The sequence below is a fragment of the Stenotrophomonas sp. YJH_SMC_122 genome, from assembly GCF_059369535.1.
This window is the reverse complement of record NZ_JCAFST010000015.1, coordinates 1-87,362: the sequence shown is the minus strand read 5'-3', so window position 1 is coordinate 87,362 and position 87,362 is coordinate 1. Positions and strand designations below refer to the sequence as shown.

Below are 87,362 nucleotides of genomic sequence, written 5' to 3'. Positions count from 1 at the left end.
ATTCCCCACACGGTAGTGCCGGCCGCTGGCCGGCAACCTCATGACGCCGGAACGTTTCCGTATCTGCCGGCCAGCGGCCGGCACTACCAACCGCCGGCTTCGGCAATTCCCCACACGGTAGTGCCGGCCGCTGGCCGGCACCCCCATGACGTCGGAACGATTCCGTATCTGCCGGCCAGCGGCCGGCACTACCGGGCTCTATTCTTCCTCTTCCGGCACATCCTGCGGGTTCAACGTCTTGCTCGCCCGCTTCGGCGCGGTGAACGGCGTCGGCGTCGGCACGCCCTGGCCGGAGTTGCCAAACACCATCTTGGCGCCGGCGTTCAAGCCACCACCGGCAATCTCCAGCTCGAAACGCTCGGCATCGCGGCGACGGATCTGCTCGGCAATCTCCACCGCGTCATCCTCATCCGCACCCAGCTCCACCAGCGCGGCCTGGCCGAACAACACCGCCGACTCAAACGTCTCGCGGATCTGGAAATCGACACCGGCATGGATCAGCCGCAGCGAATGCTCGCGGTCGAACGAGCGCACCATCAGCTTGGCCTGCGGGAACTCGTGCGACACCAGCTCAACAATGCGATCAGCCGCCTCGGCCTTGTCCACGCACACCGCAATCGCACGCGCGGTGGCCGCGCCCGAGGCATGCAGCACGTCCAGTCGCGTCCCGTCGCCGTAGTAGATCTTGAAACCGAAGCGCGCCGCGCTCTGGATCATCTCCACATCGTTGTCGATGATGGTCACGTCCACGTCGCGCGCCAGCAGCGACTGGCTGGCGACCTGGCCGAAGCGGCCGAAGCCGATCAGCAGCACGCTGCCGGACAGGCCCTCGGCCTCGTCCACGCCGTCCAGGTTCACTTCCGGCTTCGGCGCGATGCGCTTGTAGACCAGCACGACCAGCGGGGTCAGCGCCATCGACAGCACCACCACGGCGGTAAAGTTGGCATTGATCTCCAGGTTGATCACGCCGGCCGAGGCGGCGGCGGAGAACAGCACGAAGGCGAACTCGCCGCCCTGCGCCATCAGCACGCCGCGGTCCAGCGCCTGTGCGTGGTCGCTGCCCATGATGCGCGCGACCACGTAGATGCACAGCGCCTTGGCTGCCATCAACGCCAGCACCAGGCCGAGGATCAGCTGCCAGTTGCCGGCCACCACGCCCAGGTCCAGCGCCATGCCGACGCTGAGGAAGAACAGGCCCAGCAGGATGCCGCGGAACGGCTCGATGTCCGCTTCGATCTGATGGCGGAAGGTCGATTCGCTCAGCAGCACGCCGGCCAGGAACGCGCCCATCGCCATCGACAGGCCGGACAGCTGCATCAGCAGTGCCGCACCCAGCACCACCAGCAGCGCGGCGGCGGTCATCACCTCGCGCGCCTTCGATTCGGCCAGCACGCGGAACAGCGGATTGAGCAGGAAGCGGCCGACCAGCACCAGGCCGACGATGGCGCCGACACCGATGGCCACCGACAGCCAGCGCGAACCCTCGCCATCGGCACTGCCCGCGCTCGGCGCCATCCACGCCACCAGCGCCAGCAACGGCACGATCAGCAGGTCTTCGAACAGCAGGATCGAAACGATCTTCTGCCCCGACGGCAGTGCGATGTCGCCGCGCTCGGCCAGCAGCTGCATCACCACTGCGGTGGAGGTGAGCACGAAGCCGGTGGCACCGATGAAGGCCACCTGCCACGGCAGGCCGAACAGCTTGGCGATGCTGGTCAGCACCAGCGCACAGGTGACGATCTGCAGCGTGCCCAGCCCAAAGATCTCCTTGCGCAGGCTCCACAGGTGCGAGGGCCGCATTTCCAGGCCGATCACGAACAGGAACATCACCACGCCGAGCTCGGCGGTATGCAGGATCGCCTGCGGGTCGGAGAACCAGCCCAGGCCGAACGGTCCGATCGCCAGGCCGGCAGCGAAGTAGCCCAGCACCGAGCCCAGGCCGGCCCGGCGGAACAAGGGCACCATCACCACCGCCGCGCCCAGCAGGGCGACGACCTTGACCAGCTCGCTGGTCGCTGCTTCTACCGCCATGCAGTGTGTTCCCCAAGATCCAGAATCGGGTTCAACAATAGAGCAATGCCGATGACGGCAATAGCACGCATGTTGCGCCGGATTGTCTTGAAGGTGGAACGATGGTGGGGGCCCGCCCCAGCATCATCCCGAAACCATTGCACGTCGCTGTAGCGCCGAGCCCACGCTCGGCTGCTTCTGCTGTGCGCGGGAAGCATCAGCCGAGCACGGGCTCGGCTCTACAGAGAGCCACCCCGGCAAAACGCGGCGTAATCGATATACCCCGGGAACGGCACGCCCGGCGCGCACACCGGGCAGTGCGGGTCCGGCCGGATGCCGGTCTCGCGGAAGCGCATGCCCAGCGCATCGAAGCGCAGCAGGCGGCCCACCAGCGGCTCGCCGATGCCCAGCAGCAGCTTCAGCACCTCGGTGGCCTGCAGCACGCCGGCCAGGCCAGGCAGCACGCCCAGCACACCGGCCTCGGAACAGTTCGGCGCAAACTCCGGCGGCGGCGGCTCGGGGAACAGGCAGCGGTAGCACGGCGCCACGCCACGCTGGCGGCCAGCGTCAAACACGCTTACCTGGCCGTCGAAGCGCTCGATGGCGGCATACACCAGCGGCTTGGCGTGCTTGATGCAGGCGTCGTTGAGCAGGTAGCGCAGCGGGAAGTTGTCCGAGCCGTCCAGCACCACGTCCACGCCCTCAAGCAGCGCGTCCACGTTCTCGGACGTGACCCGCTCGGGCACGGCCTCAACCTCGATCGACGGATTCAACGCCAGCAGCCGCTCGCGCGCGGAATCGACCTTGAGCTGGCCGACGCTGGCTTCGGTATGCACGATCTGCCGATGCAGGTTGCTGCGCTCCACGCGGTCGTGGTCGGCGAAGCGCAGGTGCCCTACCCCGGCTGCCGCCAGGTAAAAACCGGCCGGCGCGCCCAAACCGCCCGCGCCCAGCACCAGCACGCGTGATTGCTGCAGCCGGCGCTGGCCGGCCTCGCCCACCTGCGGCAGCAGCAGGTGGCGCGAATAGCGATCAAAGAAATCGCGGTCGGCGGCACTGGCCAGCGGCTGCACCAAGGGCAGCGACTGCTCGCGCCAGGCCACGGTGCCGCCCGTCACGGAAGCGACGCGGGTGTAGCCGGCCTCCAGCAGGAACTGCGCGGCATCGGCCGAGCGCTTGCCGCTCTGGCAGATCAGCAGGATCTCCTGGTCGTGCCGCGGCAGATGCGCGGCCGGGTCGGCCTGCAGCTCGCCCTTGGCCACGCCGCGCGCGCCCTCGGCCATCCCGCCGGCCCGCTCGTGCGCCTCGCGCACATCGATCAGCACCGCGCCATGGGCCAGGCGCTCGCGTGCCTGCGCGGGGGAAAGCTCTTGGATGCTCATGGCCGCATTATCGCGCACGTGGCGGCAGGCCGCCTTGACCGATACCGGGAAACATAGGGTAGTGCCGGCCGCTGGCCGGCATGGCCATGAACGCGCGGGATGACGCGAGGTTGCCGGCCAGCGGCCGGCACTACCACAAACAAGAAAGGCGGCCCTGCGGCCGCCTTCCCGTGAATCACTTGCCCTTGACGTGCTTCATCAAGCGCCGCTTGGACTTGATCTGCCGCTCGGTGAGGACGTTCTTCTTGCCCTCGTACGGGTTGGTACCCTCGCGGAAGATGAAGCTCACCGGCGTACCGATCAGCTTGAAGCGCTTGCGGAAGAAGTTCTCCAGGTAGCGCTTGTACGACTCCTGCAACTCCTTCAGGCGGGTGCCGTGCACGATGAAGGTCGGCGGGTTGGAACCGGCCGGGTGCACGTAGCGCAGCTTGGAGACATGGCCGCGGATGGTCGGCGGCGGGTTGGTCTCGTAGGCCACTTCCAGCGCCTTGTTCACTTCGCTGGTGGTGAAGGTCTTGTTCGCCGATTCGTGCGCGCGGTGCACCGCGCGGAACAGCTCGCGCAGGCCCGAGCCGTGCTTGGCCGAGATGCGCACGGACTCGGCCCACGGCACGAAGCCCAGCTTCAGCGACAGCATGGTTTCGGCCTGCTCACGCTGGTACTCGGTCAGGCCATCCCACTTGTTGATGGCGATCACCAGCGCGCGACCGGCATCGAGCACCGCACCGAGCACGGTCGCGTCCTGGTCGGTCACGCCTTCGGTGGCGTCGAGCATCAGCACGGCCACCTGGCACTGCTCGATCGACTGCATGGTCTTGACCACCGAGAACTTCTCGACGACCTCGTCCACGCGCGACCGACGGCGCAGGCCGGCGGTATCGATCAGGCGGTACTCGCGGCCGTCACGCTCCAGGTCCACTGCGATCGAGTCGCGGGTGGTGCCCGGCACGTCGGAGGCGATCATGCGCTCCTCGCCGAGGATGCGATTGACCAGGGTCGACTTGCCCACGTTCGGGCGGCCGACGAAGGCGATGCGGATGCGGTTCGGATCGTTGTCCAGCTCTTCGCCGCTGCCTTCTTCCGGCAGGCGCTGGATCACTTCGTCCAGCAGGTCGTCCAGGCCCTGGCGATGCGCGGCCGAGACGGTCAGCATCTCGCCGAAGCCGTAACGGGCGAACTCGGAACGCACGCTGTCCTCGTCGGTGCCGTCGATCTTGTTGATCAGCAGCAGCGTCGGTCGCGACAGCTTGCGCAGCCAAGCCAGGATCTCGTCGTCCAGCGCCGAGGTGCCCTCGCGGGCATCGACGACGAACAGGATCAGGTCCGCTTCGGCAGCCGCCGCACGCGCCTGGCGGGTGGTGGCACCGGCCAGGCCTTCGTCCTCACCGGCGATACCGCCGGTATCCACGACCAGGAAATGATTGTCCTCGTCGAGGCGGCAGACGCCGTAGTTGCGATCGCGGGTGACGCCGGGCTGGTCATGGACCAGGGCGTCACGCGTGCGGGTCAACGCATTGAAAATGGTCGACTTGCCGACATTCGGCCGTCCAACCAGGGCGACCAAAGGCAGCATCGCGATTACTCCGTATTAATTTGCCAACCGGAAGGCGGTCAGCTTGCCATCCACGTTCTGCACCAGCAGCACCCCGTCTGCGACCACCGGCTGGGCCAGCAGGGCATCACCACCGCTCTTTGCCCGTGCCGCCATCGCACCATCGGAGGCCTGCAACCAGTGCACGTATCCCTTGTAGTCGCCGACCACCACGTAGTCGCCCTGCAGCGCCGGGCCGGTCAGCGAACGACGGGCCAAGGCGGTCTGCGACCACATCGCTGCGCCGCTGGCCTTGTCCAGGCCGAACACGCCGCCCTTGTTGTCGGTGACGAACACATTGCCCGACGACACCGCCACGCCACCCGCACCACCATGGTCGCGCGCCCACAGCGGGCGACCGGTCGGGCCTTCGATGGCCATGGTCTGGTTCTTGAAGCTGCTCACGTAGAGGGTGTTGCCCTCCAGCACCGGCGCGCCGTCGACGTCAGCCATGCGCTCCAGCTCGGTACGGCCTTCGCCGTTGCCCAGGTTCTGCTCCCACAGGGTGCGGCCATCCTGCTGGGCCAGGGCCGCAACCGCGCCCTCGTCCTTGCCGATGAACAGCACGCCCGGGCCGGTCACCACCGGCGCATTGCCGCGCACGGTCAGCGCCGGCAGCTCGCTCGGGTTGAACCACTTCTGAGTGCCGTTGCCGACATCGAAGGCGGTCACGCGGCCGTCGTTGCTGCGCACGTAGACCATGCCCTGGGCAACGGCCGGCGCGGCGATCACTTCACCCGGAACACGGGCGCGCCACTTCTCGCTGCCGTCGTTGATGTCCAGCGCGATGACCTGGCCATCCAGCGTGCCGATCACGACCAGGTTCTCACCGACACCCGGGCCGCCGGACAGGCGCAGCTTGGCCTTCTTCTTTTCCTTCTTCGGCTCCCAGGTCCAGACCTTCTTGCCGGTCTGCAGATCGATGGCGTGCACGCCACCGGTGATCGCCGCAGCGAACACGTGGCCGTTGGCCACCGCCGGGCCCTGGCGCACACCGATGCGACGCTCGCCCTTGCCGAGGTTGACCGACCAGATCTTGCTGACCTTCACGGTCGGCTCGAACTTGACCAGCTCAGCCGGCTCCTGTGCCTTCTTCGCCGCCGCGTCCTTGCCGGCGAACCAGCCCTTCATGGTGCCGCAGCCGGTCAGGGCCATGCCCATCAGGAGTACGGTGGCGACGCGGGTGATCATGACCTTCTGACTCATCAAACCGACTCCGCAGGGGCGGCAACGGTGCCGCCGGCGTCCATAACCTTGGTTTCCAGCAGGCGCCGCTGCGGCGCCGCCACGTCCAGCGTCTTCAGCGCCTTCTCGTACTGTACGCGGGCCTCATCACGCTTGCCCTGCGCCATCAGCGCATCGCCATGGATTTCCAGGCTGCTGCTGTCGGTGGCGCTGCCCAGCAGCTTGATCGCCTCGTCGCTCTTGCCCGTGGCCACCAGCAGGCGCGCCACGCGCTGGTCGACCACGCGCTGCAGGTCGCCTTCGACCTTCACGTTGCGCAGGGTCGCCAGGGCTTCTTCGTTCTTGCCGGCATCGACCTGGGCCTTGGCCAGCTGCAGCGCCGCGAGGTCGCCATAGATGCTGGACGGGCCGGCTTCGAGCGCCTTGACCGCCTTGGCGGCGTCGTCAAGCTTGTTCTGCTGCAGGCCCTGCAGGGCCTTCTGGTACTCGACGTTGGCCGAGGCCAGCTTGCTGCCCTGCTCCTTCTGGTACCACTGCCAGCCGGCAATGGCACCGATGGCGATGACTACGCCACCGAGGATGCTGGCGCCATTCTTCCGCAGCCAGCTGCGGACGCGTTCACTTTGTTCGTGCTCGTCGAGCAGATCGTCGATCGCCATGCGTACTCTCGCCCCGCCCGTCGGGAGGGACCATTGGGTTTAATCGAAGGTGGTGAAACCGCGCCTCAGTGCGAAACCGGGACTACGGAGCCTTCAGAGGATACCTGAAAGCGTGCCACGTTGGCTCGCTGGTAGGGGGTCAGATCGACGATAGCGCCGTTCTGCTGAACCTGGACCGCCGAGGCGTTGCCCAGGGTCACCCGGGTCACCTGGCCCGGCGTGAAGCTGCGGGTCTCGCCGGACTTGATCAGCGCCTTCTCGACGGTGCTGCCGTCCGGGCCGCCGATGTCGACCCAGCTGTCGCCGCTGAACTGCATTTCCAGCGCATTGCCGGCAGCCGGGGCCGGCGCCGGGCGCGGCACCGGGGCCAGCGAGGCGACGTAAGGGGTGGCCGCCGGCTTGCTGGCCGGGGCCGTGGTCGCTTCGGCCGGGGCGGCCGTCTCGCTACCGGCTGCGGACGGCGTGACCGGCACGGCGGCCGGGATCACGTCCAGCGAGGCGGTGCTCGGCGACGGGGTCGCGCTGCCGTCGAAGTGGCCACGGGTGGCGAACCACACCGGCACCGCCAGCACGGCGGTGATACCGACATACAGCACGCGCCGGCCGAGGTTCTCGGCAATGCGGCGCGCACGGGGGGTATGGGTATGGCTGACCAGAGTGGGCGGCACCACCGGGCCGACCTGGGCCCGTTCCAGCAGCTCGCCCACGTCCACGTCGAGCAGGCGCGCATAGCTGCGCAGCTGGCCGCGCACGAACACCGGCGCCCCCAGCTTCTGCCATTGTTCCTCTTCCAGGGACTTGACCACCTGGACCGGCATGCGCAGGCGCGAGCCGACATCTTCGAGGGTCAGTCCGGCCGCTTCACGGGCCTGGCGCAGGCGGGTGCCGCAGCCGGCCGCAGTCTCGAGAGCGCTCACAGTCTGGTCATCAATCACAATGCATCAACCCTGGAGTTAGGAGCCCGCTTCCTGCGGAAATTCCTGTCGAATCCGCTGCAGATAGCGATCAGATGCCGCCCGATCGCCCAGCCTCGCTTCGATTTGAGACGCAAGTTGTAACACGGAACGCGTTGCGGGTGCAGCCGCAATCCTACGTTCGGCGAAGGCCCGGGCCTCCATGTAGCGGCCCTGGCGGAAGCTCAGCTGGGCCATCGACTCCAGCGCAACCGGGTTGGCCGGCGCCGCGACGAGTGCCGCGCGCAGGTCGCGCTCGGCACGTTCGAGCTGCCCAGCGTCCAGCGCGCAGCTGCCGGCATTGGCCTGCGCTTCGCCCGGGGTGGCATAGCCCGGCGCCTGCAGCGCCCGGTCGAACCAGACCAGCGATTCGGCCGGCTGGCCCTGCTGGCATAACCAGGCACCGTAGTTGTTGAGCACGTCTCCGCGCTGCGGCGCCAGCTCGGCGGCCCTGCGGAAATGGTCGCCCGCCTGGCGGGTGCGGCCACGACGGCCATCGATGCCGGCCTGCAGCACCAGCGCATCGGGCGCCTCGGGCGCCAGCTTCAGCGCTTCGCGCACCTTGCGCTCGGCGGCGTCGAGATTGCCGACCTGCATGTCACGGGTCGCCAGGGTCAACAGATCGCGCCAGCGCACTTCGCGCCGCACGCTTTCCGGGTCACCCACCGAATAGACCGGCGCCTGACTCGGCCCGAGCTTGGCCTTGGGATGGGATTTGCAGCCGCCGACCGCAACGGCCAGCACGCCTGCGAACAGAACCAGCCAGAGGCGGTCAGGCCGCGGCATCGCTCCCCTTCCCTGCCTGCAGCGTCTTGTTGAACTCCGCCTGGCGGCGGGTGCGGTCCATCACCTGGCCCTTGAGCTGGCCACAGGCGGCATCGATGTCGTCGCCACGGGTGCGGCGGACCATGGTCAGCACGTTGCTGTCGAGCAGGATCTTCTGGAAGGCGCGGATGTGCGCCTCTTCCGAACGCTCGTAGCGGGTGCCCGGGAATGGATTGAACGGGATCAGGTTGACCTTGCCCGAATCCTTGGCCTGCACCGCGTTGTCGAACTGGCGCATCAGGCGGGCCAGCTCGCGGGCATGCTCGGGCTTGTCGTTGATGCCCTTCATCAGGGTGTATTCGAAGGTGACCGACTCGCGGCGCTTGTTGGCGCGCAGGTAGCGTGCGCACGAGGCCATCAGCTCGGCGATCGGGTACTTCTTGTTGAGCGGCACCAGCGTCTCGCGCAGCGCGTCGTTCGGCGCATGCAGCGACACCGCCAGCGACACGTCGCTTTCGGCAGACAGGCGATCGATCTGCGGCACCAGGCCGGAGGTCGACAGGGTCACGCGCTTGTTGGCCAGGCCGTAGCCCAGGTCGTCGCGCATCACGCTCATGGCGCGCACGACGTTGTCGAAATTCATCAGCGGCTCGCCCATGCCCATCATCACCACGTTGGTGAGGCGGCGCATCTGGTGCGGCACGTTGCCCAGGTGGCGTGCGGCAACCCACACCTGGCCGATGATCTCGGCGGTGGTCAGGTTGCGGTTGAAGCCCTGGGTGGCGGTGGAGCAGAACGTGCAGTTCAGGCCGCAACCGACCTGCGAGGACACGCACAGCGTGCCGCGGGTCTTGTCCGGGATGTACACGGTCTCGATGGCGTTCTTGCCATCCACGCCCATCGCCAGCAGCCACTTGTGGGTGCCGTCGGCGGAGGGCTTGTCGAACACGATGTTCGGAACCAGCACCTCGGCATGGGCCTGCAGCTTGGCGCGCAGGACCTTGCCGAGGTCGGTCATTTCATCGAAATCGGTGACGTAGCGATGGTGGATCCACTTCATCACCTGGTGGGCACGGAACTTCTTCTCGCCGAGAACCTCGACGAAGAACTTCTCCAGGCCCGCGCGATCGAGGTCGAGCAGGTTCTGCTTGCCAGCCGTGGGTGCCGACTTCGGCAGCGGCTGGATGGCGGGGGACTGTACGACCTCGTTCACGGCATTACTCTCAGCGCGAGACGACTTCGGTGGCGGCGAAGAAGTAGGCGATTTCAATCGCGGCATTCTCGACCGAGTCCGAGCCGTGGGCGGCGTTGGCATCGATGGATTCGGCGAAGTCGGCGCGGATGGTGCCCGGCGCGGCTTCCTTCGGGTTGGTGGCGCCCAGCAGATCGCGGTGGGCCAGGACGGCGTTCTCGCCTTCCAGGGCCTGGATCATCACCGGGCCGGAGATCATGAACTCGACCAGCGCGTTGAAGAACGGACGCTCGCGGTGCACGGCGTAGAAGCCTTCGGCTTCACGACGGGACAGCTGCTTGTACTTGGCGGCCACGACCTTCAGGCCGGCCTTCTCGAAGCGGGCGTAGATTTCGCCGATGACGTTCTTGGCAACGGCGTCCGGCTTGATGATCGAAAGGGTGCGCTCCAGCGCCATGGGATGTCTCCAATGGAATCGGGCCGCTGATGGCCCGAAGGGTAACATGAAAGAAACCCGCGTCGGGACGCGGGCTTAGCCTGATAAACGTAGGCGAATTGTAAAAGATAAAGCGGCGCCATGGTAGTGCCGGCCGCTGGCCGGCACCGGTCACCATTCAACCTCGGGCTGCCGGCCAGCGGCCGGCACCACCCCATTCACCCAGCTGAGCGGATTCTGACCGTCCGAGCCATTTTTGCTGCACTGCAAAATGCCATACGCTACCGTCTGGTCCTAGTATCAAACAATCGTTTGATTAAGGTCTGCCCGCCGATGGCCAAACCCGCCCACTTCTCGACCAAGGACCGGATCCTCGGCGCGGCCGAGGAGCTGTTCGCACAGCACGGCTTCGCCGGTACCTCGCTGCGCCAGGTGACCAGCCAGGCCGACGTCAACATCGCAGCGGTCAACTACCACTTCGGCTCCAAGGAAAACCTGGTCAACGAGGTGTTCCGCCGCCGCATGGACGAAATGACCGGCGCCCGCCTGTCGCAGCTCGAACGCGCCCGCGCCGAGCACCCTGGCGAACTGCGCCCGGTGCTGGCCGCCTTCGTCGAGCCGGCCCTGGCGCTGGCCCAGGACCGCCAGAACGGCGGCGCCTTCGTGCGCGTGATCGCCCGCGCCTACGCCGAGAAGAACGACAACCTGCGCAAGTTCCTGTCCGACCACTACGGCCACGTGCTGCGTGCGTTCGGCAAGGCCATCGGCGAATGCGTGCCGGACCTGAGCAAGGAAGAGCTGTACTGGCGCCTCGACTTCCTGGCCGGCTCGCTCACCTATGCGATGGCCGACTTCGGGCTGATCAAGCGTCCCGCCGGTGTCACCGAAGCGGCGCATCGTGCCCATGCCGCCCACGAACTGATCCATTTCGCCGAAGCCGGGTTCCGCGCCGCCGCACGCGCCAGCGCCCTGCCCGCTTCCGTTTGATTCCACCCAGTAACTGCTGACCAACAAAGGCCCTACACCATGTCCAATTCCCTGCTAGTCCGCCGCGCCGCCGTGCTGGGTGCCGGCGTCATGGGTGCCCAGATCGCCGCCCACCTCACCAACGCCGGCGTCGACACCGTGCTGTTCGACCTGCCTGCGAAGGAAGGTCCGGCCGACGGCATCGTGCTGAAGGCGATCGCCAATCTGGGCAAGCTGAGCCCCGCGCCGCTGGCCAGCAAGTCGCTGGCCGAAGCCATCACCCCGGCCAACTACGAGTCCGGCCTGGAGCAGCTGAAGGACTGCGACCTGATCATCGAGGCCATCGCCGAGCGCATGGACTGGAAGCAGGACCTGTACAAGAAGATCGCCCCGTTCGTGGCCGACCACGCGGTGCTGGCCTCCAACACCTCGGGCCTGGGCATCAACAAGCTGGCCGACGTGCTGCCCGAGCAGCTGCGCCACCGCTTCTGCGGCGTGCACTTCTTCAACCCGCCGCGCTACATGCACCTGGCCGAGCTGATCCCGGCCACCACCACCGACGCCGCCGTGCTGGAAGGCCTGGAAGCATTCCTGGTCACCACCCTGGGCAAGGGCGTGGTGTATGCCAAGGACACCCCGAACTTCATCGGCAACCGCATCGGCGTGTTCTCGATCCTGTCGACCATCCACCACACCCAGCAGTTCGGCCTGGGCTTCGATGAAGTGGACGGCCTGACCGGCCCGCTGGTCGGCCGCCCGAAGTCGGCCACCTACCGCACCTCCGACGTGGTCGGCCTGGACACCATGGCCCACGTCATCAAGACCATGGGCGATACCCTGCCGAATGACCCGTGGCATGAATTCTTCAAGTCGCCGAAGTGGCTGGACGCGCTGATTGCCAAGGGCGCGCTGGGCCAGAAGACCGGCGCCGGCATCTTCCGCAAGGTCGGCAAGGACATCGTCGTGCTGGACCTGGAGAAGCAGGACTACCGCCCGGCCGACCGCACCGCCGCCCCGGAAGTGGTCGAGATCCTGAAGACCAAGAACCCGGCCGAGAAGTTCGCCAAGCTGCGCGAGAGCCAGCACCCGCAGGCGCAGTTCCTGTGGGCGACCTTCCGCGACCTGTTCCACTACAGCGCCTACCACCTGGCCGATATCGCCGAGACCGCGCGCGACGTCGACCTGGCCATCCGCTGGGGTTACGGCTGGTCGCTGGGCCCGTTCGAGACCTGGCAGGCTGCCGGCTGGAAGCAGGTGGCGCAGTGGATCGCCGATGACATCGTGGCCGGCAAGAGCATGAGCAGCGCCCCGCTGCCGGATTGGGTGTTCGATGGCCGCGACGGTGTGCACGCCGCCGAAGGCAGCTACAGCCCGTCGCGCAACGCCAAGCTGCCGCGTTCGTCGCTGCCGGTGTACCAGCGCCAGCGCTTCCCGGATCCGCTGCTGGGCGAGCAGTTCGCGCCGGGCGAAACCGTGTTCGAGAACGACGGCCTGCGCATGTGGCACGACGGTGATGGCATCGCCGTGGTCAGCTTCAAGACCAAGATGAACACCGTGTCCGACCAGGTGCTGGATGGCCTGCAGGAATGCGTCAGCCGCGCCGAGAAGGACTTCCAGGGCCTGGTGATCTGGCAGCAGAAGGAACCCTTCTCCGCCGGTGCCGACCTGGCCGGCGCGCTGGGCCTGCTGCAGGCCGGCAAGGTCGACCAGTTCGAGGAAATGGTGGCCAACTTCCAGCGCACCAGCCAGCGCATCAAGTACTCGCTGGTGCCGGTGGTGGCCGCCGTGCGTGGCCTGGCGCTGGGTGGCGGCTGCGAATTCCAGATGCACAGCGCCAAGACCGTGGCGTTCCTGGAAAGCTACATCGGCCTGGTCGAGGCCGGCGTCGGCCTGCTGCCGGCCGGTGGCGGCCTGAAGGAGCTGGCCGTGCGCGCCTCGCAGGCCGCCGGTCCGGGTGGCGACGTGTTCGCCGAACTGAAGAAGACCTTCGAGACCGTGGCGATGGCCAAGGTGTCCAACTCGGCGGTCAACGCCAAGGAGCTGGGCCTGCTGCGCAGCACCGACAAGGTGGTGTTCAACAGCTACGAGGCCCTGCACATCGCCAAGGCCGAAGCACGCGCCCTGGCCGAAGCCGGCTACCGCCCGCCGCTGCCGGCACGCCGCATCCAGGTCGCCGGTGACGTGGGCATCGCCACCTTCAAGATGATGCTGGTCAACATGCTGGAAGGCCGCTTCATCAGCCCGTACGACTACGAGATCGCCGAGCGCATCGCCACCGTGCTGTGCGGCGGCAAGGTCGACCGCGGCACCCTGGTCGACGAAGAGTGGCTGCTGACCCTGGAGCGCAAGCACTTCGTCGAACTGGCCCAGCAGGAAAAGACCCAGGCCCGCATCGCGCACATGCTCAAGACCGGCAAGCCGCTGCGGAACTGACGGAAGACATCGGTAGTGCCGGCCGCTGGCCGGCAACCTCTTCCAACCCCTATTCAAGAGATCATTGCAATGACCAAGCAAATCCAGGACGCCTACATCGTCGCCGCCACCCGTACCCCGGTTGGCAAGGCGCCCAAGGGCATGTTCCGCAACACCCGCCCCGACGACATGCTTGCGCACGTGCTGCGCAGCGTCGTCGCCCAGGCCCCGGGTGTGGACGTCAATCGCATCGATGACGCCATCATCGGCTGCGCCATGCCGGAAGCCGAGCAGGGCATGAACGTGGCGCGCATCGGCGTGCTGCTGGCCGGCCTGCCGAACACCATCGCCGCGCAGACCGTGAACCGCTTCTGCTCCTCCGGCCTGCAGGCCGTAGCGCAGGCCGCCGATGCGATCCGCCTGGGCAACGCCGACCTGATGCTGGCCGGCGGCACCGAGTCGATGTCGATGGTGCCGATGATGGGCAACAAGATCGCCATGGCGCCGAGCGTGTTCGACAACGACCACGTCGCCATCGCCTACGGCATGGGCATCACCGCCGAAAAGGTCGCCGAAGAGTGGAAGGTCTCGCGCGAAGACCAGGACGCCTTCGCCCTGGCCTCGCACCAGAAGGCCATGGCCGCGATCCAGAACGGCGAGTTCAAGGACGAGATCAGCCCGTACGAGATCGTCTCGCACCTGCCGGACCTGGCCGATGGCCAGCGCATCATCACCCGCAACAAGATCGCCGACACCGACGAAGGCCCGCGCCCGGACTCCTCCGCTGAAGGCCTGGCCAAGCTGCGCCCGGTGTTCCGCAACGGCCAGTTCGGCGGCACCGTCACCGCTGGCAACTCCTCGCAGATGAGCGACGGCGCCGGTGCCGTTCTGCTGGCCTCGGAGCAGGCGATCAAGGACTACGGCCTGACCCCGCTGGCGCGTTTCGTCAGCTTCTCGGTGGCCGGCGTGCGCCCGGAAGTGATGGGCATCGGCCCGATCGCCGCGATCCCGAAGGCACTGAAGCAGGCCGGCCTGACCCAGGACCAGCTGGACTGGATCGAGCTCAACGAAGCCTTCGCCGCGCAGTCGCTGGCGGTGATCCGCGACTGCGGCCTGGACCCGAGCAAGGTCAACCCGCTGGGCGGCGCGATCGCCCTGGGCCATCCGCTGGGCGCGACCGGCGCGATCCGTACCGCGACCCTGCTGCACGGCCTGCGTCGTCGCCAGCAGAAGTACGGCATGGTGACGATGTGCATCGGCACCGGCATGGGTGCGGCGGGTATTTTCGAGGCGCTGTAAGGTTCAAAGCGTTGCCTCGTTGGGCTTCATGGCGTGGGCCGGGTTGGCAGGGCTGCCCGGGACACGCCGTGAACCCATCCATGGGGGCTCGATGGCGCCATCCATGGCGCCAACGGTCCCGGGCAGCCCTGCCAACCCGGCCCTTCCAGCCCCCCGCGGCGGAGGGTTGAGCAAAGGCAGGGTCAAAGGCCGGGGTCAGATCCCTTTGCTTCGCAAAGGGATCTGACCCCAACCCACGAAAAAAGGCAGCCAGTGGCTGCCATTTTTGCTTTTGCTTCTGCCCTTGATTCCGCCCTTCCCGTCCGCGCCCGCAGGAAACCTAACAGGCGGGACGGGTGGGCCGTTGCAGGACCGTTGGCGCCATGGATGGCGCCATCGAGCCCCCATGGACGGGTTTACGGCGTGTCCTGCAACGGCCCACCCGTCCCGCCCATCACGTATCAATCAAAGCGCTGACGGAGCGCTTGATAAACCCCTTATTCCGCCAGCATCGCCGCCAGCTTCTCCCGCGCCGGGCCGGCCAGCTTCGGGTTGTCCAGCGCGAAGCGGATCGTCGCCTCCACCAGCCCCAGGTGCGTACCGCAGTCGAAGCGGGTGCCCTCGAAACGATAGGCATCGACTTCTTCGGTCTTCAACAGCTCGGCAATCGCATCGGTCAGCTGGATCTCGCCGCCGGCACCGGTCTGGGTCTGTTCCAGCAGTTCGAAGATCTTCGGGCTCAGCACGTAGCGACCGACCACCGCCAGGTCGCTCGGCGCGTCCTCCGGCTTCGGCTTCTCGACGATCTGCGAAATGCGGCCCTTGCGGCCATCGAACGCCTCAGTGGCGACGATGCCGTAGCTGGCGGTCTTTTCGTGCGGCACGTCTTCGACCGCGATCACGCTGGCACCGCTGGCCTCATTGAGGTCGGCCATCTGCTTCAGCGCACCGGCACCGCGGTTCCAGATCAGATCGTCGGGCAGCAGCACCGCGAACGGCTCGTCACCGATCACAGCCTTGGCACACAGCACTGCGTGCCCCAGGCCCAGCGCCTCGGCCTGGGTCACGAAGATCGCGCGCACGCCATTGGGCAGCACATGCCGGATCAGCTCCAGCTGCTCCTGCTTGCCGGCGCGCTCGAGCTTCTGCTCCAGCTCGTAGGCCTTGTCGAAATAATCGGCGACGGCGTGCTTGTAGCGGTTGGTGATGAACACCAGCGTGTCGCAGCCGGCTTCGATGGCTTCATCCACGGCGTACTGGATCAGCGGCCGATCAATGATCGGCAGCATCTCCTTCGGCACAGTCTTGGTTGCTGGCAAAAAACGCGTTCCCAGTCCTGCCACCGGGAAAACTGCCTTGCGAATTCGCTTGCTCATTGGTGCCTGTTCGCCTCACGTGCCGGAAAGGGCACGACTTTAGCGGATGAAATGTAAGCATCCTGTTCGATTGGCGAGAATTCCGGCATCGTCGCAAACAGGATTTCCTGGATGCTGGCAGTGTCGTAGCTGGCAATCGCCTCACGCAGGCGCGGAACATTGCCCAGCACCAGGTCGCGCGAGAACGTACGCACGCCGGCCTCGAGAATCTTCGGGTGCGCGGTCGAACGGTAGTCTTCGTCCGAATAGAACAGGGTCTCGTGCAGCTTCTCGCCCGGGCGCAGGCCGGTATAGATGATCTGGATGTCCTTGTACGGCTGCTTGCCGGTCAGGCGGATCATCTGTTCGGCCAGCACGCGGATCGGCACCGGCTCGCCCATGTCCAGAGTGTAGATCGCACCATGCGACGCCGACGCGGCCGCCTGCAGGATCAGCTGGCAGGCCTCGGGGATGGTCATGAAGTAACGGCTGACTTCCGGGTCCGTGACCGTGACCGGACCACCGCGCAGGATCTGCTCGCGGAACAGCGGCACCACGCTGCCGGCCGACGCCAGCACGTTGCCGAAGCGCACCGTGACGAAACGGGTGTGCGTGGACTTCTGGTCCAGGCTCTGGCAGATCATCTCGGCGTAGCGCTTGCTCGCACCCAGCGCATTGACCGGATCGACCGCCTTGTCCGTGGAAATGAACACGAAATGCTCCACGCGGGCTTCCAGGCACGCGCGGGCGACGTTCTCGGTCGCCAGGATGTTGTTGCGCACCGCTTCGCGCAGCTGGCGCTCCAGCACCGGCACGTGCTTGTAGGCGGCGGCATGGAAGGCGGTATCGACCGGGTGCAGCGACAGCGCGTGGCGGATCACGGCCGGGTCGCCACAGTCGCCCAACACCGCCTCGATCTCGACATCGGGGAAGCTGCGCCGCAGCTCGCCTTCGATGGTCAGCAACAGCAGTTCACTGATCTCCAGCAGGATGATGCGACCGGCACCGTGCCGCGCGCACTGGCGGCACAGCTCCGAGCCGATCGAACCACCGGCACCGGTAACCATTACGGTGCGCCCGCCCAACCAGCCTCGGATCAGGTTCCAGTCCGGCATGATGGGCTTGCGGCCCAGCAGGTCTTCGATCGCCACTTCCTTCAGCTGGCCTGGCAGCGACTGGCCCTGCAGGATGTCGCTGAGCTTGGGCACGGTACGGAACGGAACGCCGGTGCTTTCGCAGATCGCGACAACGCGCTGCATGCCTGCGGCATCCAGCGACGGCATGGCAATGACCAGCAGCTTGGCAGCGGTCTCGCGGACCACCGTCGGGGCGTCATCCAGGGTGCCGAGGATCGGCAGGCCCTGCAGCTTGGCACCCCGCAGGTGCGGTGCATCGTCGAGCAGGCCGACCGGCTCGAAGTTGCCGGAACGACGCAGGTCGCGCACCAGTGTTTCCGCCGCCTGGCCGGCGCCGAGGATCAGCACGCGGCGGGCGCTGGAATCGGACTGCAGTGCCTGGTAGTCCTTCCAGGCCCGGTACAGCAGGCGCGGTGCGCCCAACAGTGCCGACAGCGCGAACGGGTAGATCACCAGCACCGACATCGGCACGCCGTCGAAGCGCTTCCACATCAGCACCAGGACGATGGCGACCATGCCGATGAAGCTGGCCTTGAAGATGTTCAGCAGGTCGCTGACGCTGGCGAACCGCCACAGCCCGCGATACAGGCCCACGCGCCAGAACACCAGGCCCTGCAGCAGCAGGACCAGGGTGGTATCGACGTTCCACAGGGGCAGCGCCGGAGCGTTGGGCAGGATCGAGTAACGCCCTGCATGGAGCAACTGCCAGCATGCCCAGACCATGAAGAGGTCGTGGCAGACGATGGCCGAACGCGGCATCAGGCCGAGGATTCTGTCCCGCCAGGGTGAAGCCATAAGTCAGGTATTTCCTTGTCGGTAGCGCATTCCATTGCGCAGGAGGAGCCAGAGGACGCTCAGCGCGGTGAACCACGCGATCGCCACGGCAGCCTCCCACCTCGGCTGCAGATTGGAGCAGACATTGAACACTGTAATACTGAACAGGCCCAAAGCAAAGTACATCCCTGTCACCTGGGGGTGACTGGCTCCTGCCTGCACCGCGCGCTGGTAGACGTGCTGGGTATGGGGTTCCATCCAGCGTTGTCCCGAAATGATGCGCGCCAGCAGTGTGAAGCCTGCGTCCACGAGGAACGGCGAAACCGGGACCAGCAGCAGGATCCAGTTGATATCGGTACGCACGCTGGCGAGCGCCAGCACCGCTGCGACCGCATACCCCAACGCGCCGCTTCCGACATCGCCCATGAAGATCCGGGCCCGAGGGAAGTTGAACGGCAGGAATCCAAGGCAGGCCAGGCCCAGGGCCACGGCAGCCAGCGAGTAGGGCCACGGCAGCACCGGCGCCAGCCCCAGCATCGCCACGACGGCCTGGCTGGCGGCAATGCCGTTGATGCCGTCCATGAAATTCCAGATGTTGATCAGTGAGGCGGTGAACAGCAGCACCAGCGCCGCCAACAGCCAGCTGCCACCATTCACCTTGACCAGGCCGGCCAGCAGCGTTGCGGCGATGAAATGCACCAGCAGGCGACGCATCGCTGGCAGGGGCCTGTGGTCGTCCCACCAGCCGATACCGGCCACCAGCACCAGCCCAAGGCTGGCCACCAGCACTGTCGGCGTGCTTTCGGGCCAGGCCCAGATGGCCACGGCTGCAGTCACCAGCAGGCTGATGACGATGGCGATGCCGCCACCGCGCGGAGTGGCGACGCTATGGCTGCGGCGTTCGCCCGGCTGGTCCATCAACTGCCGGCGCAATGCATAGCCGCGTGCCGCCCACGTCAGCAGCGCACTCAGCAGGGCGAGCGCCAGCAGCGCGCCCATCACAAGCCAGGGCATGGATCAGAGCACCGCGTAGTTCAGCAGCGGCTTGACCGTTCCCCACTCCTTGCAGCTCGGGCACTGCCAGTGGTGGGTACGTGCCCCGAAGCCGCAGCGGGTGCAGCGATAGGCCGGGTTGCGCACCAGCAGCTGGTCGGTGATGTGCTTGAGGTCATGCAGGGTGGCGGTGGAATCGGCGCCCTCGGCGAGGGTGAGGTCGATCAGCGCGGACTCGCCACGCACCGACGGGCGATCCTTCAGCTGGCGGCCGAGGTAGGCACGCGCCGGGGCCACGCCCTCCTGTTCTTCCATCAGCCGGGTCAGCGCCAGCACCGGGGCAATGCCACGGTAATGCTCGGTCATCTCCGACAGGAACGCGCGCGCACCTGCCAGATCGCCCACCTTGCGATAGTTCTGCATCAACGCCGGCAGCAGTTCCGGCAGGTATTCGGGATCGTTGCGCGCGGCGCGCTCGAAGGCGCGCACGGCGGCCTCAGGATTGCCCGCGTCGGTTTCCAACCGGCCCTCGATGATGCCGGCGCGCACCGACATCGCATCGGCCTGGTAGGCGCGGGCGATCGCTGCCCTCGCCTCTTCCAGCTTGCCGGCGCCACGGAATCGCTCGGCCAGTTCGCACTCGAACTGCCCGATCAGCTTGCCCATCGGCTCGCCGGTGACATCCTCGAACCGGGTGGCGTTGTCGATGGCCTTTTCCCAATCGCGCTCGGCCTGGTAGATGCCGATCAGGTGCTTGAGCGCCTGCGGTGCGCGCTGATCCAGCTGGGCCAGCTCGGTGAACACGGTCTCGGCACGGTCCAGCAGGCCGGACTTCATGTAGTCCTCGCCCAGGGCCAGCAGGGCCTGCACGCGTTGTGCGTCACTCAGGTCATGGCGATTGACCAGGCCCTGGTGCAGGCGGATGGCGCGGTCGACTTCGCCACGACGGCGGAACAGATGGCCCAGCGCGACCTGGGTCTCGAAGGTTTCCTTGTCCAGCTCGGCGATGTGCAGGAACAGCTCGATGGCCTTGTCCGGCTGCTCGTTGAGCAGGTAGTTCAGGCCACGGAAATAGGTGCTGGACAGGCGGCTGACCTGGTTGTCACCGTGGCGTTGACCACCACGCCGCCCGATCACCCACCCGGCCAGTGCGGCCAGCGGTACGAACAGGAAGAACCAGAACCACTCGGTGACGAAATCCATCTTCGATCAACGTCCATCAAAAGATTGGGGGGAAGCAACCGGTGCCGGCGAAGCGACAGCAGACTTGTTGGCGCGACGCAGCTGGCCGTAGAGCGGAATGACCACGCTCACCAGCACCAGGCCAGCACCGACGATGACACCGATCAGCAATGCGGCAATGATTGCCACGCCGACCGAGGTCTTCAGTTGGGTGAAAACGAGGTTGATGGTCATCTCGTCCATGTTCATGGCACCGATGATCAACCCGAGAATGAGTACCGCCAGCAGGACCAGCAGACGAAAAACCTTCATGCGACAGCTCCAGTGGCAGGAGTCCGTAGCTTATCCGACTCGCGGCTGGATTCGCACGCGGTGGCGCGACGGCAGGCTCAGGCCGGATCGGCGTCCAGCGGCAGCACACTGCTGACCCGCTCGCGCAGTTCCTTGCCCGGCTTGAAATGGGGGACATGCTTGCCCGGCAGGGCAACCGATTCGCCGGTCTTCGGGTTGCGACCCAGGCGCGGCGGACGATAGTGCAGCGAGAAGCTGCCAAATCCACGGATTTCGATGCGATCCCCGGCGGACAGCGATCCGCCCATCATTTCCAGCAACGACTTCACCGCCAGATCGACATCATCGGCCTTCAGGTGCGCCTGGCGGCGCGCAAGGATTTCGATCAGTTCGGATTTGGTCATTACCGGCTCACATCAGGGGCATCTCAGCCTGAAACGGCCCGGGCAATGCCCGGGCCGTCCAGGAAACAACGAACAGCCTAACGCCGATTACTCGGACTTGTTGCCGTTCAGCTGTGCACGCAGCAGCGCGCCCAGCTGGGTGGTGCCGCTGGAAGCCGAAGAGGACTGGTATTCCTCCAGCACTTCGCGCATTTCAGCGTCGTCCTTGGCCTTGATCGACAGCTGCAGGGTACGGCCCTTGCGGTCCATGCCCACGAACTTGGCTTCGACCTTGTCGCCGACCTTCAGGTGCTGGGTGGCGTCGTCAACGCGCTCGTTGGCGATGTCGCGGGCCGAGACGTAACCTTCGATGCCGTCAGCCAGCTCGATGATCGCGCCCTTGGCGTCGACTTCCTTCACCACGCCTTCGACCTTGGAGCCCTTCGGATTGGCAGCCATGTACTGGCCGAACGGATCCTGCTCCAGCTGCTTCACGCCCAGGGAGATGCGCTCGCGCTCCGGATCGACGGCCAGGACGACGGCGTCCAGGGTATCGCCCTTCTTGAAGTTGCGAACGACGTCTTCGCCGGTGGTGTTCCAGCTGATGTCGGACAGGTGGACCAGGCCGTCGATGCCGCCGTCCAGGCCGATGAAGATGCCGAAGTCGGTGATCGACTTGATCTGGCCCGACACCTTGTCACCCTTCTTGTGGGTGGCAGCGAAGGTTTCCCACGGATTGGCGGCAACCTGCTTCATGCCCAGCGAGATGCGGCGACGCTCTTCATCGACGTCCAGCACCATCACTTCGACTTCATCACCCACCTGGACAACCTTGGACGGGTTGACGTTCTTGTTGGTCCAATCCATCTCGGAGACGTGCACCAGGCCTTCGACGCCCGGCTCGATCTCAACGAACGCACCGTAATCGGTGACGTTGGAGACCTTGCCGAAGACGCGGCTGTTGGCCGGGTAACGACGGCCGATGTTGTCCCACGGATCCTCGCCCAGCTGCTTCAGGCCCAGCGAAACGCGGTTGCGCTCGCGGTCGAACTTCAGCACGCGGACGTCCAGCTCGTCGCCGACGTTCACGACTTCCGACGGGTGACGCACGCGCTTCCACGCCATGTCGGTGATGTGCAGCAGGCCGTCGATACCACCCAGGTCCACGAACGCGCCGTAATCGGTCAGGTTCTTGACGACACCCTTCAGGATCGCGCCTTCCTGCAGCTTGTCCATCAGCTGCTCGCGCTCTTCCGAGTGCTCGCTTTCGACGACAGCGCGGCGCGAGACCACGACGTTGTTACGCTTGCGGTCCAGCTTGATGAGCTTGAACTCGAGTTCCTTGCCTTCCAGGTAGGCCGGATCGCGCACCGGGCGCACATCGACCAGGGAACCCGGCAGGAAGGCGCGGACATCCTTGATGTCCACGGTGAAACCACCCTTGACCTTGCCGCTGATGCGGCCGGTGATGGTTTCGTTCTTTTCCAACGCTTCTTCCAGCTCGTCCCACACCATCGCGCGCTTGGCCTTCTCGCGCGACAGGACGGTTTCGCCGAAGCCGTTCTCGATCGAGTCGAGGGCGACCTTGACGATGTCGCCTTCGGCGACGTCGATTTCGCCAGCGTCGTTACGGAACTGTTCGATCGGCACGATGCCTTCGGACTTCAGGCCAGCGTTGATCACCACGACGTCGCCGCGGACTTCAACAACGGTACCGCTGACGATGGCGCCCGGCTTCAGCTTGGCCAGGTTGGCCTGGCTGGCTTCAAACAGTTCGGCAAATGATTCGGTCATTAGATTTACTCTGTTGGACACATGGGTCGGTGGCGTCCCCTTCAGGGGAATGGCGACCGCCCGCCTGTTGGTCGACCCCGGAAACGCAGGTCGTGTGTAGTAGGAAAACCGCCACGCATCATTGCGCGACGGAGCTGGTACAGCACTGCTTTGCGCGACCACTGCCGATGCGGCTGGCAGTGCTCCCGCGCGAACGGATCAGGCAGCCGGAACCGGAAGCAGATCCATCACTCGGGCAACGACATCATCGATGCCGATGCCTGTGGTGTCGATGAGGACAGCATCGTCTGCCGGCTTCAGGGGCGCCACGGTACGCTGAGCATCACGGGCGTCGCGGGCCATGATCTCGCGCAGGAGGTCATCAAAGTTAACAGAAACCCCCTTGTCTTTCAACTGCTTATGCCGGCGCTCGGCGCGCTCCTCGGCACTGGCGGTCAGGAAGACCTTGTAGGGGGCGTCCGGAAAGATCACCGTGCCCATGTCGCGGCCGTCGGCGACCAGGCCCGGCAGCTCCCTGAATGCGCGCTGGCGCTCCTTCAGGGCGGCCCGGACCTCCGGGATGGCGGCAATGGCCGAGGCCAGCGCCCCGGTGGTCTCCAGGCGCAGCTCGTCGGTGGCATCGGTGCCGTTGACCATGACCCGCATGGCATCGCCCTGCTCGACAAACTGAACGTGGGTGTCAAAGGTGCAGCGCACCAGCGCCGAGGCGTCGGAGGTATCGATGTCGGCCCCGCTTGCGGCCACGCCCACCGCCCGGTACAGCGCGCCCGAATCCAGGTAATGCCAGCCCATCCTGCGCGCGATGATGCGGCTGATGGTACCCTTGCCGGCCCCGGATGGGCCGTCGATGGTCAGGACGGGAGCGAGTGGATTCATGGGGGTCCCAGAGCGTGTGAAGAGGCCATTCTAGCCCCTGCCAGACGCCCCCAGCGGGATCTTTTGTGCAACCACTTGAAACCACGAGGAAAAGCCCGGTAGAATGGCGGGCTTGAACGAGCGTCAACTGCCGATTGTCTTTCGCATATCGCGGCCACGCTCCACCCGAACAACTACTGTTTACGCCGAGGTATGCCATGAAAGTCCTGTCCTCCCTGAAGTCGGCGAAGGCCCGTCACCGTGACTGCAAGGTCGTGCGTCGTCGTGGCAAGATCTTCGTCATCTGCAAGTCGAACCCGCGTTTCAAGGCGCGTCAGCGCTAAGCCTCACAGCCTTCCGGCTGCGGCTGGCCCTACGCGGGGCCGACCCGATGCAAGAAACCGCCTTCGGGCGGTTTTTTGTTTATGCGGCTTTTTCCTGCCGTTTTTGCTGTAATCGCCTTTCTTGACCACTGGGGAGTAGATCGAGATGAAGCGTTACCTGTCCGCCCTGGCCGTAATGGCCGCCCTGGCCGCCGCCACACCGGCACTGGCCGATACCCTGCTTGTCGACCGTGCCCGCGAGAAGCCGGCCGGTGCCCTGCCCGTGCGCGGCCAGAGCATGCAGCAGGTGCAGGCGCAGTTCGGCGCGCCCAGCGAGCAGCTGCAGCCGCGCGGCGGGCAGAAGCGGCAATGGCCGACCATCAACCGCTGGGTGTACCCGCAGTTCACCGTCTACTTCGAGAAGCAGAAGGTGATCGACGTGGTGGCCAACCAGGCGGACCCGAACGAAATCGGCCCGAAACCGCCGATCCGTTGATCCCCTTACCCGCCCTGGGCGGGCCTGTGTAGCGAGACCATGAACCAGACCCTTCGTTTTCCTGCCGAGTGGGAAGCCCAGAGCGGCGTCCTGATTGCCTGGCCTACCGCCGACACCGACTGGGCCGACCGCCTGGGCCAGGTGGAAGAGACCTACATCGCCCTGGTCGCGGCCATCACCCGCTTCCAGCCGGTGCTGATCTGCGTGGCCGACGACGATGTGGAGACCTATGCCGAAATGCGGCTGCGCTCCAACCGCATCGACATGGACAAGGTCCACTTCACCACGGCCGCCTACGACGATACCTGGCTGCGCGACTCTGGCCCGATCACCCTGCGCCGCGCCGACGGCGGTTTCCAGCTGCTGGACTTCCGCTTCACTGGCTGGGGCGGCAAGTTTGACGCGACCCTGGATGACCAGCTGGTGGGCGTGCTCGACCAGGCTGGCGTGTTCAACGACGCCCCGGTGCGCAGCATTCCGTTCGCGCTGGAAGGCGGTGGCATCGAGACCGACGGCGAAGGCACCCTGCTGACCACGTGGAAGTGCCTGCACGAACGCCACCCGGACCGCGACCGCGCCAGCCTGAGCGCCGACCTGGCCGACTGGCTGCAGCAGGACCGCGTGCTGTGGCTGGACCACGGCTACCTGGAAGGCGACGACACCGACGCCCACATCGACACCCTCGCCCGCTTCGCCTCCGCTGACAGCATCGTCTATCAGGCCTGCGACGACGAGAGCGATTCGCACTACGCCGAGCTGCAGGCGATGGGCAATGAGCTGGCCGCGCTGCGCACCAAGGACGGCAAGCCGTATCGCCTGTTCCCGTTGCCGTGGGCGCGGCCGGTGATCGACGAAGGCCGCCGTCTTGCGGCGTCGTACGCCAACTACCTGATCGTCAACGGCGCGGTGCTGATGCCCGCTTATGGCGATCCGGCCGACGACCTGGCCCGTGATGTGCTGGCCCAGGCGCACCCGGGTCGCGAGATCGTGCAGGTGCCCTGCCGCTCGCTGATCTGGCAGAACGGCAGCCTGCACTGCATCACCATGCAGCTGCCGGAAGGGCTGTTGAAGGCATGACGGTAGTGCCGGCCGCTGGCCGGCAACCCTGCACTGCCTGATGGATCCACGGGATTGCCGGCCAGCGGCCGGCACTACCGATCGCACCCATTCAGCGCGCGACACGCCGCCGCCGCCCATCCGCGCTAACATGCAGGTTTTCCCCCGCAGGAACGCCCCGCATGAACTCGCGCAGCCCCCTTACCGTCGCCCTGATCCAGGAGCGCAACCACGGTGATGCCGCCGCCAACCTGGCGGTGATCGAAGCACGCGTGGCCGAGGCGGCTGCGCAGGGTGCCAAGCTGGTGCTGCTGCAGGAACTGCACAACGGCCCGTACTTCTGCCAGCACGAATCGGTGGACGAGTTCGACCTGGCCGAATCCATTCCGGGCCCGAGCACCGAGCGCCTTGGCGCATTGGCCAAGAAGCATGGCGTGGTGCTGGTCGGCTCGCTGTTCGAGCGCCGCGCTGCCGGCCTGTACCACAACACCGCGGTGGTGTTTGAAAAGGACGGCACCCTGCTCGGCAAGTACCGCAAGATGCACATCCCGGACGACCCGGGCTTCTACGAGAAGTTCTACTTCACCCCGGGCGACATCGGCTTCACGCCGATCGACACTTCGGTGGGCCGCCTGGGCGTGCTGGTGTGCTGGGACCAGTGGTACCCGGAAGCGGCGCGCCTGATGGCGCTGGCCGGTGCCGAGCTGCTGCTGTACCCGACCGCGATCGGCTGGGACCCGGACGACGTGCAGGACGAGAAGACCCGCCAGCGCGACGCCTGGGTGCTGAGCCACCGCGGCCACGCCGTGGCCAACGGCCTGCCGGTGCTGAGCTGCAACCGCGTCGGCCACGAAGCCTCGCCGCTGGGCGCGTCGGGCATCCAGTTCTGGGGCAACAGCCACGTGCTCGGCCCGCAGGGCGAGTTCCTGGCCGAGGCCGGCACCGAGGCCACCGTGCTGCTGTGCGATGTCGATCTGCAGCGCAGCGAGCATGTGCGCCGCATCTGGCCGTTCCTGCGTGATCGCCGCATCGATGCCTACGGCGACCTGCTCAAGCGCTACATCGACTGAGCCGGAGCCCGCGCATGGCCGTCCTCATCCGAGATGCCGGTCCGGCCGACATCGCCGCGATCACTGCGATCTACGCGGTGGAAGTGACCGACTTCGTCAATACCTACGAGTACGACATCCCGGACGCGAACGAGATGCTGCGCCGCATGCGCGACATCATCGACCGTGGCTTCCCCTACCTGGTCGCCGAGATCGACGGCCAGGTGGCCGGCTATGCCTATGCCAACACCTATCGCACCCGCATCGCCTACCAGTGGACCGTGGAGAACTCGGTCTACGTCGATGCCGCGTTCCAGGGCAAGGGTGTCGGCACCGGCCTGCTACAGGCCTTGATCGATGCCTGCATCGCGCGTGGCTACCGGCAGATGGTGGCGGTGATCGGCGAACCGACCAACACCGCCTCGATCAAGCTGCACGAACGCTTCGGCTTCGAGCGGGTGGGCGTGTTCCGTGGCCTCGGCCGCAAGCATGGCCGCTGGCTCGACACCGTGCAGATGCAGCGCGCGCTCGGCGATGGCGCCGACACCGCACCCTCCAATGAATGAACCCATGACCGAAACCCTTCCCGAGACCGGCGACGACCTGTTCGCCGGCCAGCCGGTGCGCGTCGTCGAACGCGACGGCGTACGCTACACCCTGCTGGGCACTGCCCACGTCTCACGCGCCAGCGTCGAGGCCGTGGAAAAAGCCATCGACAGCGGCCGCTTCGATGCCGTTGCCGTCGAGCTGGACCCGCAGCGCCTGCAGGCGCTGAGCGACCCCGACACGCTCGCCAAGCTCGACCTGGTCGAGGTGATCCGCAAGGGCCGCGTCGCCCTGTTCGCCGCCAACCTGGCCCTGTCCGCCTACCAGCGCCGCCTGGCCGAGCAACTCGACATCGAGCCCGGTGCCGAGCTGAAGCGTGCGGTGGAACTCGCCCGCGAACGCAACCTGCCGGTGCACCTGATCGACCGCGAGGTCGGCCTGACCTTCCGCCGAGCGTCGCAACGGCTGGGCTTCTTCGGCAAGCTGAAGCTGGTTGCCGGCCTCGGCGCCGGACTGTTCTCGTCCGAGGAAGTGGGCGAGAACGAGATCGAGAAGCTCAAGCAGGGCGACATGCTGGAATCGAGCTTCGGTGAGTTCGCCAGCGAGAGCCCGGCGCTGTACGAGACCATCATCGGCGAGCGTGACCGCTACATGGCCACCCGCCTGCGCGAAGAACACGACCCGCACCAGCGCGAAGTGCTGGCAGTGGTCGGAGCCGGCCACCTGGCGGGTCTGGCACGCCACCTGGAAACCGACACCGAGGCACCGGCGCCGCTGCGCGCCGAGCTGGAGGCAGTGCCGAAGAAGCGCAACATCCCGTGGTTCACGCTGGGCATCCTGGCGATCGTGGCGACCGGCATCGGCGTAGGCTTCTACCGCGGCGGCCTGGGCGTAGGCACCGAGCTGCTGGCAACCTGGGCGATGTATACCGGCGGCCTGGCCGGCCTGGGCTGCCTGCTGGCCGGCGGTCACCCGCTGAGCATCCTCACCGCGATCGCGGTGGCCCCGTTCAAGCCGTTCCGCCTGAGCATCCCGACCGGCGCCTTCTCGGCACTGGTGGAAGCGCGTGTGCGCAAGCCAGCCTACGAGGACTTCCTGAAGCTGCGCGACGACGCGCAGAGCCTGAAGGGCTGGTACCGCAATCGCGTTACCCGCGTGGTGCTGACCTTCATGCTGACCAACATCGGCAGCATGCTCGGCCTGTGGCTGACCACGTTCAAGGTGTGGGGCAAGGTGGCGGGGTAAACCCCTCAACCGGCCACAGAATCTGTAGCGCCCGAGCCCATGCCCGGGCGATGCCGCAATGCGGCGAACAGCAGCCGAGCATGGCTATGCCGGCCGTCCTGGCCGACACCCTCCGGGCCGTCGCAAGCGACGTTGGCAGCGGCTCCTGCCGCTGCCTTCGGCTCTACAGAGGCAAGCAGACGCGGCGAGCAAAAAAGGGGGAGGCCGCCCCACTACGACCGGCCTCCCCCACACCACAACACGTTGGCGTGCCTTACAGCCGGGCAGCGCCCGGCTCTACCATCTCTACCCCACGCGCACGGCGGATCAGCCGCGTCACGGCATTGCGCAGGTCATCGAGCACCGCGTAGATCGTCGGCAGGAACAACAGGCTGACCACGGTCGAGAACGCCAGGCCGCCGGCAATCGCGCGCGCCATCGGCGAGTACTCCGGGCCATTACCGAACATCTGCGTGTCGGTCAGCGAGATCGGCACCATCGCCAGGATCGCCGTGCCCATGGTCATCATGATCGGGCGCAGGCGTTCACGTGAGCCTTCCACCAGCGCCTGGGTACGGCCCATGCCGCTGCGCCGCAGGTTGTTGATGTGCTCGATCATCACGATGCCGTTGTTCACCACCACGCCCATCAGCACCAGGATGCCAATGAAGGACATGATCCCGAACGAGGTGCCGGTGATCCAGAACAGCCAGAACACGCCGAAGATCGAGAACAGCACGCCGCTCATGATCGCCGCCGGGAACAACAGCGACTCGAATACCGCCGCCATCACCACGTAGATCATCACCAGCGCGATCAGCAGGTTGAACACCATCTGCTGCATGGCTTCGTCGTCGTTGCCGTAATCGCCGCCGTCGAAGGTGAAGCCATAGCCGGCCGGGAAGTTCATCGGCTTGAGCACGGCTTCGATCGCCTTGCGCCCGTCCGGCGCGGTGACCTTCTCGGCCAGGTTGGCCTTGATGGTCAGCGTCGTCTGACGGTTGGTGCGGCCGATCTGGGTGGCTGACGAACCAACGTCCACGGTGACCAGGCTCAGCAGCGGCACGCTGCGGCCATCGCCGGTACGCACGCTGAAACCGGCCAGGTCTTCCGGGCTGCTCTGCTCGGCGCCGGCAAAGCGCACCCACACCGGCACTTCATTGTCACCGCGGCGGAACTCGCGCATCGGTGCGCCGCGCAGCGCCAGGCCGACGAAGCTGGCCACCTGTTCGGCGTTGAAGCCGAACGCTGCGGCACGCTCACGGTCGACGCGCACCTTCAGCTCGCCGCCCTTCTCGCCGTTGTCGATGCGCACGTCCCGCAGTTCGGCACGCTGCGCCAGCAACGGCACCACTTCCTGGCCGATCTCCTGCAGCATGGAGCTGGAGTCGCCCACCAGCTGCACCTGCACGCCCTGGTTGCCGCCACCACCGCCATCGCCGCCCTGGTTGCCGACGAAATAGTCGGTGCGGGCGGACTTCGGCAGGCCCTTGCGCAACTCTTCCTGCAGCGCCTTGATGTCCTTGGCGTACTTCTCGTCCAGGGTGACCACCGTGGAGCTGCCTTCCTGTTCGCTGTACCAGGAGTACACCTGCTTGACGTGCAGGCGTTCGCGGTTCTGGTCGATCCAGTTCTCCACCCGCGCCACTTCCTCGGACATCTGCCGGTAGGTGTAGGCGCCCTTCCACATGTAACCGATGAAGATGTCCTTGCCGCCCTCGCCACCGAACATGTCGACCTTGGTCAGCTTCATCGGCACCAGGCTGACCAGCACCACCAGCAGGATGCCGAGCAGGCTCCAGCCGCGGTGATGCAGCGACCAGTCCAGCAGCTGCGCGTAGCGGCGCTGCAGGCGCGCGATCAGGCCGGTCTGCGAGTGCACCAGCTTGGGGGTGGCCATGCGTGCGGACAGCATTGGGATCAGGCTGACCGCGACCAGCCACGAGGCCAGCAGCGAAACCGAGATGGTGATCGCGATCTGCGCCATGAAGATGCTGATGTTGTTGGTCTCGCCGAACAGGTTCGGCACGAACACGATGCAGTGGCACAGCGTACCGGCGCTGAGCGCGATGGCCACGTTGCGGGTGCCGATGATCGAGGCCAGCCGTGGCTGTCCCGGCATGCGCTCGCGCTCCTGGTAGATGCTCTCCACCACCACCACGGCGTTGTCGACCAGCATGCCCACCGCGAGCAGCAGGCCCATCATGGTCAGGATGTTCAGCGTCACCCCGACGAAGTACATGAAGCCCAGGGTGATGGTGAAGCAGATCGGAATGGCCAGGGTCACCATCAGCGTCGACGGCCAATGGCGCAGGAAGAAGAACAGCACCGTCACCGACAGGATCAGGCCGACCGCACCGGCCTCGGCCAGTTCCAGCAGCGACGAGGTCACCGCCTTGCCCTGGTTGTCGATCACCTTGATCTGCACGTCACGCATCGACGGCTGCGCGCGGATCGCCTCGACTTCGGCCAGCGCCGCACGCGAAACGTCCACCAGGTTGGCACTGCGCTCCTTGAAGATGTCCAGGCCGACGGCCGGGTTGCCGTCCAGGCGGCGCCCGTAGTTCATCCGCGCCGGCTTCAGGCGCACGTCGGCGATATCGCCCAGGCGCAGGCCCTTGGCGTTGATCACCAGGTCGCGCATTTCCTGCAGGTCGGTGATCTCGCCCACCGGCTGCACGCGCACGCGCTGGCCGTTGTCGTCGATCTGACCGGCCGAGATCGAGAAGTTCAGCGTGCGCAGGCGCTCGCTCAGCTCGTTGATGCTCAACCCATGCGCGTTGAGCCGGTTCGGATCGATGGCGATCTCCACCTCGTTCGGCGGTGCGCCGGTGATGTCGACCCGGGCCACACCCGGGATGCGCTCGATGCGCCGTTTGAACTCACGGTCGAGCATGTCATAGGCAGTGGTCAGGTCGGTGGTGCTGGCCAGGCGCACCTTCAGTACCGGCTGGTCACTGCTGGACCACTTGAACACGTTGTAGCGCTGCAGGTCGTCGGGCAGGTCGCTGCGGATCGCATCGATTTGCTCGCGCGCGTCGGACGCGGCAATGGCGATGTCGCGGTCCCAGTCGCTGAACTCGATATAGATCAGCGCCGCCTCGGAGGTGGCCGATGAGCGCATGCGCTTGATGCCGGTCATCGTCGCCAGCGACTCCTCGACCGGGCGGATGATGGTCCGCTCCACTTCCTCGGGCGTCGAACCGGTGTATGGGATCTGCACGAACAGGAACGGCGCGGAGATGTCCGGCAGCGCCTCCAACGGCAGCCGGAACGAAGCGATCAGGCCGATCACCACCAGCGACACGAAGCACATGATGGTGGTGACCGGGCGGCGGATGGAGAACTCGGCAACGCTCATGCCGGCTCCTCCATGCCTGCCGTGCCGCCCTCGTCGCCATGCAGGCCTTCACCGGCATGCTTGCGGCCGCGCTCACGGTAGTAGGCGTCGCCGCGACGATCCATCAGGTCGTATACCACCGGGATCACCAGCAGCGTCAGCAGCGTCGACACCAGCAGGCCACCGATCACGGTGATCGCCATCGGTGCACGCACTTCGGCGCCCTCGCCCATCGCCACCGCCAGCGGCAGGAAGCCGAACAGCGTGCACAGCGTGGTCATGATGATCGGGCGCAGGCGCGAACGCGCACCTTCCACCAGCGCCTCGTGCTTGGCCACACCGGCTTCGCGCAGCTGGTTGACCTTGTCGATCAGGATGATCGCGTTCTTGGTGACCAGGCCGACCAGCAGGATCAGGCCGATGAACACCACCACCGAGATGGGCTTGCCGGTCAGCATCAGCGCCAGGATCGCGCCGACCAGCGCCAGCGGGATGGTGAACAGGATCACGAACGGGTGCAGCAGCGACTCGAACTGCGAGGCCATCACCAGATAGACCAGGAAGATCGCCAGTCCAAAGGCGAAGATCAGCGACTTCGCCGCCTGCGCCAGCTCCTCGCCCTGCCCACCGATGTGCAGGCCAACGCCCGCGCCCAGCGGCTGCTCGGCCACCATCTGCTGCACTTCGCGCATGGCTGCGCCGAGGTCGATGTCGCGCAGGTTGGCCGATACCACCGCCACCCGGGTCTGGTCGGCACGATGGATCTCGCTGGGGCCGGTGGTGGCGACCACGTCGGCCACCGCGTCCAGGGTGACCGGGCGGGTGCTGCCCGGATTGACGATCAGACGGCGGATGCTCTCGACGCTGGCGCGGTCACCTTCCTGGGCACGCACCAGCACGTCGATCTTGCGATCACGGAAGCTGTAGCGGGTGGCGACGTCGCCGCGCACCTTCTTCACCACCACGTCGGCGATCTGGCGGGTGGTCAGGCCCAGCGCACCCGCGCGCTCCTGGTCGAAGCGGATCTGGATTTCCGGGAAGCCCTCTTCCACCGTCGATTTCACGTCGGCATAGTGCGCATTGCCGCGCAGCATCGCCGCCAAGCGCTGGCCGGCCACTTCCAGGGTCGCCATGTCCTGCCCGCGCAGTTCGATTTCCAACGGCGTGGAGAAGCTGAACAACGCCGGCCGCGCGAAGTCGACCTGGGCGCCCGGGTGCTGGCTCATGGTGCCGCGCAGGCGCTCGGTGATTGCTGCTTCAGTGCGCGCGTTGCCACCGCCTTCCATCACCACGGTCAGCTTGCCGATGTTCTCGCCGCTCTCGGTGGGGCTGGCGTCCAGGCGGGTGCCGCTGCCGCTGACACCGTACAGCGAAGCCACGCCCTCCCCCTTGCCATGCGCCAGTTGCAGCTCACGCACCAGCGCATCGGTCTGCTTCAACGGCGTGCCGGCGGGCAGCTTCACCGTCATTTCGAACCGGTCCTGCGCCAGCTGCGGGATCAGGTCCGCGCCAAGCATCGGCACCAGCGCCATGGTCGCCACGAAAATGATGGCTGCCACGCCCAGCACCTTGCCCGGATGTGCCAATGCGCTCGGCAACAGGCGCAGATAGCCGCGCTCGGCGCCTGCATAGGGCTTCATCGCCAGATCACTGGCCTTGCGCATCACCGGGCCGACCACTGCCACCACGCCGCGCCACACGCGCACGACAAGCCAGGCCAGTGCATAGAAGCTCCAGCGCACGCTGGCAACCACGCCACGGCGGCCCAGCGCGACCGGCTTCTGCCAGCGCTTCTGCGGCTGCCATGCTGCGTTCGGCGCCTCTTCCGGGAACGCCAGCGGTGGCCGCCCCTTCAGCGAGCTCAGCATCGGGATCAGGGTCATCGACACCAGCAGCGAGATCGCGATGGCGATCGCCACGGTCAGCGCCTGGTCGCGGAACAGCTGTCCGGCAATCCCGTCGACGAACACCAACGGCAGGAACACGGCGATGGTGGTCAGGGTTGAGGCAACCACCGCCATGCTCACTTCGCGGGTGCCGGCAATGGCCGCCTGCAGGATGCCCAGGCCACGCTCGCGGGCCTTGGCGATGCTCTCCAGCACCACGATCGAGTCATCGACCACCAGGCCGGTGGCCAAGGCCAGGCCGCCCAGCGACATCACGTTCAGACTCAGGCCGAGCTGGCCCATGAAGAAGAACGTGGCGATGATCGATACCGGCAACGACAGGCTGATCACGAACGTGCTCCAGCCATCGCGCAGGAACAGGAAGATGATCAGGATCGCCAGCAGGCCACCGATCACCGCGTCCTTCTTGACGTCGGCAATGGCGTGCTCGATGAAGCGCGACTGGTCCTCGATGGTGGTCAGCTCGACATCGGACGGGAACGTGCCCTTGATCTGTTCCAGCCGCTTGCGCAGCGCTTCGGCGGTGGACACGGTGTTGGCGTCGCCTTCCTTGTAGATGGCCAGCTCGACCGATTCCTTGCCGCCTAGGCGGATGATCGCTTCGCGCTCCTTGTAGCCCTGGCGCACCGTGGCCACGTCCTTCAGGCGTACCGGCACGCCGTTGGCGACCACGCTGGAGCCACCACCGGACGATGCGCTCTGTGCCGCCGACGCCGCCGCGATGGCTGCAGCGGAACCTGTCGACGCGGCGATGTTGAACATCTGCTGCAGCGCCGAATCAGCTGCGCTGCCGTTGGCGGCCTGGGTGGTGACCAGCAGGTTGCGGATTTCCTCGAGGTCGGCGAACTGGTTGACGGTACGCACCAGGAAGCGCTGCGAGCCTTCCTCCAGGCGGCCGCCGGAGATGTTGATGTTCTCGTCCTTCAGGCGCTTGATGACGGTGTCGATCGGCAGGTTCAGCTGCGCCAGCTTCTGCTGGTCGATGTCGACCTGTATCTCGTCTTCCAGGCCTCCGCCCACCTTCACTGCTGCCACGCCGGTGACCGGCTCCAGCTTCTTCTTCAGGTCTTCATCGGCATAGCGGCGCAGGCCGGTCAGCTCGCGGACCGCATCGGCATCGCTGGTCGGCGCCGTCCTGTTCGACAGCACCAGGCGCATGATCGGCTCGGTGGACGGATTGAAGCGCAGCAGCACCGGGGCCTTGGCCTCCAGCGGCAGGTTCAGCGCTTCCATCTTGTCACGCACCTCCAGGCTGGCCTGGTCCATGTTGGTGCCCCAGGCGAACTCCAGCACCACATCGCTCTGGCCGGTACGCGAGACCGACTTCAGCTTGCGCAGGTTCTTGACCACGCCCACCGCTTCTTCAACCGGCTGGGTGATCAGGGTTTCGATTTCGGTCGGCGCCGCACCGGTGTATTCGGTGCGCACGGTCAGCGTCGGGTAGCTCAGGTCGGGCAGCAGGTTGACCTTGAGGTTGCCGAGCGCGATCAGGCCGAACAGCAGCAGCGTGACCGTGCACATGGCGATGGTCACACGGCGACGCGTGGCGAATTCCACCAGGCCGCCGCGCATGCCGGCGGCGGCGCCGTCGCGCGCCGGCGAGGCACCGTGGTCGTGACCCGGGGCAGTCATTGCTTGCTCCCGGCCTTGTCTGCGGGCTTGGCGGCCGCCGCGACCGCCTTCGCCTTCGGATCGGCAATCACCTGCACCGTGGTGCCGTCGCGCAGGGCGACCTTGCCGGCGGTGACCACCTGATCACCGGCCGCCAGGCCATCACGGATCTCCACCCACGGGCCCTCGGCGTAACCCAGCTTGACCGGAACGCGTGCGACCTTGCCTTCGCGCACGCGGAACACCGCAGGTTCACCGTCATCGAGCAACGCCAGGCGCGGCACCACCAGCGCATCGGCACGCTGGTCGTAATCGATGCGGATGCGGCCGAACATGCCGGGCTGCAGCGCGTGGGCGGCGCCATCGAAGGCACTGACCACGCGAAACGTGCCGCTGCCCGAGTCCACGACCGGCGCGATGCGGTCGACGGTGCCGGTGAAGCTCTGGCCCGGCAGTGCGTCGGCCGCCAGCGTCACCGGCTGGCCGGCGCGCAGGGTGGCCAGCTCACGTTCGGGTACGTTGAGGGTGGCCTCCAGCCGCGAGTTGTCGACGATGCGGAAGATCGGTGTATTGATCTGCACGAAGTTGCCGGTCTTGATCGAGCGTGAGGCGATCACACCGGAGATTGGTGCCACTACCGTGGTGTAGGACAGCTCCAGCGTGGCCAGGCGGTACTGCGCACGGACGTTCTCCAGGTCATAGCGCAGCTGGTCGACATCGGCGGCGCTGACCATCTGCTGGCCGACCAGCTTCTGTGCGCGTTGGTAGTTGTTTTCCAGCTTGCGCATCTGCGCTTCGCTCTGAGCCACGGCCAGGCGCGCGCGGTCCGGGTCCAGCCGCACCAGCGGCTGGCCGGCAGTGACCCGCTGCCCTTCCTCGACCAGCACCGCCAAGGCCACGCCGGAGGTTTTGGCGACCACCTGCGACTCTGCACGTGGCTCCAGCGCCGCGGTGCCGGTGTAGCTGGCTGCGACGGCACGATGGCTGGCCACCGCCACTTCGACCGGGACCGCGTCGACCTTCTTCTCCTCCTTGGTCTCGGCAGCCTTGGCTTCGGAATTGGGCCCTGCGGCGCAACCGCCCAGCAGCAGGGAGGTGGAGATCAGCAGTGCGGCAGCGCAGATTCCGCTGCGACGGCCGGACAGGAAGGTTGGGTGCGACATCGTCAGGTCCCTGGAGGATGCGTGGACAGGTGTGGTAGCAAAGTAATGCACCACTTCACAGCAACACCATATCCCAAAGGTCATGGTGTCTTCACGCCGCTGGTCGGCCCGCCCCCATTTCAGCTAGATGAAACCTGAGGCTATACTCGGGTCGTTCCGTACCCCACGCCGGAACGACCAGACCCGAATCCCCGGAAACGACACCATGCGCCCGCAGCCGCTCGCCGCTTGTCTCGCTCTGGCCGTCCTCCTGCCCCTTGGGGCCGCCGCACAGCCCGCTCCCGCTCCTGCCACACCCGCCCCGGCGCCTGCCGCCGCGCCGGCGCCTGCCACGCCCACCGGCAACTTCGACAATGGCCGTGTCCTGGCCTACACCTGCCAGGGGTGCCACGGCATCACCGGCTACAAGAACGCCTACCCCAGTTACCGGGTGCCGAAGATCGGCGGCCAGACCCAGCAGTACCTGGCCCAGGCCCTGACCGAGTACCGCCAGGGCAAGCGCCGGCATCCGACGATGCAGGCGCAGTCGATGAGTTTCAGCGAACAGGAGATCGCCGATCTCTCTGTTTACCTGTCCACCGTCAAGTAAGGCCCGCCCATGTCGAAAGCCGCGCATCCGATGCGTCACGCCATCGCCCTGTCCGTTGCCCTGCTGCTGGCGGCCTGTTCGCAGTCGCAGGTGGAAAACAGCGAGAAATCCGCCGCCGACCCGGGCCATGCCAGCGGCGAACACGGTTCTTCGTCCTCCGCCGGCCTGCCGGCTGGCCGCGAGGCTGCCGGCGCAGCCCGCGCCAAGGTGAAGGGCAAGGCCACCAACCAGAGCTGCATCGACTGCCACGGGGCCGACGGCAATGCGCCGATCGATCCGACCTACCCGAAGCTGGGTGGCCAGTACGGCGACTATCTGGCACATGCGCTGCAGGCCTACCGCGCCGGCGACCGCCAGCATGCGCTGATGACGCCGCAGGCGAAGGACCTGAGTGATCAGGACATTGCCGATCTGGCGGCGTATTTCGGCAGCCGGCCGAGCCAGCTGCGGGATCTGCACGGGGTCAAATGACCGCTCTGCGCGGATGACTGCTGCAATCTGATGCGTTCATAGGCGTTACTTTTCTTGATGACGCACATCCTTGTGCGTCACCCTGCGGGCCGGCTATGCCGTTCCGCCCTGCTCCTGCAGTGCGGTGCGCGCAAAGAAAAGTAACCAAAAGAAACGCTCCGCCGTCCGCGAGCCGATGCTACGCACCGGTTCCCTGCGCTTCTCGGCCCACCGAGGGACGGCGCGGGAACTCGCTGCACTCAGACACCCGCGCCTCTTCGCCCTCGCCGGACCTGCGGTGCTCGGCTCGCTTCAAGGCGGAATCAGATCAAAAGCCACAGCCGCCCGCAGGGTGAGACGGCCGTGGTAACCGCTCAGCCTTCCAGCTCTTCCCAGCGCGCGTACGCGGCATCCAGCTCGGCCTGCACCTTGGCGAGCTGCTGGGTGTGCGCGGTCACTTCGGCACTGCTGCGGGTGTAGAACGACGGGTCGTTCATCGCCGAGGTCAGGCCTTCGACATCGCCTTCCAGCTTCTCGATGGTCTTCGGCAGCTGCTCCAGCTCGCGCGCTTCCTTGTAGGCCAGCTTGCGCCTGGGCGCAGCCGGGGTGGCAGCAGCCGCCGCGGCCGGGGCGGCGGCCGCCGGCTTGGCTGCGGGGACCGAGGCAGGCGCTGCGATGCTGGCCGCATAACGCTGCCAGTCGCTGTAGCCACCGACGTACTCGCCGATCACGCCGTCGCCTTCCATCACCAGCGTGGAGGTCACCACGTTGTCGATGAAGTCACGGTCGTGGCTGACCAGCAGCAGCGTACCGGTGTACTCGCCCAGCAGCTCTTCCAGCAGCTCCAGGGTTTCCACGTCCAGGTCGTTGGTCGGTTCGTCCATCACCAGCAGGTTGGACGGCTGCGCGAACAGCTTGGCCAGCAGCAGGCGGTTGCGCTCGCCACCGGACAGGCGGGTGATCGGCGCACGCGCGCGTTCCGGGGTGAACATGAAGTCCTGCAGGTAGGCATGCACGTGCTTGCGCTTGCCGTTGAACTCGAGGAAATCGCGGCCTTCGGCCACGTTCTCGATCGCGCTCCAGTCTTCGCGCAGCACCGCGCGGTACTGGTCGAAATAGGCGATCTGCAGGTTGGTGCCGGCGTTGACTTCGCCCTTGGCCGGCTGCAGCTCTCCCAGCAGCAGCTTCAGCAGCGTCGTCTTGCCGCTGCCGTTGGGGCCGATCAGGCCGATGCGGTCGCCGCGCATGATGGTGGTGGTGAAGTCGCGGACCATGGTGCGCTCACCGAAGGCGAACGAAATATCCTTGACGTCGATGACTTTCTTGCCAGAGCTGATGCCCTGCGCGGCTTCCATCTTGACGTTGCCGCTGAGATCACGGCGCTGCGAACGCTCCACGCGCATCGCCTTCAGGCGGCGCACGCGGCCCTCATCGCGGGTGCGGCGCGCCTTGATGCCTTGGCGGATCCAGACCTCTTCCTGCGCCAGCAACTTGTCGAAGCGCGCGTTTTCCTGCGCCTGCGCGTTGAGGCGTTCCTCTCGGCGACGCTCGTAATTGGCCCAGTCGCCCGGCCAGCTGGTGACCTGGCCGCGGTCGATCTCGACGATGCGGGTGGCCAGTGCACGCAGGAAGCGGCGGTCATGGGTAACAAACACCACGCTGCCGCTCCAACCCTTCAGGAACGCTTCGAGCCAGTCGATGGCTTCGATATCGAGGTGGTTGGTCGGTTCGTCCAGCAACAGCACGTCAGGGCTGGACACCAGCGCGCGGGCGAGCAGCACGCGGCGCTTCATGCCGCCGGACAGGCGGCCGAACTCGGCCTCGCCGTCCAGGTCGAGCTTGGTCAGGGTTTCGCTGACGCGCTGGTCCAGGCCCCAGCCGTTGGCGGCGTCGATCTTGGCCTGCACGTTGCCGAGGGCTTCACCATCAAACACTTCGGCGTGGCTGAGGTGGTGGAACTCGGCCAGCCACTGGCCCAGTTCACCGAGGCCATCGGCGACGACGTCGAACACCGAGCCGGCGGCGCCATGTGGCACTTCCTGCTCCAGGCGGGTGACGCGCACGCCCTGCTGCACGCGGACTTCGCCGTCATCGGGCTTGTGGTCGCCGGACAGCAGCTTGAGCAGGGTGGATTTGCCGGCGCCGTTGCGGCCGATCAGGGCGATGCGTTCGCCCGGCTCGATCGACAGTTCGGCCTTTTCCAGCAACAACGGGCCGCCGACGCTGAAGTCGACGTTCTGCAGAGTAATCAGAGGCATCCGGATATTGTACGGGTTGGGGGCGTCGGCCGGGTTGCACCCGGCACCCGCGGTAGTGCCGGCCGCTGGCCGGCAACCTCAACGACAACGTCAAAAGCTGGTTTCCTGTGGGATGGCGGGATGGGTCCGGTCGTGGGGGACGCCGTAAACCCGTCCCTGGGGGCTTGGCTGCGGCATCCATGCCGCGGACACCCCCGCAACCGGACCCATCCCGCCTTCGACAGATTCCTGCGATCTGTCGGAACGGCATTCTGCTCTGGTGGGTGGCGACCTTGGTCGACACGGTCGATCCACGCCATGCGTGGATGAGCGCTACAAGAAGTATCGATGGATGGACTCGACTGGGGGTCTGATGGATTACTCCACCTGCCCCAGCAACGCCTGCAACCCCGGCAGCCATTGCTTGCCCGGGTGGCGCACCAGCCACAGCGTGCGCTGCAGGGGAGGCAGCGGGGTGTCCAGCACGCGCAGGCGGCCCAGCGCCAGCGGCTCTTCCAGCGCGTGGCGCGAGAGGCAGGCCAGGCCGAGGCCGGCGATCGCGGCCTGCTTGATCGCTTCGGTATTGCCCAGCTGCAGGGTCTGGGCGAAGCCACGCAGATGCGGCAGCAGGGCCTGCTCCACCGCTTCGCGGGTACCGGAACCCGGTTCGCGCAGCAGCCAGCGGGCGCGGCGCAGTTCGTCCAGCGTCCAGCGCGGCGGAGCGTCGTCGGCGGCGACGATCACCAGCGGATCCTGCTGCCAGGCCGTGACCTGCAAACCGCGTTCATGGCACGGGCCTTCGATCAGGCCGGCGTCCACGTCCAGGCGCTGCACAGCAGCGACCACGCCGGCACTGTTGTCGATGCGCAGGTCGACCTCGGCCTGTGGCGCTTGGCGCAGCAGTTCCGCAATGCGCGGCGGCAGCAGGTAGTTGCCGATGGTGGTACTGGCGGCCAGCACCAACCGCAGCGGTGCCCCTTGCGACGGGTCTCCGCCGGCGGCCAGCTGCCGCTCCAGATCGGCGGCATTGACCAGCAGGGTGCGCGCCGGCTCCAGCAGTGCGCGGCCGTGCCCGTTCAGCGCCAGGCGACGGCCGATGCGGTCGAACAGCGGCGTACCGAAGTGCGCCTCCAGCTCCTGCAGGGCGGCGCTGCTGGCCGACTGCGAGAGGGCGATGGCCTGGCCGGCGGCGGTGGTGCTGCCGTGGTCGGCGATGGCAACGAAAACCTGAAGCTGGCGCAGGGTCAGGCGCATGGGCATTACCCATCTTATATGTAGATTTCACCCATATTATTCGTTTTACAGGTCATGGACGAAGGCGCACGCTTGTCTCGTCACCACAGCCCTGCCCTGCCATGAACGCCCCCGCTCTCTCCTCCTGGTCCCTGCCCGCCCTGCGCCAACGCTGGCAGCCGCGCCTGCCCGGCCTGCTGCTGGTGGGCCTGATCGCGGCGGCGTCGCTGTACCTGGCCGAGCTTCCCTGGTTGCAGGCGCACGGCCTGAGTGCACTGACCGTCGCCATCGTGGCCGGCATCGTGGTCGGCAACACCCTCTACCCGCGGCTGGCGCCGAGCAGCGCGGCCGGTGTCGGCTTCTCCAAGCACTGGCTGCTGCGTGCCGGCATTGTGCTGTACGGCCTGCGCCTGACCTTCCAGGACATCGGCCATGTCGGCGTCAGCGGCGTCCTGATGGACGTGCTGGTGGTCGCCAGCACCTTCGGCCTGGCCTGCTGGCTGGGCGTGCGTGTGTTCAGGATGGAACGCGAGGCGGCAATGCTGATCGGCGCCGGCAGCGCGATCTGCGGTGCGGCAGCGGTGATGGCCGCCGAACCGGTGGTGCGCGGCCGCGCTGCGCAGGTCACTGTAGCGGTTTCTACCGTCGTGGTGTTCGGCACGCTGGCGATGTTCCTGTACCCGGTGCTGTATGCGCTGGTGCAGTCGCACGGCTGGCTGGCGATGGACGCGCGGCAGTACGGCCTGTTCACTGGTGCGACGGTGCACGAAGTGGCGCAGGTGGTGGCCGCCGGCCGCGCGGTCAGCGAAGCCGCCGCCGATACCGCGGTGATCACCAAGATGGTGCGGGTGATGCTGCTGGCGCCGTTCCTGGTCGTGTTGTCGTTGTGGCTGGCGCGTGGCGGCAAGGCCAGCGCCGACGGCAGCAAGGCGCGCATCGTAGTGCCGTGGTTCGCGTTCGGTTTCGTGGCAGTGGCCGGTTTCAATTCACTGCACCTGCTGCCGGCCGGCCTGCAGGCGGGGCTGGTGCAGTTGGATACCGTGCTGCTGGCGATGGCGATGGCCGCGCTGGGCCTGACCACCCATGTCTCGGCGCTGCGCCAGGCCGGCCTGAAACCACTGCTGCTGGCGCTGATCCTGTTCGCCTGGCTGCTGTTCGGTGGCCTGGCGATCCACCAGGGTGTGTTGGCGGTGCTGGGCTGAGCAGGAGCGTACCGACCTGGGTCGGCGCCCACCAGAAGATCCACGCCATGCGGGGATGACAGCACCGCTGGGGTGAGATCCCGCTCCTGAGGAAAGGGATCCGACCTCGGGCTCACCAGGCGGGACCGGCCGCGCAGGCAGGTACAATGCGCCATGACTGACTTCTCGACCCTGCCGCTGAACCCGGCCCTGCAGCCCGGCCTGGACGCCCTCGGCTACACCACCCTCACCCCCGTGCAGGCGCAGAGCCTGCCGGCCATCCTCGATGGCCACGATGTGATCGCACAGGCGCCGACCGGCAGCGGCAAGACCGCCGCCTTCGGGCTGGGCCTGCTGCAGTCCATCGACCCCAGCCTGATCCGCGTGCAGGCGCTGGTCCTGTGCCCGACCCGCGAACTCGCCGACCAGGTCGGCAAGCAGATCCGCAAGCTGGCCACCGGCATTCCCAACCTGAAGCTGTTGCTGCTGGTGGGTGGCGTGCCGCTGGGCCCGCAGCTGGCCTCGCTGGAAGGCCACGACCCGCACGTGGTGGTGGGTACGCCCGGCCGCGTGCAGGAGCTGGCACGCAAGCGCGCGCTGAATCTTGGCGCGGTGCGCACGCTGGTGCTGGACGAGGCCGACCGCATGCTCGACATGGGCTTCGAGGAGCCCATCCGCGAGATCGCCGGCCGCACCCACAAGGATCGCCAGAGCCTGCTGTTCTCCGCCACCTTCCCCGACAGCATCCGCGCCATGGCGCGTGACCTGCTGCGCGACGCGGTGGAGGTGACCGTGGAAGGCGCCGACCAGGCACCGGCCATCCGCCACCTGTTCTGCGAGGTGGAACCGGCGCATCGCCAGAAGGCGCTGGCCGGCCTGCTGCTGAAGTACACGCCGGAATCGGCGGTGGTGTTCTGCAACACCCGCAAGGACGTGGACGAAGTGGCCAACTCGCTGCAGCAGTTCGGCTTCTCCGCACTCGCCCTGCACGGCGACATGGAGCAGCGCGACCGTGAGGAAGTGCTGTTGCTGCTGGCCAACCGCAGTTGCAACGTGCTGGTCGCCAGCGACGTCGCCGCGCGCGGCCTGGACGTGGAAGAGCTGGCGGCGGTGATCAACTACGAACTGCCGACCGACGTGGAGAGCTACCAGCACCGCGTGGGCCGTACCGGGCGCGCCGGTGCCAGTGGCCTGGCGATCAGCCTGGTGGCCGGCCGCGAGAAGACCCGCGCCGAAGCCATCGAAGCGCAGATGGGTCAGCCACTGGACTGGCAGAAGACGCCGCTGGCAACCTCGCGCCCGGCCGAGTTGCCGCAGGCGGCGATGCGCACCCTGCGCATCGACGGTGGCAAGACCGACAAGCTGCGCCCGGGCGACATCCTCGGTGCGCTGACCGGTGATGCCGGCCTGTCGAGCAAGTTCATCGGCAAGATCGCTATCTTCCCGACCCGCTCCTATGTGGCGATCGCGCGTGAGCAGGCCAACAAGGCCGTCGCCAGGCTGGATGCCGGCAAGATCAAGGGCCGTCGTTTCCGCGTGCGGATGATGTGATTGACGCCGCGTTGCCAACCACGGTTGGCAACTACCGGCTCCCGGCCCTTCGCTCTGGTAGATGCCAACCTTGGTTGGCATTCACCCTTCGATCAGAACACCAGTTCGGTGTGCAGTGGCAAGCCCGCCTCCCAGCGGGCCCGGCCGCCGAGGCCGTCGAGCTCGACCAGCACGCCTGCACCGACCACCTCAACGCCCAGGCGGCGCACCAGCGACAACGCAGCGACCAGCGTGCCGCCGGTGGCCAGCACGTCATCGATGATCGCGACGCGTGCACCGGCCGGCAGCGCGTCGGCGTGCACTTCGATGCAGTCGCTGCGGTACTCGAGCGTGTATTCCTCGCGCAGCACCTGGCCGGGCAGCTTGCCCGGCTTGCGCACCGGCACGAAGCCGACGCCCAGCTCCAGTGCCATCGCGGCACCGAGGATGAAACCACGCGATTCGATGCCGACCACCGCGTCCAGCTTCTGGTCGCGCCAACGGTCGGCCATCGCCGTGATGGCACCGCGGAAGTCCTCGCTGTGGGCGAGCAGCGGCATGATGTCCTTGAACAGGATGCCGGGCTTGGGGAAGTCGGCGATGTCGCGCAGGCGGGAGGCCCACTGCGGAGCGACGATGGCGTCGGTCATGTCACATTGGCTATCTGATGGCGGCATAGGGTACCTGTTCCGGGCGCCGCCTGCCTGTTGGGGGTCGGGCGGGCTGCGCCCGGCACCTGCGGTAGTGCCGGCCGCTGGCCGGCAACCTCAACAGCAACAGCAACGGCAACAGCGGGTTTCCTGTGGTATGGCGGGGTGGGCCCGATTGCGGGAGACGCCGTAAACCCATCCATGGGGGCTTGGCCGCGGCATCCATGCCGCGGACACTCCCGCAACCGGACCCACCCCGCCTTCGACAGATTTCTGCGATCTGTCGGGCATTGCTTTCTGTAGGTCCACGCCATGTCTGGATGAATCTTCATCGAAATCGAGTATTTCGAAGATTGAACGAAGAGCATCCACGCATGGCGTGGATCTACCGTGTCGACCAAGGTCGACACCTACCCACAGCCGCGGGAGTCTTTCGGAGGTGGGGCGGTGTGGGACTGCAGGACCGTTGGCGCCATGGATGGCGCCATCGAGCCCCCAGGGACGGGTTCACGGCGTGTCCTGCAGCCCCACACCGCCCCGCCATACCATCAACAATCCAAAGCCGCTTTGGCTTTGGCTTTGGCTTTGGCCTCTGCTTGCGCGGTGGCCTCTGCGGGTGCAGGGCGCAGCCCTGCCGAAACCCACCCTCAGGAACTGCAGGACAGCATCGAGCAGCCGGCACGGTTGTCGGCCCAGGCCGGGCGTTTGCCGGCGAAGTGTTCAAGCCCCGGGCGTTCGGTGTATGGGTCGCGCAGCACGTCCTGCAGCGCATGCACACCGCCGAGGTCGCCCCGCTCGGCAAGGTCGATCGCCTCCTGGGCCAGCCAGTTGCGCAGCACGTACAGCGGGTTGGCCGCTGCCATTTTCGCCAGGCGTTCGCGGGCCGACAGCGGATCGCTGCGCAGGCGCGCTGCGTAGTCCTGCAGCCATTGCTGCAACGGCGCCTGCACCGCCTGCTTGCGCGCCTCGTCGTAGTACACCGCGTCCAGAACCGTCGCGTCCGCTGCCGACGGGTCGATGCGCATCAGTGCACGCCAGGCCAGGGTCATGTCCATGGCGCCCTCCTGCATCAGCTGCTGCCAGCGCTGGTAGAGCTGCAGGTCGTCATCGTTGGCAGCAGCCAGCCCCAGCTTCGATGCAGCATCGCGACGCGTGCAGGCCACGAAGGTGGACTGGTAGGCCGCCAGGCCCGCCTGCAGCGGTGCGACATCGGCGAACAGCGGCGACAGCGCCTGCGCCAATCGGCTCAGGTTCCAGTACGCCACCTGCGGCTGGGTGCCGAAGCGGTAGCGGCGCCCCTGAGCATCGGTGGTGTTCGGCGTCCAGTCCGGATCGAAGTCCTCGACCCAGCCATAGGGGCCGTAATCCAGCGTCAGGCCGAGCACGGACAGGTTGTCGGTGTTCATCACGCCATGCACGAAGCCGACACGCATCCAGTGCGCGATCATCTCGGCGGTGCGCACCGCGATCTGCGCGAACCAGTCGCCGTACAGGGCCTCGCCCTGCCCTTCAAGCTCGGGGAAGTCGCGCGCGATGCAGGCATCGACCAGCTGCTGCAGCAGGGCGGTTTCACCCCGCGACGCCGGCAGTTCGAAGGAACCAAAGCGCAGGAACGATGGCGACACCCGGCACACGATGGCGCCAGGCTCGGCACGCGGGTGGCCGTCATAGAACATGTCACGCACCACCTCTTCGCCGGTGCCGACCAGCGACAACGCGCGCGTGGTCGGCACGCCCAGGTGGTGCATCGCTTCGCTGCACAGGAACTCGCGGATCGACGAGCGCAGCACTGCCCGTCCATCGGCACCGCGCGAGTACGGCGTCGGCCCGGCCCCCTTCAGCTGCAGTTCCCAGTGTCGGCCATCGGGTGCCACCAGCTCGCCCAGCGAGATCGCACGCCCGTCGCCGAGCTGGCCGGCCCAGTGACCGAACTGATGGCCACCGTAATTGGCGGCCCATGGCTGCATGCCGGCGTACAGCGCATTGCCGCCGAACACCTGCGCGAAACCTTCGCTCTCGACGTCAGCGGCATGGAAACCCAGCAGCGTGGCCACCTCCGGCGACCAGGCCAGCAGCGTGGGCGCCACCACCGGGGTCGGCATCACCGGCGACCAGGCCGCGCCCAGCACTTCGCGCCTGCGTGGGCCGGATTCGGCGTCACCCGGCAGGGTGCGCAGCAGGCGGTTGTCGAAACGGGGGCTGTCGGTATCCATGCTGTTGAAGATGGGGGCGCCCGCCGCCGTCCTCAATTGCCGCTCAACGCCTGCAGATGGCCGCCGTGAGCCTCGGCACGTTGGTAGGCCGGGCGCTCACCAATACGCTTGAGAAAGCCGCGCAGCGCCGGCTTGTCGTCGAGCCCACCACCGCGCGCGGCAGCAGCCTGGATCGGGAAGCTCATCTGGATGTCGGCCGCACTGAAGCGCTCGCCGGCAAACCATGGGTTTTCGGCCAGGCGGCGCTCCATCCAGTCCAGGTGCAGGCGCCGCTGCGGCCCAACGAAGCCCCGCTCGGCCTTGTCGGCAATGCTGCGTGCGATCGGGCGTGCGAAGAATGGCATGGGCGCATTACGGATGCGGCCCATCACCAGGGTCAGCAGCAGCGGCGGCATCGCCGAGCCTTCGGCGTAATGCAGCCAGTAGCGGTACGCGATGCGTTCGGTGCCGTCGGCCGGCATCGGTGACGGCGACAGCTGGCGCTGCGTGTCGTAACGGTCAGCGAGGTAGTCGAGGATCGCACCGGACTCGGCCAGCACCAGCTCGCCATCCTGCAGCACCGGCGACTTGCCGAGCGGATGCACGTTGCGCAGTTCCGGCGGCGCCAGCAGCGTCTTCGGATCGCGCGGATAGCGGCGCAGTTCGTAGTCCAGCCCCAGCTCCTCCAGCATCCACAGCACGCGCAGGGAACGGGAGTTTTCCAGGTGATGAACGATGCGCATGAGGGTGATCCTTGGGAAGGCCCCCATCGTACCGCGCGCAGTGCATGCCCTTTGTAGAGTCGAGCCATGCTCCACTGTCTTTGAGAACAGTCGAGCGTGGCTCGACTCTACAAAAAACAGCGGGCAATAAAAAACGCCGGAAGCTCTCGCTTCCGGCGTTCTGGCTACCCAACGGTAGCAGACGGATTAGACCGCCTGCACCTGGTCAGCCTGCATACCCTTCTGACCCTGGACGGCGATGAAGGTAACCTTCTGGCCTTCCTGCAGGGTCTTGAAGCCGGTGCCCTGGATCGCGCGGAAGTGCACGAACAGGTCCGGGCCGCTTTCCGGGGTGATGAAGCCGAAGCCCTTGGCGTCGTTGAACCACTTGACGGTGCCGGTCTGACGTTCAGACATTTTACTAACTCCTGAAACACATGTTGAAAAAAATCGCAGCCACCGGGTATCGGGGCCGAGACTGAGTTGCAGGCGTTGGTAAAGCGGATCGATGAGCGGATCGTGAGATCAACTGCACCAGGCCACGATTCACGGTGACCCTAGCAAACACAGTGGGTCGCACGATACGCGTGTTTTCTGCAAAAAGCGATAGCCCCGGCGTTCATCGGAACACGTCGCCCGCTAGGCGTGACAAGGGCTGGCAGCCATTCGCGGCTAACCCCGAGCCCCCATTCAGGTTTTTCCTACCCTACACTGGGGAAATGACTGAAGCTGAAACCCCCGCTGAATACGCGCCCCCTCGCATCTGGGTGGACGCGGACGCCTGTCCCACCGTCATTCGCGACATCCTGTTCCGCGCGGCTGAACGGGTGGGGATCGAACTGACCCTGGTCGCCAACCAGTGGATACGCACCCCGCCCTCACGCTGGCTGCGCTCAATCCAGGTGCCGCAGGGGCTGGACGTGGCCGACAGCGCCATCGTCGAGCGGGTCGCCGCCGGAGACCTGGTCGTCACCCAGGACATCCCGCTGGCTGCGCTGGTGCTGGAGAAGAAGGCCGTGGCGCTGAACCCGCGCGGCCAGCTGTACACCCCGAACAACATGGCCGAGCGGCTGTCGATGCGCAATTTCATGGAGGAACTGCGCGGCGCCGGGGTCCAGACCGGCGGACCGCCGCCCCTGGGGCCCCGCGACCGGCAGTTGTTCGCCGCCGAGCTGGACCGCTGGCTGGCGCGACGCCCGGCCCGCTGAGCACCTGGCCGGCCTAAGCCGGAAGGCTCAGACTGCGGCCGCTGCTGAACGTCCGTCGTGCGCCACTCAACGGGTCGTCGAAGGCCAGGGCCCGCGCCAGCAGCTGCAGCGGTGACTCGGCCACGTCCAGTGGCCGCTGCCGAAGCTGCGGGTACAGGTCGTCACCCACGATCGGCGCCCCCAGCATGGCCATGTGCACGCGCAACTGATGCTTGCGGCCGGTTTCCGGCAGCAGCCGGTAGCGCCAGATCGGCCCTTCGGCCTCGATCAGCTCGATCCGGCTGCGCGCATTGGGTTCACCGGGCACTTCGGCCATGCGGAAGAACGGCTCGCCCGGCACCAGGCGGCTGTCCCGCTGCTGCGGAAACGCCCGCCCCGGCAGCGCCGGTGCCAGGGCCTCATAGGTCTTTTCGATGCGCCGCTCACGGAACAGTCGCTGGTAAGCATCGCGCGACGCACGCTGGGTCGAGAACAGCACCAACCCGGCCGTCAGCCGATCCAGCCGGTGCAGCGGCACCAGATCGGCATTGCCGGTGCGGGCGACCAGCCGCGCCAGCAGCGTCTCGCGCACATGCCCACCCGCCGGTGTCACCGGCAGGAAATGCGGCTTGTCGGCCACCAGCAGGTGCGCATCCAGATGGACGATGGTCTCGACAAAGGGAATCACCGGTTCGTCGGCCACCTCGCGGAAGTACTGGATGTCCAGCCCGACCTGCCAGGGCATGTCCGCAGCGAGCGCCCTGCCCTGCGCATCCAGCACACGGCCGCGCGCGAAGCGATCCTGCCATTGCGCGCGCGCGATGCGCGGGAATCGCGCACACAGGCCATCGAGCAGGCTGATCCAGGGGCCGGGCGGCAGCTGCAGCCGGCTGGGCAAGGTCATGGCGTCCACTCCGGCCACGGGAAAGAGCGCAAGAGTGCCACCGTTGACGGTGTGCAGACAGCCCGGCCACGGACACCCCCGGAGCAAACCTCTATCATTGTCCTCTTTAGTCCACGGACCCCCCATGGCTCTTACCGCCACCATCCGCAAGGCCGAACTGCAGATCAGCGACATGGATCGCGGCTACTACGCGACCCACAACCTGACCCTGGCCCAGCATCCGTCCGAGACCGACGAGCGCCTGATGGTGCGCCTGCTCGCCTTCGCGCTGAACGCCGGCGACCGCCTGGAGTTCGGCCGCGGCCTGAGCACCGATGACGAACCCGATCTTTGGGAACACGACTACACCGGCGACATCCTGCAGTGGATCGACCTGGGCCATCCGGACGAATCGCGCATCCGCAAGGCCAGCAACCGCAGCCGCCAGGTACAGGTGGTCAACTATGGCGGCAACGCCTCGGAGATCTGGTGGGGCAAGCAGGGCAAGGGCCTGGCGCGCTTCGACAATCTTTCGGTGGTCGATCTGGACGGCGAATTCGTCGAGCGCTGGGGCCAGCAGATCCAGCGTGCCATGCGCTGGAGCGTGCTGATCCAGGACGGTGAAGTGCAGCTGCTCAACGACCAGATCCAGCTCGACGTGATCCCGAACTGGCGCAAGCGCGCCAAGGCATGAGCACCATCCGTTGCGATGTGGTGGTCATTGGGGCCGGCGCAGCCGGGCTGATGACCGCGATCACTGCCGGCCAGCGGGGCCGCCAGGTGCAGGTGATCGACCATGCCAACAAGGTCGGCAAGAAGATCCTGATGTCCGGTGGTGGCCGCTGCAACTTCACCAACACCGGCACCACCCCGGCCAACTTCCTGTCGGCCAACCCGCATTTCTGCAAGTCGGCGCTGGCCCGCTACACGCCCTGGCATTTCATCGAGCTGGTGCACAAGCACGGCATCGCCTATCACGAAAAGGAACTGGGGCAGCTGTTCTGCGATATCTCGTCCAAGCAGATCGTGAAGATGCTGGTGGACGAGTGCCAGGCGGCCGGCGTACAGATCCGTACCGACTGCAGCGTGCAGCGCATCGAGCACGGCAGCGATGGTTTCCGCGTGCACACCACGCACGGCCTGTTCCATTGCGCCTCGCTGGTGGTTGCCACCGGCGGCCTGTCGATTCCCAGCATGGGCGCCAGCGGCTTCGGCTACGAAGTGGCCCGCCAGTTCGGCCACCAGGTACTGCCGACCCGGGCCGGGCTGGTGCCGCTGACGCTCAGCGGCAGGCACCAGGAACGGCTGGCCGATCTCAGCGGCGTCGCTCTCCCCATCGAGGCGCGCTGCAACGGCAAGAGCTTCCAGAACTTCATGCTGCTGACCCATCGCGGCGTGAGCGGCCCGGCCATCCTGCAGATCTCTTCGTTCTGGCAGCCCGGCGATGCGCTGGAGCTGGACCTGTTGCCGGGCCAGGATGCGGGCGAGTGGCTGCGCCAGATGAAGCGCGACCGCCCCGCCGCCGAGCTGCGCACGGTACTGGGCGAGGTACTGCCGAAGCGGCTGGCACAGCGGCTGTGCGAGCACTGGCTACCCGACCGCCCCGTGCGCCAGCTGGACGAGCCGGTGCTGCGCCAGGCTGCGCAGCTGCTGGGCGCATTCCCGCTGGTGGCCAGCGGCACCGAAGGCTACCGCACCGCCGAGGTCACCCTGGGCGGCGTGGACACCGCCGAAGTGTCATCCTCGACGATGGAATCCAAGCGCGTCCCCGGCCTGCACTTCGTTGGCGAGGTGCTGGACGTGACCGGCTGGCTGGGCGGCTACAACTTCCAATGGGCCTGGGCCAGCGGCCACGCAGCGGGCGGCGTGGTGTGAACCACTTCGCCGTTCCATGCGCGCAAGGGGGACGCGCATGGACGGTTCGCCGCGCATCGTGTATCTAGATTCGCAGATTGGGGAGCAGTGCATGCAGAACGCGAACGACATCACCATCCGCCTGCTGATCGTTGATGACAGCGGCGAGAATGCCGAAGCCATCGTCAGCACCCTGCGCAACAGCGGCATCGCGGTACGCCCGTGGCGCCCACAGGATGCGGCCGAGCTGGCCCAGGTGCTGACCAGCCAGGCCATCGACCTGGTGCTGGCCTCGCCGTCGCAGGGCATTCCGCTGCAGCTGGCAGCCCAGCACATCGCCGCCAGCGGCAAGGACATCCCGCTGGTGCTGCTGGCCGAGCGCATCGACGAGGACGAACTGGTGCAGGCCAGCAGCCATGGCATCCGTGCCCTCGCCCTGCGCCAGCGCCCCGAGCACCTGCTCGCCGTGGTCCGCGACCAGTGGGTGGACCTGCAGGCACGCCGCGGCCTGCGCCGCATCGAGGCGCAGATGCGCGAGACCGAGCGCCGCTGCGACGCGCTGATCGCCTCATCGCGCGACCCGATCGCCTACGTGCATGAAGGCATGCACATCCGCGCCAACGACGCCTACCTGGAGATGTTCGGCTACGAGCATTTTGACGACATTGAAGGCATCTCGCTGCTGGACATGGTCGCCGCCCAGCACGTGGAGGGCTTCAAGCAGCTGCTGAAGGGCCTCAGCCGTGGCGAGGCGCCGCCGCCTCAGTACCAGCTCGACGCGCGCCACCAGGACGGCAGTGCGTTCCCGGCGACGATGGAATTTGCGGCGGCCACCTACGAGGGCGAGTCCTGCCTGCAGGTGGTGCTCCGCCGCCGCATGGAGTTCGACCCCGAACTGGCGCGCGAGGTCGAGGACCTGCGCCAGCGCGACCAGGTCACCGGCCTGCTCAATCGCCCGACCTTCATGCTGCAGCTGGAAAGCGCGGTGGCCCAGGCCGGGCGCAGCGAGGGCCAGTTCGGCCTGCTGCTGATCGAGCCGGACCACTACGCGCGCCTGCTGCCGGATATCGGCCTGGCCTCGGCCGACACCCTGATCGGCGCCCTCGCCGCCCTGCTGGCCGAAGTGGTTGGCGAGGACGCGCAACTGGCCCGTTTCGGCGAACACAATTTCGCCGTGCTGCAGGCCGGACCCTACGCACAGACCGTGGCGCTGGCCGAGCGCATCCGAGAAGCCTACGCCGCGCACGTCTTCAGCATCGGCGCACGCTCGGCCACGGTGACGGTCAGCATTGGTGGCGTGCAGGTCGGTGAGAAGATCGCCAGCATCGGCCAGGTGCTGGCGCGCGCCAGTGAATGCACCCAGGCTGCAGCCGAGCTGGGTAACACCTGCCGCATCTTCGACCCGGCTGCCGCCGACCGTGTCGAGGAAGAGCGTGTGCAGCGCTGGGTGGCGCGCATCCGCGAGGCGTTGGCCGGCGACGGTTTCCAGCTTCACTACCAGCCGGTGCTGAACCTGCAGGGCGAACCACTGGAACTGTACGAAGCCTATCTGCGCCTGGAAAACAACGGCGAGCTGCTGAGCCCGACGGCGTTCCTGGGCATCGCCGAGGAACACGGCCTGCTGGCCGACATCAACCGCTGGGTGGTCTCGCAGGCCATCGCGGTGCTGGGTGAACGCGCACGTGCGGGTCATGCCACCCAGGTGCTGGTGAAGGTCACGCCGGAATCGTTCGATGACCCACAGATGATCGCCACCCTGCGCCGCGAGCTGCAGGCACAGGGCGTGCCCGGCGAACGGCTGTGGCTGCATGCACCGGAAGCGAAGGTGTTCACCCACCTGCGCAGCGCACAGCAGTTCCTTGCCGAAGTGGCCCCCTTGGGCTGCCGCATCGGCCTGGAGCAGTTCGGTTCCGGGCTGGACTCGTTCCAGCTGCTGGCCCACTTCCAGCCGCAGTTCCTCAAGCTGGACCGGGGCTTCACCAGCGACCTGGCCGCCACCCGCGAGAACATCGACCGCATCAGCCAGATCACCGCGCGTGCCCAGGAAGTGGGCATCCGCACCATTGCCGAATTCGTCAGCGATGCCAACTCGATGACGCTGCTGTTCAGTGCCGGCGTGGATTACGTGCAGGGCGACTTCGTGGGCCCGGCGTTGCCGGAGATGGGGTTCGAATTCGGGTAACCGAGGTAGTGCCGGTCGCTGGCCGGCAGCCTTTGGTACCCAGGGTTGCCGGCCAGCAGCCGGCACTACCCAAAGAGAAGGCCGGCTTTCGCCGGCCTTTTGCTTGATCAGGTCATGTCGACCAGGTTGCCGATCTTCACGTCCGGGTTGACGTCGGCCTCGTAGTCGACGCCCTCCACGCCAAAACCGAACAGACGCAGGAAGTCGGCCTTGTAACCGGCCAGGTCGCTGATCTCGTACAGGTTCTCGTTGGTCACCTGCGGCCACAGCGCGACCACTTTGCCCTGCACGTCCGCGGCCATTTCCTTGTAATCGGCGCGCAGGCGGCCTTCCTCATCGACCAGCGCAACGGTGTGGCCCTCGCCATCGACCAGATCGTGGCGCAGGCGATCGACCGCCGTGCCATCGGCCTTGCCGCCGTAAAGGATGTCGTACAGCACGTCGAGCTGTTCGATGCAGCCTTCGTGGGTGCCCTTTTCCTTCATCACCTTGAACAGCAGCGACAGGTACAGCGGCATGGTCGGAATGGCCGAGCTGGCCTGGGTCACCACCGCCTTCAGCACCGACACGCGCGCGTCGCCGCCGATTTTCGCCAGCTTTTCGCGCAGGCCCAGCACCTTGGTGTCCAGGTCCTTCTTGGCCGCGCCGATCGAGCCATTCCAGTAGATCGCCTGGGTGATCTCTTCGCCCACGTAGGTGAAGGCCGTGGTGGTACAACCATTGGCCAGCACGCCAGCATCGGCCAGCGCATCGATCCACATCTGCCAGTCCTCGCCGCCCATCACCGCGACGGTGCCGGCGATTTCTTCCACAGTCGCCGGCTGCAGGGTGGTCTCGGTAATCACTTCCTTGTCGGTATCCAGCCCGCGCAGGGTGATCGGCTCGCCGATCGGCTTCAGCGTGGAGCTGATGATCTCGCCGGTCTTCGGGTGCTTGCGGCGCGGCGCGGCCAGGCTGTAGACAACCTGGTCGACCTGGCCCAGATCGGCCTTGATCATTTCGATGGTCTTCGCCTTCACTTCATCGGAGAAGGCATCGCCATTGATGCTCTTGGCGTACAGGCCGGCTTCGTCGGCGTACTTGTGGAACGCAGCCGAGTTGTACCAGCCCGCGGTACCCGGCTTGGTCTCGCTGCCTGGGCGTTCGAAGAAGATGCCGAGGGTGGCAGCACCACTGCCAAAGGCAGCGGTGATGCGTGCGGCCAGGCCGTAGCCGGTGGAGGCGCCGATCACCAGCACGCGCTTGGGACCGTTCTGGATCGGCGGGCGCGCGCGGATGTAGTCGATCTGCTGCTTGACCGCGGCCTCGCAGCCGGTCGGGTGGGTGGTGACGCAGATGAAGCCGCGGACGCGCGGTTTGATGACCATGGATACCTCGGGTTGGCAGATGCGGCGCACGGGGCGCTCAGCAGGAGTACGGGCGCGCACGCGCGCGAACCGCAGGATCGTAGTGCGCGGGGGAGGATTGCACAACCGACGCTGGCGTAGGGTGGGGTTTCTCTTTGCAGGGCTGCGCCCTGTACCCGCTAAAAGCCAATGCCGAAGCAACAGCAAAAGCTGGTTTCCTGCGGGTCGGCGGGGTGGATCCGGCTGAGGGGGACGCTGCAAGTACGTCCATGTAAGCTCGGTCGCCGCATCCATGCGGCTCACGCCCCCTCAACCGGACCCACCCCGCCTTAGACAGTTTTCCGCGATCCGTTGGAAATGCTCTTGGGGTCAGGTCGATTTCGATATCTGACAGATGTGTCGACCAAGGTCGACACCTACCAACAGCCGCCGGAATCTGTCAGAGGTGGGGCGGTGTCGGAGTGCGGGGTGTCAGCCGCATGGATGCGGCTGCCAAGCCCACACGGACGTACTTGCGGCGTCCCCGCACTCCGACACCGCCCCGCCCAACCACGGAATGCACGCTGTTGCTGTTGCTGTTGCTGTTGCTGTTGCCGGCCAGCGGCCGGCACTACCGTGGGGTGCAGGGCTGCAAGCCCTGCACACAAAAAACCCCGCTTGCGCGGGGTTCTCTGTGTGTTGCATGCAGCGCGAACGCTTACGGGCGACGGGCCAGGGCCTCGACGTCCTTCGCCTTCGGCAGCAGGTCCTGCTTGCTCACGCGCAGGACACCAATCGTCAGCATCGGCACCGCCACCAGGATCGAGGACAGCACCACGATCACCGCGCCGATCATGTGCGTCTCGGCCAGCCCTTCCATCGAGCTGCCGCCGTACAGGTACAGGGCAAGCGCCGACAGGAAGAACATCACGGCAGTGATTACCGTACGCGACAGCGTCTGGTTGATCGAACGGTTCAGCACTTCCATCGAGTCCACGCGCAGGCTGCGGAAGTTCTCACGGACGCGGTCGAAGACCACGATGATGTCGTTGATCGCAAAGCCCATCACCGACAGCAGGCCGGCCAGCACGGTCAGGTCGAACTCACGGCCCAGCAGGGACACGTAAGCGACCGTCACGATCAGGTCGAACATCGCCACGATGCTGGCGGTGACCGCGAACTTCCACTCGAAGCGCACCGCGATGTAGATGAGGAAGCCGGCCAGCATGAAGATGGTGGCATACAGGCCATTCATCGCCAGGTCCTTGCCGATCTGCGGGCCCACGAACTCGTTGCGGAGCACGGTGGCCTGATTGTCGGCAGTGGACAATGCCTTCACCACGGCAGCGGCCGTGGCCTTGTCCTCGTGGGCGGCGTCGCCGGTACCCGGAGCATGCTCGCCGTGCGGGGCCAACCGGATCAGCAGGTCGGTGTTGCCGCCGACGCTCTGCACCTGGGCGCCTTCGAAGCCACTCTGCTCGAGCTTGGTGCGGACCTGCTCGACATCCACCGCCTTGTCGAAGCGGGCTTCGATCAGGGTGCCGCCGGTGAAGTCCAGTGCGTAGTTGAAGCCCTTGATGCCGATGATGGCGACCGAGGCCAGGAACACCACGATGGTGACTGCCATGGCGACATGGCGCCAACGCATGAAGTCGATCTTGGTGTCGTTCGGGAGGATGTGCAGCGGAAACAGTTTCATTGTGCGTGTCGTCCCGTCAGATGGCCACGTTCTGGAGCTTCTTGCGACGGCCGTAGATCAGCGTCGCCAGCGCACGCGACACGGTGATCGCGGTGAACATGGAGGCGAAAATACCGATGATCATGGTCAGCGCGAAGCCCTTCAGCGGACCGGTACCGAATGCAAACAGCGCCACACCGACGATCAGGCCGGTCAGGTTGGCGTCGAGGATGGTGCCCGAAGCACGCTCGTAACCGGTCACGATCGCCGTCTTGCCCGGCACGCCTGCTCGCAGCTCTTCACGGATACGCTCGTTGATCAGCACGTTGGCATCCACCGACAGGCCGACCGACAACGCCAGGCCGGCAAAGCCCGGCAGGGTCATGGTGGCGCCGAACAGCGACATCACCGCCACTACGATCAGCAGGTTGAACAGCATCGCTGCCGAGGTGATCACACCGAACATGCGGTAGTACACGCTGAAGAACACCAGGGTGAACAGGAACGCGAACACCACCGCGCGCATGCCGTTCTTGACGTTCTCGGCGCCGAGGCTCGGGCCGACCACACGCTCCTCGACGAAGTCCATCGGCGCAGCCAGCGAACCCGACTTCAGCAGCTTGGCGAGGTCTTCGGCTTCCTTCTTCTGCAGGCCGGTGGTCTGGAAGTTCTTGCCGAACACGCCGTTGATGTTGGCCACCGAGATCACTTCCTCGTTGACCTTGAAGCCACGCACTTCCTGGCCATCGACGACGGTCACGGTCGGCACGCGCTCGGTGTAGACCACCGCCATCGGCTTGTTCACGTTGGCGCTGGTGAAGTCGAACATGCGCTGGCCACCGACGTTGTTCAGCGTCACGCTGACCGCCGGCGAGCCGCTGTTCGAATCGGTCACCGCCTGCGCACCGACCATCTGGTCGCCGGTGACGATCACACGCTTGTTCAGCAGGATCGGGCCGCGGCCGTCACGCTGCTGGTACACCTTCGCTTCCGGCGGAATGCGGCCGGAGTTGATGGCGTCCTGCGCATTGCCTTCCACCACCGCACGGTACTCCAGGGTGGCGGTGGCACCGATCATGCGCTTGGCTTCGGCGGTGTCCTGCACGCCCGGCAGCTGCACGACCACGCGGTCGGCACCCTGGCGCTGGATGATCGGCTCGGCCACGCCGAGCTGGTTCACGCGGTTGCGCAGGGTGTTGATGTTCTGCTCGATGGCGCCGTTGGCGATCTGCGTGATCTCGGTCTCCGGCACGGTGACCGTGATGCGGTTGCCGCTGACGTCATAGCCGAGCGTCGGCTGTGCCTTGACCAGGGCGGCACGGGCACGCTGCGCGGCGTCATCGCCGGCGGATGGGCTCAGGTTGGCCACGATGCTGTTGTCGGCGCGGCGTTCCACCGACTGGTAGGCGATGCGCGCGTCACGCAGCGTGCTGCGCACGTCTTCCGTGTAGGCATCCAGGCGCTTGTCGAGGGCAGCCTTCTGGTCCACCTGCAGCACGAAGTGCACGCCGCCCTGCAGGTCCAGGCCCAGCACCATCGGGCGACCGCCGAGGTTGGCCAGCCAGTCCGGCACGGTCGAAGCCAGGTTCAGCGCCACGGTGTACTTCTCGCCGACGGTGTCACGCAGGGCGTCGCTGGCAGCGGACTGCGACTTCAGGTCCGACAGGCGGACGATCAGGCTTTCCCCTTCCTTTTCGGCTCCGATGGTGGCGATGCCGGCCTTTTTCAGGTCGGCCAGCACACGGTCGCGCAGCGCATCGTCGATCTGCCCGCCACGGTTGGCGGTGATCTGGATGGCCGGGTCCTTCTGGTAGATGTTGGGCAGCGCGTACAGCGCGCTGAGCGCCAGTACGATCAGGATGACGACGTACTTCCAGCGTGGAAATTCGAGCATTGCTTGGGTCCCGCGCGGCGCCATCCCCGGCGCCGCGGTTGTGCTTCGGAAAGGGAGTGGCTTACTTGGCCGAATCCAGGGTGCCGGTCGGCAGCACGCTGCCGACAGCGCCCTTCTGCACGCGGATGCGCACGTTGTCGGCCACTTCGACGGTGATGAAGTGGTCGCCGATGTCGGTGACCTTGCCGGCGATGCCGCCGTTGGTCAGCACTTCATCGCCGCGCTTGATCTTCTCCAGCATGGCCTTGTGCTCCTTCTGCCGCTTCATCTGCGGGCGGATCATCAGGAAGTACATGATGGCGATCAGGATGATCGGGAACAGAAGCGTGGTCAGGCCCATGCCCTGCGGTTGGCCGCCGGCGGCCTGGGCGTGGGCGGCGGGAATCAGGAAAGCAAGCAGGTTCATCGTTGGTCCTTTGGTTGGGCGGCGCTCCCGTCCCTTGAGGGGCGGGGGTGTCGACCGCGGATCTGGGTCAGCCTTGAAGTATGCCACGGCCCCGGGCGTTCGTCCTTGGGCCGTTCGGCAGGGGGCGTCGGGGTTACAGCGGCGGGGCCACCGCCCCGCGTGCCGCGTAGAAGGACTCGCGGAAGGCCAGGAAGGTTCCCGCCTCGATCGCGGCCCGGATGTCGGCCATGAGCTTTTCGTAATAGAACAGGTTGTGCAGGGTGCCCAGCATCGGCGCCAGCATCTCGTTGCAGCGGTCCAGGTGGCGCAGGTAGGACCGGGTGTAACCGCCGGTGCAGGCCACGCAGCCGCAGCCCGGCTCGATCGGGTCCATGTCCCGCGCGTACTGGGAATTGCGGATGCGGACGGTGCCGAACGAGGTGAAATAGTGGCCGTTGCGCGCATTACGGGTCGGCATCACGCAGTCGAACATGTCCACGCCGCGCGCCACGCCCTCGACCAGGTCCTCCGGCCGGCCCACGCCCATCAGGTAACGCGGGCGGTCGCCCGGCAGCTCCGGATCCAGGTGGTCGAGCATGGCGTTGCGCTCGTGCTCCGGCTCGCCCACGGCCAGGCCGCCGATGGCGTAGCCGTCGAAGCCGATCGCCTGCAGGGCGTCGGCCGAGCGGCTGCGCAGGTCGGTGTGCACGCCGCCCTGGACGATGCCGAACAACGCCGCGTCGTTGCCCAGCTCGTCATGCGCGTTGCGGCTGCGCTGCGCCCAGCGCAGGCTCAGCTCCATCGAGCGGCGGGCAACGTCTTCGGTGGCCGGGTACGGGGTGCACTCGTCGAAGATCATCACGATGTCCGAATCGAGCACCTTCTGGATCTTCATGCTCTCCTCGGGACCGAGGAACACGCGGGCGCCGTCGGTGGGCGAGGCGAAGGTCACGCCCTGCTCGGTGATCTTGCGTCGATGGGCCAGCGAGAACACCTGGAAACCACCGGAGTCGGTCAGAATCGGGCCATCCCAGCGGCAGAAGCCGTGCAGCCCGCCGTGGTCGGCGATGATGTCCAGGCCCGGGCGCAGGTACAGGTGGAAGGTGTTGCCGAGGATGATCTCGGCGCCCAGCGCACGCACCTGGTCCGGCAGGATGCCCTTGACCGAGCCATAGGTCCCCACCGGCATGAAGGCCGGCGTTTCCACCGTGCCACGCGGGAAGGTCAGGCGGCCACGGCGGGCACGGCCGTCGCGGGTCTGGAGCTGGAACTGCAGTCGGGACATGGAGCGGTCGTTCAGGCAAATAGTTGCCTATTGTCTCCCAAGAAGGCGTGCGCACCAAGGTGCGCATCCACAGGTGCCCTGCCTTCCCGGGGCGCGCTACCCCGCCTGCGGGAACAGCAGCATCGCGTCGCCGTAGCTGAAGAATCGGTAGCGCTGCTCGATCGCGTGCCGGTAGGCCTCGAACACCCGCTCTTTGCCGGCAAACGCGGAGATCATCATCAGCAGCGTGCTTTCCGGCAGGTGGAAATTGGTCACCATCGCGTCGACGCTGCGGATGCGGTAGCCCGGGGTGATGAAGATCTGCGTTTCACCCGCGAACGGCAGCAGTTCGCCATCGCGCATCGCGCTTTCCAGCGCGCGCACCACGGTGGTGCCGACGCCGATCACCCGGCCACCGGCCGCGCGCGTGCGCCGCACCTGCTGCACCAGTTCGGCGCCGACGTTCAGCCACTCGCGGTGCATCACGTGGTCCTTCAGGTCTTCGGCACGCACCGGCTGGAAGGTGCCCGCGCCCACGTGCAGGGTGACGTGGCCGAACTCCACGCCCTTTTCCTTCAGTGCGGCCAGCAACGGTTCGTCGAAATGCAGGCCCGCGGTCGGTGCCGCCACCGCGCCCACTTCACGCGCGAACACGGTCTGGTAGCGCTCGCGGTCGTCCACGCCCGGCTCGCGCTGGATGTACGGCGGCAGCGGCAGGCGGCCGGCGTGCAGCAACCACTGTTCCAGCGATTCCGGCACATGGAACTGCAGCACGTAGAACTCGCCATCGCGGCCCAGCACCTCGGCTTCGCCACCGGCATCCAGCGCGATGCGGCTGCCGGCCTTCGGCGACTTGCTGGCGCCGACCTGCGCACGGGCCTGCTGACCGCCGAGCAGACGCTCGATCAGGATCTCCACGCGGCCGCCGCTGGCCTTCTGCCCGAACAGGCGCGCGGGGATCACCCGGGTGTCGTTGAACACCAGCAGGTCGCCCGGCTGCAGCAGCGACGGCAGGTCACGCACCTGCAGATCGGTGAAGGCAGCCGGCGCGGGCGGCACCAGCAGCAGGCGGCTGGCGGAGCGTTCGGTCAGGGGAGCCTGCGCGATCAGTTCAGCCGGCAGGTCGTAATGGAAATCGGACTTCTTCAAGGCGGTGGGCGGCAACAGGTCGACAATGGCGCGCATTGTACGTCCAGCGTCTGCGAGCCGGCGCGCTTCGCGGCGAACGTCGCGCAAAATGCTGCTATGCAGCAGGTTTCTGCGGGGTTATCGCGCAAAAAAACAAGTGCTAGCATCGAACCGGAAGTCCGCTGCACGAGCCTGCCCCAAGCGCGCGTGATGACGCGCGTTTTGCTTTTGATGGCCCGTGCGACCCATTGTTTCAGGAGATCTGCAATGAGCTTCATCGAACGCCTCGCCCCCCTGCGCACCCAGCCCGGCACCCGCCTCACCACCGGGCTGGACGATGCCACCCTGACCGCCCTGTCCGCCAACCACCCGCAGCTGATCGCCGCGGTGGACGCCGCTGCCGAGGAATTCGCGCGGGTGCAGGCCGACCTGGGGCCGCTGCTGGCGCAGGACGAACAGGCGCAGATCGACGCGATGCAGGACGGTTTCGTCAATTTCTACGCCGATGACGCGGTGACCCCGTACGTGGCGCTGGCCGCGCGCGGCCCGTGGGTGGTCACCCTGAAGGGCGCCGTGCTGTACGACGCCGGCGGCTACGGCATGCTCGGCTTCGGGCACACCCCGGACGCCGTGCTGGAGGCCATGGCGCGCCCGCAGGTGATGGCCAACATCATGACCCCCAGCCTGTCGCAGCAGCGCTTCATCACTGCCCTGCGCGCCGAGATCGGCCATCGCCGTGGCGGCTGCCCGTTCGCCCGTTTCATGTGCCTGAACTCCGGCTCCGAAGCCGTCGGCCTGGCCGCGCGCATCGCCGACGTCAACGCCAAGCTGCAGACCGATCCTGGCGCACGCCACGCCGGCGCTGCGATCAAGCGCGTGGTGGTCAAGGGCAGCTTCCATGGCCGCACCGACCGCCCTGCCCTCTATTCGGATTCCAGCCGCAAGAGCTACCTGCAGCACCTGGCCAGCTACCGTGGCGAGGACTCGGTGATCACCGTGGCGCCTTACGACGAGGCCGCCCTGCGCAAGGTGTTCGAGGATGCTGCACGCAACCAGTGGTTCATCGAAGCGGTGTTCCTGGAACCGGTGATGGGCGAAGGTGACCCGGGCCGTTCGGTGCCGCCGGCGTTCTATGCCGTTGCCCGTGAGCTGACCCGTGCGCACGGCAGCCTGCTGCTGCTCGACTCGATCCAGGCCGGCCTGCGCGCGCATGGCGTGCTGTCGGTGGTCGACTACCCGGGCTTCGAAGGCCTTGACCCGCCGGACATGGAGACCTACTCCAAGGCACTCAACGCCGCGCAGTACCCGCTGTCGGTGCTGGCGGTGACCGAGCACGCCGCGCAGCTGTACCGCAAGGGCATCTACGGCAACACCATGACCAGCAACCCGCGTGCGCTGGACGTCGCCTGCGCCACCCTGGCGCAGCTGACCCCGCAGGTGCGCGCCAACATCGCTGAGCGCGGTGCCGAGGCCGTGCGCAAGCTGGAACAGCTGAAGGCCGAGCTGGGTGGCCTGATCACCAAGGTGCAGGGCACCGGGCTGCTGTTCTCGTGCGAGCTGGCGCCGCAGTTCAAGTGCTATGGCGCCAACTCCACCGAGGAATGGCTGCGCCAGCACGGCATCAACGTGATCCACGGTGGCGAGAATTCGCTGCGCTTCACCCCGCACTTCGGCATGGACAGCGAGGAGCTGGACCTGCTGGTGGGCATGGTCGGCCGCGCCCTGCGTGAAGGCCCGCGCCGCGAGCAGGCTGCGGCGGCCTAAGCGCCCGCTTGCGTAGAGCCGAAGGCAGAGGCAGCAGCCGCTGCCAACGGCGCTGGCGACGGCCCGAAGGGTGCCGGTCAGGACGACCGGCATAGCCCATGCTCGGCTGGCCTGTGCCGCTATCTGAACGAAGAGCAGCGGTGCATGGTTCGGATCTACAGAAGGGGCGATAATCCACCAGCACCCCGCCCGCAACCGCTGACCCGGTTGCCGGCGGGGCGTTTTCGTTTCCGCACCAAGAGACAAGCCCACCCATGAAGTCGATCTGCGTCTACTGTGGTTCCAACGCTGGCAGCAAGCCGGCCTACACCGAACGCGCCATTGCCCTGGGTGATCGCATCGCCCGCGATGGCCTGCGCCTGGTGTATGGCGGCGGCAACGTTGGCCTGATGGGCACCGTGGCCAACGCCGTGCTCGCCGCTGGCGGCGAGGTGACCGGCGTGATCCCGCGCCAGCTGGCCGACTGGGAAGTGGCCCACCGCGGCCTGACCGAACTGGAGATCGTCGGCTCGATGCATGAGCGCAAGTCGCGCATGTTCGACCTCGCCGATGGCTTCGTCGCCCTGCCCGGTGGCTTCGGCACCATGGAAGAGATCTTCGAGATGCTGACCTGGCGCCAGCTGGGCATCGGCAACAAGCCGTGCGCGTTCCTCGATGTGGAAGGTTTCTACGCGCCGCTGATCGGCATGATCGACCGCATGGTGGAAGAGCGTTTCCTGCATCCGGACCAGCGCCAGGACCTCTGGTACGGCTCGGACATCGAGGACATGCTGGTGTGGATGCAGAACTATCAGCCGGCGCAGGCCTCGAAGTGGATCGACGAGAAACGTCGCTCGGCTCTGCGCTGAAGTGAACGGTCGCGGCGGCTCACGCCATCGCCCGCGCCCACGGTGCGGGACGGCCCAGCAGGTAGCCCTGGCCATAGTCGCAACCGAGTTCGCGCAGTGTCTGCCGCTGCGCCTCGGTCTCGATGCCTTCGCCAATGGTTTCGATGCCCAGGGTGCGGGCCAGTGACAGCACGCCTTCGACCAGCGCGCGCGTGCTCTGCACTTCCGGCCCGTGCAGGCCGGCGATGAAGCTCTGGTCGATCTTCAATGTACTGATCGGGAATCGGTGCAGGTAGGACAGCGCAGAGAAGCCGGTACCAAAGTCGTCCAGCTGCACCTGGATGCCACGCTCGCGCAGGCCCTGCAGGATGCGCAGCGTGTGCGGCGCATCGTCCAGCAGCGCGACCTCGGTAATCTCCAGCCGCAGCCGGCGCGGATCGGCGCCACACGCGTCGAGCAGGCCGAACAGGCGGTCGCTGAACTCGGCCGAGCGGAAATGGCGCGGCGAAACGTTCACCGAGACATAGCTCTGGCCACCTTCGGCCAGGCGCGCGATGACCTGCTCGTAGATCAGCCAGTCGACCTGTTCGATCAGGCCGCTTTCCTCTCCCAGCTCCAGGAACGCGCCGGGCAACAGCAGGCCACGACGCTCGTGCTGCCAGCGCAGCAATGCCTCATGTCCCACCACTTCGCCATCGGACAGGCGCACGATCGGCTGGAAGAACGGAACGAAATCACGGTTGTTGATCGCGCGGCGCAGATCGGCTTCCAGGTCGAGGCTGCGCATGGCCTGTTCTCGCATGTCCTCGTCGAAGATCGCGCAGCGGTCATGGCCCTGTGCCTTGGCCCGGTACATCGCCGCATCCGCATCACGCAGCAGCTCCTCGCCGGTACGGTAGCGCGGATTCCACAGCGCGATGCCCAGGCTGCCGGACGGGAACAGCTCGCGCCCGGCGATCCATATCGATTCCTGCAATGCCAGCAACAAGCGCTGGCCGAAATCCAGCGCCTGTGCCAGGCCCTGCGGGCATTGCAGCAGCACCGCGAATTCATCACCGCCCAGCCGTGCCACCACGTCATCGGCGCCGGCCATCGATACGATCCGCTTGGCTACCTCCACCAGCATGCGGTCACCGGCGGCGTGGCCGATGCTGTCGTTGACCAGCTTGAAGCGATCCAGGTCGAGGAACAGCACGGCGAACACCGGCCCTCCCTCGCGCTTGGCCAGCGCCAGCGCATCCTGCAGGCGATCGAGCAGGTGCAGCCGGTTGGGGAGGCCGGTCAGCGCATCGTGCATGGCCTGATGGGTCAGGCGTTGCTCGGCCCGCAGGCGCTCGCCGATCTGGCCGAGCAACTTCTCGTTGACCTCGGCCAGCTCACGCGTGCGCTCCTCCACGCGCTTTTCAAGTTCGGCATGCGCCAAACGCAGCCGTTGCTGGTCGCGCTGGCGCGCCAACCCGGTTCCAATGTTCTGGGCAACGAACGTCAGCAGCCGCTGATCGTGCACGCTGAACGTACTGTTCTCGCTGTAACTCTGCACCACGATCGCACCGACCACCTCGTCATCGCGCAGCAGCGGCACGCCCAGCCAGCAATGCGAGCGCGCACCGGATTCACGCACCTCGCCACTGGCCAGCAGCGCATCGATCTGGGCGCGTGACGCCAGTAGCGGCCGCCGGTTGCGCACGACGTATTCGGTCAGGCCGCGACTGAACGGACGAGGTGCACGGCTGGCATTGTGCTCGTCCACCGAATAGACGAAGTCCAGGCCGTCTCCGCTTCCGTTCACCAGCGCGATATAGAAGTTGCGCGCGTCGAGCAGGCGCCCGACCACGCCATGCACCTGCCCGTAGAACTGGGCCAGGCTGTCGGCCGACATCGCCATTTCGGCAATGTTGTACAGCGCGGTCTGCAGTTGCTCGGCGCGCCGGCGCTCTGCCACTTCATCCTGCAGGCTGTGGTTGGCACGCTGCAGTTCCAGCGTGCGCCGCTCCACCTGTTGCTCCAGCCGGACCTGCGCCTGGCGCCGATCCATCGCAGTCTGCACGTGCTGGGCGACAAAGCCCAGCAACGCGCGCTCGGCCTCGCCGTAGCGGGCCGCCAGCTCATAGCTCTGCACCACGATGGCGCCGCATACCCGGCCATCGCGCAGCATCGGCACACCCAGCCAGTCCAGGCTTTCGGGGCCACGCTGCGGGTCGTGCTCCTGCTCCACCACGCGCGCCAGCAGTTCGCGTGAGGGTCCGCTGAGCGGCTTGCCGTGGCGCAGCAGCGCGACAGTCAGGCTGCGCGGCATCTCGGCGGCGTCATGGCTCTGCGACGGGTCCGCGACGAAATCGTCGACCTGGTCGGCGAAGTACAGGAAGCGGATCTGGTCACGCACATCATCGTATTCAACGATGTAGCAGTTCTCCGCATACATCAGCGTGCCGAGCACGCCGTGCACGTGACGCAGCATCTCCGACATCTCCAGATCGGCGCCGGCCAGATCGGCGATCTGGAACAGCGCCTGCTGCAACCGTTCAGCTTCTTCCAGCGCCTTGATCTGCCCAGCCTGGCGGCCACGCTGCAGTGCCAGTTCCATGGCCTGACGGGCCAGCCCCCACCACGCCGCGGAAGGCACGGCGCCTTCCACCGACAGCTGCAGGCGTGCACCGTCATGTTCCCAGCCATGGCAGCCGTCGCCGATGCCCGGCGCAGTGAACGCGCCTGCCGCCCCGTCGGCCGGCCACCCGCCCTGACCGCGCCCGAGCTGCGGGTCGTCCCAGCCGACGCGGACCACGGCCGTTTCCGGCAAAAGCGCATGCAAGGCGCGCACCAGCGCTGTGCTCAGCACGGCCTCGTGTGGTGGCTCTTCCGCCGGTTCAGCATGCGTGGACAAATGACAATCTCTTGGCGCCGTCTATGCGTCGCCTCCCCTGAGCCGACGAGCATAGCGCGCCACCCGGGGGGCAATGGAAGCCCGTAAACCCCGAATCGTGCGCCCGTACGTTTTTCCTGCTGTCCGCAGCCCCTTCCGAGCCATGACCCTCGCTGTGCCCGCCCCTGCCACCGGCTATGCGCCATCGCCTGCAGGCCTTACCCTGTACGCTGTGGAAGCCAGCGCACTGCCAACCGATGAAGCCTTGATGCTGGCCTGGGCCGGTGGCGACCTGCGCGCGTTCGAAAGCCTGTATGCGCGCCATCGCAAGCGACTGTTCGGCTTCCTGCTGCGCCAACTGCGCGACAACGCGCTGGCCGAAGAGATCTTCCAGGACGTCTGGCAGCGGGTGATCAGCGCCCGCGCCGGCTGGCAGCCCGAAGCGGCGTTCAGCACCTGGCTGTTCCGCATCGCCCATAACCGCCTTAACGACCATTGGCGCGCCGCCCGCCATCGCCCTGCCGCGCCGGCCGACGCCGACCTGCGCCTGGCCGCGATCGAGGACGGGCAGACCCCGGAAGCCGAACTTTCCGAATTCGAACAACGTCGCCGCATCCAGCTGGCGATGGAGCAATTGCCGCCGGAGCAGCGCGAAGTGCTGCAACTGCGGCTGGATCAGGAACTGAGCCTGGAGGAGATCGGCCAGATCACCGGCGTAGGCCGGGAAACCGTGAAATCGCGGCTGCGCTATGCGATGGACAAGCTGCGTGCGGGATTGAACGCATGAACCGAGACGAACCGCTGACGCCGGAAGAACGCGAGCTGGCCCGGCTGCTCGGCCGTCGCGCCGAGCAGGCACCGCCCGCCGCACTGGACGCCGCCATCCTGGCCGCGGCGCGTGCCGCCGTAGACGCTCCAGGTACCGATGTCGCCGCCGCTCCCGAGGCACCGCGCAAGCAGCGCACGGGACCGCGTTGGCCAGCGGTGTTCGGCATCGCCGCTTCGATGGTGTTCGCCATCGGCATCGCCTGGCAGCTGCGTCCTGAACCGCCGCTGGTTCCGGCGGGCGAGACTGCTGCTGCGGCACCGGCTGCGGCAGAAGACGTCGCGGTCGCCGATCAGGCCGCTGGAAGTGGTTCAGCCGACAGCGCAGTGGCGGTTGCGGAACCAGCCGCTGCGTCGGCAGCACCCGAGTCCGCCCCTGTTTCCGCTGCCCCGGCACCGGCCATCGCGCGTGCGCACAAGCCTGCGCCGGCCAAGACCGCTGAAGTGCCAGCCCAGGCTGCACGATCCATGGCTGCGGATGCGGCCGCCGACACCTCCTTTGCGGCGCTCCCGCCCGCTCCGGCTGCAGCACCGCCAGCGCCACCTGCACCGGCCGCCTACTCGGCACCCGCACCGGCACCCGCACCGGCATCCGCGCCAGCAGCGTCCGGGGCAATGAAAGCACGCACGGCAGCGGCACCGGCAGCCAATGCCGCCGAGGCCGAGCGGGCGCAGGCGCTGGATCGGGTGGAGATCACCTCGATGAAGCGTGAGGCTCCCAGCCGTTCCGCACCGGGCATCATGCGCCGCGGCAGCGATGCGGGCCTGAGCGCGGATGCCGTGCAGGCCGAGGTGGACGCCGACGCGCGACTGCCGCGCCGGCAGTGGCTGCAGAAGATCCGCGCGCGACGCGACGACGGCCAGCGCGATCTGGCCCGCGCCAGCCTGGAGCGCTACGTGCAGCAGTATCCGGAAGCACGCCTGCCGCGCGACCTGCGCCCGTTGCTGGACGACTGAAGCAGAACGTGACCTCCGGCGACCCCGTAGAATGACGGGAATGCTCGATACCCTCGCCCAGACTGTCAGCCACACGGTGGAAGTCAAACACAGTCGTTTCATCGCCCATGCTGCGCCGATCGACAGCGCCGCAGCGGCCATGGCGGTCCTGCAGCAGGTTGCAGCAGCCGACGCGACCCACAACTGCTGGGCCTACCGGTACGGCCAGGACTACCGCTCCAGCGACGATGGCGAGCCCGCCGGAACGGCCGGACGACCGATCCTGGCGGCAATCGATGGCCAGGGTTTCGACCGCGTGATGGTGGTGGTGACGCGCTGGTTCGGCGGCATCAAGCTGGGCGCCGGTGGACTGGTGCGCGCCTACGGTGGCGCTGCCGCCGAGTGCCTGCGCACCGCCCCCCGCCTGCCCCTGGTGGCGATGGCCCGGTTGCAGCTGCTGGCCGGCTTCGAGGACCTGGGCACCCTGCACGCCACCCTGCCCGCCTTCGGCGCCGGGAAGCTCGATGAACAGTTCGATGCCAACGGCGTGTGCCTGCGGGCCGAGTTGCCGGCCGATCAGGTCGATGCATTGAAAATCCGCCTGCGCGACGCCACCCGTGACCGTATCCGCATACAAGACGACAACCAGGATGACTGACAAGGACGACGCCCCTGCCTCGACCCCGCCGCTGCGCCGCCTCGGCAGCCTGCGGACGTTGTGGCCGTTCGTGCGCCGCCATAGCGGGCTGTTCACCGCCTGGCTGCTGGCCCTGGCGGTCTCGTCGGCCGCCACGCTGAGCCTGCCCCCTGCCGTGAAGCAGATGATCGACCACGGCTTCACCAGCGGTGGCCAGATCAACCGTGCCTTCGCCCTGCTGATGCTGGTGGCGGTGGTGCTGGCACTGGCGACGGCCGCACGGTTCTTCTTCGTGTCGCTGCTGGGCGAGAAGGTCGTCGCCGACCTGCGCAGTCGTCTGTACGCACACCTGATCCAGCTCGGCGCCGGGTTCCACGACCGCAGCCGCAGCGGCGAACTGGTCTCGCGCCTGACCGCCGACAGCGAACTGCTGCGCAGCGTGGTCGGCTCGACCATGTCGGTCGCCCTGCGCAGCAGCGTCACCGTGGTCGGCAGCCTGGCCATGCTGTTCGTCACCAGCCCGAGGCTGGCGGCATGGTCGCTGCTCGGCATCCCACTGGCGGTACTGCCGATCATCATCGGCGCGCGCAAGCTGCGCACGGTTGCACGCAGCAGCCAGGACCGCATCGCCGATGCCAACAGCCTGGCCAGCGAGACGCTGGGCGCCGTGCGCACGGTGCAGGCGCACGCACGCGAGCCCTATGAGCGCGGACGCTTTGACAAGGCGCTGGGCGATGCCATCGGTGCCGCACGCCGGCGCATCGGTGCGCAATCGCTGGTTACCGCCAGCGCCATCCTGCTGGTGTTTGGCGCCATCGTTGGCGTGCTGTGGCTGGGCGCGCACGATGTCATCGACGGACGCCTCAGTGCCGGCACGCTGGGCCAGTTCGTGTTGTACGCGCTGATCGGCGGCGGCTCGGTGGGCGCCTTGGCCGAAGTGTGGAACGAGCTGCAGCGTGCGGCCGGTGGCATGGGCCGTATCGGCGAGCTGCTGCAGGAAGACATCGAGATCCGTGCGCCGGCGCAGCCGCACGCACTGCCCCAACCGCTACGCGGCGAAATCCAGTTCGACGACGTGGTGTTCCACTATCCGCAGCGCCCGGACCAGGCCGCGCTGGACCACTTCAGTCTGCATGTCCGCCCGGGTGAGACCGTGGCCCTGGTCGGCCCATCGGGCGCAGGCAAGAGCACGGTGCTGTCGATGCTGCTGCGCTTCCACGATCCGGCCAGCGGCCGCATCTGCGTGGATGGCATCGACGTGCGCCAGGTCGATCCGGCCGAGCTGCGAGCGCAGCTGGCGCTGGTGCCGCAACAGCCGACGCTGTTCGCGGCCAGTGCGCGCGACAACATCCGCTACGGCCGGCTGCAGGCCAGCGACGCCGAAGTCGAGGACGCCGCACGTGCAGCAGAGGCCGATGGCTTCCTGCGGGCATTGCCGCAAGGCTACGACAGTGAGCTGGGCGAACGCGGTGCGCGCCTGTCCGGTGGTCAGCAGCAGCGCGTGGCGATCGCCCGCGCACTGCTGAAGGATGCGCCGATCCTGTTGCTGGACGAAGCCACCAGCGCACTGGATGCACAGAGCGAGCATGGCGTGCAGCAGGCACTTGAGCGGCTGATGGCCGGTCGCACCACGCTGGTCATCGCCCACCGCCTGGCCACCGTGCTCAAGGCCGACCGCATCGTGGTGATGGACCAGGGCCGTATTGTCGCCGAAGGTACCCATGCCCAGCTTTTGGCCGAAGGCGGACTGTACGCTGAACTGGCACGACTGCAGTTCATCGATTGATGACGGCCGGCTAACATCGGCAAGACCAAGCTGGCCGCGCATCCCCAGCATCCGCTGAAGGAGGTACGCGATGTCGTTCCGTCAGTTCCCCGCCATCGACAGTAATGGCGAAAGCCACGTCATCATCGAATTCAAGCCCGAGGCGAACGGCAGCGGGCACCACTCCGAAGCCACGCCGCGCTATGAGCTGGATGACGGGCGCCAGCTGGTGCGCAATGGGCGCGAGTTCACCACCAGTGGTGGTGAACTGCGGTTGACGATTTGAGGTCCGCCGGGGCATGGCCCGGCGCTGCCGCATTGGTGCTGCCCCCCGCTCGCGCTACCGGATTTCCATCCTCCGCTCTGGTAGGTGTCGACCTTGCGCGACACGCTTTTCGCCAGAAGCAGTCGAGCATGGCTCGACCCTGCAAAAAAGCGTGACCAATTTTTCGCCAGGCATCTTGACAGCCTTTGCCAGCAAGGGCTGAGCGAGGTTATCCACACGTTTGCTCAGGATCCATCCACACCGCCTGTGGATGAATGTGGTCAGCCGAGCACCCGGCCGATGCCGCTGGCGTCCACTTCCGCAGCCGCCCGGGTGATCGCTGCCGGATCACTGCCGGCGATGAACCCGATGCGGAAGTGCACTTCGCCGCCGGGCGTACGTGAGGAATGGATCGAGGCCAGGCTGATGCGATGCTGCTCGAACACGTTCAGCAGCTCGCGCAGCGAGCCGGGCCGGTCTTCCGGCAGGTGCACCGACAGCGCATTGCGCTCGGTCAGGTCAGCCAGCAGATAGCCCACGCGTTCGAACGTGTAGTTGCCTTCAGCCAGCGCCTGATCACCGAAAGCACTGCGATTGGCTGACAGCAGCTGCTCGCGGAAGGCACCACGTGCACGGTCGTCGCCCTGCCCGACCTGCACCTGCAGGGCCTGCAACTGGCCAACCAGCCGCTCCAGCATCGGCGCTACGTACGGGTTGCCGAACTGGATGTCTTCGTAAATCGCCGGGTTGAGCGACAGGATGCGCGAGATGATCGCCGTATCCAGCTCGAACGATGCCGAACGGTACGGCATCATCGCAGCCAGGTCGCCCAGCTGCGGCTGGTACTGGCGCAACACGCCGGCCTGGGCCAGGTGGGTGGCATGCACCATCGCCTGCACCAGCGCCATCATCTGGTCGTGGTGCTGGGGCGTGGCCCGCACGCACTCGGCCTGCAGCGCGGTGCACAGCGTATCGACCCACGCTTGCCAGAGCTGCAGCCGCGCTTCGCAGACCACCATCACCCGGCCCTTCAGGGTCGGCGCCTTCGGCGGCGCCGTCATCGGGTGCAGGCCGACCACTTCGGCCTGCGAGGCCAGCATCGCCTGCACTGGCGCCTCCTTCACCGAGGTCACATCCAGCCACAGCCTGCCGCGCTCGCGACCCGCCGATTGCTGCACGTACTCGGCGATCAACGCCGGGGTGTGCCGGATCGGTGCCGAGAACACCAGCACATCGGCCTGCGCCAGCAGGTGTTCCGGCGTGTGCGAACCCGGGTCGGCCGGATCGTGGCCGATCACCTGCAGCTGCATGTGCTGCTGGAAGAAGCGGGTCAGCCAGCGCCCGTAGGCACCAGCGCTGCCGATGATGCCGACCGTGCGCGGCGTGCGCGGATCCAGGCCGCTCATGCCACGCGTTCGGCGCGGAAGCGCGTGCCTTCGGCCAGCGCCGCCGGCGCGGCGGCGACCACGTCGAATTCCTCGAAGCCGTTGTCCAGCGTCGCCTCCAGCGCCGCATGGGTGCCGGCAATCGCACGCGAAATCGCCTGCTGCATCGATTCGCCGCGCAGCAGGAACGACACCACCAGCGACATCAGCACATCGCCGGTACCCGCCACGTCCACCGGCAGCAGCGGCGAGGTCCACCGCCAGGTTTCCTCGCGGCCGACGGCCAGGGTCACCAGTTCACCCGGGGTGCCGCCCACGCTGTGCGCGATCACCCAATGCGGGCCGCGATCCAGCAGCGTGCGCGCGGCGGCGATGGCATCGGCCTCGGCCAGCGCCGGCATGCCGGTCAGGCGATTCAGTTCGAAAGCGTTCGGCGTCACCAGCCAGGCATGCGGCAACAGGCGCTCGGCGAAGATCGCTTCCAGCCCGGGTTCCACGTAGGGGCCGGTGTGCGTGTCGCCAATCACCGGGTCCAGGCAATAGCGCAGCTGCGGGCAGGCCGGCAGGATGTCGTCCAGCCAGTCTGCGAAGGCGGCCCCGTTGGCGGTGCTGCCGAAATAGCCGGAGACGAGCATTTTCGCCCGCTGCGGCAGGCCGCGCTCGTGGGTGCCCAGCAGCAGGTCGGCGAACCAGTCAGCGGGCAGCACGCGGCCACGCGTGGTGTCGTAGAAAGGCGCATTGCTCAGCAGCACGGTCGGGATTTCCGCCACGCGCACGCCCAGCGCGCGCATCGGCGGTACGGCGGCGCTGTTGCCGGCATGGCCGTAGACGAGTTGCGACTGGACCGAGATGACATCGATCGGCGACGGGCCATCCGGCCGCTGGCGGCGGCCGTGGACCAGGTGGTTATCAAGGGATTCGCTCATGGCCGCATTCTACGCCCAAGGAGGTTTTCGGCAGGGCTTGCAGCCCTGCACCTGCCGAAGCTGCAAGCAACGGCAACGGCAAAAGCGAGCTATCCGTGGGGTGGCGGGGCGGTGTCGGAATGCGGGGACGCCGCAAGTACGTCCGTGTAGGCTTGGCAGCCGCATCCATGCGGCTGACACCCCGCACTCCGACACCGCCCCGCCTTCGACAGGTTCACGCGGCTGTTGGTAACTGCGGCTGTTGGTGGGTGTCGACCTTGGTCGACACATCTGTCAGATATCGAATGAATTCATCCACGCATGGCATGGGTCTACCGTGTCGACCAAGCTCGACACCTACCAGAGCAGTACACCGTTCCGACAAATCGCAGGAAACTGTCGAAGGCGGGGTGGGTCCGGTTGCGGGGGCGTGAGCGCCATGGATGGCGCGACCGAGCCTACAGGGACGTATTTACGGCGTCCCCCGCAACCGGACCCACCCCGCCAATCCACGGATAGCGCGCTTCGGCTGTTGCCGTTGCCTCTGCGGGTGCAGGGCTGCAAGCCCTGCTCAGCGAGCAGCAGGCCGCGACGGCGGCAGCCACGCCGCGACGATGCCCAGCAGCGGCAGGAACGCGGTCAGCTGGTAGACGTACTCGATGCTGGTCCTGTCCGCCAGCAGGCCGAGCACGGCGGCACCCAGCCCGCCCATACCGAACGCGAAACCGAAGAACAGGCCGGACACCATGCCGATGCGGTGCGGCATCATCTCCTGCGCGTAGACCACGATCGCCGAGAACGCCGAGGACAGCACGAAGCCGATCAGCACCGCCAACACCGTCGTCCACAACAGGTCGGCATGCGGCAGCATCAACGCGAACGGCGCCACGCCCAGGATCGAGGTCCAGATGATCGGCTTGCGGCCGATCCGGTCACCCAACGGGCCACCCAGGAAACCACCGGCTGCGGACGCCACCAGGAACGCGAACAGGTGCAGCTGCGCCTGCGCCACCGGAATGCCGAAGTGGTGGATCAGGTAGAAGGTGAAGTAGCTGCCGATGCTGGCCATGTAGAAGTACTTGCTGAAGATCAGCACCAGCAGGATCGCCAGCACCTTGGCCACGGTGCGCGGCGGATGCCTCGGCGCCATCGACGCGGTGCTGGCCGGACGCGGCGTGCCCAGATGCAACGCGTACCAGCGGCCAACATAGGTCAGCAATGCGATGCCGATCAGGGCCGCGCCTGCGAACCACGACGCGGCATGCTGGCCGTACGGCACGATCACTGCCGCTGCAATCAGCGGGCCCAACGCGGTACCGAAATTGCCCCCCACCTGGAACACCGACTGCGCGAAGCCATGACGGCCGCCCGAGGCGAGCCGCGCGATGCGCGAGGCCTCCGGATGGAAGATCGCCGAGCCGATGCCGACCATTGCCGCTGCCAGCAGCACCATCGCGTAGTTCGGTGCGAAGCCGAGCAGCAGCATGCCGCACAGGGTCGAGGCCATGCCGATCGGCAGCGAGTACGGTGCCGGGCGGCGGTCGGTGGCGACACCGATCAATGGCTGGAAGATCGACGCAGTGAGCTGGTAGGTCAACGTGATCAGGCCGATCTGGGTGAAGCTGAGATTGAAGCCGCCCTTGATCACCGGATAGATGGCCAGGATCAGCGACTGCATCATGTCGTTGACGACGTGCGAGGTAGAAATGGCGGCCAGCACGCCGGGGGCCGCCGGGCGTGAGGTCGTTGCGGGAGAAGCCAGGGTCGACATGGACGCAGTCAGGTTGGGGGCGAGCCACGCATGCTACGGTTGCCCCTCTCTCCCTTCTGCCGCGTTCAGGTCATGCCCTATCGCAAAAAGGACATCGCCAGTGACGTCGATCCGGCCGCGCCCTGGCGGGAGGTTCCACTGCATCGCCCGGTCACCTATCGGGTCACCCAGTACCCGGTAGGTACCCACATCCCTGGTCACAAGCACCAGCGCCACCAGCTGGTCTACGCCATCTCCGGCCTGATGGTGGTGCGGTCGGAAGTCGGGCGCTGGGTCGTCCCATCGAACCGCGCGATCTGGATGCCGGCCGGCATGGTGCACGCGGTGGACTGCATCGCCGCCGTGCACATGCGCAGCCTGTACATCGATCCGTCGTTCGCCTTGCACCTGCCGGCCGAGCCGTTCGCGGTGCAGGTCTCGCCCCTGCTGCGCGAGCTGCTGCAGGCCGCCACGCTGGTCAAGGGCGAGCACATCGAGGACAGCCGCGATGGCCGCGTGGTCCGCCTGCTGCTGGACGAGCTGCACCGCATGGACGTGCTGCCGTTGCACCTGCCTGCGCCAAGCGACCCGCGCCTGCAGCGGATCTGCCAACACCTGCAGAAGCACCCCGGCGATGACGCCACGCTGCAGGACTGGGCGCAGGCGCTGGAGGTGGACGTGAAAACCATCCAGCGGCGCTTCGCCACCGAGCTGGGCATGACCTTCGGGCAGTGGCGGCAACAGGCACGGCTGCTGGCCGCGATGGAGCGGCTGGCGATCGGCGACAAGGTCATCGATGTCGCGCTGGCGACGGGCTACGACAGCCCCAGCGCGTTCACCAGCATGTTCAAGCGCCAGCTGGGGCAGACGCCAGCGGCGTTTTTCCGCTGAGCGCAAACGGAAACGCCGGGCATGGCCCGGCGCTTACGTTCAACGTTTGCGTTGAGACCTCAGGACGTCATCCGGTCCCAGAAGCCCTTCACGCCGTCGATGAAGGTGGCCGACTTCGGCGAATGCTTGCGCGCTTCCTCGCCGACGAAGGTGGCCTCGAACTGCTCCAGCAGCTTGCGCTGCTCGTTGGTGAGGTTGACCGGCGTCTCCACCACCACGCGGCAGTACAGGTCGCCTTCGCTGCGGCTGCGCACCGAACGCACGCCCTTGCCGCGCAGGCGGAACAGCTTGCCGGTCTGGGTCTCGGCCGGAATGCGGATTTCCGCTTCGCCGCCGAGCGTGGCCACGCGCACGGTGTCACCCAGTGCCGCCTGCGAGATGCGGATCGGCACTTCGCAGTGCAGGTCGTCGCCATCGCGCTGGAAGATCGCATGCTCGCGCACGCGCACTTCCACGTACAGGTCGCCCGGCGGCGTACCGGCCGGCCCGGCTTCACCCTCGCCCTGCAGGCGGATGCGGTCACCGGTATCGACGCCCGCCGGCACCTTCACCGACAGCACCTTGTCTTCCTCGACGCGGCCGTTGCCGTGGCAGGTCTTGCAGGGCTTGGCGATGATCTGGCCACGGCCGCCGCAGTTGTGGCAGGCCTGCTGCATGGCGAAGATGCCGCGCTGGATGCGCACCTGGCCGCGGCCATGGCACACATTGCAGGTCTCGACCTTGCCATCTTCGGAGCCACTGCCATCGCAGTCGCCGCACTCGGCCAGGGTCGGGATCTCGATCCGGCGCTCGATGCCGCGCACGGCTTCTTCCAGGTCCAGCTCCATCACGTAGCCGATGTCGGCACCGCGACGGGCCTGGCGCGGACCACCGCCGCCCCCGCCAAAGATGTTGCCGAAGATATCGCCGAAGATATCGTTCATGTCCGGACCACCCGGACCGCCGCCGCCCATGCCGTGCTCGAACGCGGCGTGGCCGTGGCTGTCGTACATGCGGCGCTTGTTGCCGTCGGACAGCACTTCGTAGGCTTCCTTGCACTCCTTGAAGGAGGCCTCGGCCGCCGCATCACCCGGGTTGCGGTCCGGGTGGAACTTCATCGCGCAGCGACGGTAGGCCTTCTTCAGCTCGTCGTCGGTGGCGGTGCGGGCAACGCCCAGCACTTCGTAGTAATCGCGCTTGCTCATATCGTGAATCGGGTTCCGGAAAGTCGGGATTCGTCAAAGCGGAAGAGCGGAACCAGGTCCGCTCTTGCGTCGGGCGCCCCGACACGCCGGTGGGCGGTCAGGACCCTGATGCGACAACGGGACGCTGGTGGCCAGCGTCCCGCGTCGGTCCGGATCAGGACTTCTTGTCGTCCTTGACTTCGGTGAACTCAGCGTCGACCACGTCGTCCTGCGCCTTGCCGGCATTGCCGGCGTCGGCACCCGGGGCACCGCCCTGGTCGGCCGAAGCAGCGGCGAACAGCGACTGGCCAGCTTCTTCCAGTGCCTTCGACTTGGCTTCGATCTGTGCCTTGTCGTCGCCCTTCATCGCGGTTTCCAGGTCAGCCAGCGCTGCCTCGACCTTGCCGATGACATCGCCGCCGACCTTGCTGCCGTGCTCGGTGATGGCGCTGCGGGTGCCGTGGATCAGGGCGTCGGCCTGGTTGCGGGCCTGCACCAGTTCCTGGAACTTCTTGTCTTCCTCGCGGTTGGCTTCCGCGTCGGCGACCATGCGTGCGATCTCTTCCTCGGACAGGCCCGAACCGGCCTTGATCTCGACCTTCTGTTCCTTGTTGGTCTTCTTGTCCTTGGCCGACACGTGCAGGATGCCGTTGGCGTCGATGTCGAAGGACACTTCCACCTGCGGCAGGCCACGCGGGGCCGGCTCGATGCCGGACAGGTCGAACTTGGCCAGCGACTTGTTGAAGCGGGCCTGTTCGCGCTCACCCTGCAGCACGTGCACGGTCACGGCCGACTGGTTGTCCTCGGCGGTGGAGAACACCTGCGAGGCCTTGGTCGGGATGGTGGTGTTCTTCTCGATGATCTTGGTGAACACGCCACCCATGGTTTCGATACCCAGCGACAGCGGGGTCACGTCCAGCAGCAGCACGTCCTTGACGTCGCCGCCCAGCACGCCGCCCTGGATCGCCGCACCCAGTGCCACGGCTTCGTCCGGGTTGACGTCCTTGCGCGGTTCCTTGCCGAAGAACTCGGTCACCGCCTGCTGCACCTTCGGCATGCGGGTCTGGCCGCCGACCAGGATCACTTCGCTGATGTCGCTCGAACGCAGGCCGGCATCGTTCAGGGCGACGCGGCACGGCTCGATCGACTTCTTGATCAGGTCGTCCACCAGTGCTTCCAGCTTGGCGCGGGTCAGCTTGATGTTCAGGTGCTTCGGACCCGACGCGTCAGCGGTGACGTACGGCAGGTTCACTTCGGTCTGCTGGGCGCTGGACAGCTCGATCTTGGCGCGCTCGGCAGCATCCTTCAGGCGCTGCAGGGCCAGCGGATCCTTGCGCAGGTCGATGCCCTGGTCCTTGTTGAACTCTTCAACCAGGTACTCGATGACGCGGTTGTCGAAGTCTTCGCCACCCAGGAAGGTGTCACCGTTGGTGGCCAGCACTTCGAACTGCTTCTCGCCGTCGACGTTGGCGATCTCGATCACCGAAACGTCGAAGGTGCCGCCGCCCAGGTCGTACACCACGATCTTGCGATCCTTGTTGTCGCCCTTGTCCAGGCCGTAGGCCAGCGCAGCCGCGGTCGGCTCGTTGATGATGCGCTTGACGTCCAGACCGGCGATGCGACCGGCGTCCTTGGTCGCCTGGCGCTGGCTGTCGTTGAAGTAGGCCGGCACGGTGATGACCGCTTCGGTGACCTTCTCACCGAGGAAGTCCTCGGCGGTCTTCTTCATCTTCTCCAGCACCTTGGCCGAGATTTCCTGCGGGGCCATCTTCTTGCCGTCGCTGGTGGCGACCCAGGCGTCGCCATTGTCATGGGCCAGGATGCTGTACGGGACATGGGCAATGTCCTTCTGCACCTCACCGTCGGTGAACTTGCGGCCGATCAGGCGCTTCACCGCGTAGAAGGTGTTCTTCGGGTTGGTCACGGCCTGGCGCTTGGCCGAGGCACCGACCAGGACTTCGCCGTCCTTCGTGTAGGCGACGATCGACGGGGTGGTGCGATCGCCTTCCGAATTCTCGATGACGCGGGCCTTGCCGCCGTCCATGATCGCCACGCACGAGTTGGTGGTGCCGAGGTCGATACCAATGATCTTGCCCATGGGGGAGACTCCTGAGGATGCTTGTTGGGGTCAGTCCGGCCGTTCGGCCGGTGGATGAATACGATGTGGGGGAGGCCCGTGGAACATTCAAGCCACCTCCCGAACGCTGTGTTTCCGATGATCCGCCGCGTTCAGCGTCGGGTCGGGTGACGGGTCTGTCCGCCGCCCCGGCCCCGCGGGATCAATCGGCGGCCACTACCACCAGCGCCGGCCGCAGCAGGCGCTCGTTGAGCAGGTAGCCCTTCTGGAACACGGTCACCACGCTGCCCGGGGCGGCGCCCGGGGTCGGCGCCTGGCTGATGGCCTGGTGGTGCTCCGGGTTGAACGGCTGGCCGATCGGGTCGAGCAGGACCAGGCCGTTGTCGGCAGCGACCTTGAGCAGCTGCTTGTAGGTCAGCTCCAGGCCTTCGCGCAGCGGGTGCGGGTCGTCGCCGGCGGCCTTCAGGCCGGCATCCAGGCTGTCGAACACCGGCAGCAGCTCGCCCAGCAGCTTCTCGTTGGCGAACTTGCGGGCCTGCTCGATGTCACGGGCAACACGCTTGCGCTGGTTTTCCAGGTCGGCGCGCTCACGCAGCGCATCGGCCTTGACCTGCTCGACTTCGGCGCGCAGGCGCTCGACTTCGTCGTTGACGCCGGCGGTGGCAGCCGCATCGGCGGCACTCTGCTGGGATTCGATATCTGGCTGTTCGTGGTTCATGTCTGGGTCCCTGGCGGTCACTCTCCGCCTCCACCCACCCTAGTGTGGGCGGGATGCTGCGTTTCAAGCGTCGGATGTTCCCGGCGTGCGCCCGGCCGGCGAAAAGGCCGCGCCAAGCACATCGGCGGTGGCCTGGACCAGCGGGATCACCCGGTCGTAGGCCATCCGCTTGGGACCAATCACGCCCAGCACGCCCAGCACCTGGCCATTGGCGGTGTACGGGGCAGTGACCAGCGAGACGCCCTGCAGCGGCATCATTCCGGTCTCTTCGCCGATGAAGATGCGCACCCCCGGCGCCTGGATGGTCCGCTCCAGCAGCTGCAGGATCTCGCGCTTGCTGGAGAACAGTTCGAACAGTTCGCGCAGGCGCTCCAGGTCGGACAGGTCCTGCACCCCCATCAAGCGGGTCTGGCCGGCCACCAGCATGTCGTCGGCCGCCGGCTGCAGGGCCTGCTCGGCCAGTTCGATGCTGTGGGCGAGCAACTGCTCCAGTTCGGACCGGGCGTCGCGCAGCTCCAGCAGCAGGCGGGTACGGATCTCGGCCATCGGCAGGCCGGCGAAATGCGCGTTGAGGTAGTTGGCGACCTGCTCCAGCTGGCCTGGCGCAAACTCCTGCCGGGTCTCGATCACCCGGTTCTGCACCTCGTTGTCGGCAAATACCAGGATCGCCAGCACCCGGCGCCCGTCCAGAGCCACGAAATCGATCTGGCGGAAGGCGAACTGCTCGCGCCGCGGTGCGCTGACCACGCCGACGAAGTGGCTCATCGCCGAAAGCAGCTCCGAGGCGCTGCCGAGCAGGGCCTGAGTACTGCCGCCGCCGGCCAGTTCCTGGCGCAACCGGGCCAGCTCGCCCTCGCCCGGCGGCTGCATCTGCAGCAGGCTGTCGACGAACACCCGGTAGCCATGCGCGGTCGGGATGCGCCCGGCCGAGGTATGTGGCGAGGCCAGCAGGCCCAGATCCTCCAGGTCGCCCAGGATGTTGCGGATGGTGGCCGGGCTGACTTCCAGGCCGGCCACGCGCGCCAGCGTCTGCGAGCCGACCGGCTCGCCGTCCTGGATGTAGCGCGCGATCAGCGTGCGCAGCAGATGGCGCGCGCGTGGAGCAAGCTGGTCGGGAGAACCGTGCATGGAATCAACCTGTGAGACACGGACACTAGATAATGGCGACGCATCACCTTGGCAAGTCATTGGACCTCCCGCGCGCGCGTGCTAGCGTTGCGCGGCTGCTGATACCCCCTTACCCATGCTCAGACATCTTTCGATCAAGGATTTCGCCGTCGTCCGCGCCACCGAACTGGAGTTCGGGCCAGGCATGACCGTGGTTTCAGGCGAGACTGGCGCCGGCAAGTCGCTGATGGTCGACGCACTGGGCTTCCTGTCCGGCCTGCGCGCCGACAGCGGCGTGGTCCGCCATGGCGCCGCACGCGCCGAGCTTTCCGCCGAATTCGCGCTGGAGCAGCTGCAGGCCGCCCGCCAGTGGCTGGCCGACAACGAGCTGGACGACGAGGACCAATGCCAGCTGCGCCGCGTGATCCGCGCCGACGGCGGCTCGCGGGCCTGGATCAATGGCCGCCCGGTGACGCTGGCACAGCTGGGCGACCTGGCCTCGCTGCTGGTGGAGATCCACGGCCAGCATGAACAGCAGGCGCTGCTGGCGCGCCCGTCGCAGCTGGCCCTGCTGGATGCCTATGCCGGCAACGAGAACGAGCGCCGCCAGGTGCGCCACGCCGCCGCGGCCTGGCAGGCGCTGGTCGATGAATCGCTGGCGTTGTCGCAACAGGGCGACGTCAGTGACCGGATCGGCTTCCTGGAGCACCAGCTGCGCGAACTGGACCGCGAGGATCTTGAACCGGAATCGATTGCCGCGCTTGGCGCCAGCCACCGTCGCCAGGCCCACGCCAGCGCCCTGCTTAGCGCCTGCCAGGCCGCCAGCAACCAGCTCAACGGCGATGACGGCAGCTCTGCGCTGGACCTGCTGCAGCAGGTGCGCCACGAGCTGTCGCGTCTGATCGAGCACGACCCGCGCCTGGGCGAAGTGGACAGCCTGATCGAGAACGCCTCGATCCAGCTGCACGAAGCCCTGTCGCTGCTTGACCGCGTGCACGACGATCTGGATGCCGACCCGGAACAGTTCGAGGAGAACGAGCGCCGCCTCGGTCGCCTGCACGACCTGGCCCGCAAGCACCGCGTGCCGATGGACGAACTGGGCGCGCAGCGCGAGCGCATGCATGCCGAAGTGGAGCAGCTGCGTGGCGCCGACGAGCGCCTGCAGCGCCTGGCCGGCGAGATCGACAAGGCCGCCGCCGCCTGGCGCGTACAGGCTGAAGTGCTGACCGCCAGCCGCCGCAGCGCCGCTGCCGAACTGTCGGCCACCACCACCGGCATCATCGCCGAGCTCGGCATGGGCGGCGGCCAGTTCCTGATCGAACTGGAGCCGCAGGACAGCGGCAAGCCCGACCCGCAGGGTGCCGAGCGCGTCGAGTTCCTGGTGGCGGCCAACGCCGGCCAACCGCCGCGCGCCCTGCGCAAGGTGGCCTCGGGCGGTGAACTGTCACGTATCTCGCTGGCCATCGAAGTGGCCGCGCTGGACCTGGATGCAGTGCCGACCATGGTGTTTGACGAGGTCGACTCCGGCATCGGTGGCGCGGTGGCCGACATCGTCGGCCAGAAGCTGCGCGCGCTCGGCGAGAAGCGCCAGGTGCTGTGCGTGACCCACCTGCCGCAGGTCGCCTCCAAGGGCCACGCCCATTACCGGGTCAGCAAGGCCCCGGTGGAAGGCATGACCCAGAGCGCAGTGGAAAAGCTGGACAATAAGGCGCGCGAGGAAGAGCTGGCGCGCATGCTCGGCGGCGTGGAAGTGAGCAAGGAAGCGCGGGCCGCCGCCCGCAAGCTGTTGCAGGTGTAACGCCGGCCGAGCCGGGCATTGGCTCGGCTTCCGCACGGTAGTGCCAGCCGCTGGCCGGCATCCCGATGCGGGTGGATGAAGATCATGGGGTTGCCGGCCAGCGGCCGGCACTACCCCCGTGGCTGCGTCAGATCGACCTGTTCCACCAGGAAATCGAGGAACGCGCGCACCCGCAGCGGCAGGTAACCGCCCTGCCCCAGGAACACCGCGTGCACCTCTTCCAGATCACCGGGATTGGCCTCTTCCAGCACCGGCAGCAAGCGCCCGGCAGCAATGTCCTCCTGCACCTGGAATGCCGCCAGCCGCGCCATGCCGAGCCCTCCCAGCACCAGCTGGCGCAGCGCATCGCCGTTGCTGGCACGGGCATTGCCACTGGGCAGCAGCATCCGCTCGCGCCCCTCCTGCAGCAGCGGCCACCCCTGCATCGCACGCGCATGGCCGATGTCCAGCCGGTTGTGCGACTGCAGTTCCTCCGCGGTGCGCGGCAGGCCATGCCGCTGCGCGTACGCTGGCGCAGCCACGATCATCATCCGCGTCGCGCCCAGCCGTCGCGCCACCAGACTGGAGCTCTTCAGCGGCCCGGCCCGCACTGCCACGTCGGTGCGCTGCTCCAGCAGGTCGATCACCTCGTCGTTGAGGGTCAGGTCCACGCCCACCTGCGGATTGCGCTCAAGGAACGCCGGCAGCAGCGGCAACAGGAAATGGCGGCCGAACGGCACGTTGGAGTTGACCCGCAGCCGCCCGCGCGGCTCGGCATGGGCGCTGGCACAACGCTCGGCCTCCTCCAGGTCGGCCAGCACGCGCAGGCCACGCTCGTAGAACGCGCAGCCTTCCGGGGTCAGCTGCAGCTGGCGGGTCGAGCGTTGCAGGAGGCGCGTACCCAGCCGCTGCTCCAGCCGGGCCACCAGCTTGCTCACTGCTGACGGCGTCATGTCCAGGGTGCGTGCGGCGGCGGAGAATCCACCGGTCTCGATCACCCGCACGAACACTTCCAGTTCGCCGGATCGGTTGATGTCGGGTCGCGCCATGGCAATGAATCCAGTTCACAGATGATTGTCCATGCGCAGTCTAGTTCACAGATAAGCTCGGAATCACCATGGCGGTCCCTCCACTCGGGACCGCCCGATGAACCGATTCAGCCAGCTCACCGCAACCGCCCTGCTCGCCGTGTCCGGCGCCGCCAGTGCCGCATCCGCCCCGCACTGGGTCGCCAGCTGGCAGGCCAGCCCGCAGCCGGTCTGGAACGCGGATTTCCTGTTCCCGACCCTGGTCCCGGGCACACTGCAGGACCAGACCTTCCGCCAGACGGCGCGCATCAGCCTGGGCGGCCCGCGGCTGCGGGTGCGGCTGAGCAATGCCTACGGCACCCAGCCGCTGCGGATCGGGGCGGCCAGCGTGGCCGCACACGCGGGCGCCATCCCGCAACCGCTCAGCTTCGGCGGCCAGCCCGGGGTGTTGATCGGGCCCGCTCAGGAACAGCTGAGCGATCCGCTCCCGCTGGCCACGGATGACCGCCAGGCATTGCAGGTCAGCGTCTTTGTGCCGGGGCCGGCAACCGTTCAGACGTTCCATTGGGAAGGCCGCCAGACCAGTTGGATCGCCCCCGGCGACCAGAGCCGGGCCCAGGCCCTGAGCGCAGCCAGCAGCACCACCGCCCGCCTGCTGCTGACCGGAATTGACGTCGAGGCCGACGCGTGCAGCGTGGTGGTGATCGGGGATTCGATCACCGACGGTGCCACCGCCAGCCTCGACCAGGACCAGCGCTGGACCGATCATCTGGCCGCACGCCTGGCAGCGCGGGGCATAGCCGTGGTGAACGCCGGCATTTCCGGGGGGCGGCTGCTGCGCGACGGCATGGGTGAATCCGCCCTGGCGCGCTTCCGGCGCGACGCGCTGGACCAGCCTGCGGTATCCAGTGTGATCGTGCTGATCGGCATCAATGACATCAGCTGGCCTGGCACTGCGTTCGCCCGGAACCAGGCCCGGCCCACGCTGGCCGAACTGCAGGCGGGGTATCGCGCGCTGGCAGAACAGGCCCGCCATCGTGGCGTGCGGATCATTGGCGCCACCCTGCCGCCGTTTGCCGACGCCCTGCCCGGCACGCCACTGGACGACTACTACCACCCGGACAAGGATGCCCTGCGCCAACGGATCAATGCCTGGCTGCGCACGGACAGCCCGTTCGACGCAGTGATCGACCTGGACGCGGCGCTGCGCGACCCGGCCGATCCCTCACGGATGGCCGCCGCCTACGACTCCGGCGACCACCTCCACCCGGGTGACGCCGGCAACCGGGCCATGGCTGAAGCGGTGGACCTGGAGATCCTGCTGGGCCGCAAGGGGCCGGATCCCATTCCTGAAGGGAAAGGGCTCTGACCCCATCAACGAAAAACCCCGGGCAGGCCCGGGGTTCCGTCGCATCCAGCTGGCCGGAACGGCTTACTTGCGCTTCTTGCGCACGTACAGCACCAGCGAGTGCTCTTCCAGCTCGTAGCCATGGTCTGCGGCGATCTTGCGCTGCAGCTCCTCGATCTCGTGGCTTTCGAACTCGATGATCCTGCCACTGTCCACGTCGACCATGTGGTCGTGGTGGCCGCCACGGTCCAGTTCGTAGACCGCCTGGCCGCCCTCGAAATTGTGCTTGAGCACGAGGCCGGCGGCCTCGAACTGGGTCAGCACCCGGTACACCGTGGCCAGGCCGATCTCGTCGCCATGCTCCAGCAGCTGGCGGTAGATGTCTTCGGCGGTCATGTGGTGCTGGGCATTGCGCTGCTCGAGCAGCGCCAGGATCCGCATCCGCGGATGGGTCACCTTCAGGCCGACTTTACGCAGGTCGTGGGTTTCCATAGGTCTCCGTTCATTGGCGATTTAGCGCCAGCTGCCTCGGATTGGGTCGCGGTGGCACGCCGGGAGTGTATCATCGGTTTGATTTCCCCAACCGCCATTCCCGATGCGCAATCTCCTGTTGGTCGCCGCCGTCGCCCTGTCCACCACCGGGTGCGGCATCATCTACAAGCAACCCATCTATCAGGGCAACCTGATCCGGGAAGATGCCGTGGCCAAGCTGCAGGTCGGGCAGAGCAAGCAGCAGGTCACCGCGCTGCTGGGCACCCCGTCCATTCCCGACCCGTTCCACGCCCAGCGCTGGGACTACACCTCCAGCCAGCGCGTGAACCGCCTGGGCCGTACCGAAGTGAAGAACTTCGTGGTGTTCTTCGAGAATGACGCCGTGACCCGCTGGGAAGGCGATTACTTCCCGGGCAACGACAAGGCCCTGGCCCAGCAGACCGTGCGCCAGTTCGGCCGCAATCTGCCGAAGGACAAGAAGAAGAAGGGCCGTTAATCGCCCAACCCCGTCCGCAGGGACGGGTTGCCGGGATCAGCCGCCGAGCGCGCGACGCCGGCGGTTGTCCTTCGGATCTGCCAGCAGCGGGCGCAGCAGTTCGATGCGGTCGCCGTCCAGCAGAACCTGTTGCGGGCGCGCCAGTACGCCATGCACGGCGACGGCGGGACAATCGGCACTGCCGTCCAGTGCGGCCGCCGCGACAGCATCGGCGACGGTGGCCCCCTCCTCCAGCTGCAGGCGGCACGACAGCAGCCGCTGCGGCCAGGCCAGGACCACCTCGACTTCGATCATCGCTCAGCCCTCGTCGGCGACGCGGACGAAATCGTTGACCATGCGATCGGCCAGCCCCTGGAAGCCGATCGCCAGCGCCGGACCGAGCAGGCGCGAGCTGGGTTCGAACTCCAGGGTCAGGGTGACCTTGCAGGCATCCTCGGCCAGCGCATGGAATTCCCAGCGGCCGTGCAGCTGCTTGAACGGGCCATCGCGCAGCTGCATATCAATGCTGTGCGGGCGCTGCAGGGTGTTTTCGGTCTGGAACCAGGTACTGAACGAGCCCAGGCCCAGGTCCAGTCGCGCCACCAGGCGGTCCTCGCCCTCCTCAAGGATCTGGGCAGCCGAGCACCAGCGGAAACGGCGCGGATAGGCCTGGACATCATTGACCAGGTCGAACATGCGCGCGGCCGAATGTTCGACCAGGGCGCTGCGGCGGATAGTAGGCATGAATACAGGACGTTTCGGCAATCGACCGGGCGGGCCCGAATCGGAGACAATACGGAAATGAGCAAGAACAGCGGCAAGGATAAAGCAAAGAGCGCGACGGCCAACAAAACCATCGCGTTGAACAAGCGTGCCCGCCACGAGTACCACATCGAAGAACGGTTCGAGGCCGGTCTCGCCCTGCAGGGCTGGGAGGTCAAGTCGATCCGCGCAGGCCGCGGCAACATCATCGACGCCTACGCCTATGTGAAGCGCGGCGAGATCTACCTGATCGGCGCACAGATCACCCCGTTGATCCAGGCCTCCACCCACGTGGTGGCCAATGACCGGCGCGAGCGCAAGCTGCTGCTGCACCGGAACGAGATCGACAAGCTGATCGGCAAGGTCGAGCGCGATGGCTACACGATCGTGCCCACTGCGATGTACTGGAGCAAGAACAAGATCAAGCTCGAAGTCGCGCTGGCCAAGGGCAAGCAGACCCATGACAAGCGCGATGCCGCCAAGGACCGCGACTGGGCGATCGAGAAGCAGCGTGTGATGCGTCGCGGCAACCGCGACGCGTAAGGCCGCTCCATATCACCACGTAGAGCCGAGCCAAGCTCGGCTGACCGGCCATTCTGTAGAGCCGAGATCCTATGTTCGTGGTCAAGCCTGCTGGAAGCAGGTTTGACCCACTTTCAGCATGGCCGGGTCAAAGTCCCGGCCGCTCTTGAAGACGCCCCAAGCGATCCTGGCCAGCTTTCTGGCGAGAATGT

General features: G+C 66.9%; 74 protein-coding genes and 1 pseudogene. 29 read left to right on the top strand and 46 right to left on the bottom strand.

What is annotated here, in order from left to right; translation table 11 throughout:
* Positions 1-198: 198 nt before the first annotated feature.
* The 9 genes from AC5P66_RS17940 to ndk form a co-directional block, all read right to left on the bottom strand.
* On the bottom strand, positions 199-2,031 hold the full coding sequence (locus tag AC5P66_RS17940; protein ID WP_099495127.1) for a monovalent cation:proton antiporter-2 (CPA2) family protein: 1,833 nt from the start codon (positions 2,029-2,031) through the stop codon (positions 199-201).
* Between the two features lie 218 nt (positions 2,032-2,249).
* Positions 2,250-3,392 carry a molybdopterin-synthase adenylyltransferase MoeB gene (gene moeB / locus AC5P66_RS17935; protein ID WP_099495126.1) on the bottom strand — a complete coding sequence of 381 codons (1,143 nt, stop codon included), beginning with the start codon at positions 3,390-3,392 and terminating at the stop codon, positions 2,250-2,252.
* Positions 3,393-3,567: 175 nt separating this feature from the next.
* The gene (gene der, locus AC5P66_RS17930) at positions 3,568-4,965 is read right to left on the bottom strand and encodes a ribosome biogenesis GTPase Der (RefSeq protein WP_019661312.1); all 1,398 of its coding nucleotides are present in this window, start codon (positions 4,963-4,965) and stop codon (positions 3,568-3,570) included.
* Between the two features lie 15 nt (positions 4,966-4,980).
* The gene (gene bamB / locus AC5P66_RS17925) at positions 4,981-6,189 is read right to left on the bottom strand and encodes an outer membrane protein assembly factor BamB (protein ID WP_049413007.1); all 1,209 of its coding nucleotides are present in this window, start codon (positions 6,187-6,189) and stop codon (positions 4,981-4,983) included.
* Positions 6,189-6,827, bottom strand: a complete 639-nt coding sequence (locus AC5P66_RS17920) for a YfgM family protein (protein WP_049413005.1) — start codon at positions 6,825-6,827, stop codon at positions 6,189-6,191. The genes bamB and AC5P66_RS17920 overlap by 1 nt, the downstream gene beginning before the upstream one ends.
* A 65-nt stretch (positions 6,828-6,892) precedes the next feature.
* Positions 6,893-7,762, bottom strand: coding sequence for a RodZ domain-containing protein (locus AC5P66_RS17915; RefSeq protein WP_495216534.1), 870 nt, complete (start codon positions 7,760-7,762; stop codon positions 6,893-6,895).
* Positions 7,763-7,780: 18 nt separating this feature from the next.
* Positions 7,781-8,566 (bottom strand): type IV pilus biogenesis/stability protein PilW, encoded by a 786-nt coding sequence (pilW, locus tag AC5P66_RS17910; protein ID WP_049413001.1) that lies wholly within the window; start codon positions 8,564-8,566, stop codon positions 7,781-7,783.
* Complete coding sequence (gene rlmN / locus AC5P66_RS17905; RefSeq protein ID WP_005409296.1) at positions 8,553-9,758, bottom strand: dual-specificity RNA methyltransferase RlmN; 1,206 nt, start codon at positions 9,756-9,758, stop codon at positions 8,553-8,555. Before rlmN ends, pilW begins: the two co-directional genes overlap by 14 nt.
* A 10-nt stretch (positions 9,759-9,768) precedes the next feature.
* Complete coding sequence (gene ndk / locus AC5P66_RS17900) at positions 9,769-10,194, bottom strand: nucleoside-diphosphate kinase (RefSeq protein ID WP_005409295.1); 426 nt, start codon at positions 10,192-10,194, stop codon at positions 9,769-9,771.
* Positions 10,195-10,506: 312 nt separating this feature from the next.
* On the opposite strand from ndk, the gene AC5P66_RS17895 reads away from it, so the two are divergent.
* The 3 genes from AC5P66_RS17895 (at position 10,507) to AC5P66_RS17885 (ending at position 14,850) form a co-directional block, all read left to right on the top strand.
* Complete coding sequence (locus tag AC5P66_RS17895) at positions 10,507-11,160, top strand: TetR/AcrR family transcriptional regulator (protein ID WP_005416238.1); 654 nt, start codon at positions 10,507-10,509, stop codon at positions 11,158-11,160.
* Between the two features lie 39 nt (positions 11,161-11,199).
* The gene (locus AC5P66_RS17890; protein ID WP_099495124.1) at positions 11,200-13,572 is read left to right on the top strand and encodes a 3-hydroxyacyl-CoA dehydrogenase/enoyl-CoA hydratase family protein; all 2,373 of its coding nucleotides are present in this window, start codon (positions 11,200-11,202) and stop codon (positions 13,570-13,572) included.
* Positions 13,573-13,641: 69 nt separating this feature from the next.
* Positions 13,642-14,850: an acetyl-CoA C-acyltransferase gene (locus tag AC5P66_RS17885; protein WP_005409292.1), complete on the top strand. Its 1,209-nt coding sequence runs from the start codon at positions 13,642-13,644 to the stop codon at positions 14,848-14,850.
* 476 nt (positions 14,851-15,326) lie between these two features.
* On the opposite strand, the gene galU is transcribed toward AC5P66_RS17885, so the two are convergent.
* From galU to cmk, 8 genes are all read right to left on the bottom strand, one after another.
* The gene (galU, locus tag AC5P66_RS17880; protein ID WP_032954121.1) at positions 15,327-16,205 is read right to left on the bottom strand and encodes a UTP--glucose-1-phosphate uridylyltransferase GalU; all 879 of its coding nucleotides are present in this window, start codon (positions 16,203-16,205) and stop codon (positions 15,327-15,329) included.
* Positions 16,202-18,115, bottom strand: a complete 1,914-nt coding sequence (locus AC5P66_RS17875) for a polysaccharide biosynthesis protein (protein ID WP_032954120.1) — start codon at positions 18,113-18,115, stop codon at positions 16,202-16,204. The genes galU and AC5P66_RS17875 overlap by 4 nt, the downstream gene beginning before the upstream one ends.
* Positions 18,116-18,118: 3 nt before the next feature.
* Positions 18,119-19,108: an MraY family glycosyltransferase gene (locus AC5P66_RS17870; RefSeq protein WP_099495123.1), complete on the bottom strand. Its 990-nt coding sequence runs from the start codon at positions 19,106-19,108 to the stop codon at positions 18,119-18,121.
* 3 nt (positions 19,109-19,111) lie between these two features.
* A complete protein-coding gene (lapB, locus tag AC5P66_RS17865) occupies positions 19,112-20,290 on the bottom strand; it encodes a lipopolysaccharide assembly protein LapB (protein ID WP_019661300.1) in 1,179 nt (392 codons plus the stop codon).
* Between the two features lie 6 nt (positions 20,291-20,296).
* Positions 20,297-20,581, bottom strand: coding sequence for a LapA family protein (locus tag AC5P66_RS17860; RefSeq protein WP_049411484.1), 285 nt, complete (start codon positions 20,579-20,581; stop codon positions 20,297-20,299).
* 77 nt (positions 20,582-20,658) lie between these two features.
* Positions 20,659-20,964, bottom strand: coding sequence for an integration host factor subunit beta (locus AC5P66_RS17855; protein ID WP_005409286.1), 306 nt, complete (start codon positions 20,962-20,964; stop codon positions 20,659-20,661).
* Positions 20,965-21,051: 87 nt separating this feature from the next.
* On the bottom strand, positions 21,052-22,737 hold the full coding sequence (gene rpsA, locus AC5P66_RS17850; RefSeq protein WP_005416230.1) for a 30S ribosomal protein S1: 1,686 nt from the start codon (positions 22,735-22,737) through the stop codon (positions 21,052-21,054).
* Between the two features lie 198 nt (positions 22,738-22,935).
* Positions 22,936-23,613, bottom strand: a complete 678-nt coding sequence (gene cmk / locus AC5P66_RS17845; protein WP_495216533.1) for a (d)CMP kinase — start codon at positions 23,611-23,613, stop codon at positions 22,936-22,938.
* Positions 23,614-23,810: 197 nt separating this feature from the next.
* Between cmk and ykgO the strand changes: the two genes are divergently transcribed.
* The 6 genes from ykgO (at position 23,811) to AC5P66_RS17815 (ending at position 28,307) form a co-directional block, all read left to right on the top strand.
* Positions 23,811-23,936, top strand: a complete 126-nt coding sequence (gene ykgO / locus AC5P66_RS17840) for a type B 50S ribosomal protein L36 (protein ID WP_005409283.1) — start codon at positions 23,811-23,813, stop codon at positions 23,934-23,936.
* Positions 23,937-24,111: 175 nt separating this feature from the next.
* Positions 24,112-24,411 (top strand): hypothetical protein, encoded by a 300-nt coding sequence (locus tag AC5P66_RS17835; protein WP_373695432.1) that lies wholly within the window; start codon positions 24,112-24,114, stop codon positions 24,409-24,411.
* A 39-nt stretch (positions 24,412-24,450) separates the two neighbouring features.
* Positions 24,451-25,488, top strand: coding sequence for an agmatine deiminase family protein (locus AC5P66_RS17830; RefSeq protein ID WP_099495122.1), 1,038 nt, complete (start codon positions 24,451-24,453; stop codon positions 25,486-25,488).
* 161 nt (positions 25,489-25,649) lie between these two features.
* Positions 25,650-26,537, top strand: a complete 888-nt coding sequence (locus AC5P66_RS17825; RefSeq protein ID WP_099495121.1) for a carbon-nitrogen hydrolase — start codon at positions 25,650-25,652, stop codon at positions 26,535-26,537.
* 14 nt (positions 26,538-26,551) lie between these two features.
* Positions 26,552-27,082 (top strand): GNAT family N-acetyltransferase, encoded by a 531-nt coding sequence (locus AC5P66_RS17820; protein ID WP_049411472.1) that lies wholly within the window; start codon positions 26,552-26,554, stop codon positions 27,080-27,082.
* A 4-nt stretch (positions 27,083-27,086) separates the two neighbouring features.
* Positions 27,087-28,307: a TraB/GumN family protein gene (locus AC5P66_RS17815; RefSeq protein ID WP_088496762.1), complete on the top strand. Its 1,221-nt coding sequence runs from the start codon at positions 27,087-27,089 to the stop codon at positions 28,305-28,307.
* A gap of 253 nt (positions 28,308-28,560) precedes the next feature.
* On the opposite strand, the gene AC5P66_RS17810 is transcribed toward AC5P66_RS17815, so the two are convergent.
* The 3 genes from AC5P66_RS17810 to AC5P66_RS17800 are packed head-to-tail and all read right to left on the bottom strand — an operon-like array spanning position 28,561 to position 36,307.
* Entirely contained in the window at positions 28,561-31,647 is a 3,087-nt protein-coding gene (locus AC5P66_RS17810) for an efflux RND transporter permease subunit (protein WP_495216532.1), read from the bottom strand.
* Positions 31,644-35,165 carry an efflux RND transporter permease subunit gene (locus tag AC5P66_RS17805; protein ID WP_099495119.1) on the bottom strand — a complete coding sequence of 1,174 codons (3,522 nt, stop codon included), beginning with the start codon at positions 35,163-35,165 and terminating at the stop codon, positions 31,644-31,646. The genes AC5P66_RS17810 and AC5P66_RS17805 overlap by 4 nt, the downstream gene beginning before the upstream one ends.
* Positions 35,162-36,307, bottom strand: a complete 1,146-nt coding sequence (locus tag AC5P66_RS17800) for an efflux RND transporter periplasmic adaptor subunit (RefSeq protein WP_049411461.1) — start codon at positions 36,305-36,307, stop codon at positions 35,162-35,164. The genes AC5P66_RS17805 and AC5P66_RS17800 overlap by 4 nt, the downstream gene beginning before the upstream one ends.
* Positions 36,308-36,512: 205 nt before the next feature.
* On the opposite strand from AC5P66_RS17800, the gene AC5P66_RS17795 reads away from it, so the two are divergent.
* The gene (locus tag AC5P66_RS17795; protein WP_061477913.1) at positions 36,513-36,896 is read left to right on the top strand and encodes a c-type cytochrome; all 384 of its coding nucleotides are present in this window, start codon (positions 36,513-36,515) and stop codon (positions 36,894-36,896) included.
* A gap of 9 nt (positions 36,897-36,905) precedes the next feature.
* The gene (locus AC5P66_RS17790; RefSeq protein WP_049411454.1) at positions 36,906-37,367 is read left to right on the top strand and encodes a c-type cytochrome; all 462 of its coding nucleotides are present in this window, start codon (positions 36,906-36,908) and stop codon (positions 37,365-37,367) included.
* A 353-nt stretch (positions 37,368-37,720) separates the two neighbouring features.
* On the opposite strand, the gene AC5P66_RS17785 is transcribed toward AC5P66_RS17790, so the two are convergent.
* Positions 37,721-39,604: an ATP-binding cassette domain-containing protein gene (locus AC5P66_RS17785; RefSeq protein ID WP_111097200.1), complete on the bottom strand. Its 1,884-nt coding sequence runs from the start codon at positions 39,602-39,604 to the stop codon at positions 37,721-37,723.
* A gap of 357 nt (positions 39,605-39,961) precedes the next feature.
* Positions 39,962-40,837, bottom strand: a complete 876-nt coding sequence (locus tag AC5P66_RS17780) for a LysR family transcriptional regulator (RefSeq protein WP_049438717.1) — start codon at positions 40,835-40,837, stop codon at positions 39,962-39,964.
* Positions 40,838-40,938: 101 nt separating this feature from the next.
* Between AC5P66_RS17780 and AC5P66_RS17775 the strand changes: the two genes are divergently transcribed.
* Positions 40,939-42,018, top strand: coding sequence for a YeiH family protein (locus tag AC5P66_RS17775; RefSeq protein WP_049438716.1), 1,080 nt, complete (start codon positions 40,939-40,941; stop codon positions 42,016-42,018).
* A gap of 153 nt (positions 42,019-42,171) precedes the next feature.
* Positions 42,172-43,548 carry an ATP-dependent RNA helicase DbpA gene (gene dbpA, locus AC5P66_RS17770; RefSeq protein ID WP_099495117.1) on the top strand — a complete coding sequence of 459 codons (1,377 nt, stop codon included), beginning with the start codon at positions 42,172-42,174 and terminating at the stop codon, positions 43,546-43,548.
* Positions 43,549-43,640: 92 nt separating this feature from the next.
* Here the strand turns inward: dbpA and AC5P66_RS17765 are convergent, their stop codons facing one another.
* The 4 genes from AC5P66_RS17765 to AC5P66_RS17750 all read right to left on the bottom strand — a co-directional run bounded on the left by AC5P66_RS17765 (position 43,641) and on the right by AC5P66_RS17750 (position 47,508).
* Positions 43,641-44,177: an adenine phosphoribosyltransferase gene (locus AC5P66_RS17765; RefSeq protein ID WP_099487735.1), complete on the bottom strand. Its 537-nt coding sequence runs from the start codon at positions 44,175-44,177 to the stop codon at positions 43,641-43,643.
* A gap of 647 nt (positions 44,178-44,824) precedes the next feature.
* Entirely contained in the window at positions 44,825-46,390 is a 1,566-nt protein-coding gene (locus AC5P66_RS17760; RefSeq protein WP_111097297.1) for a protein adenylyltransferase SelO, read from the bottom strand.
* Between the two features lie 32 nt (positions 46,391-46,422).
* Positions 46,423-47,112, bottom strand: a complete 690-nt coding sequence (locus AC5P66_RS17755) for a glutathione S-transferase family protein (protein WP_111097298.1) — start codon at positions 47,110-47,112, stop codon at positions 46,423-46,425.
* A 186-nt stretch (positions 47,113-47,298) separates the two neighbouring features.
* Positions 47,299-47,508 carry a cold-shock protein gene (locus tag AC5P66_RS17750; RefSeq protein WP_005416210.1) on the bottom strand — a complete coding sequence of 70 codons (210 nt, stop codon included), beginning with the start codon at positions 47,506-47,508 and terminating at the stop codon, positions 47,299-47,301.
* Positions 47,509-47,810: 302 nt separating this feature from the next.
* Here AC5P66_RS17750 and AC5P66_RS17745 point away from each other — a divergent pair, with 302 nt between their 5' ends.
* Positions 47,811-48,299, top strand: coding sequence for a YaiI/YqxD family protein (locus AC5P66_RS17745; protein ID WP_111097299.1), 489 nt, complete (start codon positions 47,811-47,813; stop codon positions 48,297-48,299).
* Positions 48,300-48,312: 13 nt separating this feature from the next.
* Here the strand turns inward: AC5P66_RS17745 and AC5P66_RS17740 are convergent, their stop codons facing one another.
* Positions 48,313-49,182 carry a pseudouridine synthase gene (locus tag AC5P66_RS17740; RefSeq protein ID WP_111097300.1) on the bottom strand — a complete coding sequence of 290 codons (870 nt, stop codon included), beginning with the start codon at positions 49,180-49,182 and terminating at the stop codon, positions 48,313-48,315.
* Between the two features lie 124 nt (positions 49,183-49,306).
* Between AC5P66_RS17740 and AC5P66_RS17735 the strand changes: the two genes are divergently transcribed.
* From AC5P66_RS17735 to AC5P66_RS17725, 3 genes are all read left to right on the top strand, one after another.
* Positions 49,307-49,855 (top strand): YaeQ family protein, encoded by a 549-nt coding sequence (locus AC5P66_RS17735; protein ID WP_014036873.1) that lies wholly within the window; start codon positions 49,307-49,309, stop codon positions 49,853-49,855.
* The gene (locus AC5P66_RS17730) at positions 49,852-51,036 is read left to right on the top strand and encodes a BaiN/RdsA family NAD(P)/FAD-dependent oxidoreductase (protein ID WP_099495113.1); all 1,185 of its coding nucleotides are present in this window, start codon (positions 49,852-49,854) and stop codon (positions 51,034-51,036) included. Before AC5P66_RS17735 ends, AC5P66_RS17730 begins: the two co-directional genes overlap by 4 nt.
* 91 nt (positions 51,037-51,127) lie before the next feature.
* Entirely contained in the window at positions 51,128-53,197 is a 2,070-nt protein-coding gene (locus tag AC5P66_RS17725) for an EAL domain-containing response regulator (RefSeq protein ID WP_049415784.1), read from the top strand.
* Positions 53,198-53,304: 107 nt separating this feature from the next.
* On the opposite strand, the gene fabV is transcribed toward AC5P66_RS17725, so the two are convergent.
* The 6 genes from fabV to queA all read right to left on the bottom strand — a co-directional run bounded on the left by fabV (position 53,305) and on the right by queA (position 60,928).
* Positions 53,305-54,564: an enoyl-ACP reductase FabV gene (gene fabV / locus AC5P66_RS17720; RefSeq protein ID WP_049415774.1), complete on the bottom strand. Its 1,260-nt coding sequence runs from the start codon at positions 54,562-54,564 to the stop codon at positions 53,305-53,307.
* A gap of 676 nt (positions 54,565-55,240) precedes the next feature.
* On the bottom strand, positions 55,241-56,221 hold the full coding sequence (secF, locus tag AC5P66_RS17715; RefSeq protein WP_049413603.1) for a protein translocase subunit SecF: 981 nt from the start codon (positions 56,219-56,221) through the stop codon (positions 55,241-55,243).
* Positions 56,222-56,237: 16 nt separating this feature from the next.
* Complete coding sequence (secD, locus tag AC5P66_RS17710) at positions 56,238-58,094, bottom strand: protein translocase subunit SecD (RefSeq protein WP_005416202.1); 1,857 nt, start codon at positions 58,092-58,094, stop codon at positions 56,238-56,240.
* Between the two features lie 61 nt (positions 58,095-58,155).
* Entirely contained in the window at positions 58,156-58,500 is a 345-nt protein-coding gene (yajC, locus tag AC5P66_RS17705) for a preprotein translocase subunit YajC (protein WP_005416201.1), read from the bottom strand.
* A gap of 133 nt (positions 58,501-58,633) precedes the next feature.
* Positions 58,634-59,764 carry a tRNA guanosine(34) transglycosylase Tgt gene (gene tgt, locus AC5P66_RS17700; protein WP_014646826.1) on the bottom strand — a complete coding sequence of 377 codons (1,131 nt, stop codon included), beginning with the start codon at positions 59,762-59,764 and terminating at the stop codon, positions 58,634-58,636.
* Between the two features lie 96 nt (positions 59,765-59,860).
* Positions 59,861-60,928: a tRNA preQ1(34) S-adenosylmethionine ribosyltransferase-isomerase QueA gene (queA, locus tag AC5P66_RS17695; RefSeq protein WP_099495109.1), complete on the bottom strand. Its 1,068-nt coding sequence runs from the start codon at positions 60,926-60,928 to the stop codon at positions 59,861-59,863.
* A gap of 210 nt (positions 60,929-61,138) precedes the next feature.
* Between queA and AC5P66_RS17690 the strand changes: the two genes are divergently transcribed.
* Together AC5P66_RS17690 and AC5P66_RS17685 are read left to right on the top strand one after the other, a co-directional pair.
* Entirely contained in the window at positions 61,139-62,635 is a 1,497-nt protein-coding gene (locus tag AC5P66_RS17690) for an aminotransferase class III-fold pyridoxal phosphate-dependent enzyme (RefSeq protein WP_049438856.1), read from the top strand.
* A 254-nt stretch (positions 62,636-62,889) separates the two neighbouring features.
* Positions 62,890-63,483, top strand: a complete 594-nt coding sequence (locus AC5P66_RS17685; RefSeq protein WP_049415329.1) for an LOG family protein — start codon at positions 62,890-62,892, stop codon at positions 63,481-63,483.
* A gap of 19 nt (positions 63,484-63,502) precedes the next feature.
* On the opposite strand, the gene AC5P66_RS17680 is transcribed toward AC5P66_RS17685, so the two are convergent.
* Positions 63,503-66,343: a bifunctional diguanylate cyclase/phosphodiesterase gene (locus AC5P66_RS17680; protein ID WP_049415326.1), complete on the bottom strand. Its 2,841-nt coding sequence runs from the start codon at positions 66,341-66,343 to the stop codon at positions 63,503-63,505.
* 247 nt (positions 66,344-66,590) lie between these two features.
* Here AC5P66_RS17680 and AC5P66_RS17675 point away from each other — a divergent pair, with 247 nt between their 5' ends.
* From AC5P66_RS17675 to AC5P66_RS17655, 5 genes are all read left to right on the top strand, one after another.
* Positions 66,591-67,109 (top strand): RNA polymerase sigma factor, encoded by a 519-nt coding sequence (locus tag AC5P66_RS17675; RefSeq protein WP_229298213.1) that lies wholly within the window; start codon positions 66,591-66,593, stop codon positions 67,107-67,109.
* A complete protein-coding gene (locus tag AC5P66_RS17670; RefSeq protein ID WP_111097303.1) occupies positions 67,106-68,104 on the top strand; it encodes a hypothetical protein in 999 nt (332 codons plus the stop codon). The genes AC5P66_RS17675 and AC5P66_RS17670 overlap by 4 nt, the downstream gene beginning before the upstream one ends.
* Positions 68,105-68,144: 40 nt before the next feature.
* Positions 68,145-68,741, top strand: coding sequence for an IMPACT family protein (locus AC5P66_RS17665; protein ID WP_111097304.1), 597 nt, complete (start codon positions 68,145-68,147; stop codon positions 68,739-68,741).
* On the top strand, positions 68,734-70,506 hold the full coding sequence (locus tag AC5P66_RS17660) for an ABC transporter transmembrane domain-containing protein (protein ID WP_049414855.1): 1,773 nt from the start codon (positions 68,734-68,736) through the stop codon (positions 70,504-70,506). The genes AC5P66_RS17665 and AC5P66_RS17660 overlap by 8 nt, the downstream gene beginning before the upstream one ends.
* A gap of 70 nt (positions 70,507-70,576) precedes the next feature.
* A complete protein-coding gene (locus tag AC5P66_RS17655) occupies positions 70,577-70,771 on the top strand; it encodes a hypothetical protein (protein WP_049438860.1) in 195 nt (64 codons plus the stop codon).
* A gap of 260 nt (positions 70,772-71,031) precedes the next feature.
* Here the strand turns inward: AC5P66_RS17655 and AC5P66_RS17650 are convergent, their stop codons facing one another.
* From AC5P66_RS17650 to AC5P66_RS17640, 3 genes are all read right to left on the bottom strand, one after another.
* A complete protein-coding gene (locus tag AC5P66_RS17650; RefSeq protein ID WP_111097305.1) occupies positions 71,032-72,156 on the bottom strand; it encodes a prephenate dehydrogenase in 1,125 nt (374 codons plus the stop codon).
* A complete protein-coding gene (pdxY, locus tag AC5P66_RS17645; protein WP_099487756.1) occupies positions 72,153-73,061 on the bottom strand; it encodes a pyridoxal kinase in 909 nt (302 codons plus the stop codon). Before pdxY ends, AC5P66_RS17650 begins: the two co-directional genes overlap by 4 nt.
* Positions 73,062-73,611: 550 nt before the next feature.
* Positions 73,612-74,811, bottom strand: a complete 1,200-nt coding sequence (locus tag AC5P66_RS17640; protein WP_049416912.1) for an MFS transporter — start codon at positions 74,809-74,811, stop codon at positions 73,612-73,614.
* A 72-nt stretch (positions 74,812-74,883) separates the two neighbouring features.
* Between AC5P66_RS17640 and AC5P66_RS17635 the strand changes: the two genes are divergently transcribed.
* Positions 74,884-75,681, top strand: coding sequence for an AraC family transcriptional regulator (locus AC5P66_RS17635; RefSeq protein WP_049416914.1), 798 nt, complete (start codon positions 74,884-74,886; stop codon positions 75,679-75,681).
* A 59-nt stretch (positions 75,682-75,740) separates the two neighbouring features.
* On the opposite strand, the gene dnaJ is transcribed toward AC5P66_RS17635, so the two are convergent.
* The 4 genes from dnaJ to hrcA form a co-directional block, all read right to left on the bottom strand.
* Positions 75,741-76,865 (bottom strand): molecular chaperone DnaJ, encoded by a 1,125-nt coding sequence (gene dnaJ / locus AC5P66_RS17630; protein ID WP_099495104.1) that lies wholly within the window; start codon positions 76,863-76,865, stop codon positions 75,741-75,743.
* A gap of 154 nt (positions 76,866-77,019) precedes the next feature.
* Positions 77,020-78,942 (bottom strand): molecular chaperone DnaK, encoded by a 1,923-nt coding sequence (dnaK, locus tag AC5P66_RS17625; protein ID WP_005416183.1) that lies wholly within the window; start codon positions 78,940-78,942, stop codon positions 77,020-77,022.
* A 181-nt stretch (positions 78,943-79,123) separates the two neighbouring features.
* Positions 79,124-79,639 carry a nucleotide exchange factor GrpE gene (gene grpE / locus AC5P66_RS17620; protein WP_049416918.1) on the bottom strand — a complete coding sequence of 172 codons (516 nt, stop codon included), beginning with the start codon at positions 79,637-79,639 and terminating at the stop codon, positions 79,124-79,126.
* 63 nt (positions 79,640-79,702) lie between these two features.
* Positions 79,703-80,767, bottom strand: coding sequence for a heat-inducible transcriptional repressor HrcA (hrcA, locus tag AC5P66_RS17615; RefSeq protein WP_049416920.1), 1,065 nt, complete (start codon positions 80,765-80,767; stop codon positions 79,703-79,705).
* A gap of 115 nt (positions 80,768-80,882) precedes the next feature.
* Between hrcA and recN the strand changes: the two genes are divergently transcribed.
* Positions 80,883-82,544 carry a DNA repair protein RecN gene (recN, locus tag AC5P66_RS17610; RefSeq protein WP_049416922.1) on the top strand — a complete coding sequence of 554 codons (1,662 nt, stop codon included), beginning with the start codon at positions 80,883-80,885 and terminating at the stop codon, positions 82,542-82,544.
* Positions 82,545-82,654: 110 nt separating this feature from the next.
* On the opposite strand, the gene AC5P66_RS17605 is transcribed toward recN, so the two are convergent.
* Positions 82,655-83,572 carry a LysR family transcriptional regulator gene (locus AC5P66_RS17605; RefSeq protein ID WP_099495103.1) on the bottom strand — a complete coding sequence of 306 codons (918 nt, stop codon included), beginning with the start codon at positions 83,570-83,572 and terminating at the stop codon, positions 82,655-82,657.
* 97 nt (positions 83,573-83,669) lie between these two features.
* Here AC5P66_RS17605 and AC5P66_RS17600 point away from each other — a divergent pair, with 97 nt between their 5' ends.
* Entirely contained in the window at positions 83,670-84,920 is a 1,251-nt protein-coding gene (locus tag AC5P66_RS17600; protein WP_099495102.1) for an SGNH/GDSL hydrolase family protein, read from the top strand.
* Between the two features lie 63 nt (positions 84,921-84,983).
* Here the strand turns inward: AC5P66_RS17600 and fur are convergent, their stop codons facing one another.
* Positions 84,984-85,391: a ferric iron uptake transcriptional regulator gene (gene fur, locus AC5P66_RS17595; protein WP_049414016.1), complete on the bottom strand. Its 408-nt coding sequence runs from the start codon at positions 85,389-85,391 to the stop codon at positions 84,984-84,986.
* 103 nt (positions 85,392-85,494) lie between these two features.
* Here fur and AC5P66_RS17590 point away from each other — a divergent pair, with 103 nt between their 5' ends.
* A complete protein-coding gene (locus tag AC5P66_RS17590; RefSeq protein ID WP_014036847.1) occupies positions 85,495-85,887 on the top strand; it encodes an outer membrane protein assembly factor BamE in 393 nt (130 codons plus the stop codon).
* 36 nt (positions 85,888-85,923) lie between these two features.
* Here AC5P66_RS17590 and AC5P66_RS17585 read toward each other — a convergent pair whose 3' ends face one another.
* Together AC5P66_RS17585 and AC5P66_RS17580 are read right to left on the bottom strand one after the other, a co-directional pair.
* Positions 85,924-86,181: an RnfH family protein gene (locus tag AC5P66_RS17585; protein WP_049414018.1), complete on the bottom strand. Its 258-nt coding sequence runs from the start codon at positions 86,179-86,181 to the stop codon at positions 85,924-85,926.
* A 3-nt stretch (positions 86,182-86,184) separates the two neighbouring features.
* Positions 86,185-86,610, bottom strand: a complete 426-nt coding sequence (locus AC5P66_RS17580; RefSeq protein WP_049414020.1) for a type II toxin-antitoxin system RatA family toxin — start codon at positions 86,608-86,610, stop codon at positions 86,185-86,187.
* 57 nt (positions 86,611-86,667) lie between these two features.
* Here AC5P66_RS17580 and smpB point away from each other — a divergent pair, with 57 nt between their 5' ends.
* Positions 86,668-87,171: an SsrA-binding protein SmpB gene (gene smpB, locus AC5P66_RS17575; protein ID WP_005416174.1), complete on the top strand. Its 504-nt coding sequence runs from the start codon at positions 86,668-86,670 to the stop codon at positions 87,169-87,171.
* An 81-nt stretch (positions 87,172-87,252) separates the two neighbouring features.
* On the opposite strand, the pseudogene AC5P66_RS17570 reads toward smpB, so the two are convergent.
* Positions 87,253-87,362, bottom strand: a pseudogene (locus tag AC5P66_RS17570) (IS110 family transposase); the annotation flags it as partial.

What these genes read in the sequence shown, in the direction of transcription:
- AC5P66_RS17940 (WP_099495127.1), bottom strand. Translation starts at nt 2,031, where the DNA reads ATGGCGGTAGAAGCAGCGACCAGCGAGCTGGTCAAGGTCGTCGCCCTG.
- moeB (WP_099495126.1), bottom strand. Translation starts at nt 3,392, where the DNA reads ATGAGCATCCAAGAGCTTTCCCCCGCGCAGGCACGCGAGCGCCTGGCC.
- der (WP_019661312.1), bottom strand. Translation starts at nt 4,965, where the DNA reads ATGCTGCCTTTGGTCGCCCTGGTTGGACGGCCGAATGTCGGCAAGTCG.
- bamB (WP_049413007.1), bottom strand. Translation starts at nt 6,189, where the DNA reads ATGAGTCAGAAGGTCATGATCACCCGCGTCGCCACCGTACTCCTGATG.
- AC5P66_RS17920 (WP_049413005.1), bottom strand. Translation starts at nt 6,827, where the DNA reads ATGGCGATCGACGATCTGCTCGACGAGCACGAACAAAGTGAACGCGTC.
- pilW (WP_049413001.1), bottom strand. Translation starts at nt 8,566, where the DNA reads ATGCCGCGGCCTGACCGCCTCTGGCTGGTTCTGTTCGCAGGCGTGCTG.
- ndk (WP_005409295.1), bottom strand. Translation starts at nt 10,194, where the DNA reads ATGGCGCTGGAGCGCACCCTTTCGATCATCAAGCCGGACGCCGTTGCC.
- AC5P66_RS17895 (WP_005416238.1), top strand. Translation starts at nt 10,507, where the DNA reads ATGGCCAAACCCGCCCACTTCTCGACCAAGGACCGGATCCTCGGCGCG.
- AC5P66_RS17890 (WP_099495124.1), top strand. Translation starts at nt 11,200, where the DNA reads ATGTCCAATTCCCTGCTAGTCCGCCGCGCCGCCGTGCTGGGTGCCGGC.
- AC5P66_RS17885 (WP_005409292.1), top strand. Translation starts at nt 13,642, where the DNA reads ATGACCAAGCAAATCCAGGACGCCTACATCGTCGCCGCCACCCGTACC.
- galU (WP_032954121.1), bottom strand. Translation starts at nt 16,205, where the DNA reads ATGAGCAAGCGAATTCGCAAGGCAGTTTTCCCGGTGGCAGGACTGGGA.
- AC5P66_RS17875 (WP_032954120.1), bottom strand. Translation starts at nt 18,115, where the DNA reads ATGGCTTCACCCTGGCGGGACAGAATCCTCGGCCTGATGCCGCGTTCG.
- AC5P66_RS17870 (WP_099495123.1), bottom strand. Translation starts at nt 19,108, where the DNA reads ATGCCCTGGCTTGTGATGGGCGCGCTGCTGGCGCTCGCCCTGCTGAGT.
- lapB (WP_019661300.1), bottom strand. Translation starts at nt 20,290, where the DNA reads ATGGATTTCGTCACCGAGTGGTTCTGGTTCTTCCTGTTCGTACCGCTG.
- AC5P66_RS17860 (WP_049411484.1), bottom strand. Translation starts at nt 20,581, where the DNA reads ATGAAGGTTTTTCGTCTGCTGGTCCTGCTGGCGGTACTCATTCTCGGG.
- AC5P66_RS17855 (WP_005409286.1), bottom strand. Translation starts at nt 20,964, where the DNA reads ATGACCAAATCCGAACTGATCGAAATCCTTGCGCGCCGCCAGGCGCAC.
- rpsA (WP_005416230.1), bottom strand. Translation starts at nt 22,737, where the DNA reads ATGACCGAATCATTTGCCGAACTGTTTGAAGCCAGCCAGGCCAACCTG.
- cmk (WP_495216533.1), bottom strand. Translation starts at nt 23,613, where the DNA reads ATGAATCCACTCGCTCCCGTCCTGACCATCGACGGCCCATCCGGGGCC.
- ykgO (WP_005409283.1), top strand. Translation starts at nt 23,811, where the DNA reads ATGAAAGTCCTGTCCTCCCTGAAGTCGGCGAAGGCCCGTCACCGTGAC.
- AC5P66_RS17835 (WP_373695432.1), top strand. Translation starts at nt 24,112, where the DNA reads ATGGCCGCCCTGGCCGCCGCCACACCGGCACTGGCCGATACCCTGCTT.
- AC5P66_RS17830 (WP_099495122.1), top strand. Translation starts at nt 24,451, where the DNA reads ATGAACCAGACCCTTCGTTTTCCTGCCGAGTGGGAAGCCCAGAGCGGC.
- AC5P66_RS17825 (WP_099495121.1), top strand. Translation starts at nt 25,650, where the DNA reads ATGAACTCGCGCAGCCCCCTTACCGTCGCCCTGATCCAGGAGCGCAAC.
- AC5P66_RS17820 (WP_049411472.1), top strand. Translation starts at nt 26,552, where the DNA reads ATGGCCGTCCTCATCCGAGATGCCGGTCCGGCCGACATCGCCGCGATC.
- AC5P66_RS17815 (WP_088496762.1), top strand. Translation starts at nt 27,087, where the DNA reads ATGACCGAAACCCTTCCCGAGACCGGCGACGACCTGTTCGCCGGCCAG.
- AC5P66_RS17810 (WP_495216532.1), bottom strand. Translation starts at nt 31,647, where the DNA reads ATGAGCGTTGCCGAGTTCTCCATCCGCCGCCCGGTCACCACCATCATG.
- AC5P66_RS17805 (WP_099495119.1), bottom strand. Translation starts at nt 35,165, where the DNA reads ATGACTGCCCCGGGTCACGACCACGGTGCCTCGCCGGCGCGCGACGGC.
- AC5P66_RS17800 (WP_049411461.1), bottom strand. Translation starts at nt 36,307, where the DNA reads ATGTCGCACCCAACCTTCCTGTCCGGCCGTCGCAGCGGAATCTGCGCT.
- AC5P66_RS17795 (WP_061477913.1), top strand. Translation starts at nt 36,513, where the DNA reads ATGCGCCCGCAGCCGCTCGCCGCTTGTCTCGCTCTGGCCGTCCTCCTG.
- AC5P66_RS17790 (WP_049411454.1), top strand. Translation starts at nt 36,906, where the DNA reads ATGTCGAAAGCCGCGCATCCGATGCGTCACGCCATCGCCCTGTCCGTT.
- AC5P66_RS17785 (WP_111097200.1), bottom strand. Translation starts at nt 39,604, where the DNA reads ATGCCTCTGATTACTCTGCAGAACGTCGACTTCAGCGTCGGCGGCCCG.
- AC5P66_RS17780 (WP_049438717.1), bottom strand. Translation starts at nt 40,837, where the DNA reads ATGCGCCTGACCCTGCGCCAGCTTCAGGTTTTCGTTGCCATCGCCGAC.
- AC5P66_RS17775 (WP_049438716.1), top strand. Translation starts at nt 40,939, where the DNA reads ATGAACGCCCCCGCTCTCTCCTCCTGGTCCCTGCCCGCCCTGCGCCAA.
- dbpA (WP_099495117.1), top strand. Translation starts at nt 42,172, where the DNA reads ATGACTGACTTCTCGACCCTGCCGCTGAACCCGGCCCTGCAGCCCGGC.
- AC5P66_RS17765 (WP_099487735.1), bottom strand. Translation starts at nt 44,177, where the DNA reads ATGACCGACGCCATCGTCGCTCCGCAGTGGGCCTCCCGCCTGCGCGAC.
- AC5P66_RS17760 (WP_111097297.1), bottom strand. Translation starts at nt 46,390, where the DNA reads ATGGATACCGACAGCCCCCGTTTCGACAACCGCCTGCTGCGCACCCTG.
- AC5P66_RS17755 (WP_111097298.1), bottom strand. Translation starts at nt 47,112, where the DNA reads ATGCGCATCGTTCATCACCTGGAAAACTCCCGTTCCCTGCGCGTGCTG.
- AC5P66_RS17750 (WP_005416210.1), bottom strand. Translation starts at nt 47,508, where the DNA reads ATGTCTGAACGTCAGACCGGCACCGTCAAGTGGTTCAACGACGCCAAG.
- AC5P66_RS17745 (WP_111097299.1), top strand. Translation starts at nt 47,811, where the DNA reads ATGACTGAAGCTGAAACCCCCGCTGAATACGCGCCCCCTCGCATCTGG.
- AC5P66_RS17740 (WP_111097300.1), bottom strand. Translation starts at nt 49,182, where the DNA reads ATGACCTTGCCCAGCCGGCTGCAGCTGCCGCCCGGCCCCTGGATCAGC.
- AC5P66_RS17735 (WP_014036873.1), top strand. Translation starts at nt 49,307, where the DNA reads ATGGCTCTTACCGCCACCATCCGCAAGGCCGAACTGCAGATCAGCGAC.
- AC5P66_RS17730 (WP_099495113.1), top strand. Translation starts at nt 49,852, where the DNA reads ATGAGCACCATCCGTTGCGATGTGGTGGTCATTGGGGCCGGCGCAGCC.
- AC5P66_RS17725 (WP_049415784.1), top strand. Translation starts at nt 51,128, where the DNA reads ATGCAGAACGCGAACGACATCACCATCCGCCTGCTGATCGTTGATGAC.
- fabV (WP_049415774.1), bottom strand. Translation starts at nt 54,564, where the DNA reads ATGGTCATCAAACCGCGCGTCCGCGGCTTCATCTGCGTCACCACCCAC.
- secF (WP_049413603.1), bottom strand. Translation starts at nt 56,221, where the DNA reads ATGAAACTGTTTCCGCTGCACATCCTCCCGAACGACACCAAGATCGAC.
- secD (WP_005416202.1), bottom strand. Translation starts at nt 58,094, where the DNA reads ATGCTCGAATTTCCACGCTGGAAGTACGTCGTCATCCTGATCGTACTG.
- yajC (WP_005416201.1), bottom strand. Translation starts at nt 58,500, where the DNA reads ATGAACCTGCTTGCTTTCCTGATTCCCGCCGCCCACGCCCAGGCCGCC.
- tgt (WP_014646826.1), bottom strand. Translation starts at nt 59,764, where the DNA reads ATGTCCCGACTGCAGTTCCAGCTCCAGACCCGCGACGGCCGTGCCCGC.
- queA (WP_099495109.1), bottom strand. Translation starts at nt 60,928, where the DNA reads ATGCGCGCCATTGTCGACCTGTTGCCGCCCACCGCCTTGAAGAAGTCC.
- AC5P66_RS17690 (WP_049438856.1), top strand. Translation starts at nt 61,139, where the DNA reads ATGAGCTTCATCGAACGCCTCGCCCCCCTGCGCACCCAGCCCGGCACC.
- AC5P66_RS17685 (WP_049415329.1), top strand. Translation starts at nt 62,890, where the DNA reads ATGAAGTCGATCTGCGTCTACTGTGGTTCCAACGCTGGCAGCAAGCCG.
- AC5P66_RS17675 (WP_229298213.1), top strand. Translation starts at nt 66,591, where the DNA reads ATGCTGGCCTGGGCCGGTGGCGACCTGCGCGCGTTCGAAAGCCTGTAT.
- AC5P66_RS17670 (WP_111097303.1), top strand. Translation starts at nt 67,106, where the DNA reads ATGAACCGAGACGAACCGCTGACGCCGGAAGAACGCGAGCTGGCCCGG.
- AC5P66_RS17665 (WP_111097304.1), top strand. Translation starts at nt 68,145, where the DNA reads ATGCTCGATACCCTCGCCCAGACTGTCAGCCACACGGTGGAAGTCAAA.
- AC5P66_RS17660 (WP_049414855.1), top strand. Translation starts at nt 68,734, where the DNA reads ATGACTGACAAGGACGACGCCCCTGCCTCGACCCCGCCGCTGCGCCGC.
- AC5P66_RS17655 (WP_049438860.1), top strand. Translation starts at nt 70,577, where the DNA reads ATGTCGTTCCGTCAGTTCCCCGCCATCGACAGTAATGGCGAAAGCCAC.
- AC5P66_RS17650 (WP_111097305.1), bottom strand. Translation starts at nt 72,156, where the DNA reads ATGAGCGGCCTGGATCCGCGCACGCCGCGCACGGTCGGCATCATCGGC.
- pdxY (WP_099487756.1), bottom strand. Translation starts at nt 73,061, where the DNA reads ATGAGCGAATCCCTTGATAACCACCTGGTCCACGGCCGCCGCCAGCGG.
- AC5P66_RS17640 (WP_049416912.1), bottom strand. Translation starts at nt 74,811, where the DNA reads ATGTCGACCCTGGCTTCTCCCGCAACGACCTCACGCCCGGCGGCCCCC.
- AC5P66_RS17635 (WP_049416914.1), top strand. Translation starts at nt 74,884, where the DNA reads ATGCCCTATCGCAAAAAGGACATCGCCAGTGACGTCGATCCGGCCGCG.
- dnaJ (WP_099495104.1), bottom strand. Translation starts at nt 76,865, where the DNA reads ATGAGCAAGCGCGATTACTACGAAGTGCTGGGCGTTGCCCGCACCGCC.
- dnaK (WP_005416183.1), bottom strand. Translation starts at nt 78,942, where the DNA reads ATGGGCAAGATCATTGGTATCGACCTCGGCACCACCAACTCGTGCGTG.
- grpE (WP_049416918.1), bottom strand. Translation starts at nt 79,639, where the DNA reads ATGAACCACGAACAGCCAGATATCGAATCCCAGCAGAGTGCCGCCGAT.
- hrcA (WP_049416920.1), bottom strand. Translation starts at nt 80,767, where the DNA reads ATGCACGGTTCTCCCGACCAGCTTGCTCCACGCGCGCGCCATCTGCTG.
- recN (WP_049416922.1), top strand. Translation starts at nt 80,883, where the DNA reads ATGCTCAGACATCTTTCGATCAAGGATTTCGCCGTCGTCCGCGCCACC.
- AC5P66_RS17605 (WP_099495103.1), bottom strand. Translation starts at nt 83,572, where the DNA reads ATGGCGCGACCCGACATCAACCGATCCGGCGAACTGGAAGTGTTCGTG.
- AC5P66_RS17600 (WP_099495102.1), top strand. Translation starts at nt 83,670, where the DNA reads ATGAACCGATTCAGCCAGCTCACCGCAACCGCCCTGCTCGCCGTGTCC.
- fur (WP_049414016.1), bottom strand. Translation starts at nt 85,391, where the DNA reads ATGGAAACCCACGACCTGCGTAAAGTCGGCCTGAAGGTGACCCATCCG.
- AC5P66_RS17590 (WP_014036847.1), top strand. Translation starts at nt 85,495, where the DNA reads ATGCGCAATCTCCTGTTGGTCGCCGCCGTCGCCCTGTCCACCACCGGG.
- AC5P66_RS17585 (WP_049414018.1), bottom strand. Translation starts at nt 86,181, where the DNA reads ATGATCGAAGTCGAGGTGGTCCTGGCCTGGCCGCAGCGGCTGCTGTCG.
- AC5P66_RS17580 (WP_049414020.1), bottom strand. Translation starts at nt 86,610, where the DNA reads ATGCCTACTATCCGCCGCAGCGCCCTGGTCGAACATTCGGCCGCGCGC.
- smpB (WP_005416174.1), top strand. Translation starts at nt 86,668, where the DNA reads ATGAGCAAGAACAGCGGCAAGGATAAAGCAAAGAGCGCGACGGCCAAC.